The sequence below is a fragment of the Bradyrhizobium sp. RD5-C2 genome (assembly GCF_019972155.1).
Classification (GTDB): Bacteria; Pseudomonadota; Alphaproteobacteria; order Rhizobiales; family Xanthobacteraceae; genus Bradyrhizobium.
Map to the genome: position 1 here is coordinate 61625 of NZ_BOVL01000016.1, position 107498 is coordinate 169122.

Annotated in this window: 108 protein-coding genes and 6 pseudogenes; 35 read left to right on the forward strand and 79 right to left on the reverse strand. The window is 60.6% G+C overall.

Features of this window, described 5'->3' with window-relative positions; all coding sequences use genetic code 11:
* The coding region (locus BraRD5C2_RS19265) for a methyltransferase family protein (protein WP_275945289.1) at positions 1-273 on the reverse strand (273 nt) is incomplete at its 3' end.
* A gap of 8 nt (positions 274-281) precedes the next feature.
* Positions 282-1247, reverse strand: a complete 966-nt coding sequence (locus BraRD5C2_RS19270; RefSeq protein WP_223970438.1) for a tripartite tricarboxylate transporter substrate-binding protein — start codon at positions 1245-1247, stop codon at positions 282-284.
* Positions 1248-1374: 127 nt separating this feature from the next.
* On the opposite strand from BraRD5C2_RS19270, the gene BraRD5C2_RS19275 reads away from it, so the two are divergent.
* Positions 1375-2316: a LysR family transcriptional regulator gene (locus BraRD5C2_RS19275; protein WP_223970440.1), complete on the forward strand. Its 942-nt coding sequence runs from the start codon at positions 1375-1377 to the stop codon at positions 2314-2316.
* A gap of 285 nt (positions 2317-2601) precedes the next feature.
* Here BraRD5C2_RS19275 and BraRD5C2_RS19280 read toward each other — a convergent pair whose 3' ends face one another.
* Positions 2602-4704, reverse strand: coding sequence for a response regulator transcription factor (locus BraRD5C2_RS19280; RefSeq protein WP_223970442.1), 2103 nt, complete (start codon positions 4702-4704; stop codon positions 2602-2604).
* A gap of 284 nt (positions 4705-4988) precedes the next feature.
* Complete coding sequence (locus BraRD5C2_RS19285; RefSeq protein ID WP_223970444.1) at positions 4989-5612, reverse strand: response regulator transcription factor; 624 nt, start codon at positions 5610-5612, stop codon at positions 4989-4991.
* 65 nt (positions 5613-5677) lie between these two features.
* On the opposite strand from BraRD5C2_RS19285, the gene BraRD5C2_RS19290 reads away from it, so the two are divergent.
* A complete protein-coding gene (locus BraRD5C2_RS19290; protein WP_223970446.1) occupies positions 5678-6079 on the forward strand; it encodes a hypothetical protein in 402 nt (133 codons plus the stop codon).
* 1 nt (position 6080) lies between these two features.
* Here BraRD5C2_RS19290 and BraRD5C2_RS19295 read toward each other — a convergent pair whose 3' ends face one another.
* The 3 genes from BraRD5C2_RS19295 to BraRD5C2_RS19305 all read right to left on the reverse strand — a co-directional run bounded on the left by BraRD5C2_RS19295 (position 6081) and on the right by BraRD5C2_RS19305 (position 8523).
* The gene (locus tag BraRD5C2_RS19295) at positions 6081-7088 is read right to left on the reverse strand and encodes a L,D-transpeptidase family protein (protein ID WP_223970447.1); all 1008 of its coding nucleotides are present in this window, start codon (positions 7086-7088) and stop codon (positions 6081-6083) included.
* 12 nt (positions 7089-7100) lie between these two features.
* Positions 7101-8177, reverse strand: coding sequence for a glycosyltransferase family 4 protein (locus BraRD5C2_RS19300; protein ID WP_223970448.1), 1077 nt, complete (start codon positions 8175-8177; stop codon positions 7101-7103).
* A gap of 136 nt (positions 8178-8313) precedes the next feature.
* Positions 8314-8523 carry a hypothetical protein gene (locus BraRD5C2_RS19305; RefSeq protein WP_223970449.1) on the reverse strand — a complete coding sequence of 70 codons (210 nt, stop codon included), beginning with the start codon at positions 8521-8523 and terminating at the stop codon, positions 8314-8316.
* 340 nt (positions 8524-8863) lie between these two features.
* On the opposite strand from BraRD5C2_RS19305, the gene BraRD5C2_RS19310 reads away from it, so the two are divergent.
* A complete protein-coding gene (locus tag BraRD5C2_RS19310; RefSeq protein WP_249788352.1) occupies positions 8864-9124 on the forward strand; it encodes a response regulator in 261 nt (86 codons plus the stop codon).
* A gap of 1207 nt (positions 9125-10331) precedes the next feature.
* Positions 10332-10565, forward strand: a complete 234-nt coding sequence (locus BraRD5C2_RS19315; protein WP_223970451.1) for a hypothetical protein — start codon at positions 10332-10334, stop codon at positions 10563-10565.
* Positions 10566-10754: 189 nt separating this feature from the next.
* On the opposite strand, the gene BraRD5C2_RS19320 is transcribed toward BraRD5C2_RS19315, so the two are convergent.
* Both BraRD5C2_RS19320 and BraRD5C2_RS19325 read right to left on the reverse strand, forming a co-directional pair.
* On the reverse strand, positions 10755-10979 hold the full coding sequence (locus tag BraRD5C2_RS19320) for a hypothetical protein (protein WP_223970452.1): 225 nt from the start codon (positions 10977-10979) through the stop codon (positions 10755-10757).
* Entirely contained in the window at positions 10979-11254 is a 276-nt protein-coding gene (locus BraRD5C2_RS19325) for a hypothetical protein (protein ID WP_223970453.1), read from the reverse strand. The genes BraRD5C2_RS19320 and BraRD5C2_RS19325 overlap by 1 nt, the downstream gene beginning before the upstream one ends.
* Positions 11255-12472: 1218 nt before the next feature.
* Here BraRD5C2_RS19325 and BraRD5C2_RS39420 point away from each other — a divergent pair.
* Positions 12473-12595: a hypothetical protein gene (locus tag BraRD5C2_RS39420; RefSeq protein ID WP_263009984.1), complete on the forward strand. Its 123-nt coding sequence runs from the start codon at positions 12473-12475 to the stop codon at positions 12593-12595.
* Between the two features lie 277 nt (positions 12596-12872).
* Here BraRD5C2_RS39420 and BraRD5C2_RS19330 read toward each other — a convergent pair whose 3' ends face one another.
* Positions 12873-13151 carry a hypothetical protein gene (locus tag BraRD5C2_RS19330; protein WP_223970455.1) on the reverse strand — a complete coding sequence of 93 codons (279 nt, stop codon included), beginning with the start codon at positions 13149-13151 and terminating at the stop codon, positions 12873-12875.
* A gap of 1265 nt (positions 13152-14416) precedes the next feature.
* On the opposite strand from BraRD5C2_RS19330, the gene BraRD5C2_RS19340 reads away from it, so the two are divergent.
* A complete protein-coding gene (locus BraRD5C2_RS19340; protein WP_223970459.1) occupies positions 14417-14806 on the forward strand; it encodes a PRC-barrel domain-containing protein in 390 nt (129 codons plus the stop codon).
* Positions 14807-14889: 83 nt separating this feature from the next.
* Here the strand turns inward: BraRD5C2_RS19340 and BraRD5C2_RS19345 are convergent, their stop codons facing one another.
* The 11 genes from BraRD5C2_RS19345 to BraRD5C2_RS19395 all read right to left on the reverse strand — a co-directional run bounded on the left by BraRD5C2_RS19345 (position 14890) and on the right by BraRD5C2_RS19395 (position 25918).
* Entirely contained in the window at positions 14890-15210 is a 321-nt protein-coding gene (locus tag BraRD5C2_RS19345; protein ID WP_374708024.1) for a DUF3551 domain-containing protein, read from the reverse strand.
* 608 nt (positions 15211-15818) lie between these two features.
* Positions 15819-16037 carry a hypothetical protein gene (locus BraRD5C2_RS19350; RefSeq protein WP_223970463.1) on the reverse strand — a complete coding sequence of 73 codons (219 nt, stop codon included), beginning with the start codon at positions 16035-16037 and terminating at the stop codon, positions 15819-15821.
* Positions 16038-16415: 378 nt separating this feature from the next.
* Positions 16416-17765 (reverse strand): MFS transporter, encoded by a 1350-nt coding sequence (locus BraRD5C2_RS19355; protein ID WP_223970465.1) that lies wholly within the window; start codon positions 17763-17765, stop codon positions 16416-16418.
* A gap of 166 nt (positions 17766-17931) precedes the next feature.
* Entirely contained in the window at positions 17932-18984 is a 1053-nt protein-coding gene (locus BraRD5C2_RS19360; protein WP_223970467.1) for a M29 family metallopeptidase, read from the reverse strand.
* On the reverse strand, positions 18965-19855 hold the full coding sequence (locus BraRD5C2_RS19365; protein WP_223970469.1) for an alpha/beta fold hydrolase: 891 nt from the start codon (positions 19853-19855) through the stop codon (positions 18965-18967). Before BraRD5C2_RS19365 ends, BraRD5C2_RS19360 begins: the two co-directional genes overlap by 20 nt.
* Positions 19852-20568 (reverse strand): isochorismatase family protein, encoded by a 717-nt coding sequence (locus BraRD5C2_RS19370; protein ID WP_223970471.1) that lies wholly within the window; start codon positions 20566-20568, stop codon positions 19852-19854. Before BraRD5C2_RS19370 ends, BraRD5C2_RS19365 begins: the two co-directional genes overlap by 4 nt.
* Complete coding sequence (locus tag BraRD5C2_RS19375; RefSeq protein ID WP_223970473.1) at positions 20565-21806, reverse strand: FAD-dependent monooxygenase; 1242 nt, start codon at positions 21804-21806, stop codon at positions 20565-20567. Before BraRD5C2_RS19375 ends, BraRD5C2_RS19370 begins: the two co-directional genes overlap by 4 nt.
* Before the next feature lie 24 nt (positions 21807-21830).
* On the reverse strand, positions 21831-22334 hold the full coding sequence (locus tag BraRD5C2_RS19380) for a (2Fe-2S)-binding protein (protein ID WP_223970475.1): 504 nt from the start codon (positions 22332-22334) through the stop codon (positions 21831-21833).
* Positions 22331-23203: an FAD binding domain-containing protein gene (locus BraRD5C2_RS19385; RefSeq protein ID WP_223970477.1), complete on the reverse strand. Its 873-nt coding sequence runs from the start codon at positions 23201-23203 to the stop codon at positions 22331-22333. The genes BraRD5C2_RS19380 and BraRD5C2_RS19385 overlap by 4 nt, the downstream gene beginning before the upstream one ends.
* Before the next feature lie 2 nt (positions 23204-23205).
* Entirely contained in the window at positions 23206-23643 is a 438-nt protein-coding gene (locus BraRD5C2_RS19390; RefSeq protein WP_223970479.1) for a CoxG family protein, read from the reverse strand.
* A 16-nt stretch (positions 23644-23659) separates the two neighbouring features.
* Positions 23660-25918 (reverse strand): xanthine dehydrogenase family protein molybdopterin-binding subunit, encoded by a 2259-nt coding sequence (locus BraRD5C2_RS19395; protein WP_223970480.1) that lies wholly within the window; start codon positions 25916-25918, stop codon positions 23660-23662.
* A 404-nt stretch (positions 25919-26322) separates the two neighbouring features.
* Between BraRD5C2_RS19395 and BraRD5C2_RS19400 the strand changes: the two genes are divergently transcribed.
* Positions 26323-26790, forward strand: coding sequence for a MarR family winged helix-turn-helix transcriptional regulator (locus BraRD5C2_RS19400; protein ID WP_223970481.1), 468 nt, complete (start codon positions 26323-26325; stop codon positions 26788-26790).
* Positions 26791-26898: 108 nt separating this feature from the next.
* Here BraRD5C2_RS19400 and BraRD5C2_RS19405 read toward each other — a convergent pair whose 3' ends face one another.
* The 8 genes from BraRD5C2_RS19405 to BraRD5C2_RS19440 all read right to left on the reverse strand — a co-directional run bounded on the left by BraRD5C2_RS19405 (position 26899) and on the right by BraRD5C2_RS19440 (position 34442).
* A complete protein-coding gene (locus tag BraRD5C2_RS19405) occupies positions 26899-28125 on the reverse strand; it encodes an ABC transporter substrate-binding protein (RefSeq protein ID WP_223970482.1) in 1227 nt (408 codons plus the stop codon).
* Positions 28126-28191: 66 nt separating this feature from the next.
* Positions 28192-28986 carry an enoyl-CoA hydratase/isomerase family protein gene (locus BraRD5C2_RS19410; RefSeq protein ID WP_223970483.1) on the reverse strand — a complete coding sequence of 265 codons (795 nt, stop codon included), beginning with the start codon at positions 28984-28986 and terminating at the stop codon, positions 28192-28194.
* A gap of 29 nt (positions 28987-29015) precedes the next feature.
* Positions 29016-29504: a flavin reductase family protein gene (locus BraRD5C2_RS19415; protein WP_223970484.1), complete on the reverse strand. Its 489-nt coding sequence runs from the start codon at positions 29502-29504 to the stop codon at positions 29016-29018.
* Positions 29505-29518: 14 nt separating this feature from the next.
* Entirely contained in the window at positions 29519-30295 is a 777-nt protein-coding gene (locus tag BraRD5C2_RS19420; protein ID WP_223970485.1) for a creatininase family protein, read from the reverse strand.
* 13 nt (positions 30296-30308) lie between these two features.
* A complete protein-coding gene (locus BraRD5C2_RS19425; RefSeq protein WP_223970486.1) occupies positions 30309-32210 on the reverse strand; it encodes an AMP-dependent synthetase/ligase in 1902 nt (633 codons plus the stop codon).
* Positions 32207-33082 carry an enoyl-CoA hydratase/isomerase family protein gene (locus BraRD5C2_RS19430; RefSeq protein ID WP_223970488.1) on the reverse strand — a complete coding sequence of 292 codons (876 nt, stop codon included), beginning with the start codon at positions 33080-33082 and terminating at the stop codon, positions 32207-32209. The genes BraRD5C2_RS19425 and BraRD5C2_RS19430 overlap by 4 nt, the downstream gene beginning before the upstream one ends.
* Positions 33079-33225, reverse strand: a complete 147-nt coding sequence (locus BraRD5C2_RS19435; protein WP_223970490.1) for a hypothetical protein — start codon at positions 33223-33225, stop codon at positions 33079-33081. Before BraRD5C2_RS19435 ends, BraRD5C2_RS19430 begins: the two co-directional genes overlap by 4 nt.
* On the reverse strand, positions 33222-34442 hold the full coding sequence (locus BraRD5C2_RS19440) for an LLM class flavin-dependent oxidoreductase (RefSeq protein ID WP_223970492.1): 1221 nt from the start codon (positions 34440-34442) through the stop codon (positions 33222-33224). Before BraRD5C2_RS19440 ends, BraRD5C2_RS19435 begins: the two co-directional genes overlap by 4 nt.
* A gap of 331 nt (positions 34443-34773) precedes the next feature.
* On the opposite strand from BraRD5C2_RS19440, the gene BraRD5C2_RS19445 reads away from it, so the two are divergent.
* The 4 genes from BraRD5C2_RS19445 to BraRD5C2_RS19460 all read left to right on the forward strand — a co-directional run bounded on the left by BraRD5C2_RS19445 (position 34774) and on the right by BraRD5C2_RS19460 (position 38119).
* Positions 34774-35373 carry a TetR/AcrR family transcriptional regulator gene (locus BraRD5C2_RS19445; RefSeq protein ID WP_223970494.1) on the forward strand — a complete coding sequence of 200 codons (600 nt, stop codon included), beginning with the start codon at positions 34774-34776 and terminating at the stop codon, positions 35371-35373.
* Between the two features lie 254 nt (positions 35374-35627).
* Positions 35628-36356, forward strand: a complete 729-nt coding sequence (locus tag BraRD5C2_RS19450; RefSeq protein ID WP_223970495.1) for a LuxR family transcriptional regulator — start codon at positions 35628-35630, stop codon at positions 36354-36356.
* Positions 36357-36441: 85 nt separating this feature from the next.
* Complete coding sequence (locus BraRD5C2_RS19455) at positions 36442-37092, forward strand: acyl-homoserine-lactone synthase (protein WP_223970496.1); 651 nt, start codon at positions 36442-36444, stop codon at positions 37090-37092.
* 67 nt (positions 37093-37159) lie between these two features.
* Entirely contained in the window at positions 37160-38119 is a 960-nt protein-coding gene (locus BraRD5C2_RS19460; protein WP_223970497.1) for a LysR family transcriptional regulator, read from the forward strand.
* Here BraRD5C2_RS19460 and BraRD5C2_RS19465 read toward each other — a convergent pair.
* The 18 genes from BraRD5C2_RS19465 to BraRD5C2_RS19550 all read right to left on the reverse strand — a co-directional run bounded on the left by BraRD5C2_RS19465 (position 38086) and on the right by BraRD5C2_RS19550 (position 55871).
* Positions 38086-38331 carry a DUF2274 domain-containing protein gene (locus BraRD5C2_RS19465; RefSeq protein WP_080650397.1) on the reverse strand — a complete coding sequence of 82 codons (246 nt, stop codon included), beginning with the start codon at positions 38329-38331 and terminating at the stop codon, positions 38086-38088. The two genes, BraRD5C2_RS19460 and BraRD5C2_RS19465, sit on opposite strands and share 34 nt — an antisense overlap.
* Positions 38332-38335: 4 nt before the next feature.
* Entirely contained in the window at positions 38336-39544 is a 1209-nt protein-coding gene (locus BraRD5C2_RS19470) for a TraB/TrbI/VirB10 family type IV secretion system protein (RefSeq protein ID WP_223970498.1), read from the reverse strand.
* A complete protein-coding gene (gene trbG, locus BraRD5C2_RS19475) occupies positions 39541-40575 on the reverse strand; it encodes a P-type conjugative transfer protein TrbG (RefSeq protein ID WP_223970499.1) in 1035 nt (344 codons plus the stop codon). Before trbG ends, BraRD5C2_RS19470 begins: the two co-directional genes overlap by 4 nt.
* Positions 40572-41255 carry a conjugal transfer protein TrbF gene (gene trbF / locus BraRD5C2_RS19480; RefSeq protein ID WP_223970500.1) on the reverse strand — a complete coding sequence of 228 codons (684 nt, stop codon included), beginning with the start codon at positions 41253-41255 and terminating at the stop codon, positions 40572-40574. Before trbF ends, trbG begins: the two co-directional genes overlap by 4 nt.
* Before the next feature lie 99 nt (positions 41256-41354).
* A complete protein-coding gene (gene trbL, locus BraRD5C2_RS19485; RefSeq protein ID WP_223970501.1) occupies positions 41355-42584 on the reverse strand; it encodes a P-type conjugative transfer protein TrbL in 1230 nt (409 codons plus the stop codon).
* The gene (gene trbK-alt / locus BraRD5C2_RS19490; RefSeq protein ID WP_223970503.1) at positions 42581-42952 is read right to left on the reverse strand and encodes a putative entry exclusion protein TrbK-alt; all 372 of its coding nucleotides are present in this window, start codon (positions 42950-42952) and stop codon (positions 42581-42583) included. Before trbK-alt ends, trbL begins: the two co-directional genes overlap by 4 nt.
* Positions 42952-43680 (reverse strand): P-type conjugative transfer protein TrbJ, encoded by a 729-nt coding sequence (trbJ, locus tag BraRD5C2_RS19495; RefSeq protein WP_223970504.1) that lies wholly within the window; start codon positions 43678-43680, stop codon positions 42952-42954. The genes trbK-alt and trbJ overlap by 1 nt, the downstream gene beginning before the upstream one ends.
* Positions 43677-46118, reverse strand: coding sequence for a conjugal transfer protein TrbE (trbE, locus tag BraRD5C2_RS19500; RefSeq protein ID WP_223970505.1), 2442 nt, complete (start codon positions 46116-46118; stop codon positions 43677-43679). Before trbE ends, trbJ begins: the two co-directional genes overlap by 4 nt.
* A 10-nt stretch (positions 46119-46128) precedes the next feature.
* Complete coding sequence (locus BraRD5C2_RS19505) at positions 46129-46392, reverse strand: VirB3 family type IV secretion system protein (RefSeq protein ID WP_219685391.1); 264 nt, start codon at positions 46390-46392, stop codon at positions 46129-46131.
* Entirely contained in the window at positions 46392-46718 is a 327-nt protein-coding gene (locus BraRD5C2_RS19510) for a TrbC/VirB2 family type IV secretion system protein (protein WP_223970506.1), read from the reverse strand. Before BraRD5C2_RS19510 ends, BraRD5C2_RS19505 begins: the two co-directional genes overlap by 1 nt.
* Before the next feature lies 1 nt (position 46719).
* Entirely contained in the window at positions 46720-47634 is a 915-nt protein-coding gene (trbB, locus tag BraRD5C2_RS19515) for a P-type conjugative transfer ATPase TrbB (RefSeq protein WP_223970507.1), read from the reverse strand.
* A gap of 267 nt (positions 47635-47901) precedes the next feature.
* Entirely contained in the window at positions 47902-49236 is a 1335-nt protein-coding gene (locus BraRD5C2_RS19520) for an MFS transporter (RefSeq protein ID WP_223970508.1), read from the reverse strand.
* A gap of 133 nt (positions 49237-49369) precedes the next feature.
* Positions 49370-49795, reverse strand: coding sequence for a CopG family transcriptional regulator (locus BraRD5C2_RS19525; protein WP_223970509.1), 426 nt, complete (start codon positions 49793-49795; stop codon positions 49370-49372).
* Between the two features lie 6 nt (positions 49796-49801).
* Positions 49802-51790: a conjugal transfer protein TraG gene (locus tag BraRD5C2_RS19530; protein WP_223970511.1), complete on the reverse strand. Its 1989-nt coding sequence runs from the start codon at positions 51788-51790 to the stop codon at positions 49802-49804.
* A 35-nt stretch (positions 51791-51825) separates the two neighbouring features.
* Positions 51826-53589 carry a relaxase/mobilization nuclease domain-containing protein gene (locus tag BraRD5C2_RS19535; RefSeq protein WP_223970513.1) on the reverse strand — a complete coding sequence of 588 codons (1764 nt, stop codon included), beginning with the start codon at positions 53587-53589 and terminating at the stop codon, positions 51826-51828.
* A gap of 475 nt (positions 53590-54064) precedes the next feature.
* Positions 54065-54895 (reverse strand): lytic transglycosylase domain-containing protein, encoded by an 831-nt coding sequence (locus BraRD5C2_RS19540; RefSeq protein WP_223970515.1) that lies wholly within the window; start codon positions 54893-54895, stop codon positions 54065-54067.
* Between the two features lie 2 nt (positions 54896-54897).
* A complete protein-coding gene (locus BraRD5C2_RS19545) occupies positions 54898-55410 on the reverse strand; it encodes a S26 family signal peptidase (RefSeq protein ID WP_223970517.1) in 513 nt (170 codons plus the stop codon).
* Positions 55407-55871, reverse strand: a complete 465-nt coding sequence (locus tag BraRD5C2_RS19550; protein WP_223970518.1) for a DUF2840 domain-containing protein — start codon at positions 55869-55871, stop codon at positions 55407-55409. Before BraRD5C2_RS19550 ends, BraRD5C2_RS19545 begins: the two co-directional genes overlap by 4 nt.
* A 278-nt stretch (positions 55872-56149) precedes the next feature.
* Here BraRD5C2_RS19550 and BraRD5C2_RS19555 point away from each other — a divergent pair, with 278 nt between their 5' ends.
* A complete protein-coding gene (locus BraRD5C2_RS19555; protein ID WP_223970519.1) occupies positions 56150-57199 on the forward strand; it encodes an IS110 family RNA-guided transposase in 1050 nt (349 codons plus the stop codon).
* A gap of 641 nt (positions 57200-57840) precedes the next feature.
* Here the strand turns inward: BraRD5C2_RS19555 and BraRD5C2_RS19560 are convergent.
* The 5 genes from BraRD5C2_RS19560 to BraRD5C2_RS19580 all read right to left on the reverse strand — a co-directional run bounded on the left by BraRD5C2_RS19560 (position 57841) and on the right by BraRD5C2_RS19580 (position 60315).
* Positions 57841-58668 (reverse strand): replication initiator protein A, encoded by an 828-nt coding sequence (locus BraRD5C2_RS19560; RefSeq protein ID WP_223970639.1) that lies wholly within the window; start codon positions 58666-58668, stop codon positions 57841-57843.
* A gap of 22 nt (positions 58669-58690) precedes the next feature.
* On the reverse strand, positions 58691-58972 hold the full coding sequence (locus BraRD5C2_RS19565; protein WP_223970520.1) for a helix-turn-helix transcriptional regulator: 282 nt from the start codon (positions 58970-58972) through the stop codon (positions 58691-58693).
* A 133-nt stretch (positions 58973-59105) separates the two neighbouring features.
* Positions 59106-59603 carry a DUF2285 domain-containing protein gene (locus tag BraRD5C2_RS19570; RefSeq protein ID WP_223970521.1) on the reverse strand — a complete coding sequence of 166 codons (498 nt, stop codon included), beginning with the start codon at positions 59601-59603 and terminating at the stop codon, positions 59106-59108.
* Between the two features lie 79 nt (positions 59604-59682).
* Positions 59683-59877, reverse strand: coding sequence for a transcriptional regulator domain-containing protein (locus tag BraRD5C2_RS19575; RefSeq protein WP_223970522.1), 195 nt, complete (start codon positions 59875-59877; stop codon positions 59683-59685).
* Between the two features lie 165 nt (positions 59878-60042).
* Positions 60043-60315: a DUF2285 domain-containing protein gene (locus BraRD5C2_RS19580; protein ID WP_223970523.1), complete on the reverse strand. Its 273-nt coding sequence runs from the start codon at positions 60313-60315 to the stop codon at positions 60043-60045.
* 209 nt (positions 60316-60524) lie between these two features.
* Here BraRD5C2_RS19580 and BraRD5C2_RS19585 point away from each other — a divergent pair, with 209 nt between their 5' ends.
* A complete protein-coding gene (locus BraRD5C2_RS19585; RefSeq protein ID WP_223970525.1) occupies positions 60525-60752 on the forward strand; it encodes a helix-turn-helix domain-containing protein in 228 nt (75 codons plus the stop codon).
* Positions 60753-60813: 61 nt separating this feature from the next.
* Here the strand turns inward: BraRD5C2_RS19585 and BraRD5C2_RS19590 are convergent, their stop codons facing one another.
* The 7 genes from BraRD5C2_RS19590 to BraRD5C2_RS19620 form a co-directional block, all read right to left on the reverse strand.
* On the reverse strand, positions 60814-61134 hold the full coding sequence (locus BraRD5C2_RS19590; protein ID WP_018454792.1) for a DUF736 domain-containing protein: 321 nt from the start codon (positions 61132-61134) through the stop codon (positions 60814-60816).
* Positions 61135-61713: 579 nt separating this feature from the next.
* Positions 61714-62163: a hypothetical protein gene (locus tag BraRD5C2_RS19595; protein ID WP_223970528.1), complete on the reverse strand. Its 450-nt coding sequence runs from the start codon at positions 62161-62163 to the stop codon at positions 61714-61716.
* 141 nt (positions 62164-62304) lie between these two features.
* A complete protein-coding gene (locus tag BraRD5C2_RS19600) occupies positions 62305-63228 on the reverse strand; it encodes a DUF2493 domain-containing protein (RefSeq protein ID WP_223970530.1) in 924 nt (307 codons plus the stop codon).
* Between the two features lie 338 nt (positions 63229-63566).
* The gene (locus tag BraRD5C2_RS19605; RefSeq protein ID WP_223970531.1) at positions 63567-64628 is read right to left on the reverse strand and encodes a DUF7146 domain-containing protein; all 1062 of its coding nucleotides are present in this window, start codon (positions 64626-64628) and stop codon (positions 63567-63569) included.
* Positions 64628-68944, reverse strand: a complete 4317-nt coding sequence (locus tag BraRD5C2_RS19610) for a strawberry notch-like NTP hydrolase domain-containing protein (protein WP_223970532.1) — start codon at positions 68942-68944, stop codon at positions 64628-64630. The genes BraRD5C2_RS19605 and BraRD5C2_RS19610 overlap by 1 nt, the downstream gene beginning before the upstream one ends.
* Positions 68945-69128: 184 nt before the next feature.
* Positions 69129-71246, reverse strand: a complete 2118-nt coding sequence (locus BraRD5C2_RS19615; RefSeq protein ID WP_223970533.1) for a ParB/RepB/Spo0J family partition protein — start codon at positions 71244-71246, stop codon at positions 69129-69131.
* 103 nt (positions 71247-71349) lie between these two features.
* Positions 71350-72312 (reverse strand): ArdC family protein, encoded by a 963-nt coding sequence (locus BraRD5C2_RS19620; RefSeq protein ID WP_223970534.1) that lies wholly within the window; start codon positions 72310-72312, stop codon positions 71350-71352.
* 916 nt (positions 72313-73228) lie between these two features.
* Here BraRD5C2_RS19620 and BraRD5C2_RS19625 point away from each other — a divergent pair.
* Positions 73229-73513 carry a hypothetical protein gene (locus tag BraRD5C2_RS19625; RefSeq protein ID WP_223970535.1) on the forward strand — a complete coding sequence of 95 codons (285 nt, stop codon included), beginning with the start codon at positions 73229-73231 and terminating at the stop codon, positions 73511-73513.
* A 6-nt stretch (positions 73514-73519) separates the two neighbouring features.
* On the opposite strand, the gene BraRD5C2_RS19630 is transcribed toward BraRD5C2_RS19625, so the two are convergent.
* Together BraRD5C2_RS19630 and ku are read right to left on the reverse strand one after the other, a co-directional pair.
* Positions 73520-74134 carry a cell envelope biogenesis protein TolA gene (locus BraRD5C2_RS19630; RefSeq protein WP_223970536.1) on the reverse strand — a complete coding sequence of 205 codons (615 nt, stop codon included), beginning with the start codon at positions 74132-74134 and terminating at the stop codon, positions 73520-73522.
* Positions 74135-74302: 168 nt separating this feature from the next.
* Complete coding sequence (gene ku / locus BraRD5C2_RS19635) at positions 74303-75235, reverse strand: non-homologous end joining protein Ku (protein WP_223970537.1); 933 nt, start codon at positions 75233-75235, stop codon at positions 74303-74305.
* A gap of 147 nt (positions 75236-75382) precedes the next feature.
* Between ku and BraRD5C2_RS19640 the strand changes: the two genes are divergently transcribed.
* From BraRD5C2_RS19640 to BraRD5C2_RS19665, 6 genes and pseudogenes are all read left to right on the forward strand, one after another.
* Positions 75383-75778 carry a hypothetical protein gene (locus tag BraRD5C2_RS19640; RefSeq protein WP_223970538.1) on the forward strand — a complete coding sequence of 132 codons (396 nt, stop codon included), beginning with the start codon at positions 75383-75385 and terminating at the stop codon, positions 75776-75778.
* Positions 75779-75824: 46 nt separating this feature from the next.
* Entirely contained in the window at positions 75825-76274 is a 450-nt protein-coding gene (locus BraRD5C2_RS19645; RefSeq protein ID WP_061020552.1) for a hypothetical protein, read from the forward strand.
* 3 nt (positions 76275-76277) lie between these two features.
* On the forward strand, positions 76278-77003 hold the full coding sequence (locus BraRD5C2_RS19650) for an SOS response-associated peptidase (RefSeq protein ID WP_223970539.1): 726 nt from the start codon (positions 76278-76280) through the stop codon (positions 77001-77003).
* Positions 77004-77068: 65 nt separating this feature from the next.
* A pseudogene (locus tag BraRD5C2_RS19655) lies at positions 77069-77477 on the forward strand (Y-family DNA polymerase); the annotation flags it as partial.
* Between the two features lie 1627 nt (positions 77478-79104).
* Positions 79105-79284, forward strand: a complete 180-nt coding sequence (locus tag BraRD5C2_RS19660; protein ID WP_223970540.1) for a hypothetical protein — start codon at positions 79105-79107, stop codon at positions 79282-79284.
* 822 nt (positions 79285-80106) lie between these two features.
* Positions 80107-80487, forward strand: coding sequence for an ATP-dependent DNA ligase (locus tag BraRD5C2_RS19665; protein WP_223970541.1), 381 nt, complete (start codon positions 80107-80109; stop codon positions 80485-80487).
* Positions 80488-80794: 307 nt separating this feature from the next.
* Here BraRD5C2_RS19665 and BraRD5C2_RS19670 read toward each other — a convergent pair whose 3' ends face one another.
* A complete protein-coding gene (locus tag BraRD5C2_RS19670) occupies positions 80795-81004 on the reverse strand; it encodes a hypothetical protein (RefSeq protein WP_223970542.1) in 210 nt (69 codons plus the stop codon).
* Positions 81005-81283: 279 nt separating this feature from the next.
* On the opposite strand from BraRD5C2_RS19670, the gene BraRD5C2_RS19675 reads away from it, so the two are divergent.
* The 3 genes and pseudogenes from BraRD5C2_RS19675 to BraRD5C2_RS19685 all read left to right on the forward strand — a co-directional run.
* Complete coding sequence (locus tag BraRD5C2_RS19675; RefSeq protein ID WP_223970544.1) at positions 81284-81499, forward strand: hypothetical protein; 216 nt, start codon at positions 81284-81286, stop codon at positions 81497-81499.
* Between the two features lie 915 nt (positions 81500-82414).
* A pseudogene (locus tag BraRD5C2_RS19680) lies at positions 82415-83072 on the forward strand (glycosyltransferase); the annotation flags it as partial.
* An 85-nt stretch (positions 83073-83157) separates the two neighbouring features.
* Positions 83158-83340: pseudogene (locus BraRD5C2_RS19685) on the forward strand (DUF6496 domain-containing protein); the annotation flags it as partial.
* Positions 83341-83511: 171 nt separating this feature from the next.
* Here the strand turns inward: BraRD5C2_RS19685 and BraRD5C2_RS19690 are convergent.
* The 5 genes from BraRD5C2_RS19690 to BraRD5C2_RS19710 all read right to left on the reverse strand — a co-directional run bounded on the left by BraRD5C2_RS19690 (position 83512) and on the right by BraRD5C2_RS19710 (position 86518).
* Positions 83512-83727: a hypothetical protein gene (locus tag BraRD5C2_RS19690; protein WP_223970545.1), complete on the reverse strand. Its 216-nt coding sequence runs from the start codon at positions 83725-83727 to the stop codon at positions 83512-83514.
* 17 nt (positions 83728-83744) lie between these two features.
* Positions 83745-84065: a hypothetical protein gene (locus BraRD5C2_RS19695; protein WP_223970547.1), complete on the reverse strand. Its 321-nt coding sequence runs from the start codon at positions 84063-84065 to the stop codon at positions 83745-83747.
* A 70-nt stretch (positions 84066-84135) separates the two neighbouring features.
* On the reverse strand, positions 84136-84591 hold the full coding sequence (gene hspD / locus BraRD5C2_RS19700; protein WP_223970549.1) for a small heat shock protein HspD: 456 nt from the start codon (positions 84589-84591) through the stop codon (positions 84136-84138).
* A 459-nt stretch (positions 84592-85050) separates the two neighbouring features.
* On the reverse strand, positions 85051-85368 hold the full coding sequence (locus BraRD5C2_RS19705; RefSeq protein WP_223970551.1) for a hypothetical protein: 318 nt from the start codon (positions 85366-85368) through the stop codon (positions 85051-85053).
* Between the two features lie 25 nt (positions 85369-85393).
* Entirely contained in the window at positions 85394-86518 is a 1125-nt protein-coding gene (locus BraRD5C2_RS19710; protein WP_223970641.1) for a DUF1236 domain-containing protein, read from the reverse strand.
* Between the two features lie 221 nt (positions 86519-86739).
* Between BraRD5C2_RS19710 and BraRD5C2_RS19715 the strand changes: the two genes are divergently transcribed.
* Positions 86740-86967, forward strand: a complete 228-nt coding sequence (locus BraRD5C2_RS19715; protein ID WP_223970553.1) for a hypothetical protein — start codon at positions 86740-86742, stop codon at positions 86965-86967.
* Between the two features lie 635 nt (positions 86968-87602).
* Here BraRD5C2_RS19715 and BraRD5C2_RS19720 read toward each other — a convergent pair.
* The 3 genes and pseudogenes from BraRD5C2_RS19720 to BraRD5C2_RS19730 all read right to left on the reverse strand — a co-directional run bounded on the left by BraRD5C2_RS19720 (position 87603) and on the right by BraRD5C2_RS19730 (position 90509).
* Positions 87603-88327 (reverse strand): annotated as a pseudogene (locus tag BraRD5C2_RS19720) (IS5 family transposase).
* Positions 88328-88499: 172 nt separating this feature from the next.
* Positions 88500-89513: an acetylserotonin O-methyltransferase gene (locus tag BraRD5C2_RS19725; protein ID WP_223970554.1), complete on the reverse strand. Its 1014-nt coding sequence runs from the start codon at positions 89511-89513 to the stop codon at positions 88500-88502.
* 36 nt (positions 89514-89549) lie between these two features.
* Positions 89550-90509 (reverse strand): Bug family tripartite tricarboxylate transporter substrate binding protein, encoded by a 960-nt coding sequence (locus tag BraRD5C2_RS19730; protein ID WP_223970555.1) that lies wholly within the window; start codon positions 90507-90509, stop codon positions 89550-89552.
* A 113-nt stretch (positions 90510-90622) separates the two neighbouring features.
* Here BraRD5C2_RS19730 and BraRD5C2_RS19735 point away from each other — a divergent pair, with 113 nt between their 5' ends.
* A complete protein-coding gene (locus BraRD5C2_RS19735; RefSeq protein WP_223970556.1) occupies positions 90623-92170 on the forward strand; it encodes a winged helix-turn-helix domain-containing protein in 1548 nt (515 codons plus the stop codon).
* 331 nt (positions 92171-92501) lie between these two features.
* Here BraRD5C2_RS19735 and BraRD5C2_RS19740 read toward each other — a convergent pair whose 3' ends face one another.
* Positions 92502-93410 (reverse strand): LysR family transcriptional regulator, encoded by a 909-nt coding sequence (locus BraRD5C2_RS19740; protein WP_223970557.1) that lies wholly within the window; start codon positions 93408-93410, stop codon positions 92502-92504.
* 278 nt (positions 93411-93688) lie between these two features.
* Here BraRD5C2_RS19740 and BraRD5C2_RS19745 point away from each other — a divergent pair, with 278 nt between their 5' ends.
* From BraRD5C2_RS19745 to BraRD5C2_RS19760, 4 genes are all read left to right on the forward strand, one after another.
* Positions 93689-94423: an SDR family NAD(P)-dependent oxidoreductase gene (locus BraRD5C2_RS19745; protein WP_223970558.1), complete on the forward strand. Its 735-nt coding sequence runs from the start codon at positions 93689-93691 to the stop codon at positions 94421-94423.
* A 30-nt stretch (positions 94424-94453) separates the two neighbouring features.
* The gene (locus tag BraRD5C2_RS19750) at positions 94454-95095 is read left to right on the forward strand and encodes a class I SAM-dependent methyltransferase (protein ID WP_223970559.1); all 642 of its coding nucleotides are present in this window, start codon (positions 94454-94456) and stop codon (positions 95093-95095) included.
* A 54-nt stretch (positions 95096-95149) separates the two neighbouring features.
* Entirely contained in the window at positions 95150-95563 is a 414-nt protein-coding gene (locus BraRD5C2_RS19755) for a nuclear transport factor 2 family protein (RefSeq protein WP_223970561.1), read from the forward strand.
* Positions 95564-95728: 165 nt separating this feature from the next.
* A complete protein-coding gene (locus BraRD5C2_RS19760; protein WP_223970563.1) occupies positions 95729-96139 on the forward strand; it encodes a hypothetical protein in 411 nt (136 codons plus the stop codon).
* Between the two features lie 60 nt (positions 96140-96199).
* Here BraRD5C2_RS19760 and BraRD5C2_RS19765 read toward each other — a convergent pair whose 3' ends face one another.
* The 4 genes and pseudogenes from BraRD5C2_RS19765 to BraRD5C2_RS19780 all read right to left on the reverse strand — a co-directional run.
* Positions 96200-97291: a sensor histidine kinase gene (locus tag BraRD5C2_RS19765; protein ID WP_223970565.1), complete on the reverse strand. Its 1092-nt coding sequence runs from the start codon at positions 97289-97291 to the stop codon at positions 96200-96202.
* 260 nt (positions 97292-97551) lie between these two features.
* Positions 97552-97716, reverse strand: coding sequence for a hypothetical protein (locus BraRD5C2_RS19770; protein WP_223970567.1), 165 nt, complete (start codon positions 97714-97716; stop codon positions 97552-97554).
* 971 nt (positions 97717-98687) lie between these two features.
* A complete protein-coding gene (locus BraRD5C2_RS19775) occupies positions 98688-98933 on the reverse strand; it encodes a DUF6894 family protein (protein WP_223970569.1) in 246 nt (81 codons plus the stop codon).
* A 978-nt stretch (positions 98934-99911) separates the two neighbouring features.
* Positions 99912-100073: pseudogene (locus BraRD5C2_RS19780) on the reverse strand (DUF3606 domain-containing protein); the annotation flags it as partial.
* Positions 100074-100486: 413 nt separating this feature from the next.
* Here BraRD5C2_RS19780 and BraRD5C2_RS19785 point away from each other — a divergent pair.
* Positions 100487-100993 (forward strand): DNA ligase-like domain-containing protein, encoded by a 507-nt coding sequence (locus tag BraRD5C2_RS19785; RefSeq protein WP_223970571.1) that lies wholly within the window; start codon positions 100487-100489, stop codon positions 100991-100993.
* Positions 100994-101164: 171 nt separating this feature from the next.
* Here the strand turns inward: BraRD5C2_RS19785 and BraRD5C2_RS19790 are convergent, their stop codons facing one another.
* Together BraRD5C2_RS19790 and BraRD5C2_RS19795 are read right to left on the reverse strand one after the other, a co-directional pair.
* Positions 101165-101785, reverse strand: a complete 621-nt coding sequence (locus tag BraRD5C2_RS19790; RefSeq protein ID WP_223970573.1) for a general stress protein — start codon at positions 101783-101785, stop codon at positions 101165-101167.
* Positions 101786-101805: 20 nt separating this feature from the next.
* On the reverse strand, positions 101806-102132 hold the full coding sequence (locus BraRD5C2_RS19795) for a hypothetical protein (RefSeq protein WP_223970574.1): 327 nt from the start codon (positions 102130-102132) through the stop codon (positions 101806-101808).
* A gap of 565 nt (positions 102133-102697) precedes the next feature.
* Here BraRD5C2_RS19795 and BraRD5C2_RS19800 point away from each other — a divergent pair.
* Positions 102698-103068 (forward strand): annotated as a pseudogene (locus BraRD5C2_RS19800) (alpha/beta fold hydrolase); the annotation flags it as partial.
* Positions 103069-103484: 416 nt separating this feature from the next.
* Here BraRD5C2_RS19800 and BraRD5C2_RS19805 read toward each other — a convergent pair.
* Positions 103485-103901 (reverse strand): DUF1236 domain-containing protein, encoded by a 417-nt coding sequence (locus tag BraRD5C2_RS19805; RefSeq protein WP_223970576.1) that lies wholly within the window; start codon positions 103899-103901, stop codon positions 103485-103487.
* Between the two features lie 261 nt (positions 103902-104162).
* Here BraRD5C2_RS19805 and BraRD5C2_RS19810 point away from each other — a divergent pair, with 261 nt between their 5' ends.
* Together BraRD5C2_RS19810 and BraRD5C2_RS19815 are read left to right on the forward strand one after the other, a co-directional pair.
* Positions 104163-104363, forward strand: a complete 201-nt coding sequence (locus BraRD5C2_RS19810; protein WP_223970578.1) for a hypothetical protein — start codon at positions 104163-104165, stop codon at positions 104361-104363.
* A gap of 179 nt (positions 104364-104542) precedes the next feature.
* Positions 104543-104947 carry an MAPEG family protein gene (locus tag BraRD5C2_RS19815; RefSeq protein WP_223970580.1) on the forward strand — a complete coding sequence of 135 codons (405 nt, stop codon included), beginning with the start codon at positions 104543-104545 and terminating at the stop codon, positions 104945-104947.
* A 160-nt stretch (positions 104948-105107) separates the two neighbouring features.
* Here BraRD5C2_RS19815 and BraRD5C2_RS19820 read toward each other — a convergent pair whose 3' ends face one another.
* Positions 105108-106049, reverse strand: coding sequence for a LysR family transcriptional regulator (locus BraRD5C2_RS19820; protein ID WP_223970582.1), 942 nt, complete (start codon positions 106047-106049; stop codon positions 105108-105110).
* A gap of 118 nt (positions 106050-106167) precedes the next feature.
* Between BraRD5C2_RS19820 and BraRD5C2_RS19825 the strand changes: the two genes are divergently transcribed.
* Positions 106168-107133, forward strand: coding sequence for a tripartite tricarboxylate transporter substrate-binding protein (locus tag BraRD5C2_RS19825; RefSeq protein ID WP_223970584.1), 966 nt, complete (start codon positions 106168-106170; stop codon positions 107131-107133).
* Positions 107134-107141: 8 nt separating this feature from the next.
* Positions 107142-107498 (forward strand): methyltransferase family protein (locus BraRD5C2_RS19830; protein ID WP_275945290.1); only part of this gene is annotated, 357 nt, incomplete at its 3' end.

Consider the following 107498-nt stretch of genomic DNA (forward strand, 5'->3'; position numbering starts at 1 on the left):
TCGTTCAGCAGTACCGTCGAGCCCGGCCCCCAGTTCGTTTAGCAAGTAGCGGCCTTCGCCGACGCGAGAGCAAATGCCGATGGTCGAGAGAGCGACGAGCAAGCGGGCCAGGGCGTCCCGGTCCGCGTGGGTTCGACCCGCGAGTTCTTCGACCGTTCGCGGTCCGTCGCGCAGCAATTCGGCAAGGCCCAGCCTGGCAGCGACATAGATCACAGCCGTCACACGGTGCGATTGAACAAGGTCCAACAAATGTTCGGGGGGATTGGTGGTCATGTGCCGCCCTAGTCTTCGATCGGGAATCCTGATGCCCTCACGATCGGCCCCCAGCGCTCTAAGTCGGCGCGCTGGATATGTTTAAGTTCGTCCGAAGTCGTTCCTGTCGGCTCACAGCCCATGGCATGAATCTTTGCGCGCATTTCAGAATCGCTCCCGATTGCAATGATCTCCTTTCCCAGGTGCTCAACGAACTGACGCGAGGAATGGGCAGGCGCATAGAATGCGAACCACCCGGCCGCGTCGATATCGATCCCGCTCTCCTTGAGAGTCGCGGTCTGGGGCAGGAAGGAAGATCGCGCAGCGGCTGCGGTGGCGATGATGCGTATGCCACCGCTCCCATGTTGCTCCAGGAGTTCGGAAAGAAACGCCATATACATCGGGACCCTGCCGGCCAGCACATCCGGGAGGGCAGCGGGAGTACCCTTGTAGGCCGTGTGGCGTAGGTTCAGGCCTGTGATCCGGCCAAACTCGCCGCAGATGAAACGAGGTGCGGTACCTGCTCCCGGCGAGCCGTACACCGCTTGTTCGGGATTGGCCTTCATCCAGTCGATGAGTTCGTGCACTGAATGGATGGGCAGCTTCGCGCTGACCGCCAGAGCCAGATCGACCATCATCACCTGCGAAAGTGGCACAAAGTCGCGCTCTGCATCATATCCCAGGCTCCTGAAGAGATGCGGCTGAAGTGTGAATTGCGAAGCGGAAGCAAACAGCACTACCTCCTCTCCCGGTGCGGCATTCTTGACCGTCTGAGCGCCGATGCGCCCGCCAGCGCCAGCAAGGTTCTCCACAATCGCCACCTTGCCGAGCCTGGTATGAAGCTGCTCGGCAAACAGCGGGGCGATCGAATCTCCCGACCCGCCAGGCGCGAATGGAAACACGATCTTCAGCGGCCGGTCGGCAGCAATAACAGGTAGCGGAAGAGCCAGAGCCGAAAGCCCGGCCAGCATGGCGCGACGCGAGTAGAGCTGCATGGCGTTCTCCATGTGCTTGGGACAGCAACGCAATGATCCGGCCGGCCTCCATCTCGCTATCCTGAGGCAACATCGCTATAACCAGAAATCGCAATGTCCTAGCGGGCTATAACGTGGGGTGATGCAGATGGAGTGGCATGACCGCATCGGCCGCCGGCTGCGGCTAAAGGATCTCCATACGCTCCAGACGGTCGCAGAGGTCGGCAGCATGGCCAAAGCGTCTCACCGTCTTGGATTGTCGCAGCCTGCGATCTCCAAGGCCATCACCGACATGGAGCACGCCGTCGGGGCTGCGCTGCTGGATCGCACTTCGCGCGGAGTTGAACTCACTGAGTGCGGACGCCTTCTTGTCGATCGGACGCGGGTCGTTTTCGACGAAATAAAGCTAGGTGTTACCGACATTGTGCAAAGGTCAGATCCGGCGCAAGGGCTCGTTGCGATCGGTACAACCGAGCCGGTTACAGCCATCGTTACAGAAATCATCGGACATCTCGTCCGCCGATATCCAGGTATCAGGTATCATATCATGATAGGTGATCGGGATGCGCTGGAGCATGCTCTGCGCCAGAGAATGCTTGATCTGGCCATAACGCGCTGGGCGCCGTTGCCGGTCGCCGATGATTTGTCCGCGGAGGTGCTGTTTAAATCCTCCCTTGCGGTGATGGCGGAGCGACGGCATCCGCTGCTGCGATCGACGAAGAAGTTGAAGCTCGCAGACCTTATGCAAGAGCAATGGACGCTCTCGCCGCCCGATTCCTTTTTGGGGCGTACCGGCGTCGAGCTATTTCGGCGACATAACCTGCCGCTTCCGCCAACGACCGTCACCACGATTTCAATCTACATGCGGTTGAATCTGTTGGCGAGCAGCCGGTTTATAACCCTATTGCCCATGCAGATACTCAGAATGCGATCGAGTAGCGCATGGCTGCGCGCGCTGAACGTCGATCTTGGCGATACCTCCGCCCCGATAGCCTCAATCACCTTGAAGGGACGGCGGGCCGGAGGTGCCGTCAAGTTATTCCAAGAGGCCAGCCGGGAGGTCTGTAAGGCGTTGGTTGGAGTGAGCTGATTGGTCCGAGCAGACTGTTGATAAGCGGACCTGACAAGTTTATGAGTTCGAGTTTATAAGTACGCGCCCTACATCGGCTCGATGAGAACGCGCTTGCCATGCGCCTTCGTCGCGAGACTGTCGAGCATCCGTTCGGCACGATGAAGGCACGCATTTGCTGCGGCTTGGACGCTGACTTTCAGGGATAGCCGTGCGCCTGCCGCGCATCGTGGAGATGATCGCTCAAACACGTTGCAATATCAGCAGCGTAGAAAGCATGAACCAGGCCCGGCCGTTCAGTATTTGCTACACAATCAGATCGTGAGCCGCATGAAGATCGACGTGCCAGGAGTGGTCATGGTGCGTACTTGAAATATCGATCCCGTCAGCATCCCGATCTGGCGGCCCCTCGGGCGCAATAGCATGCTGACCATCTCCATGAGCTTTTCCATTTCCGAGGGTATTATCGGCGCCAATTTTAAAATGAAAGGAATTGTCAAGTTTAGTGGCGATCGCTGATGTGGCCCGCTCTGCCTTGTCGGAAGAAGGCCCGCCCTCGTTCTTTAATCCCGAATGTGCGTCGTTGGCAGAATTTTCGGGCGTCATTGGCATATCGTGTTGCGGTTTGCCACTATTGAAATCACCTGCCTGTGGATGCTGTCCGTGTTGCTTGCCGGCCGCGGAGCGATCTTCGAAATTCTGAAAATCGCCGTGCGCCGGTCCGTGATTGGAATCTACCGGGATCTCATTCTTAGCGTGCCCCTTGGCGGCTGCGGATGTGTGGCCGGATTCATGCGCGGCTTTCTGCGATTGATCGTGATTCAAACTGTCTGCAGCGGCCTCATTCTTGGCGTGCCCCTTGGCGGCTCCGGAGGTATGGTCGGACTCATGCACGGCTTTCTGCGAATGACCGTGATTTAAACTTTCTCCAGCGGCCTCGTTCTTGGCGTGCCCCTTGACAGCGCCGGAGGTGTGGTCGGCCTCATGCAGGGCTTTCTGCGATTGACCGTGATTTAAATCGTCTCCCGGGGCCTCAAGCTTCGCGGCTTCCGAGTTGTTGTCGGGAGCGCGCAAATCGGATTGCGAGCGACCCTGATCTAACACGATTTCCCGGCCTGTCTGCGTGGCGTCACGTTCCGCGGCTTCGTGCGCCGCTACCGCAATAAAATCAATAGCCCCGGAACCTAGATGAATAGCGTTTTCTCGGCCACTGCCGCCATCTTCCACATGGGCGTTGCCGACATAAAGCTCGCTGTGGTCTGTGGCGGTTATATCGCCTTGGGCGAACTCGAATGCAAACGCCTCACCGTACACCGCCATACTGCCAAAATTTGCGAAGCAAGGAAGCACGGATGCCGGTCCGTTGACGACGCTTTCGGTAGATGAATTTACGATGCGATCGCCGAAATCGAACGCCTGCACGGCATGGTTGGCACCATCGAGCTCGTAGATCAAGGCGGCGAAAGCCGCAACCATGAAGTTGCTGTAGCTGCTCGAACTCGGCCTCGGCGCGTTGAGTGCTGCTTGTGCAAATACGCTCGCAGCAATCTCGGCCACGGGGTCGACGAGCTTGCCAGTCGGCGATGAGGTCCCAGTTGCGGCGCCGGCGCGGTCCTTGCTCGCGCTTCTGTTTGGGGTGCCACCTGATACTGCTTGCTTGCGGCCGATTTTAAAGGTTACGATCTCCGCGCGGCCGTCTTCGGACATGACCGTGAAACTTTCGGTTGCGGCATGACCGGGCGAATCGTCCAACGCTGCCAGGAGCGCAGCTGCCAAGATACTCATCGCGCCATAACGGCGCGACAGCGCCAGCGCGGCGAGCTCCGTCCGGTTGTTAATTCCGAGCTTCTGTCGCGCGTGGTCGATGTGAATCCTGACGATCTCTAGAGAGACACCCAGGACCCGAGCAATTTCACTGTCCGACAAACCTTCGGCGACGAGATCCATGATCGTCCGCTCGTTGACGGTCAAAACCGCCTGAACGTTATCGCCGAACGATTCGATTCCATTAGCTTCGTTACCAACCCTCGCCAGGTCTGACCCCGTCTTTTCTAGCCTTAGGGACTGCACCAGCGCCTCTGGTTTGACGTTCATCGGAATCGCGCTGCAAACACCGGTCGCAAGCGCACTGGCAAGATCGCCGCAGGCGACGGCAGCAGTGAAAAACACCAGTCGGGAGGAGAGACCTTCGACGTCCGCGATGGCAAGGATGTCGGAGGCGGTTACATCGGTGAATCCGTCCTCCAGCAACACCACATCTGGGGTCACACTGCGTATGGCCGCAAGACAACTTGCTCCATCAAGACAGCATGCAACTACTTCGAAATCGGGCTGGGCTCCCAGAAGCGACGCAAAACCCTGGAGAACAATAGGACGCCGATCTGCTATCACAAGTCGAACGCGACGCATGGGCTTCTTTCGCTCGGCCTCGCACAAAGCATGACAAGCAAATTAAGTCCGCTCGACAGATTGCGTTCCTAATTGTGATGGATTCTTACGGACGGTTTGACGATGAGGTCATTCAGTTAGTGACGGCTCCAGATGGATTGCCTCTTAGCCGTCCGTCAGAGGTTACCGCTCCGCGGAGATGCAACTTGAGGCGATCTCTGTAAGCCCACATTTGCGATCAGGGATGGAAGCGAGTTTCGTAGAATGCCTATTGCGCTGCTGGCCGAAAAAATGGGCCCAACCCGTCAGCGGTGCAAATCGATCTCGACTGCAATCCTGACGAGATCGGAGTGATTCTTGGCGCCGAGCTTCGACTTCAGCACGGAGGTCGTGTTGGCAACGGTTTTATATGAAATGCCGAGTTCGGACGCGACTTCTGAGATGCGGTCGCCGCGACCCAAAAGCCTCAGGATCTCGAGTTCGCGTGGGCTCATCTGTGTCAAGGGACTGGCCTTGACCGCCGCTCCTGCGAAGGTCGTCGTCTCCGCCAGACGCGGTGAGACGAAGCGCTCACCGGCTGCAACCTTCCGAATGGCCTTGGCCAAAAGCCGGGGATCATCACTTTTTGAAACATATCCTTGAATGCCCATCTCAATAGCGCGCACCACAAACGCCGGATCTTCGCTCACGCTGAGCATGACTATTTTGGCGGCCGGATCATCCCTGCGGATTCGCCGGGCCAACTCGAAGCCGGTAACGTCTGGAAGCCTCGCGTCAACCACGGTGACATCGGGATGCTTCTGCAAGTACGTACGATGGCCGTCCTTTGCATCGGAAGCCTCCAGGATCTCAACGGAGGGGTCCGACTTGAACAAGGCTCGGCAGCCGATCACGACAACGGGATGGTCGTCGACGATCAGTACCCGCATGTCGATCTGGTCTGTATTAGCACGTTGTTACTGCCTCAACTGTGGAGAACGTCGCGAACACTGTAATGTTTAAGTATCTGAACGGACTTCTGGCGAGCCGACCGAAGAAGCCGCAAATTGCAGAAGATCTGGAATGCTCGTTCCTTTCGGCCGAGCTCGCATCCGACGCGCTCGGCAACATTGCAGAAAACGCCCCCGACCGGCGTGTCGCTTTCGAGCGGACCAGTTGGAAGGCTCTCCGGGGCATCCCGGGACAGAAAAGTATCCATGCGGCACAGGAAGAGTATTTTGGCTGGTTACATCGGTTCTGTCGCGAATCTGTTGCTCTCCACCGCGGCCATCGGGCTTATGCTGTCGTCCGGTCGAAAAACGACCGGGGCGAACGTTCTGAAAGTCGAGATGTTCCATTCGGGAAATTGTGGCAGTTGCCTCTTAATGTGAGGAAGGCTCCCATGTCCCCGGCATAGCTCAAGGTCTCTGTTTTCGATCGGAACTCTCTATGAAAGCGACCACTGTACCTTTCGCCACGCGTGCAGCGACCCGCTCCGCATCCCAGTTCGTCAAGCGGACGCATCCATGGGATGCCGCCTTCGAGACCTTGCCCGGCGTCGGTGTGCCGTGGATCCCGTATCCTTCGGCGGAAAGGTTGATCCACATTGTGCCCACCGGATTGTTTGGACGTGGCTTGATGGTGAAAGGTTTTCGGGAGCGGACGCCTTTGAAATGATAGTCCGGATTGTACCGGTAGGTCGGGTTCTTATCGATCTCGGTGACCTTCAAGGTCCCGGTCGGCGAGGGCTTCTCTTCGCTTCCGACCGTTGCCGGATAGAAGCCGATCAGCGCATTCGACCTGTCGAATAGCTTCACCGTCTGACGGCTTTTGTCGACTTCGACCCTGTCCGCTTTCGAGGACGTTTCGGCACCTTCAGCGCCGACATCTACCACGACAATGGTCTCTCCGACGCGGTCGAAGCGGTGTCCAGGATTAAGCGCCGACAGCAGTTCTTCGCTCATGTGGAATTTCTCGGCCAATGCTTCTCGCGGGCTGGCGAAGCCAAGATTGGGCAGGTCCTTCATTTCTTCCATCTTTGATGGGAGTTTGTTCAAAAACGGCTCGGCGATATCCGGCTGCGTGATGGTGTAATTTGCCGTGACCCGCCGATCGTCGGCGCGGAGTGCGTTCCAGAGGTCAACAGTCGGAATGTTCGAGCTTGGCAGCTGGCGCGCTTCCGCGAAGGCCCTCAGCGCCTTCTTGGCGTTTTCGCCGAACCTTCCGTCGATTTCGCCAGGCGAAAATTTGGCCCGGTCGAGCAGCACCTGCAGGCGGACCCCCGCCGGCGTCGGCCTTGTGTTCGATAAGGTCTTGTTCGTCGGTTCGGCAGCATCGATGGCGGCGGCCCCTATCTCGGCACTCCACGCCGGATTGGCGAAGGCCACCAGCAACAGTACGACCTGCCTTGCTTTTTTGAACCACATGGCGGTCTCCTTTCAAGTCGCCGATGGCTGCGGATCTGCGCGAAAGCCGGCTTCCTTGGCGCTCGATGCGGCGATCAAAGAGCGGTATGCGCGTTCATAATCCCGCGCCATTCGGCCGGCCGAGAACCGCGCTTCGAAGCGGGCGCGCACCGTGCGCCGGTCCAGGCGGCCAAGCTCACCAACCGCCTTTACCGCCTGGTCCTCGTTTTCGACGATGAAACCCGTCACGCCGTCCTCGACGACTTCGGGCACAGATCCGGATCGGTAGGCGATCACGGGAGTTCCGCAGGCCATCGCCTCGATCATGACGAGACCGAAAGGCTCTGGCCAATCGATCGGAAACAGGAGGGCCGCGGCGTCGGCGAGGAACGGCTGCTTTTTGGCGTCGTTCACTTCTCCCACAAGTTGGACCGCGCGGCCGTCGATGTGCGGTTCGAGGCTCTTTTTGAAGTATCCGGTCTCGCCACGTGGGATCTTGGCGGCAATCCGCAGCGGGCGCCCGGCCGCCCGCGCGATCCGGATCGCATCCTCAGGGCCTTTCTCCTTGGTGAGGCGGCCGAGGAAGGCGAGATAGGATCCAGGGTTGAAAGACGGCTTGAACAGGTTGGACGGTAGGCCATGCCTAATGGTGGCAATCCAGTTCGCTTCTGGGAGCGGCACGCGTTGATTGTCCGATATCGAGACGAAACCGGCCTCCGGAAACCGCTTTACAACGTCGACCAGGCCCGGAAGGTCCAGCCGCCCATGCATCGTTGTCAGAAAGGGGACACCGAGACGGCTAAGCAGCGGAAGCGGAAGCCAATCGATATGCGCGTGGATCACGTCGAAATCTCTCGCATGCTTGGCGATGGCTTCCAGCAGCACCGCGCAAGCCGCGTTGGGATCGACGCCCTGACGCCCCAGGCGGAGAGCGCGCGGCCATACCGGATGGAGCTGGCCTCTCGTCCTGGAATCGCCGCTCGCAAAGAGCGTAACGTCGTGTCCGAGCTCGACCAGTTCGTCCACCAACCAGGCCGCGACCCGCTCGGTGCCTCCGTAGAGCTTGGGAGGAACGCTCTCGGCAAGGGGGGCCAGCTGAGCTATGCGCATGAATGCCCCTAAAACAGAAACAACGATCGGAGCAGCAGCACGATGGCAATCGATGCGAGTTCGGAAATTGCCAGGAGCGTCCACTCTGGTCGGGCGGTGCCCTCAACAATTCGCCTAGCGAAAGTCTCCATGAGCCTCAACATTCGTTCTCTGGGAGACGGTCGAGGTACGCAAGGCCGAACCCGGTGAGTTCGTCGACCTCGTTCACGCCCGCTTCCCACCTCCCTTTCAGATGACGTTCCAACAAACAACGACGGCTATCAGCGGCATCGATGTCGCGATGGCTCGCTCGATAAAGCGACCAAACCGTATCCACGGCTTTTCTCAGCGGGATGTCGTCGACCATGTTCCGGCTCCGTCAAACACTGGTCGACGGCAACGCTTGCCACGGCCAAGGTTTCCACTTTTTCCCGAAAAACTAGTGGGCGAGAAGAGATTGCGTAGAAGCCAGGTTCGGTGGTGGCAGTCGCCCTCGTCGCCGAAGCTTAAGGATGACGCGCGGCTCAGAAGCTGCGATCGCTCCAGTTGAGGGGACGCCTCTCGAAGAAGAATGCGTCCTGGACCGCTCAAAGATTGGCTGCCGTTGCCAGGAAACTCCAATCGAGTTCGACGTTCTCCCTCCGAAGCCCCTTCTTGCCGCGTAGGACGATACGATCGTGCGAGTATTGATCGTCGATGATCATCGAGTGGTCATATGGGGCTGCCGATCCCTGTTTGCTGCGGACGCTTCCATCCAAATCTCGGAGACGTCCGACGCAAACACGGGCAATCTTGCGTTTTGCAGGAAGCATCCCGAGGTGACCGTGATCGACACTGGTCTTCCCGATCGATCCGGACTCGAACTGGCGCAGCGGATATTCAAGAAGGATTCTGCTGCCAGGCTTGTCATCCTAGGCACGAACTACGCCTCCCTTTCGTGGCCGGCGCCGTCGAGGCGGGCATGCTAGGATGTGTCTCAAAAGCGAGCACCCTCAGCTGTTGGCGGATGCCATGCGGCCGCGGGAGAGCGCTTCATCTCTTCTTTTGGGAGCAGACCGTTGCTTTCCTGATTTCGGTCCCGGTGGCCTCGATGAGCGCCCGAGAGCTCAAGATTCTGCATCTTTTCGAGCGAGGTCGCCGGATCGCGAAAGTCGCATCAGAACTTGGCATTTCCTACAAGACGGCGGCCAATTCGACGTCCAAGCTCAAACCAAACTCGGCGTCAGAAATCACTCGGATCTCGTTCGGATCGCCGTAGAAATCAACCTTCACGGATCGTGAAGAGCGGGCGGACTTCTCGGGTCGGTGCTACCATTGAATTTCCTTGAATTGCAGTCCACGCTGCAGTAATTCGTCTGCAGCAGCTGCGCTCTCGTCTTGGCCGCCTCTCCGACCAGGCGATACCTGCCAACCATCGCCCTATCGGCCTCGACCTGATGGCGTATGCTTTCGTACAGTCGTAGTACGCTCTGGTCGCTCAGATGCTCGAAGTTCGCTGACGAAGTGGCTGCGGGTGGATTTTGCGCGCCGGTCGCTCGAATATCGGAAAGTGCCTGGTTAAGCGGTTTCTTCTGATCCATGCTTCTTCGCTTTTTTCCAAAAGCCCGTGACCGAGGCGCACGCGGCGCGGCGCCTCGGTCACGGTCCGTCAACGATAGCGATGCGGGTTGCCGCGGCCCCTGAACCAGCCGTAATGATGACCGCGTCCGCTATGCCAGCCATGGTGCCCGTGGCCGTGGCCGCCACCGCGGACTTGGATTACGCTTCGTCCTGCGGGCGATGATGGCGCCATTCCCAACCTTGCCGACGCTGGCCCCGCAAACGTCACCATCGCACTCAGCACAACAGCCGCAGTCATTTCGATTGCTTTCATATTTCTCTCCTCAGTTCGTTTCGCCTGTCCCGATCACAACGACGTCGATGCGGGGCCGGGTTCGCCCGCCTTCCACGTTCGTTTCATTCACCATGCGCCGAAAAATCCGCGATCTTCTGCAACCAATCTGCGCTCGGGCTCCTTCCGGATTCGGCGTTGCCTGCATACCAAACGGGTTGCTCTCAGCGATCAACAACGTTGACAAAGCCGTGGTGAAGGCACGACAGCCTGAGAGCGGCCTTAACTGCAGACGCGTCTGCTACCTCGAGTGGGCCTAAGTCGCGTCATTCGATTGCGGGCCTGTGAAGCACCTGATCACCTCGATCGACAGGTCCGCATTAGGGCTGAAGAAGGAACAGGAGATGTTGCCGCTCTTGCTCACGCTGGCGCTGGTTGTCGCACAACATCTCAAACCGGGCTTTGGCGGCGGTTGTGTCCTGACTTTGTCGCTTCAGTTCAACGAGATGCGCCTCGCATTCGGCCAACTGACGCTCTCCTTCAACTACCTGACGTTCGATTTCCCTCAATTGATCTAAAATGCCTTCTCTATACATCGCGGTTCACGCTGCCACGGGAGCTCCCCGAAACGATATACATTTAGCAGATCGAAAGTTCCCGACGACCATTGCAGGCACGCGGACCGCTCCAGGGCTGGTCTCAAGTAGCTTCTACCAGACCCATTCGGCATAGTTGCAGAAGATACAGCTCGAGTGCTAGGCACCGCCCTATTGATCACGCGGCTTACCTGTGGTCTTCGGGCGAGATTTAAGGAGGGTCGGCAGCGGAGGCATCTTCGAATGAGGCTCCGGGCTTTGCTCCGGATCGATTGCAGATTCCGTCGAATTCTTCCTGCGAATCGCAAGTCCAATGCAGCCAATGATCACTAACGATGCTCCCGCGAGCATCAGCCAGTGCGGCAATTGCAATGATAGCAGAACGTCCTTGGTCATTAGATGCGTCTACCGTTTTCGCGTATTTCACTCCAGGAGCTCGTATGCGAACGCGCCACGCCTTCCGGGTCGTTTTCCTCGAACAATTCTTTGACCTCGCTCAACCGCAGCTTGGTGCCGGCCCGCCTGTGCAACAACAACACATGCCTGGTGCCGACCGCTATTCGGTCGCGTCGGATGTCATCCTGCTCGGCGTGATAGGCCTTCATGTCGGCCGTGAACTGGCGCGCGACTTCCGGCGGAATCTCGATCGGCTTTCGCTTGATGGACACCATCTAAAGATGGCCTGGCGGCCGCTCCCCGAGATTGGGCGGGTCCGTCGCTCCGTGGGCTGGAGCGCCGATCCCTCATCGCGCGATATGCATGGTCGGGATGTGGGGTTGGTCTGCCAACCCGCACGATTGGGTAAATCGTAAATCGACAAATGCCCGCGCGGCAATTGCCATTCCGAATTAGCCAGTGGATATAGGGCGAAGGCCAAGTCCTGGCGCAAAGGTGGTAGCGCGCCGCAGCAACTGCGAAGCCTGATGGGTGACACTCGGCAAAGAGGCGTAACGTCATGGGAGGAGGATGGCCGCTACAGCCTCCGAAGCCACGTTAGCCCCAGCTCAGCCCCCGAGCGATCCAGGGCACGACACGCGCCGGGGATGGGACAAGACGATGCACGAACTCAAATCTTACGTGGCTTTCGCCGTCGATACCGCTGGCGTCGCGCGCGCGACCTACGAGCTTCTTTGCATCGATGACGAGGAGGCATAGCAGCGAGCCGAACGTTATCTGAACGCGCATGACATTATCGAGCTTTGGGGCGACTACACACGCATTGCTCGTCTCAAGCGTAGCTGATGACAGGGCGCTTAGAGCCGGTACCGAGCTGGAGTGAAATGAGTTTATTGGGCGCGTCGCTGGTGGGCCAGCCAGGACTATGAAGTCAGTTACGTAAATCCAGGGTCGGTCTGGTGAATCCAAATCGAGGTGGCCCCAGCAACCCTTGGAGGCCCTGGGGGCGATTGCTGAGGCCACATGGCCAGTCCCGCGTCGGTCGAGATTGGTCAACCTGATCGCACACCGGATCCGGATAAGAGACAAGCGCGATCCTTAATTCTGCGCCACGATGCCAGGAACAGTGGCAATATTACCACTTGGCCCCTGCGCCCGGATTCACCTGCGATATGTCCGTCGCGTGACACAGGAAATTTAGCGCTTGCGGGGGAGCTGATGAGCGGGCGTGCGGCGGCGATCTTATTACGTTCATTTGAGATCGGGTCCAAGAGGCCGCCGTCCTGCGTCAGCGGCCTCCTCGCTTTGCTTCATTGAATTGCAAAGGAGAGCGCCAACGCCATTCCCAGTTCACTCTTCTCCAGGGACTCAACCCGAGTAACTCGCGCCCCTCATGAGTTCATCGAGCACCCGATGCGGACTCATCAATCCCGCCAATGTTGGGAACGCGGGCCAAATTCTTCCGTTGATAATTTGAACATTGGAGAATTGCCATGGAGGACGACTACTTTCGCGATGCGGAGATTTGGTTAGCTGCTGCGGTCGGCTGCGGGCCGTCACTTCTCATCGCCGCCTTGATGATCGCATCGCTGATCCAGCCGCAGTTCCCCGGCTGATTAGGAAGCGCGGTCCGGTTTATCGCTCTCCCCTGGCCACCATAGCGACAGCGGGTTCATGGCGGACTTCTTGGTTGTCCGGCACACCACCCGACGGCTGCGCTTTGACCTGCCGAAAAAATCTGCCATGACGACCGAGGCGCGCCGGCAATGCAGGATAAGGCAGCGATTGCCCATACTGAGCGGTTCATTGAAATGCCCAACGCAGTCCAGACGGGCAGGAAGGCCAGGTCTTGGTCGAAGTCCGTTTTTATGGTGAAGAAAGACCGGACGAGTGTCACCCTTGCTGAATTAGGTGTTTCAGCAAGGCTTCGTAGGCCTTCTCCGCCTCAGCGAATGTCTTGAACGGCGATCCGCCCACCCTCATGGCGGGCCTGCCGCCCACCCTCATGGCGGGCCTGCGCAAATCAAGGGAACTCCATGAGGCAACAACGCCGGGTGGCCCATGGAGACCAAGACCAATGCGGCTCTCGTTGCTGATCACGAACGAATAGCTTTGAGCGCTCGCGCTCCAGATCTCGATATCGGCTGTCGCGCGGCGGAAGTGCAGGGCCATTTCGCCCTCCACCGAGAAGTCCCTCTGCGCTTATCCAGAGGGACGCTTAACATGCTTTTGTGCGGTTGGCCGTTTCAGTCTCCCGCGCCAGCCGTTCTGCCTTTAGGCGCTCTCGATTATCGTGGAGCGCTTTCTGCGCTTTGGCGTAATCGCTCAAAGTTTCCTTCGCTTCGGCCTGCCTGAATATTTTGCGGGCTTCGCGTTCCGCTGCCGTGGGGGCCCGCCGTTCTCGGTCACTGATCATTGTTGACCTCCATTTTGGGCTTGACCATTAACGCGCAGAGCTCACTTTCGATCCTATCCGAATAAGGAGCGCCGAACTTTAAGGCTGGTTTCGGTCGCGACGCACCTTCTGGATACCTCAGGCCTTTTGATAAGCTTCCGCTTGGGGCTGCTTGATCCGCCGCGCTGCCATTCCGGGTCGTCCTGTGCCCTCGTCGATTGCCACTCCTGCCAACTCGCGTGCGGTGGGCCCGTTGCGGTGCCGCCGACCTACTTTGGCGACGGTAACCCAGGCGACGTCAGCCACTCTGTCATGTTAGCGGCGGTTTCGTCGAAACGAGCCCTACCGAGCAGATATTCTCTCTAGGGACCTGGGGGAAGTTGCTTCGCCCTGTTCGCGCAGCTCTCTGGCTTCGTCGGCCAGTCGCACCTCACGTGGGGTACAGCTGTTTCACTCGTCTTCGTTTCATATTCCCACTCGGCTTGGTGTCCTGCCCGAGCTCTAACCTGCCTGCCGAAGCGCTGTTCAGAAAGCGAAGCCGCCAAAACGCCGGTGAACTAACCTATGTTGTGAGCGGATGTTGAAACAGGCGTTTTGGTGATAGTCATCGTCATCGTGGCCCTTGAGCCGACAAACGTCAGTCAACACGCGACGAGTGCCGCTCACATGAAGCTATCGAGGTTCGGGTTACGCCTCCAAGCGCCAAAAGCCCCAGCTCCCCACGTGTTTATTCCTCCCGTGTTGCCGCCGGTAGGGTCCGCCAAGCGGCTGAACGCTCTGCCGGTTCATCAACTTGCCCCAGTCGTGGGCCTGTCGTCGGTACCGTCGCTCCTGGCGCTTTGAGACCAGACCGTCGAGCCAATATGGCAGGCTGCTTTGAACAGCTCAGGCCGATCTCGTTTTGCTCGAAGACAGATTGGCGAGACATTTTGCTGCCTAAGCGCGGCCTTCAGCACCGCACCGCTGGGCGCTCTGAACCGACCATGCAGGAACTTCTCTGGATAGGCTAGGTTACACGTGCGTCACACAGAGGAGGACACCCATGAAGACCCTAATTATCGGATCTATCGCCGCCGCGGCGGTGATCACTGCGGCGCATGCCGCCGAGACCATGTCGACAGCGCCGGCCGAGAGCTGGACCGTGACGAACTACTATAAGCAGTCGGTCTACGATCCGAAGGAAAGCAAGATCGGCGACGTTGACGATGTGCTCGTTGACAAATCCGGGAAGGTTAATGGCCTCGTGATCGGCGTCGGCGGGTTTCTCGGAGCGGGCGAGAAGGACGTCATCGTTCCTTTTACCGCGGTAAAGACCACCAAGAAGGACAACAAGTGGTGGCTCACCCTTAATGAGACGAAGGACGGCTTGAAGTCGGCGCCCGGATTCAAGTACGACAAGGCAAGCACGACCTGGGTCCCCGACAGCAAGTAGTCAGCCTGAGATCGTAGAGCGAAGTGTGATCGAGCATCCCGCTCGATCGATTTCGCTCACTGCCTGTCGATTGCCCTGGTTGATCAGCGTGTCGAGCCTCGTGGATACCGGAGCATCAATCGATCGCGGTATCCCCGCCGCCTCTGACCGAACGCCGCACGGGGATTGATGCCGCAAGTCACGTTCCTTCCAGATGCTGACGCGAGGCACTGTGCGCGCGTCTGGTACATGCAGTCGCCGGGATATCCGACACGTCCTCCCTGAACACACCACGGAGAATCTTGAGCGCTGGCAGGAGAAATCTGTGCCAAGCGCCGTCCTAGTCGCCCGGTAGTCGCTTCCGCCTGCCCCGGCGGAACCCTTCCGTGCGCAATCGCGTGGGGTTGATCCTTGGGGCGGTCCAATCGCGTACCGCCCTATTTTCATGTGTGCTAACTTAGCTGGGTAGCAAAATGGTAGGCAGTTCATGACTGACGATCAGGTCAATCTTGTCGTTCAGCACCTTTGCGAGCAATTGCACTTGGCGCTCCGACTGAAGGACAGCGAGGCACATCCACCCAACGCGAAGGATATTGGATTCGAGCCTGCCTCTGTAAGAACTGTGTTGCTGACCGGGTTGCGCTCGGCAGGCGTCACGATCCACCACGAGACAGCCGGGGCGAACGAAGAGCCGCCGTGGTCCTAGTCGCAAAACGCGGGACAGAAGCCCGGCACCCAGCGAGGTACTGCGCTCTATCCGGCGATCTGACGGCTGTCATTGCGCAGCCTGCCGGCAAGTTCTGTAAGTAACAGCCTATGAAGTCGTTGTCGCTGGGCTTGATCGCGAGAGACTCGGCTGCGTTCATTCCTCACAAATGAACTTTTCCGACCGGCCACATCGACCACGTCAGAAGGTCAGAAGGTTGGGCCCGCCTCTCTCCAGACGCGAGCACCATGAGCTGGCCGCAGAACGGACATGGAGGGTCCTGTGTCTAGCGGATAGAGCAGAAAGTCTGGACATATCTGGCTCCGATCACGTTGGCACGACTGGTGGCGTTTCTGGATACTGGTTGAGCTCCATTTCAACAACATGCGGCGACGGACTTTGAAGGCGATAAAATCTAAACTCCTGCTCCTGAAGCGGACATCGAAACGTGACCGCGGCGTGATCCGGCAGTCGGCTCAACTCGGCCTTCAATTCGCCGACGGTGATGATGGGCGGCTCGGCAGTTTGGCTGGGTATCTCGTTCATTTGGGCGCTCCGGTTACCAGCCCTCGACAAGCCTACCGCTCAAACCCTACTTTCGTTCCCCAGCAAAAGCGAAGAGCGCGCCGGCTGACACCGGCGCGCTGCCTCGGGGAACAGATCTGAACGCCTCACCGCCCGAACAGACCGTCCCGGGTGGCCCACCCGGCCGGGCCGTGACTGCGCTCTTCGCTGGCCCTGTTCGCGATCGCCAAAAGTGCCCTGTGACCAACAGGAGCGTTCGCCTGCGTCGTCCCAGAGCATACGATGCAACCTGTGGCCCCGCATCAAGCGCGCCAGGTCCATTTTTGTAAGGTCCCCGATGGCATATCTTTTCATGCCGCATGCGCATAATGCACCCGCCGTCATCTGCTCGTTCGCCCGTCAGACACCCGAGACCGAAGCTGCCTTCAAGTTGCCTTCCGTCTCCGTGTCGACCTTAAAACCCCTTGCGGATAAATCACGACCCAGGGTCTCGGGAAGCAGAAGTGAGGAGAGAATGAAGATAGTCGCAGCGGGAAGGGCCACGGCGACCATGCCGTTCAGCAGGCTTCCGCCTAGATGCCCGGCCGCGAGCGGTACAATCACGGGGGCTATGCTGCCAAGCCCTCGACCTCCCATATAGAATGTAGACACCGCCGTCGCACGCAGGTTGACCGGATAGAGTTCGGAAATCCAGACGCCGGTCACACCCAGCGCCACGTTGCCAATGCCGAAACCGATGTAGAGCCAGAACATCGGCCATTCGGCCTTCGATCCGGCGTAGAGCTGACTGCCCCAGACGGCCATACCAACCAGAGACCCGACCCAAAACAGCGCGGGCACGAGAGCTCCGAAGCGGCGGCCAGCTCTGTCGTTGAAAAAACCGTTCGCGAGGTAGCAAATGCCGCTGACTACGGAGAGCAGGACGGCCGTCGTACGGACGACATCACCCGGCGTATGCATATCACGCAGCAGCAGCGTCGGAATAAAAGACACGACGCTGTAGTAGCAGAGCATATAGCTCATCAACCATACGAAGCCGATGACGGTTTGCCGTGCCAGCCCGTTCCGGAAGAGATCAGCGAGCGGAAGTGTGCGAGCTTCTGCCGTGGCCCGGCTGGCCTTGCGTTGCGCCTCATACTCTAGCCAGATCTTGGATTCAGGCATGAAGAAGCGAATAAAGATGATCAGCAGAATGGGCACGCCGCCACTCAGCAAGCCGATGCGCCAGCTCCACTCGTCACTGAACGTTGCAATCAGCCAGATGCCAACGATTGAAGCCGTGGACGACGCGATCACGGCGCAACCTTGGAGCGCGGCCGCCCCCAAACCTCGGCTGCCTTTTTTCCAGGCCTCGTTGAAGAGCACCATGCCGACGCCGTACTCGCCGCCGAGACCGATGCCGGTGATCAGGCGCAGCGCGGCAAGAGACCAGTAATTCCATGCGAACGCCGAAACGATCGCGGCGACGGAAAACAGTGCGATTGTGAGCTGAAGTGAGGTCTTTCGGCCAAATCGATCCCCGATAACGCCGAATAGCGCTCCACCGATGGCCGATCCGAACAATGTAAGCGCTTGCAGCGAGCCGACCTCGGTGAGCGATAGCGACATCGATCGCTGGATCGCAGGCAAGAGGAACGGGAATATCAGAACGTCATAGAAATCGAGTATGTAGCCCAGCATTGCCGATACCATGATCGAATACCGTTGCCCCGGGGTGTAGTCTTCCGAACTCGAGGTGGCTGCCGACATGTGACGCGTTCCTGTTGGAGGATTGAGATTGATAGACGTGCCGAGACGCTTGCTGCGTCTTTGAGGGTCGAACGGCGACTTCGGCATTTATTGGGGTCACAAACGCGACCCGGTATCATTCGGACCGCATTCGCGACTCCGGACTTGCGCGCGTGACACGCAGGGCCTACCGGCCCGGTGCCTTCAACTCCGGATAAGCAAAATCGCCCTTGTCGAGGATGTGGATATCGTCGAGCCACAGGCTGCATCCGCGAAGCGGAATATCCAAATGACACGGCGTGTCATTCGTACCGCCGAGCTCCGTGTTCGGACCCGTCGAGAACAGCACGTTCCCGTAGAAGGAGAGCGCATTCATGATGTGCTCCGACGAGAGTTCCTGGGAAGCGGCGATGTGATGCCAAGTGGCACGCTCGTTCGCCCCCCAGCCGATATGCGAGACCGCCCAGCCGCGCGTATCGCCGAAGCTGTCGATATAATTCTTGATGAGCAATGCATCGGTGCCTTCGCCCTTGAGGTCGACGATGTAGCCATCCTTGATGGTCAGCGTGACCGGCGATTGGATGTAACGTTTAAACGCGCAGAGGATGTCACCGGGCATCAGCACCACGGTGCCGTTGACCTCGCTGTCGGTCGCCTGGGTAAAGGCAAAACCTGACGGGAAGTGATCCCAGCGCCCGGGCTCATCCGTGTATCCGTATTCGGAAATGACCGGGTATTGCTTCAGGCCATAGATGACGTCCGTTCCGCCCGGTGACGTGATCCGCATTTTGCTGGCCGACTGCAGCAGGGCTCGCGAGAGCTCTGTTCGCCGGCGCAAATCTTCGGTCGGGAACATCTTCTTGAGGATGTGGAACGGCTCCATCACACGCAGGATGCGCGTGCCTGCCTCCTGAATTTCGAGTTGCTCACGGGAGAACAGCAACCCCAGAAGATCGATCACCATATCCACGCGCTTGAGTGTATCGATCGCCGGCTGGTTGCCCGCGAGCGCATGCCGGCCCTGCAAGCCCGCGACCTTACCTTGGCCGTATTTGGGCACGTTGAGATGAAAGGTCGTTGCGCCCAGGCCCTGCGCGGCCAACATGAAGGCTTGGGCGTATTCCTGCTGATCCTCGCCGCCGCTCAGGACCGCAACGACTTCGCCCTTCTTTACCTTGCAGAGTGTCAACTCGGCCTTGAACAGCTCGAGCATTTCAACATCAACGATTTGTCGGGACATCTTTATTGATCTCCTGTTTGCCGAACATAGAAACGCCGTCGCCGAACCGATCGCGCGGTCGCGCTAGAAGCTCTTCGACGATCGAAAGAAAGCCTTCGGTATCGTCGATCTGCATTTGGTGCCCCGCGCTCTCCAGCGTCCTGATCACAAGTGACGGCAGCAATCTGCGAATTTCTGTTTCATCTTCGGGCCGAATAACCCCTCCCCGCCCCGCAACGATTAATGCGGTCGGAACGCTGAGGTGGGCGAGGTCGCTATGAATGTCATCGTGATGAAAGCCCCTGTGACCTTCGATGAGCGCGCGCTCGTCGCAAGTATGCATCCACTCCGCCCTGGCGCGGATGTGCTGCTCAGGCCACCGAGGCGCGGAAGGGCTGCGCAGAGCTGCGTCGATCTCGCCAAGCTTTGCGCTATGAAGTAGTTTGAGGAGAGGTTCGAGCGGAATCGGGTAGGCCCGGCGTCCCGGACCAGAGACCGGTGGATCGATCAATATCAGCTGTTCAACAGATGATGGCCGCCAGCGCGCAGCACGTATTCCGATGCGGCCACCCATTGAGTGGCCCATCAGTATGTACGGACCCAGTCCGAGCGCTTCAGCGAACGAGACGAGATCGGATGCGCACGCGTCAAGAGAGTAATTGAGATGCGGGCCACTTTCGGACAGGCCGCGGCCGCGGACATCGAGCACATATACGTCGTGTCCGATGCACAATCGCTCCGCGATGAAAGCCCATTGCGCCGCAGTCGTCGATATGCCCGGCACAATCACGATAGCAGGTCCAGTTCCGCCGAAACGCAGATAGTGCTGACGGACGCCGTTGGCGCGCACGTGTGTCCCGTATAGAAGCCCGGATGCTGGGGCGCGGCTCACGTCAGCTGATCCTCTGCACGGAAGTCCGACAGTGAACGAAGGCGCTCGATTGCGACGTCCGTCGGCACCACGTCTGCGTACTTGCTGGCGATATCGAACAGGTTGACGGCGTGCGACGTGGGCGAGCGGTCATAGACCGCATCGCTCGGCACGATTGATTTGAAGTTCAACGCGCACGCATCCACGACCGAGGCCCGCACGCAGCCGCTGGTCGTGCAGCCGGTTACCACAAGCGAGTCGATGGCGGCCCCGATCAGATACGTCGCAAGCGGAGTGCCGAAGAATGCGCTTGCCTGCGTCTTCGGCAGCAGTAACTCGCCGGGCTCCGGGGCCACTTCACGGACGAACTCATAGCCCTCGGGCGGGATCCGCATGATACCGGGGATCTTCGCGGAGAACGCGCCTCGGTCCTGGCCCACCTTCCGCGCGACATGCGGGAAAATCACCGGCCATTTTCTCTCGCGAAACAGCCGCACCAATTCAGCGATATGTGCGATGGCATGCCAACCTGCTTCGCCGCAGCTGGTGGGATATTGCTTGATTGCCTCGCGGATCGGCATCGGCCTGTCGCCGACCGAGCGGTACTGCACATCGATGACCAGAAGCGCAGGTCGTTTGCCAAATCCAGCCGCGCCACCTAGCCCTGCGAGCACATACGTCTCGCGCTCTTCGAGCGGCAGCACATCATCCCACGGCTGCTTTACGGCAGTCATTGCTCGCTCCAGTTATGTTCGTCGGCGGAGTGAAGAGGAATGGTCGTCGCGTCGTACCGGTAGATCCAGTCGTAGCGTGCGGATGTTGCTTCCGATGACCACTGCGTCTTGATGTAATCACCTGCCGTCTCCGGCTTGCACAATGCTTTGTTATGGAAGATCGGCAGCATGCCGGCCGCCGACTTCACGACCTTGTTGGTGCGATCGAGCCGTAGATATTGATATGCCTCGAATACCGCCGCGACGTCGTTGGGATTCTCATCGAGGCAACGGGCGAGGACTGATGCATCCTCCAGCGCCATGTTCACGCCCTGCCCGAGGTACGGCAGCATTGAATGGCAGGCGTCGCCAAGCAGGGTAACGCGCCCCTTCGACCAGGTAGCCAGCGACGGCCGCACGAATAGGCCCCATTTGTTCAGGGTATCGACGTTCTTGACCAAGTCGACGATGTCCGGATGCCAACCCTCAAAGTCCTTTAGGCATTCCTCGACCGAACCGCTCTCCGACCAAGATTCGAGAAGCCAATCGTCATGGTCGACCTGGCCCGAAAAGGTCATCATCACCGTGTTCTGCCAGCGGACCGGGTAGGCCGTGACATGCGCGGTGGGCCCAATCCATGTTGCCACCTCGGGTTCGCGCTGATGCGGCGCAAGGCGGTCGACCGGCACAAGGCCTCGCCACGCGATAGCCTTCGTGTACTGGCTCTCGATGTTGCCGATGAGGCCAAGGCGGACCTTTGAGTGAGCACCGTCGGCGCCGATAAGCGCGCGACCTTCGACTTCGGAGCCGTCGGCGAGCTTGGCCTGAACCCTTTCGTCGTCCTGACTGAACCCGACAACGCGAGCGTTCAAGTGGATGGCGCCCGGCTTCAGCTCGCGCACGCCGTCAACAAGGATCTTCAGCAAGTGAGCGCGTAGCAGCAAATAAGGTTGGTTGCGCGCCGCGTCGGAGCTGCGATCGTAGAGGGGCCACCGGTCTCCGGTATTCCAGAGTCGGATCGAGCGTCGCTCTGCGGCAATGCAGTTCTGCTCTACCTGCTCGGTGAGGCCGAGATCCCTGAGAACACGCACTCCGTTCATGGAGACCCAGAGACCAGCTCCCACCTCGCGTAGCTCGGGCGCTTGCTCGAACACGTCGCAATCGAAGCCGCGACGAAGCAACGACAGCGCCATCGCCAAGCCACCAATGCCCGCGCCGGCAATGATGACGCTTGATTTACTGATCTGGTGGATGCTCATGATGTCTCCAAACTAAAGATTGCGCTACCCTGCAGCGGGTAAGGCGGCGTCCTCGGAAACCTGCTCGACGGCAAGACTCCTAACGGCGTCGAAAATCTTGGTGTATCCGGTACAACGGCAGAGATTGCCGTGCAGGTAGTGGCGAATTTCCTCATCGGTCGGATGCGGATTCGCCTTCAGCAGCGCGGTGATCGCCATGATGAAGCCGGGCGTGCAGAAGCCGCATTGAAGGCCGCCGTGGAGCACGAACGCTTTCTGGATCCTCGAGAGACCATTGGGTGGCGTGACGCCCTCGATGGTGGTGATCTCCTTCCCATCGACATCGACAGCGAGCGTCGTGCAGCTCGAAATCGGATCGCCATCGAGGAGCACAGTGCAGGCGCCGCACACTTCCATGTCGCAGGACCGCTTGGTGCCCTTCAGGCCGATGCGATCCCGGATGAGATCAATCAACAGCGTATGGGCGGGAATCCCCATCGTGACCGGCTTTCCGTTCAACGAGAACGAAATGGGCTGCACATTCGTCATTTGGCGTGCCCTCGCATCGCAACCGCCTCTTCGGCGTTTCGCAGCAGCAGAACGCCCGCGAGATGCCGCTTGTAGTCCGCACTGCCGTGCCGGTCCTCGCTGACGTCGAGTTCATCCAGTGCCGTCGGGAGCACCGCCTCGATCGCCGGACGGACCTCGGCGACGGATATGCCCTGGAGGGCATCTTCAACGGCCTTCAAGGGCTGAGGTCGCGAACCGAGCGCTCCAACCCGCACGCGGGCGCTTCTGATCCTCCTTCCGTTGGCGTCCAGCGACCAAGCCATGGCGACGTTCACCGAGGGCCTCTCGCCGTGCTTGAACCGCCGATAGGTCACGGGCCCGGTGGCGCGCGGAACCACCACGCGCGTCAGCAACTCGTCGGGCTCCCGCACCGTTTCCAGCTCGCTCCGGATAAAATCGTCGGCGTGGACCAAGCGGGTGCCGCTTGGACCTTGAAGCACCAGCCGCGCATCCAACGCCCCGAGCATCGTTGGCGGATCCGCATGCGGCTCGCCGAAGCACAGATTGCCGCCGATTGTTCCGACGCTGCGGACCCGGACGTTCGCCACATCGGCACAGAGCGAGGCCAGCGCCGGCACATGTTCGCGAATGACGGGATCGCCCGCGATCTTTGCGTGCGTGCAGCGCGAACCGATTTCCAGCTCGTTCGCGTCGTTCAGAACGATGCGATCGAGGCCGGGGATTCCCTTGATGTCGATAAGCCGCTCGGTATGGATGACGCGCATCTTCATCGCCAGCAGCAATTCGGTGCCGCCGGAATAAAACATGCCGTCGCCCTCCTGCCCGACCGCCCTGATGGCGTCGGCGATGGTGGATGCCCTCTCAAATTCGAAAGGAGTCGGCAGCATGATCAGGCCGCGCCTAGCAGGTTTTTGAGTCGCGTCTCGAATTCCTCGAAATTCTGGTCAACGCGGCGTCTGATGATCCCGAGTCCCATGGTCGCCAGGCGCCCCTGGATGTCGACCTTCGCGTCGACGGCCAGCTTGGAGCCCGAGTCTTCCGGAATCACGCTGACGTCGAGGATGACCGCGAGCCTGGTCCCGGTGATTTTGTCGCGGCCCGTGGCACGAGTGCGGACGTGAGACGGCTCCGTCACCGACTCGACAAGGATCTCGGCCGGCACTTCGAGCTTGAAAGGCCCGATCTTCTGCTTGACCGTCGCCTTGTAGGATTCCAGCCGCGCGATCTCTTCGACGTCCTCGCATCCGGGGATGCAGGACGAGATGCTGGGCACGTCAATCAACGTCTTCCAGAGATCCTCTGGCGTCGCCGGCACCAGCATCGACATATTGAATTCCATGAACTCACTTCCTCTTCTGCAGGGCGCGCCATACCTTTTCAGGCGTCATCGGGAGATCGGTAATCCGGACGCCGTAGGCCGAGAACAGCGCGTTGGCGATTGCCGGCGCGACGGGCAGGATCGCTCCTTCGCCCATTCCTTTGGCGCCGCTCGGACCCGGCCCGTCGCCATTCTCGATCAGGATGGTATCGAACACCGGCGGCACGTCCGAAATGCGCGGGATCGTGTAGTCGATCGGCGTCGCATTGACGGGCTGACCGTCCTCGAATTCTAGCTGTTCGTAGAGCGCGTGTCCGAAGCCCATGGTGGCGGCGCCCTCGTCCTGGCCTTCCGCGGCGACGCGATCGATCACGCGCCCGACGTCGGCGGCGCTCGCGTAACGTGGCACGCGAATCTCGCCGGTGTCCTCATCGACGACGATTTCGGCAAGGCCCGCGGATGTTTCCCAGAACAGCGGTGACTCGGCCAGCCCGCCTTTCTTCGAACGCGGCGTGATCGCGCCACGCCCGACGACCTCCCCGGAGTCGACGCCGAGCGTGCGGTGGAAGATCTGATGGAAGGTCAGAACCTCCGACCCGGTAGAGACCCCCCCCTCGACGAGCGACAGACTCTCCTTGGGAAGCTCCCAGACATCCATGACCATGTCGAGGATCTGATCGGCGGCATCGAGCGCAGCATTCTCGACCGACAGGCCGACCACGACGGTCGATCGGCTCGCGCCCGTGCCCCAGTCGTATGGGGCGACGGCCGTATCTGCGCGCAAGGTGCTGACTGCGGAGAACGGCTGCTTCAGCGTTTGCGCGGCGATCCGGGCCATGGTTGCATGCGCGCCCTGGCCGACTTCGACGCTGGAGACCGAAACCAGGATCGATCCATCGATCTTGAGACGGACGATCGCGTTGGCGATCGGCGTGTTCGCCGGATCGGTCGCGGCGACCGCCATTCCGCGAGACCGCCGATTCGAAGCCTGCGAGCCCGATGCGAACGACTGGGTCACACGGCCCATCAGCTCACTCATGTCCATGTCGAGCGCACGCAGATCGGGTCGCGTGCGCTCGCCACGGGCCGCGAGGTTCTTCAACCGGAACTCGGCCGGATCCATGCCGATGGCCGCAGCGACATTGTCCATGTGGGATTCTTTGGCCCAGACAGCCTGCGGCCCGCCGATAGAACGGAAGGCAGCGCCGGGCACGGTGTTGGTGTAAACGGCCGAAGCCTCGAGGCGCAGGTTCGGCACCGCATAGGGACCGATGATGCGATTGGCCGATTTGGTGGCGACAGCGGAGCCCGTGTCGGAATAGGCGCCGCCATCGAGCAGCAGTTTGGCGCTCTTGGCGAGGATTCGCCCCTTTGCGTCCACGGCCGTGCGAATCGCGATTTCGGCCCCCAGCCTTCGGCAGGTCAGCATTGAATCGGAAATGGATTGGGCCACGCGGATAGCGCGCTGCACTTTCCACGACGCGGCCGCCACCAGCGGCTCGATCTTCACCGACGCCTTGCCGCCGAAGCCGCCGCCGACGAAAGGGACGATCACGCGGACCTTGGCCAACTGCAGACCGAACAGGCGCGACAGCACCTTTTGAACAGCGGTCGGCGTCTGCGCACCGGTCCAGACCGTGAGGGAATCGCCGTTGAAGTCCGCGATGACCGCGTGCGGCTCCATCGCGAAGTGAGAGATGGCCGGGAACGTGAAGTGATCCTCGTGAACGTAGGCAGCGGCCGCCTCGGCGGCGTCGACGTCCCCGACATTGCTGCGGTAGGTGTGGAAGATGTTGCTGCCTTGCGTCGGCTTGGCTCCACCTTTGAAATAGAAGTCCTGAAGATTTTCGTGGCGCTCGTGGATCAGCGGCGCGCCGTCCGCCATGGACTCCTGTATGCTCGTTGCCCGCGGAAGCTCCTCGTAACTGACATCAATGAGTTCTGCGGCGTTTTCCGCGATCTCGATGGTTTCAGCGATTACCACGGCGACGGGTTCGCCTACATATCGCACGCGGTCGGTGGCAATGATCGGCCGGTCCTTGAGCACAATGCCCCAGCGCCCGAACGAGACAACATCCTCGCCGACAAGTACGTCCACAACGCCGTCCATCGAACGGGCGGCGCTCGTGTCGATCGAAACGATGCGGGCATGAACGGCCGGCGAGCGAACCACAAATCCGTGCAGCATCCCCGGGACCATCAGGTCGGTAATGTATTCGGCGCGCCCGGTGACCTTCTCGATCAGGTCTGGTCGAACGGAGCTCATTTGGTCAGTTGCCGACATTCGTGAAGCCGATGGTGCCTTGGTGCCCCGCTGAGGCGATCTGAGGACACTACGTCATTTATCACTCGTATGCAAGTGCTGCACTTGTACACACAATCTATGATGCACCGCAGCGCGAATGAGGGGAGCCCGTCCAACAACTCGCGGCCGAATGTTGAGCGCCGCACGACTTCAGTCCTTAAAGCTACAGATGTCCGCCACCCGGACGACCGAGGAGCCGAGAAACGGGCAGCTCGTGCCGGATCACCTCAACACGGCGGTGGGACGATAAAGTCGGTCTCCGGCCAACAAAGATGGATTCCTGAGTTCAACGAATGTAGACCAATGATCGGCGCCGAGGACTTCGGAGTCGATCAGCCAAAGCTCTCTCGGCGAGATGCGGCAACCGCAAGGGAACGAAAGTCGTGCAAACGAAAACGAAGCGGCGCTCGGTGGAAAAGAAAAAAGAAGCTGCACAGTCATACAGGCTGGATGACGCACCGGGCTTCTTGCTGCGCGTCGCGCTCCGTACTCACACAGCCATCTTTGCCGCGAAGATGATTGAAGAATTGACGGCGCCTCAATTCTCAACGCTGGCGAAATTGAGGCAGGTCGGACCTTGTTCGCAAAACCATTTGGGACGCCTGATACACTACGACTCAGCTACCATTACCGGCGTTATTAACCGTCTCAAATTACGCGGCCTTATAACGAGTTCCGAGGATCCTTTGGATCCGCGACGGCGGGAGGTCGATTTGACCGACAAGGGCAGACGGGTGGCGGACGCCGCAATCGAAACGGTCGGTGAGATTTCAAGCGAGACGTTCGCTCCCTTGACCCGGGAAGAATTTCGAACACTTACCGAAATCCTCAAGAAGATCATACGCCGCTGAGCCCGTTCCCGTCCGGGGTCGAGGATTTGCGCCTGATCCGGCACGCGATGCCGCTCCGAAAAAAATCGGCGGCCCATAGGCCGCCGATTGGATCGCAGAACTCAGCAACTAGCCCGCAGGCCCCGCGACCTCCAGGATTGGGCCGAACAGCTCCCAGCGCTCGCCGTTGAACCGCATCATCTGCAACCGTTTGTGGAGACGGTAGTCGGTCGACGAGGTGTCGATCGTGATCCCGGGCAGCGCGAGGTCGCCCGTGACATTCTTGAGCGAGGCCGCCTGCTTCATGACGTTCTCGCGCGTCAGGTCGTCGCCGCACTGCTGCAGCACGTGGACCAGAAGCTGTGCCGCGCTGTAGGCATAGGTGTTGAAGTTCGAGCTCTTGTCCCCGCCCGGATCGTACTTCTCCATGAAAGCCAGATAGCGCTTTATGCCCGGATCGTCCTTCCATTGCGGATCGAGCGGCTCCTTGCCGTAATTGGTGCTGATGAGACCCTTGGCGTTTTCAAGCCCGGCCGGTTTCAGGACGCTGCCGACCGAGCTAGCCTTCATGTCGACGATCTGGACCGGATGCCACCCGATCTCAGCGGTCTTCTTGATTGCCTGCGCCGTCTGCTTCGGGGTGGCAGCGATGAAGAACAGGTCGGCGCCGGCATCCTTGATCCTGAGGACTTGCGAGTCGACGGCCGGATCGGTCACCTCGTAGGCAGCTTCCGCGACCACCATCTTGGCGGCCTTGTCTCCGAGCCCCACCTTGATGCCGTTCAGATAATCCTTGCCGAAGTCGTCATTCTGATAAAGCACGCCGATCCTGGCGTCCGGATGCTCCTTCAGGATGTACTGGCCGTAGATGCGCCCCTCGACGAAGTTGTTCGGGTCATAGCCCATGGTCCACGGAAAGTCTTTCGGATCGGAGAACCTCGAGGCGCTGGCGGCCGCGAACAGCTGTGGCACCTTCCTGGAATTGAGATATTTCTGCACGGCTGCGTTCGAAGGCGTGCCGAGGATCTGGAAAGTCAGGAGCACCTCGTCGCTCTCAATGAGCTTGCGCACCTGCTCCACCGCCTTCGGCGGCGAATAGGCGTCGTCATACTGAATCAGGTTGATCTTGCGGCCGTTGATGCCGCCCTGATCATTGATCATCTTGAAATAGGCGGCCTCTGTCTTGCCGATCGAGGCATAGGCCGATGCCGGCCCCGAGAATGGCATGGTCTGACCGACCTTGATCTCCGCATCGCTGGCGCCGGGGTCGTATTTTTTCTGAGCTTTCGCCGGTGAGACCGACAGCGCAATCGTTAGCACCATTGCGATGGCCAGGTGCAAAAGCCCATTCCTCATTCCCATTTCTTTTCCGATGCAATTCTTCATGCAATGTCTCCTCTCGTGCATCAAAGGATTCGACATTCATCCTCGCTCCGCGAATCGTTTCCGCTTCTCTGCAAATGCGGCCACAGCTTCGCGTCGCTCTGGCGACGTGAAAGTCAGCGCCTCCAGTGCGACAGACGTATCGAGCAGCAGATGCGCATACTGCTTGATGATCTTGTTGACGCTGTATTTGGTCCAGATGATTGACTTCTGCGGGCCGCCGGCGAGCATCTCGGCATACTCGATGGCTGCGTCCTTGACGTCCCGGTCAGAAATGACTTCGTTGATCATCCCCATGGACGCCGCCTTCTCCGCGGAAATGAACTCGCCCGTCATGAGATAGTGTTTCGCTCGCACCGGTCCCATCAGCAGCGGCCAGATCACGGCACCACCATCTCCGGCCACCACGCCGGCCGTCACATGGGTATCGGCAAATCGCGCGGTCGGACTTGCGAAGATGACGTCGCAGAACAATGCAAGTGTTGCGCCTAGACCGACAGCAACGCCGTTGACGGCGCCGATAATTGGCACCTCAACCTCAAGCATATTGCGGATGAGGTGGCGTCCGCCCCTCGTCGGCGACGGACCCTTGCCCTTGCCGAGCCCCGTGTCGAGCGACTTCTGATCGCCCCCCGAGCAGAAGCCGCGGCCCGCACCGGTCAGAACGATCGCACGGACGGACTCGTCCTTGTCGAGATCCACAAAGACCTGCTCCAGTTCCTCGTGCATTTCCCAGTTGATCGCGTTCAGAATCTCCGGCCGGTTCATCGTCACAACGGCGACGGCTCTGTCGCGCTTCTCGATGATAAGATACTTGTAGTCATGCTGTGTCATTGATCTTTTCCTTTTGCTTCCCTGTCGGTTTACTTCTGCGGCCGCAGCCTTCCGAACTCGCTGCGGTGGAAGATGAGGGGCTGCCCGCGGCTACGGACGACGACGGCATGGAGTTGGAGCAGCACGATGATGTGATCGCCCGCCTCCAACTCCTCGCGGACAGTGCAGTCATACTGGGCGATCCCCTCAGTGAGCATCACCGCACCGCTGTCGGTGATCTCGAAGGCAACGCCGGTGAATCGCTCCTGGGACGGACCAGCGAGCTGGCGGCATAATGCGCCATGGTCCTCGGCGAGCACGGTGACGCCGAGCTGCTTGGCTCGGCGCAGCTCGGGCCACGTGGTCGAGCCTTTTGCGACAGCGAATGACACCAGTGGGGGTTCGAGAGAGACCGAGGTGAACGAAGAGGCCGCGAGACCCACCAGCCTCCCGTCGACCTGCGCCGCCACGGCCACCACGCCCGTCGGGAACGCGCCGAAGGCGTCGCGCAGCATCCTGCGGTCCATCTGCTGGCTCATGGATGGCATGCGACTCACGCTCCGTGCGCCGTGGCGTACTCGACGACGAGATCGGTCACGGCGTCCAATGCGGCGTGGCCGATCGCCGTCGAACTCCCTTTGGGGTCGCCGAGGACACCGTTGGGCGCGACCGCGTCGATGCCGTCGACGAACGCCCGATGCAGGAATTCCTCGTCGACCGTGCCGAGGTATCCCGCCGCCGCCCGGTCGGCCCGAACCTTCCCGGGGTGCAGGACGAGCATGACCGAGGTCTCGGCCACATCTGCGTGACCACCGACGTGGCTTCCCAGGCCAGCGACCGACTGCGCGGACTTCCGCCACGCGTCGAGGATCGCGGCACTGTCTCGATAGACTATGACCTGAAGCGCCGGGGCGAGCGCCGCAGCCAGCCGCGGCTCGAAGTCCCGCATGATCGGATAGTTACCGATGTGGCCGGAGAAGAGGACGACGCGGGTGAACCCATGCGCAGCCAGGCTGCTGCAGTAGTCCATACAGATCGCCTCCAAGGTGGAAGGACGCACCGAGAGGGTGCCGGAGAAGCCAAGGTGGTGGGGTGAGTACCCAACCCTGACCGTGGGCAGGACCAGTGCGGTGCCGAGCCCGTAAGCGATGCGGAGCGCGAGCGCGTCGGCGTGATCGCTGTCCATCGACAGCGGGAGATGCGGTCCGTGCTGCTCTATCGCACCCAGCGGAAGGATCGCCGTGCGGGCGCCGGCAGCGATCGCCTCACCGATCTCGGCGCTGGTCAGATGCTCGATCCGCAGCTCCCGCGGTCGCCCGGGATACTTCATCTCACGTTCCTCCTCAGCCCTGGAGCCGCGCCTGGCCAGCGAACTCGTTGTGCTCCGCGGCGCTGTACATCTCATCCACGAGTGCGCTGAACGAAGTCAGCACCGCAGCCCGACGGATCGTGCCCTTGGAAGTGAGCTCACCCGCGCCAAGCGAAAGCGCACGTGGCGCGATACGGAAGTCCTTGAGCTGAAGGGGGCGCGCGTGTTCGGCGTTGAGGTCTTCGATCCAAGTGCGCAGACCGTCTTGCAGCACTGCCTTCTCGAGCCTGCCGCCATTCTCGCTTGGCCAGATAAGGGCGGTGAGGTATCTGCGGCCGTCGCCGACGACCACGGCCTCCTCGACGAGGGGACAGGCCTTGAGGCGCACCTCGATGGGTTGCGGGCTGATGGTCTTGCCGCCGTTGGTGACGATGATGTCCTTGGCCCGACCGATGAGCTTGACCTCGCCGGAAGCATCAATCTCGACGAGGTCGCCGGTGCGGTACCATTCCCCGTCCATCACCTCCGCGGTCGCTTCCGGGTCGTTCCAGTAGCCGCGGAACAGCAGCGGTCCCTTTACCAAGAGCTCGCCCTCGCTGCTGGTCTTGATCGCGAAGCGCGGGTCGGGCATCGCCTTGCCCACGGTTCCAGGGGGCGGGAAGGCGCGGTCCCATTGTGCGAGCACCCAGCCGCAGGTCTCGGTGGTGCCGTAGAGCTCGCGCAAATCCACGCCCCACATCTGCCAGAGTGCATGCACCTCGGGGGTCATCGCGCCCGACGCAGTCCAGGCGACGCCGACGCGGTCCACGCCCAATTGCGCGCGCAGGGGCAGGAACACCTTCTCCTGGACCTGGTCGTAGCGGGCTTGCAGCGCGACAGGCACGGCTTCGCCGCTTCGGCGCGTGGCGGCGACCTCTCGGGCCACCGCCATCGCGTCCTCGTAGGATTTCTGGAACGATGCCGGCGCCGCTTTGATCGCGGACAGTGCGCCGCTGAGCAGCTTCTCATGCAGCCGCGGCGGCCAAACGATCCCGGTAGGACGTGCGCCGCGGAGGGCCTCGGAGCTCTGGTCCAGGCGGCAGAAGGTCACCACCGCCCGGGTCATGATCGGTGAGAAGACGCCGGACAAGGCCGGAGAGACGTGGGACAGGCCCAGGAAGCTGACCGAGTCTCGGCGAGTCTTGGTCAGCTCCGGGTTGAGAACGGCGGAGCCGAGTATCGAGTACTGCAGGGTGCGGTGGGTATGGATGACCCCCTTGGGGGCTCCGGTGGAGCCGGAGGTGTAGAACAAGGCCGCCGTTTGGTCGATGTGCCCGCCGTCGAGGAGGAAGTCGAACAGAGCCGGGTTGGTTTCGTCGAGGGCCCGGCCGGCCTCGCGCAGGTCGGCCCAAGTCTTGCTGACGATTGTCTCGGGCAGCCCCGACGGAGCGCCGTCGAAGCTGATCACGACCCGCAGCGCGGGAAGCTCCGGGACGACCGCGGCGACCTTTGCGACGTCGGCGTGGTCCCCGACGACCATGGCGACAGCCTCGCTATGCCCGACGAGCTGCCTCACCTCCGCGGCGGCGCTCGTGGGGTAGACGCCCACCGGGATCGCCCCGGCCGAGAGGATGGCGAGCGCCGTTATCACCCACTCGCCCCGGCCTGGCGCCATGATGGCGACCCTGTCCCCGCGCGTGACGCCGAGGGCCGCCAGGCCAAGCGCCACCTCGCGCATGGCCGAGGCATACTGCGCCCACGTGGTCGGGATCGCGCGCGTCCCGTCCCATTGACAGAACGCGACCTCCTCGGGCTCGACCCCGGCTCGGTCCTGCACCATCTGGGCGAAGGTTCGCTCGACGGCCTCGAAGTTGGCGACGCCGCTGTCGACGACGCCGCTCAGCACTGGCACCTGCCGTGCGCGGGCAGCGGCTGCGGGATTTGTGACCATGGTCATCGCTCCGGTTCGTGAAGCAGGCTTATCGGGCCTGCGTGTGGTGTGGTGTTCAGTGCTGGTGGCCTTCCGTCGGAGGGCCGCGACAACGTACGGCCCTGCCTCCATCCTTCACGGAGGCTCCGGGCCCCGGGGTCATTGAACCAGGAGGCAGCTTTGGCGAGCGTCATTTCGGCTCGCTGTTGATCCTCGATGTCGTCGTAATCGTTGACGGCATGCTTGAGTGCCGCATAGAGGACAGGCGCTCGTCGCCCGGCCTCGCGGGCCCGGCCGAGCGCCTCCGCCACCAATCGGTCCGGCTCGACGATGGCGTCCACGAGACCCAACCGCGCCGCCTGATCAGCGCCGATGAGCTCACCGCTCAGCAGCAGGTCACGCGCGGCCCGCGCCCCGATCAGCCGGACGAGGCGCTGGATGCCCTTGTCCGCAGGCAGAAGGCCGTGCCTGATCTCCGGAAATCCGAACCGGGCGTGAGGCACCGCGAGCACAGCGTCCGCGAAGAGCGCGTATTCCACGCCGCCGCCGACACAGTCGCCGTTGACGGCGGCGATCACCGGAGCCGGGTATCGCTCCATCGCAACGAGCAGGTTGTGGAACGCCCGCATCCGGTCCGCGATCGGATCGGCGGCGAGCCCATCCGCCTCCTTGATGTCGCCGCCGACGCAGAAGAACCGCTTCCCGGCGCCAGTGATCACCAGCGGCGGCGGATCGCTCTCGCCACGATCTCGGAACAGCGCCGTCATGGCGAGCAGCAGCGGACGGTTCAAGGCATTGGCCGGCGGCCTGTCGAGCGTTGCGACCACGACGCCGTCGTGGTCACCCGTCAGCAGCCCGGTAGCCGCCTCGCGTTCGTTTCGCGTGGATGGAGCCGTCATCGAATGCGCCTTTCCTCTACTTGCTCGCGCGTGACCATGATCGAGCGGTCTTCATCGCGAGCCGAGGGGAAGCGCGGGTGTTGCCTTTCGCGGAAGGCCTGCCGAGCCTCGGCCAAGATGTCGTCGCGGAGCAAGTTGGTCATCGGCTCTCTCCCAGCATGGCGGCGCCGACGGTGTCGGCCTTCTTGGGAGCAGTCGCGTCGGCCGTTGCGGCGGCGCGCTGGTAGGCCTCGACCTCGGCGTAGTGAGCGGGGCGAGCGGTTCGAATGTCGGCAAGGATCTCCTCTGGCCTGCGCACCACCGACCTGAGGTTCTTGAAAACAGGGATGACGTAATTGCCGAACAGCTCGATGGACTTCATCAACTCCCGGTGCGGGAGGCCGTCGACGCGCATCGCGATCGCGTCGATGCCTATGTCGACGAACCGCTGGACCTGGGCGATGCAGGTCTTCGGATCTCCGACGATGAAGCTGGCCGACTCATCGAACAGGTAGCGCTGGTTTCTGAAGTCGACGTTCTTGATCTTTCCGAGGCTCGCATAGTCGCTGGACAGCTTCGAGAGCCGCTCGTAGGCGTCGATGGACAGAGCGACGCTCTCGGCCAGAGTGGCCGCCCACCGCTCCGCCTTCTCACTCGTCTCAGCGCAGTGCATTCCGCCGGACACGACCGCTACCTTCTGCGCCTGCACCGGGTACACATGCTCGGCGCTCGCCAGCTCCTTGTCGTAGAGGTCGGCCATCCTCTGCACGGAGCCGAATCCGCTATAGCCGCCACCCATCATGGCGCCGATGCCCATCCGGGCCGCAGCAGTGACCGACTCCGGGCTTCCGGTCGCCATCAGGATCGGCGGATAGGGCTGCTGAACGTGCTTAGGAACTAGGCTGCGCGGCGGAATCTTGTAGTGCTCTCCGACGAAAGAGAAGACGTCGTTCGCGAGGGCTCGGCGAATGATCTCGATGCCTTCGATTTGCTGGCCCCGCGTCTCGTCGGGGGAAACCTCGAAGGCGCGCAGTGCGAGGGTGGTGTTGCCGCGTCCGACGCCAAGCGCGACGCGGCCGTTGGACAGGATATCCTCGGTCGCCAGCCGCTCCGCAACGCGCAGCGCGTGGTTGATCTTCTTGGGCAGCGGCGTGATCAGGTGGATGAATTGGATCCTGCTGGTCAGCGCCATCAAGTACGGAAAAATCACTTCGGGGGCTGAGGTCGAGGCCGTGCCAATCGCGACATGTTGTTCCGAGCACCCGAACGCATCGAAGCCCACTTTTTCCGCCAGCAGAACCTCGTCAATGAGCTCGCGGTAGCGCTGCGCGTGGGTATGTCCCGGTGGGGTCTCCCCCTCGCTAAAGAAGACAAACCGCATGCGTCGCGCCTCCATTGAGTCCAAGATGTTAATCTGTACTAACATTGAACTCAGTGAATCGCCCTGTCAACAGCCTTCAGTCAGCCGGGTCCTTGAATAGAATATTTCTAGATTTCCCGAAAAAATATGAAACTCCGTAAAGCAAAGCGCGTACAACAAGGTGCAAGGCCCTTACCTGAGACCAGGCGATGTCGCAAAAAAAGTTAGTCATGATTTACATTCCGATGAAACGAGATGTTTACGTGATCCGTTCATTCAGCTTGGGACAGACGACGCGGGCGCGAGGGATGGCAAGGTGCTTCGTGTGCGCTGCGTGGTACGGTTCGTCCCGATGAGCATCCAGCCATTACCGATCAAGCGGGCATACAGCAGCGGGCGGCGCGCACAGTTGATCGCGGTCGCCGCCGAGCTCTTCCTGCAGCACTCCTACGACGCGGTCACTGTCGAGATGATCGCTGCACGCGCGGGCATCACCGGCCCCGGACTTTATCGCCACTTTCAGAACAAGCAGGCACTTCTGATCGCGGTTCTGGAGGAGCCGACGCAGATCGTGCACGGGATCGCAAAGCGGATCGCGGAAACGACGACGGAACCTAAGGCGGCCATCGTGGCGATGGTCGAGTCGCACATCCGGTTGATTCTCAAGGGGCCACCCAGCACGCTCATCTTCACAAAGAACGAGCACGCTCTTCCTGAACACGACCACAGAAGGATCCGGCGCGAGATGGCGTTGTACGCCGAAGAGTGGGTTTCCGTCGTAATGCCGCTTCGGCCCGACCTGTCCGAACCGGAGGCGCGACTGCTAACGCAGGGCGTGTTCTCCATGCTCAACACGGCGGCGACACTCAAGAAGGGCCTAGACGAGGCGTCAATCGTCTCCATCATGCGGCAGGCTGCGCTACACGCGCTGCTCGGCCGCGGCGACCTCTAACCTACGTCTGGCCTGCCTGCGCAAACCCTATCAATGAGACGGTCCTTGCGTCCGCAGAATCCCGCGTATCGCCATTGCTGCACATGAGAGATCGTAATGTGACGGACGAGCCCCGCTGCGGAGACGTGTTGTTTTTGACGTTAGCAGGCCGTCCGTTAGCCCGACGGGCAACGCATCCTCAAGCGCCGTACCGCGACGACGCTGCGATGGGTCGCCTACAAGGCCTCTGCACATACTGATCTGGGGGAGAAAATATGCATCGGGCATTCCAAGAATTCATTGATGCAATAATTGGCGCCGAAGACGCCGCAGGCTTCTCCAACGCGCTGACGAAAACAGCATCCGCTTTGGACCTCTCGTGTTTCGCTTATCTCGCTCTCCAGAGCGAAGAAGACAGGAAGCCCCGACTCATCTCAACATATCCAACGCAATGGACGACCCATTATCTAGATAAGAAATACCAAGTCATTGATCCCGTCATTCGAAAAGCCCTTCAGAGCCCCGAGCCCTTTCGATGGGGAATCGATTTTCGATCACAAACCAGTTCAAAAGAACAGCGGCGACTATTCGATGAAGCCGCGCAATGCGGAATCCGGTTCGGCTTCACGGTGCCTATTCACGATGGGCATGGGCCAATCTCCGCATTGACTTTCGCTACTGACGAGAGCCGGCCACAATTCGAGAAATGCATTGATTCGTACACGCGTGTCCTTCAACTCATGGCGATGTATTTTCATGCTCACGTTCGTCGCAAGCTCGGAAACGAACGTGGTCTCGACGGAATTCGGCTATCGCGCCGCGAAGTAGAATGTTTGGAGTGGGCGGCTCGAGGAAAGAGCTCTTGGGAAATCGGCTGCATTCTCGGCATCTCGCGCAACACAGTTGCGTATTACTTAGAGAATGCGAAGGAAAAGCTCGGCGTACGCACGATCGCGCAGGCCGTAATACACTTGGCGGCTGCAAATAGAAAAAAGCAAAATTAGGGTGCCCTCCCCCTACAACTACAGGTGATGATTTGAAGCGATGATCGCGCTTCAACGAAGGCTATTGAACACTTCTGGAGGGATTATGATCCAGTTGATCACACCACCTTCGTACGGAGAGCTTTCCGACACTCTCGTTGAGATGCATCGGTTGCGGCATCGTGTCTTCAAACTGCGCATGGCATGGGAAGTCGAGACCAGCGACGACATGGAGATCGACGAATTCGACGCGCTGCATCCTGACTATCTAATCCAGGTAGGTGAAAATGGCCAAGTGCAAGGTTCCGTACGACTGCTCCCCACGCTTGGCCCAACCATGCTTCGCGACACCTTTCCCGCGCTTCTTGAAGATCAACCCGCGCCGTCAACTCCGCTAGTATGGGAAAGCAGCAGGTTCGCTATCGACATTGCAGCCGGCGCCCCCAAAGGAAATCACGGCATAACTCGCGCCGCATATGAGCTGTTTGCCGGAATGGTCGAGTTCGGGCTCTCACGACAACTCACTGATATCGTTACTGTCACAGATCTCCGAATGGAGCGAATTCTTCGACGGGCCGGTTGGCCGCTGCGACGCATTGGCAATCCGGCCACAATCGGCAAAACCGTAGCTTTGGCGGGTTACCTTGCGATTTCGAGCGAAGTTCTCCGGAATCTCCGCAAGGCTGGGGGTCTTTCGACACCGACTCTCTGGACGCCAGTAATCTTTGCTGCCGCCCAGAACGATCCCTGCCAATGAACGAGATTGGAGGTCCTCGCGTGGATCGGGGACTTCCTGTCTTGTGGTTTGTTACCGAGCTTCGAAAATGACAGAACCCGGGATCCGACACAATCGGCGGTACGCAGCGAACTCGCTTGACCTGCAACAGCTTCGATTCGCCGTTGTAGCCAGCGACTACGGGAGCTTTCGACGAGCCGCTGATGTCCTTTCGATCAAGCACACTGTCCTGAGTCGATCCATCGGTCAGCTTGAATATCTGGTTGGAACTTCACTATTCGAGCGCTCCAGCGGAGGAATCAAGCCCACTATCGCTGGGCAAGCGGTTTTGCGAATTGCGCGGCTGATCCTGGAACAGGTCGACATACTCGTTGAAACTGGGAGGTCCGGTGGTCGCGGCGATACTGGCCATCTCGTTATTGGCTTTTACACGTCCGTGTCTACCGGCAATTTGCGGACGACGATAGGTGAATTTAGGAAGCGGCTCCCGCAGATCGAATTGGCAACGATGGAACGCTCTCGCTTTCATCTGATGACCGCGCTGCGTAACGGGACCGTCGACGTCGTCGTTAGCCCTGGACGTCTGGCTTCAATAGACGTCAAATCACTACTGCTGTGGAGCGAGCGCATATTGATCTCGTTGCCTCAGGATCACTGCCTAGCGGCGCGCAAGACCATCTATTGGGCAGATTTGCGTAACGAAAAGATACTTCTAAGCAAGATTGATCCTGGACGAGAGCTCGAGGATCTCCTGATTTCGAAGCTCGCCTCACCTGACGACCGGCCCGCAGTAGAGCGCCACGACGTAAGCCGCGGCATTATCAAAAATCTGACGAGTATGGGCATGGGGCTCAGTCTGGTGATGGAATCGGATATCGGCGCAAGTTTCGCTGGGCTTGCGTACCGGGAATTGCACGACGGGACAGGACCTAGCCGTGTAGACTTCTTTGCGCATTGGCGCGACGACAATGAAAATCCGGCTCTAAACCGTTTCCTCAATCTATTGGCAGAGCGCTATCCCTCGCTTCCGCCGGCTCTCGAGGGGTGACCGGCTCGTCTTGCCTTTGCAAATCCGCGGTCCGTGGCCATAAAGCGCGCTAGCATCGGTGCGATCAATTTCGCCGGATCGATGCGCTGCCCACTTTCGCTTGCCAAGGCCTCTGCATAGGCGACGAGATCCCGATGCACTGATGCCGGAAGTTCGGCGGCGACCTTGACCGGCTTGTCGTCCGGCAGTGCTGCTATTTTGAGCTTGGGCATGCCGTTACCCTCCGTATGGCACCAGTATGAGGTCGCGATTGACGAGAACGCGAACTGGAAAGCCAGGTCGCACGGTGAGAGTGGGTTGGATGTTGAGACTGCGCCGAACCACCTGTTGTCCGGTTTGATTCAGCGAGTCGGAGGCGCCATGCCGCAATGCCTGGATGATGGCGCTGTCGTTGCTATTGGTGTCCGAGCCAGCCCCCAGTTCGGTCCCGATCGCCAGAAACGTCGATAATGCCGCAGCCTTGAAGAGTTCGCCCCAGTGGTTGTCGACCTGGTCTTCGAGACCTGCATATCCCGCGGTGTCAGCGCCAGGCTGCCGCTCGAGAACGATTGAACGTCCATTCGGCATGATCAGCCGGGTCCAAACGAGCAGGACGCGGGACTGGCCGAAAGTGACCTGACTATCGTAAATACCGATCAGGCGCGCACCCTGAGGCACAAGCAGAAAGCGACCGGTCGGTGTATCGAAAACATTCTCGGTGACCTGAGCGGTAATTTGGCCTGGCGGGTCCGATCGGATCCCAGTGATCAGTGCTCCCGGAATCACCGTCCCGGCCTGAACGATGTATGGTGAAGCGGGTCTGGTGACACGGTCAGGGCTTACCGTGCGACGGTCCACGGAGGCATTGACGAAGGCAAGCTTGCGGTCCTGGCCATTCTGCGCAGATCCATCGTCGCCAGAGTTCGTTGCGTTCGGTGGCACAACGCGGTCGCTTCCAACCGCGGCAGCAGTGGGCGGACGCACTCCTCCATTGGTCGCAGCGAACAAATGGCTGATGCGGGCTGCCTCGGTCTCTTGGTCTCGACGCTGCTGTTCCGGATCACCGCCGATCGTCGGCGACTGGCCTTGGGCGGCAAGGATCGGTCGACCGAGGTCCCCAGGGAGTGGCGGACCGAGTTGCGGGATTGGCTGCCGCGAAACGCCAGCGTAATCCTTCGGCAGCGTCGTAATGCCGTCAGCAATACTGTGATGATCAGTACTGTAAAGCTCGTCGGCCGCCGAGTTTCGGGGACGATTGGTCTGCAGCGACCACAACACAGTCCCGCCGATGACGAGCAATGCAACGGCGCTCCCGCCGGCCAGGACCCTCCGGGACAATCGTGTGACACGCGGATTCTCCGCTCTCAAGCGGAAGCTTTCGGACTGCTCCCCTTGTGTCTCCGGCGGAATTATTTTTTCGTGATCGCTTCCATTCGGAGTGTTCATGACGACGGCCTCCCGTCGGTCCTGACAATCCTGACCTTCTGCTGGTGCTCGCCGCCGAGCCGGAGTTCGGCGGCTGCAAAGAGCCGATCCACGATCAGCACGTTGCCGTAGGCGCGGTAGTTGACGAGTTCAGTCTTGCCGTCCGGTCCAATGACAAAGAGCGGAGGCATTTCGCCCTGCACAATGCCGAGCGGGAATTCGACATAGACCTTACGGCCATCGTCATATGCGGCGAGCGGCCGCCACGGAGGACTGTCCCCTTCGATGGCGTAGCGGGAGATACGCTGCGCCGGATCCGGAAGAACGGGCTTCAGAGCGACTGAACGGGATCGTTCGCGCGCTGCTTCCGGATAGTACCAGGAAACGGACGGCATGTACGGCCGCTCGCGGGATCGGAGTTCGATAAGATAGGTGCGGCGGTCGGTATTGACGACGAGGTTAGTCTCGATCGATGCACGGGTCGGCTTGACAAGGATATGGACGCGGCGCGTGTCGCCGTTCCCGCTCTCGGTGTCGCCCACGACCCAACGCACCGTATCCCCGGCCGCGATGGGTCCTGATCCCGCCAACTGCTCACCCTCCTCGAGGGCGATATCCGTGATCTCCCCCGGTGCGGCGTAAACCTGATAGAGGGCTCCAGGACTGTACGCGTAAATCTGCGCCGCGTTGAAATACCCGCGTTTGCGCGGTTCGACCCGGGCCGCACTGTTTGCCGTCTCAACCCGGCTCACTGGCTCGGCGTCTTCCTTCCCTCCCGATTTGCCGCCGAGAACCGGCTTCCAGAGCGGCGGAACGTGAAGCGGCTGCGACCTGTCGTCCAACGCCGCTGGAGCCGCCGGTAGCGGCGGGACTTCAGCGTCATAGCTGATCTCCGGAGGAATATAGGTCGAGCACCCACCGAGCGCCGACGAGCAAAGCAAGAGCGCTGACAGAAGTGCTCGCCTTGAGGTCACGAATCGGGACCAAGCCGAGTTGAGCCTGATCTGCTGGAAAGGACGATTCGAATAAACGTCATGCGTCGTGTTGGTCACTGGCTCAACTCCTTTGACCAGTTGATGGCGCGGACATAGACGCCAAGAGGATTCTTGCGAAGGCGTTCAGCATCGCGGGGTGTCTCGATCACGATCGAGAGAATCGCAGTCCAGCGCTCCGTCGAGTTCAGCGAGCCATTGTCGTAGACGCGTTGGGTCCACGCGACCCGAAAGCTTTCGGACGACGCGCGAATGACGCTCGAGACGTCCACGGAGATTTGGGCCTTGCCCAACTTGGCAAAGGGGTCATTGTTGCGCGCATAGTCGTTGAGCGCAGCAGCACCACGATCGGTCGTGAAATCATAGGCCCGGAGCCAGTTTTGGCGCAGAACGATGCCGTCCGCGGGCAGACCTCTGACATCCTCGATAAAGCGAGCCAGATGGTAGGCGATCTGCGCATCATTGGGTTGATAGTCGATGTTGGCGGGCGCGACCCTTTGGGCCTGGCCGAGATGGTCCACTTCGACAACCCAGGGCGTGATCGAGCCTTGGCTCGATTGCCAAACCAGGCTACCTGCGAGACCGGCTGATAACATCAAGCAGCCGAACGCCATCAAGCGCCAGTTCTTGGCCTGTACGCGGGCAGATCCAATGCGTTCGTCCCAAACCTGCGCTACCTTTTGGTAAGGCGTGATCGGCTCGGGCATGCGCCCGTAGTGCACGGAAGGTCGTTTGAACATGGATAGTTGCCCCTGAGATCAAGTGATCGGTTTTGAGTCGTGCGGTGTTCGGGTTTCAGTCGGCTGCGCAGCGGCTGGCGAAGGCGCAGTGGCTAAGTATCAGCGCTCTCCTTCAGACAAATCGACGGAAGAGCCACCGCCACCGTGATCACCTGAGCGAACCGCGTGGCTGACTGCCGACGCACCGTGCCGAACAGTCTCGGCACGCTTCATGCGACGCGCCCACTCTGGCTGTCCTTCGGCCGAAGTGCTCGCGCCCTGCGCGCCGGCTTCCCCACCTCCGCCGAGCGCAGCCGCCGCACGACGCAACGGGCTCATCGCAGCGGAAGCGCCGGACTCCGCGACACCGGCAAGGCCGCCGCTCCGGTAGGCCGCTGATGCTCCGCTCATCGCAGCGCCGCCACTACGCGCGGCGCCAGCGATCGCGCCGCCAGCGAGACCAGCACCGCCGGCGGCAAGACCCGCGCCCGCCGCAACAATGCCGCCGGCAGCAACGCCTGTTCCAATAGCGGCGCCGCCGCCGAGTTGCGGTCCACCTGACACAAGGCCGTTTGCGATACCCGGACCAAAGATGCCGAGCCCTAGTAAGGAGAGCGCCGCCAGCACCAGCGTCATCGCGTCTTCGATGGTCGGCTGATTACCACCAAAGCCAGCGGTGAACTGCGAGAACAGGGTAGAGCCGATACCGACGATGACGGCCAGGACCAGGACCTTGATGCCGGAGGATATGACGTTGCCCAGAACACGCTCGGCCGCGAATGCGGTCTTGCCAAACAGACCAAACGGAATGAGCACGAAGCCAGCCAGAGTCGTCAGTTTGAACTCAACTAGGGTGACGAAGAGCTGGATTGCCAGAATGAAGAAGGCGAGCAGCACAACGACCCACGCGAACAAGAGAACGACGATCTGAACGAAATTTTCGAAGAAACTGATGTACCCCATCAGGCCAGGGATCGAGTCGAGCAGCGGTCGGCCGGCATCGAGACCGACTTGAGCGATCTTTCCTGGTCGCAAGAAATCGGCCGCGGAAAGGCTGGTGGCGGACGCTTTCAGCCCGAGACCCGCGAAGCTTTCGAAGACGATGCGCGCCAGGCTATTCCAATTGCTGATCAGATAGGCAAAGACGCCGACGAATAGTGTCTTCTTGACGAGGCGCGCAATGATGTCCTCGTCCGGCCCCCAACTCCAAAACAAAGCGGCAAGCGTGATGTCCATCGCGGCAAGCGTAGTTGCGAGATATCCGACGTCGCCACCCAAAAGCCCGAAGCCATTATCGATATAGCGGGTAAACGTCTCCAGGAATTGATCAATGATGCCGGTACCCGTCATGGCTTACTCGCTCCAGGTAGCACCACGGATGGATACCCTTGCGGCATCCTGCTCTCATCTTTTGGTGCGGGCGTCAGGCCTGCGACTGGATCGGGCCCCCTCGACGCGGCAGCACCGTCCTTCCTGCCAAAGAAGCGACGTCGGTTTTCAGCCCAAATCTTCTGGCAATGCTGATAACCTGCCGCATCCACCGAAGTGACGGTGCGGCAGCTGGCGAGATCGGAACCGTCGACGACTGAGGTCCGCTCTGCCGGTGGCGGCGCCGGCGTCTCTCCTCCGCCACGAAGCTGGATCGTGCAGGCTCCGACGAGCAGTATCCCGACTGTCGTGAGTAGCGACAGCGCCTTGAATGGGCCCGTACCGGTCATCAGTGGAACATCCGCACGTCTTGGGATTGATAGCCCTGTCCCGGCGTCAGAAACCGACGGAGCTGTTCTCGGCCCTGGTCTTGCGCGGTCGCACGCTGCGCTGCTTCAAGGCTCTGCGCCCTGCCCTGTGCCGCCACGGTGGCGGTGAGATCGGCGAGTTGTTGCGCCTGAAGCGCGAGGATCTGATTGCCGGCTTGGGTTGCCTGCAGGGCACCACTTGCACCCTGGCTCGACGTCACGAGCGTCGATGTCTGAATGCGGTTGGTGTCGAGATTACCAACGACGCCGGCCTGAACCCGCAGTGAATCCTGCAAGGCGGCGACGGAGTTCTGCCACCGCGATTGAGCGTTGGCCATCAATACCTGGTTCGACTGGTTACCCGAGGCCGGCCCGTAGCTGGTCGAGAACGCGCGATCGATCTGCTGAACGTCGTAGGCAATGCGCTGCGCTTGGGCCAGCAACTGCTGCGTCCGCTGGATTGAAGACTGTAGTTGCTGCAGCGACGAATACGGCAGGTTTGCCAGATTCTTTGCCTGATTGATCAGCATCTGCGCCTCGTTCTGCAACGAGGTGATCTGGTTGTTGATCTGCTGCAATTCCCGCGCGGCGGTCAGGACGTTCTGGACGTAATTGTTGGGGTCGAAGACGATCAGCGCCCGCGTAGGCGCTGTGACGCCAAGCGTGAGCGCAATGGTGCCAGCGGCCAACAAAGTGGTAAGTCGGCTCATAGCGATCTCTCCAGATTGCTGAGATTTGGGATCAGGTCCGTGGCCCAAGCGACGCCACGGTGCTGGAGCCAGGCGGGCACGAAGCCGTCACGTCCATGTTCGGCGAGGAGCCGCTCAATGGCAGTCTGGTCCGTCTTGGACGAGGCTGCCGTAAAGGCGAGCGCAACTTCCCCAAGCCCTAGTTCGAACATCCGGTTGCCGCGGCGAGACTGGCAGTAATAGTCGCGCTTCGGCGTTGCCCGGCTCAGAAGTTCGATCTGGCGGTCATTGAGGCCGAAGCGGCGGTAGATCGCGGTGATTTGCGGTTCGATCGCCCGCTCGTTCGGCAGCAACAAGCGCGTCGGACAGCTTTCGATGATCGCCGGCGCTATCGCGGAGCCGTCGATGTCCGAAAGCGACTGAGTAGCGAAGATGACGGACGCATTCTTCTTGCGAAGCGTCTTCAGCCACTCTCGAAGTTGACCGGCAAAATCCTCGTCGTCGAGGGCAAGCCAACCCTCGTCGACAATGAGAAGTGTGGGCCGACCATCGAGACGGTCTCCGATCCGATGAAAGAGGTAGGCCAGGACGGCCGGGGCCGCGCTCGTTCCGATCAATCCTTCGGTCTCAAACGCCTGGACTGCGGCTTCGCCGAGGCGCTCGAATTCGGCATCGAGCAGGCGCCCGGAGGGACCGCCCAGGCAATAGGGCTGCAAGGCACGTTTCAGGGAGTTCGATTGCAGCAAGACTGACAAGCCTGTGAGCGTCCGTTCCTCCCTCGGCGCCGAAGCGAGAGACGTCAGCGCCGACCACAGGTGATCCTTGACCTCCGGGGTGATCTCGATCTTTTCTCGTGCCAGGATCGCGCCGATCCATTCGGTGGCCCATCCGCGCTCCGAAGGGTCATCGATCCACGCCAGCGGTTGCAGAGCGACGGGGCTTTCGTCCCCATCGGACAATGCACCGCCGAGATCATGCCAGTCGCCCCCCATGGCGAGCGCGGCGGCCCGGATCGAACCACCGAAATCGAACGCAAAGACCTGAGAGTTCGGGTAACGGCGGAACTGCAGCGCCATCAGAGCAAGAAGGACGGACTTGCCAGCGCCCGTCGGTCCCACCACGAGGGTATGGCCGACGTCGCCGACATGGAGAGAGAATCGGAATGGAGTCGATCCCTCGGTCTTGCCGAACAGGAGTGGCGGGCCTTTGAGGTGCAGATCCCTGGCCTCGCCCGCCCACACAGCCGACATCGGAATCATGTGAGCTAGATTGAGGGTCGAAACTGGCGGCTGTCGTACATTGGCATAGACATGTCCCGGCAGGCTGCCGAGCCAGGCTTCGACGGCGTTCACCGTCTCGATCATGCAGGTGAAATCGCGGCCCTGAATGACCTTCTCGACCAGCCGCAGCTTTTCGTCGGCAGCACCGGGGTCGCCATCCCAGACGGTGATGGTCGCCGTGACAAAGGCTTGTCCGATCTGGTCCGCCCCCAGTTCCTGTAGGGCCGCGTCGGCGTCGATCGCTTTGTTGTGGGCGTCGGTATCGAGGAGCGTCGATGCCTCGTTGGTCATGACCTCCTTGAGAATGGCGCCAATGGATTTTCTCTTGGCGAACCACTGGCGGCGAATCTTGGTCAGCAGCTTGGTGGCATCGGTCTTGTCGAGCATGATCGCGCGCGTCGACCAGCGATACGAAAACGGCAGGCGATTCAAGTCATCCAGAATTCCCGGCGTCGTTGTGCCCGGGAAGCCGACGATCGTGAGAACCCGCACGTTGGCTGAGCCCAACATCGGCTCGAGCCCACCGGTCAGCGGCTGGTCGGCCAACAACGCATCGATATACATGGGAATTTCGGGCACGCGAACGCGATGACGCTTGGTCGAGATCGTTGAGTGCAGGTAGGTCAACGTGTCCTGATCGTCGAGCCAGCCGCATTCCGGCATGAACCCTTCAAGAAGCTGAAGCACGCGGGCGGTTTGATCGGCAAACCCGCGAAGTACCTCGCGAGCGTCTGCTCCCACAGTCCGATCGCGCCCCTCGTAGAGCAGTCGCTCTGCCCTGGCGGCTCCCTCCTCCGGCGGCAGATAGAGGAATGTCAGGAAATAGCTCGACTCATAGTGGGCGCCTGCCTCCTCGAATTGTGCTCTGCGTTCGGCGTCGACCAGTGCAGACGCGACATCCGGAAAGGTGTTCGGCGGGTAAACACCTGCAAAATGGCGCTGCGCCTCAACGAACACGGCCCAGCCGGATCCCAGACGGCGCAAGGCGTTGTTCAGACGGCCGGCGACGCCGACAAGTTCAGCCGGCACTGCGCTGTCTAGGTCAGGTCCCCGAAACTTTGCCGTCCGTTGGAACGAACCGTCCTTATTGAGGACGATTCCCTCATCGACCAAGGCTGCCCAAGGCAGGAAGTCGGCAAGACGGGCATCAGAATGGCGATATTCGGCAAGGTTCATCATGATAAGGAACTCAGAGGTTGAGATGACCGGGAATGCGCAGATGTCGGCGCACCACGTCGACAAAGGCGGGATCGCGCTTGGCAGCCCAGACGGCGGCCATATGACCGATGAACCAGAGAACGAGACCCGCGATCCACAACCGCAGTCCAAGTCCAAGCGCTGCGGCAAGCGTGCCGTTGACGATCGCGACCGACCGCGGCGCGCCGCCCATCAGGATTGGCTCGGTGAGCGCGCGGTGAACGGGTACGACAAAGCCTGCGACGGGCTCATCCATCAGATCACCACGCCGCCGCCGAAGGAGAAGAACGACAGGAAGAAACTCGAGGCCGCAAAGGCGATCGACAGACCGAAGACGATCTGGATCAGCCGCCGGAAACCACCCGACGAATCGCCGAACGCAAGCGTCAACCCGGTCACGACGATGATGATGACGGCGATGATCTTCGCGACCGGACCTTCGACCGATTGCAGGATTTGATTGAGCGGCTGCTCCCATGGCATGTTCGAGCCAGCCGCCCATGCCGGCACCGTCGTCAGAAGAACCGTACCGGAAGCTGCCAGTGAAGCGGCTTCTTGAAGAAAGCGAAATTGCGGACGCATGTCAGTCTCCTGCTGATGAAAGGCTGTAGTCGCCGGCAGTCCCAAGCCCTGTGACGAGCGCGAGTTCGGCGAGGCGTCGGTCCGAGCCGCGTCCCGTAAGCACGGCGACGAGGTTGATGGTCTCGGCGATCAGGGCACGCGGAACCGTGATGACAGCTTCTTGGATGAGTTGCTCGAGCCGCCGTAGCGCGCCGAGGGCCGTTCCAGCATGGATGGTGCCGATGCCTCCGGGGTGACCGGTGCCCCAGGCCTTGAGCAAGTCGAGCGCTTCGGCGCCCCGGACCTCGCCGATCGGGATACGGTCAGGACGCAATCGAAGCGAGGAGCGGACAAGGTCAGATAAGGTGGCTACGCCGTCCTTGGTCCGCAGCGCCACAAGGTTGGGCGCCTTGCATTGGAGTTCGCGTGTATCTTCAATCAGCACGACCCGATCGGAGGTCTTGGCTACCTCGGCCAGAAGCGCGTTGGTCAACGTGGTCTTGCCGGTCGATGTGCCGCCGGCGACGAGAATGTTCTTGCGGGTATCGACCGCAGCCTTCAAGGCGCTGGCCTGATCCGATGTCATCGTTCCGGCGGCGACATAGTCGTCGAGCGTGAACACCGCGACCGCTGGCTTACGGATAGCGAAGGCAGGAGCCGCAACGACTGGGGGTAACAACCCTTCGAACCGCTCGCCGGTCCCAGGTAGCTCGGCAGAGACGCGTGGCGAGCCAGCATGCACCTCCGCGCCTACATGGTGAGCCACCAGACGAACGATGCGCTCGCCGTCGGCCGCAGACAAAGTTTCGCCAGTGTCAACCAACCCACTCGACAGCCGGTCGATCCACAACCGTCCATCCGGATTGAGCATGACCTCGATGATAGCGTCATCTTCCAGGTAACCCGCAATCGCGGCACCAAGCGCGCTGCGCAGCATTCGCGCACCACGCGAATTCGCCTCCGATTGAAAGGAATGGATTGCCACCGCCGCCCCCGCCGAATGAAGACGCTTAGAAGGCGCCCTCAGATGGGTTGATTAGAAAAGCCACGGATCGATTTGGGGCAACAAACGCTTATGCGTGATCGTAGGCTGGCGTAGAAAAAGAAAGACTAAGAACAGATAATTGACGCCTGCTCGAACCAGCTAGATCGCGATGAATTTTGATCAGTGCTCGTCGGGACGGCCTCGTAACGATGCAAGTGCTCACCATTCCGCATCTACATCCGCCGGCATTAGTACGACCGTTTGCTCGTACAGAATAACCGGTTCGACTGCGTCGGAAACGTCAACCGGCGCGAAGAAGACAATTGAACCCATCCACTCAGTGAAGGATCGGAAGGACGGCACCGCGAACCAGGCGAGCGCCACGATCTGCAGTGCTACGCTGACACCAAACGCGACCTGATAGGCCAGGACGGTCCTACGGCCACCCTCCGTGGACCATTGTTCTAGAATCAGGCCCGTCCCACATTGTGCAAGGAATGCCCAACCGAAGTGCAACACGTTCAGAGCACCGTTGGCCCGACCGGCAAGCTCTGGCGGAAAGTAATCAGCTACTACCGCAAAACTGACCACGGTCGCCGTTCCAACAATCGCGACAACAGACCACGGCAGTATGGAGGGCAACGGCGCACGCAGGATCAAGGCGAGCTCGGCGGCGATGAACAGCACTGCGACAATCGCCAATATTATTTCCGCTCCAACTCCTCTTCGTCGGATGCAATGGACCGTTGTGCCGAACAACCAGGCACCGCCACAAAGTACGATCGACATGATGAATAGCTGTCCGACGAGACTTTCACGACCAAGTCCCTCGACATCCGTCAGCCACGGTGCCGCCCACAATCCCTGCAGAGACCAGGCTGACCCCACGCAAGTCGCCGACAACGGGGCAATTCGCCAGAAGCGCCTGTCACTAAAAACGGAACTAAGGGTGGCGGGAGTTGATCCCGTTGATAGGATGATGACTCGCTCAGGGACCACGATGTAGATGAGCACGGCCGTGACGCCGGTCACGGCGGCCAGGATTTCGAAGAGCTGTCGCCAGCCGATCCAGGCGATCAGGTGTTCGGCGGGGGTCGTGGCAGTCATCGCTCCGAGCGAACCCAGCATGATCATGTATCCGTTCAGCAAGGCCACTTGTTCCCTGGGGAACCAGAGAACGATGGACTTCAACCCGGCCGTCAGCGCGGCTGCCACTCCAAGGCCGATCATTGCTCGCGAAATCAACAGCGACGGCAACTCCGTCGACATCGCGAATAGCCCGGCACCCGTGGCGGCGACCAAAAGCAACGCGCTTTGGACGCGACGCGGGCCAAAGCGGTCCAGCAATATACCGATGGGGATCTGAGCCGCCGCGAACACCAGGAAATAGACTGACGTGAGCAACCCGAGGTCAGTAGTCCCGAGCCCAGTTTCCGAGATGAGATGGCCGGAGATCAGAGCGTTGATCGTTCGGAACAGGTATGAAAGATAGTATCCAGCAGCAAACGGGAGAAAAACGCGCGCGATGACACGCCACGCCACTGAAATTTGCATGCTGGCCCCTTTGCTCTTCAGCTCATTCGAGCCGATAGCGCGTCCAGCTTTTTGTTGGCTTGGCTAAATTCCTGCGTCGTAGGGTGGCGTAGAAAAAGAATGGCCGGCGAAATAGCTCGCCGATGTGGTTCAATCAGGTTTCGCTGCCCGGCTCCTGACGAACGATATCTTCGGGGATCTCGCGCAGGAAGTTCTGCCCTTTCTGCAGGCGACGACCGAGCGCTTCGACAAATCCTTCAAAACGCTCTCGCCCCTTGAGCTGTGCGGCCGCCTGTGCGTCATTGGGCAATGGCGGCGTGATCGTCAGCCAGAAGCGGATGAAGAGGGCCAGGGTTTCGGCCGTCAGGCCGACGTCACGCTCCAGCCTTTGCATCTGACGCGATAGACGGTCCAGGCGACGGGTGAACGCCGCCTCTCGCCTGTCCGCCCCGTCTGGTGACAGAAAGGACGCAACTGCCGCCTCCACAATCGCGGACCTGGAAAGATTCTTGCGATCGGCAATATCCGCGATCTGCTTCAGAAGCTCCGGCGGAAAGTACACATTCATGCGGTCGCGCATAACGCCTTAGAGCTCCATGCCGTCGTTTGGATCAAGCTCGACTTGGCGGGCGACGCCTCGCATCTGCTGACGCAGAAGCCGAGACTGGCGCACCGCGTCCTCGTCGTCGTCAAGAACGGCGGCAAATTCTTCGGCCGGCGTCGGCTCGGTTGTCTCCTTAACAATCGCAACGTGATCAGGGAGTTCGGGCTCTCGACGAAGACCACTGTTCGCCGTGTCTTCGTCAGCCTGCTGCGCCCCGTCTGCTGCAAGCGTTACCGGCATGAGCGTACCAAGCGTCGACCATCCGTCCGTTCGCGATGATCTACCAGACTCCGCTGGATCGGGCCGCTGCAAGACCCGCTCGGTAAACCGTCGATCCTCGTAATAGCGCGCCTTCTTCGCCCTGATCGGCGGCGTGCCCGCCACCATGACGATTTCATCTCCGGGCGGAAGCTGCATCACTTCACCTGGAGTGAGCAGCGGCCTCGCGGTTTCCTGCCGCGAGACCATGAGGTGCCCCAGCCAGGGGTTCAACCTGTGTCCCGCGTAGTTCTTCATCGCTCGCATCTCGGTCGCCGTACCGAGCGCATCGGAAACGCGCTTGGCGGTCCGCTCGTCATTGGTCGCGAAGCTGACGCGGACGTGGCAGTTGTCGAGGATCGCATTGTTGGGCCCATAGGCCTTCTCAATCTGATTGAGCGATTGTGCGATCAGAAAGCTCTTGATCCCATAGCCCGCCATGAATGCGAGCGCGGACTCGAAGAAATCGAGACGCCCGAGTGCCGGGAACTCGTCGAGCATCATCAAGACACGGTGCCGGCGGTTGCTGGCGTGCAAGTCCTCGGTCAGGCGCCGGCCGATCTGGTTCAGCACCAGGCGGATCAACGGCTTGGTCCGCGAGATGTCGGAAGGCGGCACCACGAGGTAAAGCGACGCTGGCCGGGGATCGGAGATTAGGTCTGCAATTCGCCAGTCGCAGCGGCGGGTCACCTGGGCCACGACGGGATCACGGTAAAGTCCAAGGAACGACATCGCGGTAGACAGGACCCCGGAACGTTCGTTGTCGGATTTGTTGAGAAGCTCTCTCGCGGTCGAAGCGACCACCGGATGAGCGCCCTGCTCGCCAAGATGCGGCGTGGTCATCATGGCCTTCAAGGTCGCGTCGATTGGCCGCTTTGGATCGGACAGGAAGGCGGCCACGCCGGCCAAGGTCTTGTCTGCCTCGGCGTAGAGGACGTGGAGGATGGCGCCGACCAGGAGTGAATGACTGGTCTTCTCCCAATGGTTCCGCTTATCGAGCGAGCCTTCGGGGTCGACCAGGACGTCGGCGACGTTCTGGACGTCGCGAACTTCCCACTCTCCGCGCCGGACCTCGAGCAACGGATTATAGGCGGAGGACTTTGGGTTGGTCGGGTCGAATAACAGGACGCGGCCATGACAGGACCGGAACCCGGCGGTCAGCTGCCAGTTCTCGCCCTTGATGTCGTGAACGATGGCCGAGCCGGGCCAAGTCAGCAGCGAGGGAACGACGAGACCGACACCCTTGCCGGACCGAGTGGGCGCGAAACACAACACATGCTCCGGTCCGTCATGGCGAAGGTAGTCATCGTCAAGCTTGCCCAAAACCACACCATCCGCACTGAGCAGTCCGGCTGCTCTAACGTCCCGCGCATCGGCCCAGCGCGCCGATCCATAGGTCTCGACATTTTTGGCCTCGCGCGCCCGCCAGACCGACATGCCGATCGCCGCCGCGATCGAAACGAAGGTCCCCGACGCCGCGATGAAGGCACCCTCGACAAAGACCTGAGGCGCATAGGCGTCGTAGACGAACCACCACCAGAAGAAGATGGGCGGGTAATAGATTTTGAAGCCCGACAACTCGAACCAGGGCCGTCCAAGTTCATGCTGGTAGGAGAGCCGCCAGGCCGTCCATTGGGTCGCTCCCCAGATGGCCATCAAAACGATCAAGCCGACAACAATTACCTGTCCCCAGAGGATCTTGGTTCCGGACATCCCGAAGGTCCCTCCCAATTGAATTGGCGAGATAGCTAGAGGCCCAGGTCGCGCTTGCGGCCGATGCCCCATTCGATACCGCCGCCGTCCTTGATGACGCCGGTGACGTGCTGGCCGAGCCTCTTTTCGAGTTCGCGCGACCACGGCACGAGCTGGAAGCCAAGCCCATTGTCGATCATGGCAAAGCGTCCCGAGGCGAGCGTCAGGCGCTGGCGATACGTGCCTGCCACATGCTCTCCAGAAGGCGCCTTCACGTGAGGCAGGCCGGTGTCGGCCGAGACCTTTGCTCCCACCTCGTCCAGTTCGCGTCGGCGCAATGTATTCAATAGGTCGCGCTGCAGAATGATGCGCTGGCCCTGCCGCCGTGCCAGACCCCCCTCAATCAGATGCTCGGTCCGGGCTTCCAAAGCGTCACGGGCCTCGCGGCCGAATCCACTCATGGCGAGCGGCATCGGATCGCGTTCGACCAGCCGGTGGTCAAGCCAGGTTGCTCCTCTCGCGGTGACCTGCTCACCAAGATCGAGATCGGAACGGGGCGCGAGCACCACGGTGGGTTGCGGATCGCCGTTTTGACCGAAGCGTCGGACTTCGACAATTCCGCCGACCGGCGGTGCATGTTCGAAGGCCTCGATCCCGTGGAAGCGGACGTGATGCACACGTCCGTCGGTTCCGTCGATCACGGCATAGGCCTCGCCGGTCAGTTCGTCATGAAGTCCTCGATCAATCAAACGCCCGACGATCTGGGATGTCTGCGGTCCACCTTCGATGACGTAGTCGGCGACACCGCGCGCCTCACCACGCTCAGTGAAGGCGCGATGCATCGTCTTGATGATGTCGCCGCGCGTGCCGAGGTCGCGCAGATTACGCTCGGCCTCGAGTCCAACCATCCACTCCCCCGGCGCCGCGGGCGCGGCAAGGCCCATCTTCTCCAGGTGCTGAAGGCGGCCGATCATCAGGCGCCGGATCTCTGGGTCGGAGCTGCCAGGGTTTTCGGGACGCAAATCGATGTGGCCGGTTTCGTCGGCCCCCAGCCGGATCTCCCGATCAAGTCGGCTCCATCGCTCTGCCGTGACTTCCCTCTCCAGCGAATTGCGGATCTCGTGCTCCGGCTTTGGACCCAGTTCGATCGCGACCAATTCCTCGGCGCGTGAGCGCAGACCCCGGCTAATATAGTCGCGGGAGATCACGAGATCGGCCCCCTTCTCGTCGACTCCCCGAACGAGAAGGTGGATGTGAGGATTGTCTGTGTTCCAGTGATCGACGGCCACCCAATCGAGCCGCGTGCCGAGATCGACCTCCATCTGCCGAGCGAGATCGCGGGTGAAAGCCCTGAGATCGGTCATGTCGCCGGCGTCCTCGGGCGAGACGATGAACCGAAAATGATGCCGATCGCCCTGACACCGTTCCGCGAAGGCCGCGCCATCGGCGCGGTCGCTGCCGGCGTCGAACATCTCGGCTCTCTCACCGCTCCGGGTGACCCCGTCGCGCTTCAGGTACGAAAGATGGGCAGTCAGCGGCGCCGAGCGGAATGCTCGCCCCTTGTGACGAACGACGCGCGCTTTCACCACGGCGCGCCGCGTCGATTTGAACAATCGGCTGCGGCTAAACGCGAGCCTGCCGCGGCCAAACGTCGAGCGCCCATAGGATGTGGAACGCTTGCCGGCCGCGGGCTGACCCGCGGTATGGCCAGCTCTCTTCGCAGCACGTAGCACCTGGTTGATGAAGCTCTTCGCCTTAGGCGCGCGGGTGCTGCGAATACGCCCGGGTCGAATGCGCAGATCGCTGTCGCCAACGGTCATGGCCGGACCTCGAAGAGCGCAAACGCGTCTACAGTGCTGAAAATGTCCTTGATCGCAATACCAAAAGCGCAAGGCGCGGCACGCGCCCCGACCGACCGGCACGCCAGAACCCAAGCCATGCCAATGGCTTGCGGTTCGACCGGCGAGCCCCTTTTATCTCGCCGTCCTGCCGTCGTAGTCTCCCAGTCGCTGGTTCCCCAACTTACAAGCCAATAGACCCTCGGTACTCGCGGCGATTTGCGACAAAATGCGGTGCGAAAGAGCCGCCGCGACTTGCAGGTGACTTGCGAAGCCCCCACTGTTTCCGAGCGCTTGCGATAGCGATCGTTACCCGAAGGGCCGAGACACCCGTAGGGTGGCTCGGTGAGGAGCGAAGCGACGAGTAGAGCGCGGGCCGAAGGCATCGCCCGTACGCCCTCAGCACGTGCCACTTGCTCGATGAAGCACGCCAAGGCTCGCGAACCCGCACACTTGGTCATTGCGATACTTTCGAATCCGATCGAGGGACGAACACGCCAATGGGCCGGGGGACCATCGGCGAAACATCGGGCGCCGAGATTGCGGCCGTGACACCGCTCGACGGCACGAGTGCCAGCAACCGATCGCGCGTTTTCATGAGATCGGATCGCGTGACAAATAGCGTCGCAACTACTGATGACTGTCCGCTGGACGTCCACCGCGACGGCAGTTCGAAGGCAAGCAGATTTGCAAGCTTTGCGACGTATGCTCGCGTCTCGTCAGGCAGAGAGCCGCCTATGAGATGCTCTTCATACCGAGATGGTCCCGCGTTGTACGCAGCAAACACGCCAGGCGAGCCGTACCGATCGAGCAGTTCGCGCAGATAGGCCGTGCCGGCCAGAATGTTGTCGTGCGGGTCGTAGGGGTCGTTTCCGAGATTGTAGCGCTCGCGCAGTTCCGCCCAGGTCGCCGGCATGATTTGCATCAGGCCGAGTGCGCCTTTTGGCGATCTGGCATGCACGTCACCAGCACTCTCGATGCTTTGGACTGATCGGATCCAGTTCGGCGCAATCGCAAAGCGTTGTGAAGCTTCATTGATAAAGCCGTCAAAGGAGTGAGCGGTCTGACTGATCGCCGGCTGAGCGGCTGATGCGCTCTGGGCCAAAGCAGCACGGTCGAACGCGGTCAGAAGAAGCATCAGGGGCGCGACAGCACAAACGCGCGTGCCCCACCGCCCCAAGCACGCGGTCGGGCTCGCGCCAGCCTTGCAGACATCGATCGAGACGGAGGAATGATCCGGCAATCGATCGAACAAGGGAATGGCGAGGAGAACACGTCGAATACGCACGATCACTCCTCCCACGTCCACACCGGCATCGCACGGCCGATCACGCTAGATGCCGGAAGAAATCCAAAATACCGGCCATCAAGAGAGTCGTCCGACTGCCAGTTCATCAGAAACAGCTCGCCGTCGCCGACGACGCGGCAGCCCTGCCATTTCGGCAGCGGCCGGCCGCGTCCGTCGCGGTCTCGCGCCTCGCCCATTGCAATCTCGTCGACCGAAATCGTGAGGCCGGCTCTGCAAACACTCTGCCCGGGAAGGGCGAGTACGCGCTTCAGCATCGGGACGCCAATGGGCAAATAGCCGTTAAGGTCGAGGAAGGTCGCGAGCGGTTCCGGCGGATGCACGGCGACCAATTCAGTGACCTGGAATTGGTCAGCCGGTCGCACACGGTAGAGACCGATCGGCACGCTCGCGGATGCATTCCAGATGTAAAGCGGAAGCGGCTCCAGCATAATCGTCGCGACTAGCGCAGCAGCGAGTCCAATCGTCACGGCCAGCACCATCAGGCGGCCCGTCATCGCATGACCCTCTGCCGGTGAAGCCAAGCCTGATGGCGCGCTTTCGTGTACGGGCGCGGGTTTTCATTGACGGACAGACGGTTGTGAACATGATGCCAGTGATCAGGAGCGACGTCAGCCGGATCAATGTCGAGGGCCTCAATGGCGTCGATCATCTGCAGGACCCGTTCGATCTTCAGCCAGCCGGACAGGCGAAGCAGAATCTCACCGCCGGGCGTCACATAGGGAACAGTCGAACAGCGCTGGCCCGGTGCAACCGCGCGCAAGATGTCAATCCGCGAAATGATCGTGCCAAAGTCGTTGGAGGTCCATCGGACGAAGGCAAAGATGTTGCCGGGCGCAAATGACAGGACGCGCCGGTGGCGATCAAGCTTCCGTTCTTTGACAATACGACCGAACCGAATGCGATTTTCGATACGCTTCTCGAGCCACAGAACTTCCACTTCCGTGAAATCGCTCATGCCGCGGCTCCTCTACGCTCGAACTGGGAGCCGTTCGCTTTGGTGGCGGGGAAGTGCGTGTACGGCTTGCGAAGGCCAGCAGGACGGACGGGCCGGCTTTGCCGGCCTCCTCCCACGCGCTTTGCGGCCTGGTCCGTTAGAAGAAATCCGAAGGATTTCTGGTTAGCCGGGGTACTGACCGGTGCCCCCTCACCGGCCGAACTGCGGCGAAGATGCCTCACAACGATTCGCGAACGGAACGCGCGGTGCGTCCCGGCGATCGACTGAGGAGGCGCATGATGGACTTCTATGCAGGGCTCGACGTGTCGCTGGAGGCGACGAACGTTTGCGTGGTGGATGGCGACGGCAAGGTCGTCCGGGAGGCGAAACTCGAGACCGATCCCGACGCGATCGAGCTGCTTTTGGCGGAATGGGGAATCCACCTCAAGCGCGTCGGCCTGGAGGCGTTCTCGTACAGCGCCTGGCTGTTCACGGCGCTCGCCGAAAAGGGCCTCCCGGTGATCTGCATCGAGACCCGGCATGCCAAGGCGGCGCTGAACGCCATGCTGAACAAGACCGACCGCAACGACGCAAAAGGCATCGCGCAGATGATGCGGACCGGTTGGTTCCGCGCCGTCCATGTCAAGTCGGAAGCCGCGCAAACGCTGCGCGCGCTGCTGGTCGGGCGCAAGGCGCTGCTTGGCAAGGTGCTGGACATGGAGAACATGATCCGCGGCCTGTTGCGGCCGTTCGGCCTCAAGGTCGGCGAAATCTCGGTCGGTCGTTTTGACACGCGGGTGCGCGAGATCATGGCCGGGAAGAAGGATCTGGAGCCCATCGTCACGCCGTTGCTGGACGCCCGCAATGCGATGCGGCTGCAGCTGGCAAAACTGCACCGCCTGGCGCTGGCGGCGGCGCGCGGCGACAATGCGGTGCGGCGGATGATGACCGTGCCCGGTGTCGGCGCGCTGGTGGCGCTGACGTTCCGCGCCACCGTCGACGATCCCACGCGATTCAAGAAGTCGACCAATGTCGGCGCGCATTTTGGGTTGACGCCGCGGCGCTATCAATCCGGCCAGACCGACCGGATCGGCAGCATCTCCAAATGCGGTGATGAACTGACGCGGGCGATGCTGTACGAGGCGGCGATCGCGATCCTCACCCGGATCCCGAAAAACTTTAAGCTGCGGCTGTGGGGCCTGCGGCTGGCCAGGAAGAAGGGTCTGAAGCGCGCCGCGACCGCGGTGGCGCGCGCGCTCGCCGTGCTGCTGCACAAGATCTGGACCGATGGCACGACGTTCCGGTTTGGCGCCGGCGGCAAGCGCGGCCGGGTCGCTGCGGCGGTTTAAGGGCCTCCGCGACCCGGTCGCTTCCACGCGCGCCTTTTCCTTCCGCCACGACGGAGCGGCGTCTCCCGGGGAGACGGGGTTTTGGGTGAGATCGCAACTTTTCTTGCCGGCGGCTTCATGCACATCTTTGAAGCCATCAAGCACGGCGCTGGTTAGCCTGACCGCCCATTCTCCAGATTCCGGCATGTGGTGGCCGTCGTGCCAACCACGGACGTTAGCGAGTTCTCCTCGACGAGCGAGCTGCCGCAAGGGAAAGCAACGAGCGTGATGCGGAGATGGCGATGCTGATGATCGCGCAGATTTGCGCGCGATCGCGTCCGCGCGCGTGCATTGGCGACAACAATCGCATTGCAGGAAGGATCTGCGCGTGACAGAGTAAGCGCATGAGGCATCCTCGCTGCACGCACGGCCGACTTGTTCACAACGCACTGATTCACAACAAGAAGTTAGTGTCAGTACGTTAGTAAAGTTAGAGCGGCTGGAAAGCTCGCAGAAGCAAGCTCTTAAGCTCGATTCCGGTCCCCGATAGCACGAGGATCGGGTCCCCGAAAGCACGAGGGTTGCGGTCCCCGATAGCACGAGTTGATTCACAGGTTGTCCTCCGAATTTGGAACGAGACCGCGCCGGCGCAGGCGTGCCGTTTAGGGATGAACAGGCTGAGGGGCGAAGTTCAGCCGCTCGGTACCGTTCGGATCGCGCGTCAGCGCGAGCTGATAGCCGGGCAATGTCTGGCGCTGAACGATCTGGCGTATGTCGTAAGCAAAGTGCTTGAGCGGGGAGAGGATGCCGGACTTGGCATGGAGGTGCACAAGGTCAAAGCTCCAGCCGCCGTCCTGGCGTCCACCGTGCTTGCGCACGAGCCGGTAGAGCCATCGTTCAAGTCCGCCCGTCAGCTCGAAATAAGCGCGATCGATCGTCAGCACGAGCGCGTCGTCGATGACGCCGGCATAGAACCAATCAGGCAGGATCAGTTCGAGTCCAAATGGACGACCGTTTGCATCGGCCGTCTCCTTCCACTCGTTGATCCAGGAGAAGCGATGCCGTCGCCGCTCTGTCGGCTGGCGGATCGAAGTCACCACCGTCGTCGACTGAAGTCTGTCGAGACCAGCCTTCAACCGGTCATAGTCTCGCGCGCTAGTCCCGCGGCCGACAAACGTCAGGATCTCATAAGGCGTTGCAGCCATCAGGCGTGACGTCTTCAGGCCGGCATCACGAGCTTCGACGATCTGGGACGCGGCCCAGATCAGAACGTCTGCATCCCAGATGGTCGCCATGCCGTGTTCCGGCACGGCTTCGACACGGATTGCGACCTCACCGGCACGGAAATCGATGGGCACCGTTCGCTTCGTTTTCGCGAGCGAGAAGAACGGATAGGCCATCAGATCCTGCGCATCGCGCGGCGCGAGATCACCGGGCAGCGCCCGAAACAGCTCAAGCTGGTCGCGCTCGGAATGGTGTTTGCGCCGCATAGTCACTGCTCTCACGCTGACATCAGCGACGTTCCTGACCTGCATAGCGACGCAGGCCCGGATGCTTCTTGGCGGGCAGCACGGTCCCCTTCCCGGGATCTGACGTTGACGTCTTGGCGCCGCGGTCGGCCCACGCTTTCAGGTCATCGACGGCGTAGACAACACGTCCGCCGATCTTCCGATACGTCGGTCCAGTACCGTACGTGCGGTGCTTCTCGAGCGTGCGGCCGGACAGGCCAAGATAGCGCGCAGCCTCAGGTGTACGCAGGAACCGCGGGGGAAGACCGGCCATCGGATCGGGCATTTGAGAACTCCAGGAGGACAGCGCACCACGCCTGGCTAGGCCGGCGTGTGTGCGGTCATCATGGAGAAGCGCGATATCGGAGGGGGATGCCGAATATGGAGGGGACGATTTTCGGCACCCCTCGGGGACTACGCTACTGGTCCCTGCGCCCAGGCCGCAGGAGTTTGCGGTAACCACCGCGCATCAACGCGAGGCCGCCTTGCACCAAGCGGATTGTTCGATTGCGCAGATCATGAGTCTTCCAGGCACGATCGGGGATTCGCCTTTTGCCGAAGAGCGCTTCGGCGATAACGCGATAGCTTACGCCCGCGCCGTGTGCGTCGAGCGCACGGATTGCGGCGCTCAGGCGCTCGCGTCGCTGTTTCGACAGTTGATAAAAGGCAGGACCTGGCGCGCGTCCATTCATCGCGCGCCACAGCCGCCGGGCTGCATAGGCGCGCGCTTCCAAATCGCCGTCGAATGGCAGTTCGGCCGCATATGATGCGCCGAGCACCGGTGGCTCTTTAGACCAAACACGGTGATCTACCGCACCGATGCGGAGCACGGCATGCCAGCCGTCACCAGCGCGGCGCACCTCGCCAGCCGTTAGGTCGAGCAGTGGCCGAGACGGCGCCCCGCCGGCGTCGACCACTGCGACCTTGACCGGTACGACCGCCGCTAGAACCTCAGGCGCCCAAAAGATCGTCTGTTCGCCGAAGGACTTCTGCGGGTCATGGGCGAAAGCAGAGGCCCCACCTCCTCCTGAATTCTGCGGTCACTTCGCCATCTGGGCTACTGGCGATCATCGCCTCATATTCGCGTCGATAGTCCGCGTTGCGGCGAAGACATTCCCAGGCGATGTCGGTGATTTCCGCGTCTTGTAGGCCCTTGTAGGATTCCGGCGACCGCCAGTCGAATTCAGGCATTGCTTCCGCCCCATTGCACGCAGCTAACAACGATTGCGGCGCAATAGGTATGAACGAGGCGGTTGTAGGAAGCCCCTAGTTTGGCACCACGTGGTGCCCCGGAATGACCACCCGTCAGCAAAAGAAAATAGTTCTGCCTGCAAGTCGGCAGCCGGCTATTTTCTTCTATTTGGAGCCAGTGCCACGTAATAGGCGGCCCTGCTCCGTCACCCATTTGGCGCGCGCAAGATGACTCTGATATGCGCTCCGCGCACGGTCCGGCTCTCGCTCGGGGTCCATATGCAAGACCAATCGAGCCACCTCTCGCCAGTCCGCCCCCTCGCCCTCGGCCTGCAGAAGGCGAATGTACGTGACGACATGCTGTTCGTCATAGGGCGTCAACGACGGCTCGTTCGGCGCACTGTCAGCTACGTTTGGATCTAGGGATGGCTTCTGCATCATACCCGCTTTTAGAACGCCTATAAGCTACGCCATGGTTTGGTCGCAATCCAGACTCCGTTGCTCGTTGGAATCCTGGATAGTCGTTCGGTAGATCGGCGGCCGAACTCGGTCGCGCACGTCCCGTCGCCACAGTCGATAGCATGTTCGGACACGAATAGGAACGATCGTTCCTAGAACGATCGTTCCGGCTCAGTTCCCATATCGCCATGGATCTCAAAGAGGTCATGGCTGTGAACCTGCGTCGGAAACGCCACGATCTACAAATGACGCAGGAGGAATTGGCCGAGCGCGCGGGTTTAAGCGCCCGTTACGTCGGCGCCATCGAGCGCGGCGACGTATCAGCAAGCGTCACCGTGCTCGGGCAAATTGCTGAAGCATTGGGGGTCGAACCGGGAGACCTGCTCAAGAAGGCTGCGCGGGTTAGCAAATCGTAAGCCGCCTCAGGCCTGCCGCGAAGCGCCCGCCCGGCGGACCGGGCGGGGCTTGGTGGGGCTCTTACTCGCCGTTCTTGCGCGGCCGCGACCACAGGAGGGTGTAGCCTTCACCGCCCTCGTCATCGAACAGGTTGGCGTAGATCGGCGCATTGAACGAGGGATCGTCGAGCTTGAGCGAGAGGTAGTCGCGGCCCTCCTCGGAGCGCTTCGACCAGGCGGCCCCGATCTCAGCCCGGCCCACGTAGATGCGGTGGCTGGGGGCGTTGTCGTTGGAGCGGTTCGTCTCGGCGACGATGCGAACGCCCTTGGCTTGCAGGCTCAGGGTGACGATCTCGCCCTGGAAATCGTTGCCGACCTTCTTGAAGGAACCGATGTTAGCCATGTCACTTCTCCTGTTGTGTTTCGAGCCCGCGACCACCGCGGCCTCGATGGCGATCTGCAGGCCGAAGACGATCGGCGACGCACCCGCTCGCGGGCCGAAGCGCAGCGGAGGACGCCGTTGTTGCGACTTTCTTGCCTCGCGAGGAATGGGCGCAGCCCAGGGGAAGAAAGTCGCATCAACGGCGTTGCGGCTCAGACGATCGAGGCGAAGCCGGTCTTCGGCCAGATCAAGCCATCAACGAGGCCACGTGCGTCCGCGTGCTGAACCACAATCTCCGGAGAAGCGTGGCGATCTCGGTTTTGGCGAACAAGAGGTCGGAACGATTCAGCGCGGAAAGAGAAACAATCTCCTGCAAAGGGCGGCATCGTCTCCAAAGAACCGATCGAGGTAAGATCGCTCTGCCGCGGCTGCGTGGGCCAGACCGAATGCCGGCAGCTTGATTGAGGAGTTCCGAGCAGGACTGGCTCTCCCGCGCTCAGGTCTCGATTATCGCCCATTCAGCGCGCCGAACTATGCGAACCTGTTCGACGATGAAGGCGGTAGACGGTCAGCTCTCGGCCTTTCGGCCGTAAGAACTGATTAGGTCGGACTCTCCACCACACCACCCGGCTCGAAGGGGCGGGTCTCCGCCAAAACGAACAAGCGCATCCACGACGTGAGGCCAATGCAAACCGCGCCCAGGCAAGCAAAGACCTCTCGCCAAGCCAGCGAAGGCACCCCGATCGGGGACAGGGCGAAGACCACATGATAGCCGGCGACCGCGGCGGGAACAGCAAATGTTGTCGCGATCGCGATGCGCAAGGCCAAGGACCGAGTAACAGCGACGGCGATCTGGCCGAGGACGAGCGTCAGCGCGCCGCCGGCCGTACCGATAAGAAGCGCGGCGACGACACCAGTGCCGGTCTGCAACGCAGTCATCCCAATACTCAGCGCGACGAAAAACGGCAGGGCATACACTGCGAGCGCGAAAATCGCCCAGCAGAACAGGCCGATGCCGAGTGTGTTGAGAACAAGCCCAATAGCGAGCATGGTGGTGGCTCCATGTGCATTGATGTACCAGTTGCGCCTTCCACCAACCACCACGGCGCAACTTTAGATATGAGACCGAAACGAGGCGGAGTTGCGGCGTGAGCAATTTCGCCTCAAAGACTTCAGTCGAGCAGACAGCGCTCACGCGCCGCCGAACATCCAGACCGGGATGCCGAGCCGCTTCGCCTTATCGGCCAGGTTGTCCTGGATTCCAGTGCCCGGGAAGTGCATGACGCCGATCGGTAGGATTTCGAGTATGGCATCGTTGCGCTTGAAAGGTGCTGCCTTGGCATGTTTCGTCCAGTCGGGCTTGAAGGCGATCTGGGGCACCTTGCGGGTGGTCGCCCATTTGGAGGCGATCAATTCGGCCCCCTTGGGTGAGCCGCCGTGGAGCAGGACCATGTCGGGATGCTTGGCGTGAACCTTGTCGAGGCGATCCCAGATCAGATGATGGTCGTTGAAGTCGAGCCCTCCGGTGAGTGCGATCTTCGGTCCTGGCGGCAACATGACTTCGGTCTCGGCGCGGCGCTTGGCGGCGATGAAGTCGCGGGAATCGATCATCGCTGCGGTCAGCGTGCGGTGGTTGACCAGCGATCCCGATCGAGGGCGCCAGAATGAGCCGGTGTGTGTCTCAAAGCGCTCGATGGCCTGGTCGCGGAAGAGCTCCAGGCAGTCGCGCCGCTCGATCAATGTGATGCCTTCCGCCGTCACGCGCTCGAGTTCGACCGATCGAATTTCGGAGCCGTCCTGCTCGCGTTGGCTCTTCTGCTGCGCCTGCTCGTTATCGTCGAGCTGACGACCGACGCGGTCGACGGCTCGGTGAAACAGGTTGACGGTCGACCAGAGCAGATCGTCAAGGTCCGGCTCGAGCCGAGTATCACTCAACGTCGCGACCAGAGCATCGAAGATGTCAGCGACGGCACCGGTGATGCTCTTGCCCTCGGGAAGCGGCCGTGGATCGGGCTGGTCGTCGAAGGGGCGGTAACCGAAGAGCTGCAATTCGGTAAGAACGTGTTCGGTCGGAGATGCGGCGTGCGGCGGTTCGATGTCATCGTGATCGGTCATGGAGGTGATCCTTTGCCGGATCGGCCGCGACCATCGCGGCCTTCGTGGCGATCACTCAGACGGCAGACGGAACGGGCCAGAACCCGGAGCGGAGCGCAGGGCTGAAGCGCAGCGGAGGATGGCGGAGGCCGGCTATTTTGCTTCGCGATGCAAAGCGCGCTCGCCAGATTGCTAATGTTTCTTCTCGTCGCCGGCGGCGGCGGAAAATAGCCGGACGCAGCCATTGCCGGCCCGAGCCGCTTGCCGTCCGATCGCCCTCTAGAAGGCCGTGGTCGCGTCCTCTTCCGGCAGTGGCCGCACCGCGACCGACCTATCGACGCCCATCGAATTGCCGGGGGCTATTCCGCGGTTGCCATCGACGAATGCAGGAAACGGACGACGTCCTCCGGTACGAGTTGCAGTAGCAACGCTGCCCGGAGGGCCTCGAGGTCGAAGATGTGCAGATCTTCGTTGAAGTCGCCCAGCCGGGGCGACAATGCGATCGCTTCAATGCCGGCGGCTTCTGCGCGCTGGGTGAGAATAGCCTGTACGGCATCTCCGGCGGCATCTGCGTCACGGGCGATATAGAGTCGGCGTAGGCCAGACGGCAGCAACATGGCTGAGAGGTGATTGGCCGAGAGAGCAGCGGTCATGGGCAAGGTCGGCAGTACATAACGCAGCGACAGCATGGTTTCGATCCCCTCGCCCGCAGCGAGCACGTCGTCCACCACGCCGAAGCGAACGGCGTTGCCGAGCAGGTCGCCCATCGCCCGTCGTGGCGTATCGATCGGGGCCTTGCCGAGCCGCACGCGATCAAAGCCGTGTGGATCTAGCCAGGTGCGATGCACGCCCGTGATCCGTCCCTCGAGGTCCGTGACAGAGCCTATCATCGCCGGCCAGGTTTCGGTCGGAGAATGCTCATCCGGCCGATAGTAGCAACGTGGGTGGAAGCGCAGGCTGCCTCCATGGTGGATGCGAGCTATTCCGCGGCGCTGCAAATACGTCTCGACCACCGTGCCTTCGATCGGGCTAGAGATCGCAAAGAGCCGGCGGGCGGCTTCCTGCGATCCGGCTGGCGCCACCGAACGAACGGGTTTCGAGGCCAGCAGCGGCTCGGGGCGAGGCAGCTTCAGAAACCGCCTCGCTTCCTCGGTGACCTCGCTGAAGTCTCGCAAACCCCGGCATTCGCGGATGATGTCGAGGAGGTCGCCATGCTCGCCGGTCGCAGCGTCAGTCCACTTGCCGGCGGGGCCCTTAGGTGATTCCTGGAGCCGCACGAACATCGAGCGGCCCGGCGTGTTGTGGACGTCGCCGACCACCCAGTACCGCCCCACCCGCTTGCCATTGGAGAGATAATATCGGCACACGGCCTCGGCCTCGCGCGCGAGGCGGCGTGCCAGTTCGGACGCGTCGGGGGCCATCACGCGGCCTCCCGCTCACTGATGCGCGCGACCGGATAGGTGTCGAGCACCTTTGTCAGGATCCCGACGCCGCTTGCGTCCGGGGGCACGAACATCCGCAGCTTCCAGGAGATGATCTCTCCAAATAGGCCGTAAGCGCGGAGGCGATCGCGCATCGTGTCGTTGAATCCCGACAACTCGATGCGGCATGCGCCCATCACCCGGACGCGGCGAAGTTGGAGCCCCTCTGCGAGGTCGAGGACGGTATGTCCCTCCATCACCGCGGCAAAGGCAGCGTCCGGCGCCAGCGTGGGCGCGTCCGCCGAGACCACGTTTGCGACCCACGCGGCAGAAACCTTGCGGCCGATGATACGTTCGCCCGCATCGGTCTGGAGCCGATAGACACGGGTCGATTCATTCGGCAATCGTTTCCAGATGGGTAACAGCAATCCGGCCACGACGTGGACCGTGCTTTCCGTGAACTCAGGGACCTCGGCAAGCTCCGCCAGCCAAGCCGCGGCAAAACGTTCGCGATCCGCTTCAAGCCAATGGCTCTCCACCATCATGTTCAAGGGAACCTGGTGCTGCTCCATTGGCCGGATCAGCCGGACGTGACGCTCGATCTCGCCGTCGTCGAGCATGACGCTCGGGGCCGGAACCTGCACGGCGGCCCGTCCCGAGCGCTCGTTGATCAGCAGGACAGCATGATTGGAAAGACGAGCAAGGGCGTCGTCCAGGTTCACAGGATGATTGCGTTGGCGCTGGTTGATCGTGAGCAGCCGAGTCTCGGCGCCGTTCCCTGGATGGGCATAGATCGTCCGCCGGTTGGTGACGACAAAACTATCGGCGCGGAGCGTTTCCAGCCCGAGGTCATAGGTGCCAGATGCGACCGCGCCCTCGATCCGAGCGGTCAAGAGCTGTTCGAAGGCAGTGAACAGGACATTCTGCAGGTCGATGGTGAGCGCCAACAACCTGTTCAGGAATGTCGTGATCGGCGGCAGGTCATCTCTGAGCCCATTGGCATCTGTCAGCTTCAGGCCAGTGGCATCCTCAAACCTCTCGAGCGAGCAGCCGTCGACCTTGCCTCGGACGAGCAACGTGTAGAGTTGACGCAACGCGTCGCGTCCATACTGGCTTTCGAGATTGTCCTCGGGCCGAAACAGCCCCTGCCCTCCGGTCTGGCGCTGGCCGCGCGTAATGGCCCCCAACGTATCGAGCCGGCGCGCGATGGTGCTGAGGAAGCGCTTTTCCGCCTTCACATCGGTCGCAATGGGACGAAACAGCGGTGGCTGCGCCTGGTTGGTCCGGTTTGTCCGGCCGAGCCCCTGGATCGCGGCATCCGCCTTCCACCCGGGCTCGAGCAGGTAATGAACCCGCAAACGGCGATTCCGGGCCGACAGTTCGGCGTGATAGCTCCTCCCCGTGCCCCCGGCGTCGGAGAACACGAGGATGCGCTTGACGTCGTCCATGAAAGCCGAGGTCTCGGCGAGGTTGGCTGAACCGGCTCGATTTTCGACCACCAGCCGGTCGCCCTTGCGAACGATGCGGCGCGAGCGGCCCGTCACCTCGGCGACCAGCTCGGTGCCGAAGCGCTGGATGACCTGATCCAGTGCCCCAGGTACCGGCGGTAGTGATGCAAGCTTCTCGATGAGGCGGTCGCGTCGTGCGACGGCTTCCCGGCTCTCGACCGGCTGGCCGTCGCGATAGACAGGCCGGGAGCAGAGGTTGCCCTCCGAGTCGGTAAACGGCTCGTAGAGCTGGACCGGGAAGGAATGGGCGAGATAGTCGAGCACATACTCGCGCGGAGTAATGTCGACCTGAACGTCGCCCCAGTCTTCGGTCGGGATCTCGGCGAGCCGGCGTTCCATCAGCGCCTCGCCCGTTGAGACAATCTGGATGACAGCGGCATGACCAGCGTCGAGATCGCGGTCGATCGATCGGATGAGCGACGGCGTCTTCATCGAGGTCAACAGATGACCGAAGAAGCGCTGTTTGGCGCTCTCGAAGGCGGATCGGGCCGCGGATTTTGCCTGGCCGTTCAGCGTTCCGGTTTCGCCGGTGATGTTGGCGGCCCGCATCGCCGCGTCGAGGTTGTTATGGATGATGCTGAACGCATCTGCATAGGCGTCGTAGATGCGAACCTGCTCCGGCGTGAGCTGGTGTTCAACGAGTTCGTACGCGACGCCCTCATAGGACAATGAGCGGGCGGCGTAGAGACCGAGCGCTTTGAGGTCGCGCGCCAGCACCTCCATCGCTGCGACTCCACCCTCCTCGATTGCCTCGACGAACTCGGCACGTGTGGCGAATGGGAAATCGGCGCCGCCCCAAAGGCCGAGGCGTTGCGCATAAGCGAGGTTGTGGACGGTGGTAGCGCCCGTCGCCGACACATATACCACGCGAGCATTGGGCAAGGCGTGCTGGAGCCTCAGGCCCGCGTGCCCTTGCTGAGAGGCGGCTTGGTCGCCGCGCTCGCCCTTGCCGCCGACCGCATTCTGCATGGCATGGCTCTCGTCGAAGACGATCACTCCGTCGAAGTCGGAGCCCAACCATTCAACGATCTGCCTGACACGCGAAAGCTTTTCGCCACGCTCGTCGGTGCGCAGCGTAGCGTAGGTGGTAAATAGGATGCCTTCCGAAAGCCGGACCGGGGTGCCCTGGCGAAACCGGGATAAAGGCGTAACGAGCAGCCGCTCCATGCCGAGCGCGGACCAGTCGCGCTGGGCATCTTCGATGAGCTTGTCGGATTTGCTGACCCAGACCGCACGGCGGCGGCCCTTGAGCCAATTGTCGAGCAGGATCCCTGCGACCTGCCGCCCCTTGCCAGCGCCAGTGCCATCGCCCAAGAACCAGCCGCGACGAAAGCGGACGACATTCTCTGCGTCATCGCGCGCGGCAGCTACAACATCAAACGTCGCGTCGACGGTCCAAGAGCCCGCCAGGAATTCCGAATGCGCCTCGCCGGCATAAATGACGCTCTCGAGCTGGGCGTCCGACAGAACTCCATCTGCCACCAGACTTGAGGGCAGATGCGGACGGTAGGACGGCTTCGGTGGCGCAACGGAGGCCATCGCCGCGGACTGCACGAGCTTGGTCGGATGTGCGCACGATCCTGGAATACGGATCGACTGCAATCCGTACTCCTCATAGAGCGCATCGGTGAGGCGGGCGCCTTCCGGCGGCGACCATTCGACGGTCTCGTACGCAAGTTCCACGCCTTCTGGCGCGTTCCCCGAAGTCGATGAGGGGTTTGGTGCAATGGCGCCGGCCGATCGGGATATCGCGGGGCGCCTAGTGGCGTCGGCCACGACCGGCGCAGCGACGGGCAGCCGAGGAGGCACATGCAGGGTTACCCAATTGAGCAAGGTGGCGACGTCGCCGGCCATGCCTTGCGAGGCGGGAAAAGCCTTCGGATCGGCGGCGGGCAACTTATCGATCACAAGCAGCCGCGTGTCCGTCTGAGTGCCGTGCTTGGCGTAGACGGCGCCGTCGATCGCAGCAGAAAACACGACCCGTCCGCTCTCCTGGAGGCGAACAAACGAGTCGGTCCACGCCGGGTTATCCGGCGCAAGGCCCGCGCCAGCGATGGCGACGAGGCGTCCACCGTTGCAGAGACGCGCGAGCGCCGAAGCGATGTGTCGGAAGGCAGCGTCCGCCATCCGTCGATCGACATTCGCCACCGCGGAGAACGGCGGGTTCATCAGAACGACGCTCGGTACTACCCTCGCGTCGAGATGATCATCGATCTGCGCGCCGTCGAACCGCGTAACCTCAATGTTGGCAAACAAATGGTCTAGCAACGCCGCTCGGCTATCGGCCAACTCGTTCAACATCAGAGAACCACCCGCGAGTTCGGCAAGGATGGCGAGCAAGCCGGTCCCCGCGGATGGCTCCAGAACGCGGTCGGCAGGCGTAATGCCGGCCGCGGTGCATGCGGTCAGCCCAAGCGGGATCGGCGTCGAGTATTGCTGGAGCGCCTGACTGTACTCGGAACGCCGCGTATGGGTCGGCAGACAGCTCGCGATTCTCGCGAGCATAGGCAACATGGCAGCCGTCGAGCCAGCCTTGGCGCGCATGGCCGGACCGAACTTGCGCAGGAAGAGAACGGTTGCCGCCTCGCAAACGTCATAGGCGGTCTTCCAATTCCAGGCGCCGGTTGCGTCCGAGGCACCGAATGCAGCCTCCATGGCACCACGCAGGATGGCGGCATCGATGCGATGTCCGCGTTCGAGATCAGTCAAGATCTGTCGGGCGGCCTTGAGAGCGGCAGAGGTGAGAGTGGCAGCGGCATTCATCGAGAGCGACGCGGCGGCAGCGCCGCCGGCAAGAGATTCGGTCATGACAGGGTTTCTCGGGAGAGCGGGAACGGGTCGAACCATCAGGCGCTCTCCTTTGACCCAACGGCTCAAACCCTTCCCGGCCCGGCTCTCCCTCTCAGCGCTCACTCAATAAAAATGGGGACCGGCGCTACTCACCGGTCCCCAAGCAACTGCAGGACAGCCTCAGCCGTCCCGCCACATGATGTCACTCAGCCGCATCGAGTTGTCGCGGATCATCATCGCTGACGTTTTCCGAATCCTCCTCGTCGGCGAGGAATTCGGGCAGCGGGCCCGCTTCGCCCTCCTGCGCCACTGGCGCCGCATCGGAATCGATGAGGCGCAGCGGCTCCGGCAGCCAGCCCGAGCCATCGAGTAGACGCTCGGCCTCCTTTGCCATCTCAGCCTTCTTCAGATGGTCGATTAGTTGCGCCGACGACTCGCCCTTGGCTTCGCGCACCGCCTCTAGAATTCGCGGCTTGGTGACCCGGCCGAGATAGTTGTCGACGGTCGGTCGCCAGCCAACCTGCACCATGTCGAGTCCGACCGCGCGCGCAAGCACATCAGCCTGGTCGAGACGCGTGCGGACACCGTGAGCGGAGACACGGCTCTGATTGTAGCGGTTGGCCGGCTCGTAGACGGCGTTGACCGCAAATGATGCACAGTGGGAGAACAATGATGCCTGTGCACCACCGTCAAGAGCCGTGAGCGCATCCCAGAGATCGTTTTCGTTCTTCGGCAACCGTGCCTTCCAGGACTCATGCCGCGCCTCGACAGCCTTCGCAGACGCGCTTTCCCTCAGCCCGGGAGCTTGGGCAGGAAAGGTCGGTGTACGAAGGCCGATCTCCAGACAGCTCCCGGACGATGCGAACCGATAAAAGGCCGTCAGCACGAAGTTATGCAACACCGCCTGAAACGCGGTCGCAGGATTTTCTGCCAGCGCATCCCGCAATGCCAGCGTACGATGCGCCGTCAGCTCGGTGATCAGCCGATCCGGCAGAGGTTTGGCCGTGTCCTCATCATCCTCTTCGGCATCAGGAGCGCCACCTGCGACTGCGATGATCGTGCGCTGAACTGAAGTGCCAGGCTCCTGCCCTTCAGTCGACGACGCGTCGGCGTTCTGCCCGACATCAGGATCAGTTTCCTGCACATCGTCCTCCGGCCGGACGTAACCCCGGTCCACGGAGAGGCGTCCTTCGGAATCGATGCTGATGAAGACACCAGCTCGGGCGATCTCGGTCGGTTCGTAAAGCATCGGCCGGTCTTCAAATGCCGCCAGTGCCGACTCGATTTCGCCGAGACGCTGATCGACCTCTTCGGGCAATTCGTCGGCATCCTGGTAGTCGGTTTCCAGCCTGGCCTGCTCGGCGTTTAGCGCATCGATGGTGGCCTGCTCCTCAGGCGAGAGATCGACAGGTCTGCCTTCGATTTCTCGTAGACCTTGAGTGTGACCGTAGGAGAAGTCTAAGGCGACTGAGATCCACTTCCAGCCTTCGGCAGCAATCGTCTCAGCTTCGGCTTTGAGCTTTTCGGTTACGAGGCGGTCGAGCAACACGACGTCCTGAAGCCAGCCGCCATCGTCGTGCTCGAACAAATCCCGCAGAACGCCGCCACCCGCGTGCTGATATTTATCGACGCCCACAAACTGCGCCCGGCGATCGGACCCGCGCACGGTGTTCTCAGTGAGCAGCCGGCGGATCTGGTAAGGCTCGTCATAACCGGAACGGCTGCCGTTCTCCCAGACTTGCTCCTGGCGGGCGTGATCGGCTGAGACCGAGAACGCCATGAGCTGCTCGAGCGTCATGCCGTCTTCGGCGTAGACCTCATGCAGCTTCGGCGACACCGACGCCAGCCGCAACCGCTGCTTCACGATCGCAGGGTTCACGAAGTGCCGGGCGGCGATGTCTTCCTCGGTCATGCCGAGATCGCGGAGAGTCTGGAAGGCCCGAAACTGATCGAGCGGGTGCAGACCGACCCGCTCATCGTTCTCCGCCACCGAATCGTCCGCGGCAATGCCCCCTTCACGCACAACGCACGGCACCGCCTGTGTCTTTGACATGCGTTTCTGTTTCACCAGAAGCTCGAGGGCACGATAGCGCCGGCCGCCCGCCGGCACCTCGAACATGCCGGTCTCGTTGTCATCTGCATCAACGACGGCCCTGACACTTAGACTTTGCAGAAGCGTACGCTGCGCGATGCTCTCGGCTAGCTGTTCGATCGAGACACCGGCCTTGACGCGGCGAACGTTCGACTGGCTGAGCACGAGCTTGTTGAACGGAATATCCCGGGAAGGCGACAGCGTGATCTTTTGTACTGCTTTCGTCATTTTGGCTCTCCACGACGGGCGGCCGTGAGACTCTCTCTCGGCTTCCAACCCGTCGCGAACAGCCTCCCCTCCTCTCACTCTCGCGCGGCCACGAGGCCAAGCATCACGCCGCCTCGTGATCGGCGACAACCGAATCCAGCGACGCGGGCTCAATGGACCCGGGAACGAAGCCGAGCAAATAGTCCGCGGCCTTGCTCGCCTGCGATGCGGCACGCACGATGGCGCGATTGTCTTCGCGCAGGACGTCAAGCCAGGAGCCGATATAGTCGGCATGGCGCACGGTCGGCACGATCCCGAGCGTCGCGCAGCTGAACGCGGAACTTAACTCAGCGACCAGTTCTTCGAAGGCATATTTCTTCGTACCGAAGGATCCGCTCTGGTCGCGATTGAGGCGCGAGGGATGCCCGGTCGCATGACCGAGTTCATGCAACGCGGTGCGGTGCCAATTGATGGGTTCGAAATAGGCCTGTGGCGGCGGGACCTGAACATAGTCTTCGGCTGTGGCATAGAATGCGCGATCCCCGCCGATCCGAAATGGAATTCCGCTGGCCTTGATCAGGGCGTCGACCGTGGGTTCGATGAGGCCAGCCGGCGGTGGCGGCGCAGCGGTGGCAATGCCGTCGGGCAGATCTTCGCACTGATCGGTGTTGAAAACGGTAAATCGTTTGAGGAATGAAATTGCTTGCGCGTCTTCGCCGGTCTCAGCGGCGCGTCGCTTTTCGTCATTCGGGACGAAACGATCCGCGTAGACAACAGTGTTGCCGCGCTCTCCCTTACGAACGTGGCCGCCGAGCGAGAGCGCCTGGCGGAAGGTGAGCCAACTTTGACCGGCAAATCCGCGTTCGATCACGGCTCCCCAGAGGATGAGGATGTTGACGCCACTGTATTGCCGGTTGGTCGACGCATTTTTCGGCATGGCCAGCGGCGCTTTCGCCGCGGCCGTACCCCAAGGCTGAACCCAGGGCACACGTCCGGCCTCAAGCTCGGCAATGATCTTGTCGGTAATTTCGCTATAGAGGTTCGCCCGGTCCTGGCCGGCGCGCGCACCAACAGTACGGTTTGACATCGCGGGTCTCCGCGACGGGCGCCGCGAGCCTCTCTCGCAGCTTGTAACCCGTCATGGAAAACCCAGCCCGCACTCTTACTCTCGGCTCTCAGCACCATCTACCTGGGACCGCAGGCCCGATCAGGCGTGCGCCAGGGGCGCATCGCCTCAACGGAAAATGGCACCCGGAGAGCGTGAGCATAGCGACCCGAAGGGACACGCGGGTCCGAGTGCAGCGACGAGACCGGTTCAATAGCGGCACCCGGGAACGGGGCAGTGATAGCGATCGCCGCAGGCGAGCCCCTTTCCCGAGTGCCCCCGGCGAGGAGCACCAAAGCTCTAGCGCGAGGGAACGAAGCCGCAAGGCCGAGACGCTGCGCGGCTCGGTTCACGAGAGCCCGGTGCGGCTCTGGCCGCACGCGCCCAGCTAGTCTTTGCGTCTTTGCTCGAACTGAGGACCACAGTTCAGCAATTTGCTTGTTGCGGTGGCGCTTCGGGATCATGCCGGATCCCCATTCTTACGCACCTTTAGCTTGAAGTGCGGCACCGTCGTGCTGCGCCACCATGCCAATGCGTCCCCGCATTCCGTGCAAGGCTTGCCGTCATCGTCGATTGAAAGTGATTGGGTGAGCGTCACCGCGTACATCGCACCGCAGTGCGGACACGCGTAGTCCTCTCCCGATTCCCATGGCTGCGTCATGGCCGGAAATATGCGCCGCCGCCCGTCAACATGGCAGTGGCGGAATACGCTACCATCAAATCGCCACCCCCTTTCTGAGCCTGCACATCCGATCGGTCAGAAACGACAGCCGAGGGTGGCGTCATCGGACACGCCCACCCGCTACCATTCCCTAGTGTTTCTCGACAAAGCCCAGCCTGGTGATAGGAGGGGAACGAATGGCGGACGCAACGATTCGTCCTGTCAGGAGCTATTCCTATGCTGATGACACGTGAACGAAGACCGGCGATACGGACGATGCGCGGATGGGCGATTGGGGTGCTCCAGGAAGCTGGCGCCATCCGCGAGTGCGAGGAGCACGGTTGGATGCAGGATCGCGCCGATCCGCATGCAAGGGAGCGGGCCTTCGATATCGCCCGCGTAGACCCGCCCGCAGGCGTCTCCCCTGATGCAGCGGCGGCCGAGGTTCGCGACGTGCTGAACTCGATCGGTGATACCTGCCCAGAATGCCCTCCTAATGAAGAGGATCCGCGCCGAGCATGACGAACACTAACCCCGCGCGCGCCGCAGCGTAGCTTCCAATCGCTCCCTCTCCCTATCCCAGCGGGCTTGTTCGGCTTGCGATCTCTTCTCGAGAGCCTCGACCTCGGCCTGGATGGTGGCGGCCCGCTTCGCGTGCTCTTGCTCAGCCTTGTCCAGCGCAGCCTGCGCCTTGTCGACCGCCTGCTGACGGCGTTCACGGTCCTTCTGCCTGGCAGTCTCTTCCTTCGCCTGTTCAAGCTGGCGCCGCTTCTGCTCCTTTTCGAAGGCGAGAGCGGCCTTTCGTTCGGCAGCCTTGTCGACGGGGCGAGAGGAAAGTTTCTTCGCCTTTGGGCCTTTCAACTTGCTGGCGGCTTTCGTTGGTCCGCCGCCGCCAAGATCGGTGGGCAGCTCGGCATGTTCGCTGAAAGGTCGGTTTGTTCCGACTGGGCGCCTAAGAACGACGCCGGGCTTTGCCATGGCCGGCCCGATAACGTCCGTATCGTCACTTTCCCTGGCCGCGCCCTGGTGGAAGAGATTGCTGTCTGCGCCCCACGCTTCCAGAGCCGCTTTCATTGAGGGAGCGGCAATCGCCAGATCGAAGAAGCCGAGCGAGGTCTGGTAGGTCTTCAATGTTCTCGCCATGAGACGCTTCCCCGCACCGCCCACTGACCGCTGCCATGCGATCAGCGGTGTTGTTTGCCTCGCGGGCAGCAAACTTCCAAAGCGGGCGAACACAGCGGCCGGCCCGGGCAATATCTCGATGCATCCGGCGTGTCGGAACGAGCTTTCCGTGAACCCAACAAAGATATCTTAAGCGGACTTCCGCTGCGGTTTGGCCGCCGGCTTCCTTGCCACAGCCTCCTTGGCCGGTTTCTTGCCCGCAATCGGCATCAGCATTTCCTTCTGCCCGGCCGCCGCCTTGCGCGCCTTCTTGGCTGGCTTCTTCGGTGCCTCTGTCGCTGCCGCCTTTTCGCCGCCAATGCTCTTGCGCAGCGCGTCCATCAAATCAACGACATTCTCGCCACGCGGTCGCTCTTTCGCGGTGATGGGTTTGCCGGCGCGCTTCTTGTTGATGAGGTCGATCAGGGCGGTTTCGTACTGGTCCTCGAACCTGTCCGGCTCGAAGTGAGCCGTCTTTTGATTGACGATATGCCTGGCGAGATCGAGCATGTCCTTGGTGACTTTGACATCCTGGATGTCGTCGAAATACTCGCCCGCGGAACGCACCTCATAGGGATAGCGCAGCAGCGTTCCCATCACCCCCTTGTCGAACGGCTCGAGCGCGATGATGTGCTCACGGTTTGTCAGCACGACGCGCGCGATCGCGACCTTGTTCATTTCGCGGATGGTTTCGCGGATCACGGCGAACGCATCGTGCCCGACCTTGCCGTCAGGGCACAGGTAATAGGGCCGGATCAGATATCGCGGATCGATCTCGCTGCGGTCGACGAACTCATCGATCTCGATGGTTCGCGTCGATTCCAGCGCGACGTTCTCGAGCTCCTCCTTGGTCACCTCGATGAAGGTGTCGTCGTCGACCTTGTAGCCCTTGACGATGTCCTCGTTGGCAACCTCCTCGCCAGTGTCGGCATCGACCTTGGCGTATTTGATCCGGTGGCCTGTCTTGCGGTTGAGCTGGTTGAACGAGACCTTCTCGGATTCGGACGTCGCCGGATACAGCGCGACCGGACAGGTGACGAGGGAAAGACGCAGGAAGCCTTTCCAGTTAGCGCGGGGGGCCATGACGGGGGAACTCCAAAACTGACGCTGGATTCAAGACGAATGGTCCCGGCTTGGTTCCGACATCGCGGCCTTCCCAACAGGGTGATTTTTTCTCGGGTGCCTGCCCAAGCGGACTCGACTTTTGTTCACTTTATGTTCTAATTCGGAATGACCGACCGACCCGCGAGCTGGCGCATGCCGACCCCGAAGCAGATGGAAAAACTGGTCGCTGAAGCCGCCCGCAGGCCAGCTCTCCCCGCTGCGGCTCCAGATGCGCCGCTCCCGGCCGAATACTGGGAATCGGTCCTCAAAGATCCTCGCGCCGGCGCGACCGGGGCCGAGATGCGGCAGCGTCGTCTTTCGGAAATTCAACGCCACGTCCTGCGCATCTCCTGCCGCCGCTGCGACCGAACCGTGGAAATCCAGACCGCCGATGCAGTCCGATTATATGGCGGCAACGCGGTCTGGAAGGACGTCGCGCAGCGGCTGCTCGACAACACCTGCCAGCAGCGCACCGGCAGGCATGAAGAAGACGGGTGCTGGCCGGCGTTCGAGACGCCGTAGCCCGCTCTGGATTGCCGATCCGATCTCTTTGCGCCTGGATGTCCGGATGGCCCCGAAGTATCACCCTACGCCCCTGTCGGGCGGCGACCGCAAGGCTCTGGCGAAAGAGCTCGGCAAGGCGCGCGCAATGGCCAACATCCTGGCAACCCGATCGGCGGAGACGCGAGCGAAGGGGGAAGCGCTCATCCAGCAGGCCGACAAGCTGCTATGCGAGAGTTGGAACGAACGCATGTGGTCAGACGGAGAACCGATTGATCCGTCCCCGACGATCGACCAAGCGGTGAATGGTGGCTTCCCGTGGCTGGAGATCCAGTGCGCGCGCTGCAAGACGCCGAGCGACGTTGACCTCGCGGCGATGAAGCATCCGCCGACCACCTTCGTGCACGATCTCGCCAGCCGGCTGCGCTGCCGCAAATGCGCCAAGGCGGGCCGGCGTCCTTCCGCGACTCTGCTACAACTAGCCTGGCAGCCGCGCCACCCTCGCACCGAAGCCTGACCGATGTGCAATCTCTACTCGATCACGACCAACCAAGCCGCGATCAGCGCGTTGTTCCGCGTCGCAAACCGATACGTCGGCAATCTGGCGCCGATGCCCGGGGTTTTTCCCGATTACAAGGCACCGATCGTGCGCAACGGGGCCGAGGGCCGCGAACTCGCTACGGGGCGCTGGGGAATGCCGTCGTCGTCGAAAGCGCTGATGGACGCCACCAAGAAACGAGCCGAAAAGCTTCAGGCCAAGGGCAAGACCGTCGATTTCAAGGAGCTGCTACGGATGGAGCCGGACGGCGGCACGACGAACATCCGCAACGTGAAGAGCAAGCACTGGACGAAATGGCTGGGAACCGAAAACCGCTGCGTGGTGCCGTTCAACTCGTTCAGCGAGTTCAACAAGGCCGAGGGCGGCGACATCTGGTTCGCGCTCGATGAGACCCGTCCCCTCGCCTGCTTCGCCGGCATCTGGACCAACTGGACGTCTGTCCGGAAGGTAAAGGAAGGTGAGACGACCATCGACCTCTACGCGTTCCTAACGACGGAACCGAACGCCGAGGTCGGCGCCATCCACCCGAAGGCGATGCCCGTGATCCTGACGACGCCGGAAGAAGTCGAGACCTGGATGACCGCCCCTCCAGATGAGGCCTTGAAGTTGCAGCAGCCGCTTGCCGACGGCACACTCCGTATCGTCGCCCGCGGCGTCAAGAAAGATACGGCCGGGCTAGCGACGTGACCATCGAGGACAATAACGACCAGCCAGCTATCCCGGGCCGCCAACGCAAGATCATCCACATCGACATGGACGCCTTCTATGCGTCCGTCGAGCAGAGGGACAATCCTGATCTGCGCGGCAAGCCGGTCGCCGTCGGCGGATCCCGGGAGCGCGGCGTCGTGGCGGCGGCCAGCTACGAAGCGCGCAAGTTCGGCGTCAAGTCGGCAATGCCATCGGTTACCGCGAAGCAGCAATGCCCAGACTTGATCTTCGTGAAGCCGCGCTTCGAGGTGTACAAGGCGGTCTCCCAGCAAATCCGCGAAATCTTTGCCGAGCACACCCCGATCATCGAGCCGCTGTCGCTGGACAAGGCCTACCTCGACGTGACCGAAAATCTGCACAGCATTTCGTTGAGCCCGGGACGTCGCGTTGGCGAGCCACGCGCGCCGCTGCAGCGCAGAAGCCAGAGCCAGCCCCGGAGCCGGTACCCGGTTCGCGGGCTAATCTGTTCGCTTCTCTGCAATAAAAGGGGCCGCCAACTGAGGCGGCATTACACTCCGAAGGAGCGCCTCATCTGGCTCGCCATGCGCTGAACGGCGTTATCGACCGTGATTGAAGTGCTGGTCGCCCATGTAAGGGGCGCCAAGAATGCCTATCGCTATCAGCGGCCCCTTCATCGCGATCTGTGAGGTCGTGGCGGCTCTGGATGGCGCGACGATTCCGGCACTCGATTGGGGACTTCTGTCCGCGTTGGCTCCGGCATTCGGCTCGCTTCCGGCGTTTGGTTGTCGCGTACCATCCAGCCCGCAAGTCGAGCGTAGTGACGCCTCAGCGCCGGTATGAACCATTCCCGTGGTTCGTCTCGATCCATGCGATCAATGATAGTGAGTTCAGATTTAAGGAACTATTGACCGTTATCACCGGAGAACTCCGGATATGCTCATAAGCATTGACATCAGGCTTGCGCCAACCCCAGAGGTTCCGTCGTTCATCGTAGGCGGACCATAGCGATTGTTATGGGTAGAACATCCGTCGCGCAACTCGATAGTCCTATCGAGAACGTCGGCTAAGCACTCTTGCTTTCCAATAATGGATAAGCCGTGGCTCGGGCGGATGAACTGGCTTTCGAACCTAAACAGGCCTACCCCTGGCGCGTCTTATTCTCAATTGGGCAGGCGGCTTCTGTCGGTATCGGCGCATAATTCGCCATCTGGTTTTTGATTGGTCTTTGAACCGCAATTCAAACGGACGGGCTTGCTTCGGGTTGGCGTGCGATGAAAACGGTTGCCGAGTATCTCGAGCGCGCGCACGAGTTTGAGCGAATGGCGACGCACGAAATTGATCCCAAGCTCAAGGCCGAATTGAACGACAGGCGCAGGCTTATTATGAGCTCGCCAGACTACCGAAGCCCAAAGGCGAGCCCAACTGACCTTCGGCGGGATGCTCCAGCCCCGGCAAGGACACGTTTGCCCAATGAGGAAACAGCCCAGCGCCGGGGAAAGCGCTGAGGCCGGGTCCAAAGTGCCGCCCGTTTTAGGCAAGAGACAGCTGGTCAATCAGGCTGCTTCGCATCGTTCCACGCCGCACAAAAAAGGCCCCGGCTCGAAGCCGGGGCCAAAGTATCCTTTGATGTCGGGGGCGTGACCCCCACACCTCGTTAGCATGTGCCTCCCGGGAATTGCCATTTATTCCCGACTCGTAGCCGCACGGGCTCCTTCAGCACCAAGAAAAACAGCCCCAGCATCCGGATCATGCTGGGGCTAAGCCGGATCGCCGAACCGCTGTCCGCCGAGAAGCAGCGGCCGTCGTTACTAGGGCTGAAAAAATACGAAATGAAAATTACCTGCCCTGTTCCGCAGATCATCGGGACCATCACTAGTTCCGGAAATAACCCCTGTGAATTACACCGCCGGATTGTCCTAGTACGTTCAGCGAAGGCCGCGGGACCAAATCAAGGCGCCAGCGCGAGGGGTCACTGCTGGGGACCCAAGGTTGCTCGTTTCAGAACCGGCGGATGAAGTCCAGTGGGTCTTATCTGCTCTGTGCGGGAACCAACCCGGCTGTCTCCGCATATAGAGTCGTTTTTTGTAACCTTGCGGATTAGGACCCGTAGTCGCTGCCCATGACTAAGCCGGCTTTGGACAATCAACTCGTGGAGGAATTGTTGCGTGGCCTGCGCCAGCGCACACGAGAGGAGCTCACGCAAGGGCTGATGCTTCTCGGTGGCTACCGGACCCCGGAAATGATGCGGGCGTTGCAATTACTCGCCGCAGAACATAGTGCAGAGCCACAAGAAAAGTAGGGCAGCCTCGGTTGCCGGCTCACTAACTCTCGTCAAACGAAACGACCTCAGCACTTCTGTGGCCTGAAGGCCAGCGCTGGGGCCGCTGTGGCGCAGCCATCCTGCTCCGCCAGGCGAGAATTGCAAAGAGGCCGCCTCAGTTGGCGACCTCAGCCTTTATTGGCCGCTCCTGGTTGAGCCGGTGTTGCCCGTGGGTGACCCAGCTCCCAAGAGCGGGGGTTACCCCTTCAGGGCTATGAGACCATCGCGCATCCGATGAGTCATATCCTCGTCAGGATTTTGCATTCCTGGGGCTAGAGCCAACGCCGCTCGCGTGCATTTTAAGCGGGCGGCGTTGAGTCGCCCTCAAATCCGAACTAACTGGGTGCATCGACCGAAAATAACCTATGTGAACCTCGGTGGCAATACTGCCACTGTTTCCCGGCATCGCGACGCAGCTCTCCGTTAGCGCTTGTCTCTCATACGGATCCGGTGTGCGATCAAGTTGACCAATCTCGACTGACGCGGGACTGGCCATACGGCCTCAGCAATCGCCCCCTAGGCCTCCAAGGGTTGCTGAGGCCGCTTCGTTTGGATTCACAAATCCTTCTCATGATCCCCATCTCCGGAGTATGCCCAAATTCGAGTTCTGCCTGCCCACGGTCGGCAAGAACCGTCCCGGCAGGCCCCAAGTGGTTTCACGAGATCAAGTACGACGGCTACCGCCTGCGGCTTGAGCGCGACGGAGATCGCGTCCGTCTGATCACCAAGGGTGGACACGACTGGACGAAGCGCTTCCCGTGGATCGTCGGAGCCGCGCTGAAGAACCGCTAGACCCAGTTTGTGATCGATGGCGAGGCCCTCGTGCGCGGCGTCGATGGCTATTCGGACTTCAACGCCCTGCACTCGGGCAAGCACAATGCCGAGGTCGAGATGCTAGCCTTTGACATCCTGGCGCTGGAGGGCGCCGACCTGCGGGATCTTCCCCTCTCGATGCGCAAGATTGGCCTTCAACGGCTCCTGGGCGGCCGTCCGGGAGCCATCTTCCTATCCAACTTTGAGCAAGGTGAGATCGGCCCCGATCTTTTCCGACAGGCCTGCGAGTTCGGCTTTGAGGGACTGATTTCCAAGCGCTCGGATCGACCGTATCGCGGCGGCCGGTACCCGCACTGGATCAAAATCAAGAACAGACGCCATCCAGTCATGTCCCGGAGTTTCGAGTGAGTGCGTTGGTCTTCGATTGGGGAAAAATAGTCCCAGTTCTCATGATCGCTTCCGGTTGCCTGCTCGTGGCTGTCGGCTTGGTCGTGAAGAAACGGCATCGCCGTTCTGATGATGACCAGAAAGATGAGGACGTGATGCCGGATCAATCTCGACCTCGCATGGCACCGGCTGCTGTCCGCTAAGCGTCCCGAGCAGTGATTCCGTCGGAGTACGGGAAGATTACATAGGTTAACGCACGGTCATAGTTTTGTGGTCGCTGCCCCGAGTTGTTTGGTTATTGCGTTTTCGGGGACCGCGATGGAGCTAGTTAAAACACTATCGCCGGCTTCTTGTGCTCTACGCCATCGGCTTTATTTTTACGTTCGGCCTCCTCTCTCGCGACCAGCAAGTCCGCGTCGGCCCAAAGCAGCTGATCTCCGCGGTCGCCCGGCCGATCTGGTGGCCGATCATCAATGACGCTTCGGCGGCTGATCGACGCGATCGACTCGGTGGCGACCGCAACGGAAGTCGGCGTCATTCGGGCTAGGACTTTTTGCGGCGGGCGCTTGCTTGTTGAACAATTGGAGCGACCGCAGCGGAGCCGTTACCTGTAGTGCGGTCGCTGTGAAGAGCTCGGCGATGTTTTTCCCGCCGCTCAACTTCACCTATCTGACGTGGGCTGCTACGCATCTGATGTGATGTCGCGCACGGGCTCGCCTTGGCCTGCATACCGTCCGCTAGGAACCGACGTCTACTTCAATTGGTTGGAGGGTACGCGCAACGTGCAATGCGCTAGGTCCAGCATTGTGGAAACACGATGTACAAAGACGCGATCATCGACGAACTGAGGCAGATCGAACTCGCCGTTGTCGAAGGAGAACGGTGGCTCGCTGAACAAGAGGCATTGCTGGTCGAATTGCAGCGGTCGAACCAAGACATTTCCACGGCCCGGGCCGAGCTCGAAGTGATGCGCAAGAACCAGCTTGACCAGGAGCAGAACCGCCAACGCCTGCTTTCGCTTTTGCATCCATAGGGTAATTGGGATGACTCCCCAAGAACGCCGCGACATGCCTTGGATCATCGGAGCTGCCGTTTTGGCTTTTGTCTCAATGATCGTGGCAATTGGATTAGCCTATCTTCGTTAGCAGTTCCTGGATCGAAAAGTCGATGTCGTCGTGCAGGACGTGGAAACAGGTGCCGTTGCATCGGGCTCGGCTCCTCCATTGCGATCCAGGCAAAATGGAGGAGGAAGCAGGCCGTTCCGCGGATCTCATGCCCTGCTCGGCATAAGGACCGACGGACTTCGCGTATCACAGGTCATGGAATAACTCGGCCGCTGGCCGAATTAGTTCGGTCAAGGAGCGGCGCGATATCAGCCCAAGCCTGATCCCCCAGCCATTCGGCTGAAGTTTTCCCTTCACCGCGAGCGAGGCACGCCGCGGTTGCTTCCTGCCACAAGTCGTGATCGCCCGTTGTGAGATCTAACACGCGCCACGCCCCAAAAAGGACGCCTTGCAACGATCGGACCCGATGCCAGCCGGGAAAAAGCGGCAACCTTCTTCGTAACGAAGCGTTGACTTGGCACGGGTGTTTCTCGGAGCAAAACGATGCCAGGAGAGACCGCACTGAAAATGGCGACAGATGCGGCGTGGACCATCTATCGTACGACGCACCGTGGAATCGACGAATCCGATCGTCGCCGGTGCCTGCTCGAACGTCATCTGCGAGGGCAAAAGGTTTGCGAGCGCGATTCCGAGGAACTCACAGGCCATGGGATTGCTTACCTTGAAGGACTTTCGAAGTACGAATGTTGACGCTGCTGGAAGTTCTCATTTCTCAGCTGGCCATGATGAGCGCTAGGCCGAATTGGACGCTGTTGGCGATTGCCGAGTTACTCTCTGCGACCGCCGTACTTGTTTGTTTTTGGGCTGTGTAGGGACGATATCCGGTGCGGATAGCCCAGCTTGCTCCTCTTCCCGAGAGCGTCCCACCCAAACTTTACGGCGGGACTGAGCGGATCGTGGCTTGGCTTGTAGATGAACTCGTCGATCTCGGCCACGACGTGACCTTGTTTGCGATCGGCAATTCCAAAACAAAGCTCGGCTCGAGGCGGTTTCCGCCGGCGTTGCGCCTCGGGGGGAAGAACAACGATCCCAGCGCCGCGTTCGCCATGCTGCTCGAAGCTATTGCAAAGCAGGCGAGCGAATTTGACGTCATTCATGCCCACATCGACTGGCTCCCTCTTACGCTTTTGAGCAGGCTGCGCGTCCCGCTTTTTGACGACCATGCATGGACGGCTCGATTTGTCCGGTCTCGCGGCTCTGGTGGGAAGATTTTCCGATGCCGGATTCGTGTCGATCTCGGACCACCGGCGCCTCCCGCTGCCGGATGCGAAATGGCTCGGCACGATCCAACACGGGCTACCAGTCGATCTATTTCGCCCATCTCACAAACAGGGATCTTACCTTGCGTTTCTCGGTCGACTAACCGCCGAGAAGAGACCTGAGGCGGCCATCCGTATTGCGCGCGGTGCGCGAATGCCTCTACGCATCGCGGCCAAACTACCTCGTGCCGAGACGGCCTTCTTCAAGACGCGGCTTCAGCCTCTTGAGACGAACGCCTTAATTACCCAACCAACTCTCAACCTGCCCAGCCGAGGCGAAAAGACCTCGGCTATCGGAAGGAACGCCCATGGCGAAGAAGACAAGAAAAGCAAAGAAAGTGAAGAAGCGCCGCTACTCAGAGAGCTCCGGCAACGATGTAAAAATCGAAATGCGCCGCTATAAGAATTGAGCCGCGAAAAGCGGACGCTGCGGCAAGGGCGGGAAAGTGAAGAGCCGCAAGCAGGCGATTGCCATCGGGCTTTCTGCCGCACTAGGCCGCCAGGGGTGCGGCGCGCGACTGGCGCGCCAAATGGCGGCGGAGGGCGTCAGCCTCCATGCGCGCCTGAAAGCGCGCGCGCTCCGATGCGTTCTGGGCGGTGTCGCGCAGCCACCGATAGTAGCGATGACCTTCTCGTGCCCACGCACCACAAATGCATCGATGTCAGACATGGTGGCCGTTCCGACTGAATGCTTTCGGCACCGATGGCGCGATAGGAAAGGCCTCTTGTGAGAGCGCCTCCAGAGAGGCGCTCTCTTCGTTCAAGCGGCGCGCTATGAAAGCGCGCCCAAGATCCGAAAGTGGGCTTGAAAGCAATCGAAGGTACCGCTCGATGTTGCTGTGATGAGCCCACAGCCACGCTTGGGTCTGGTCAAGCATGCCATTCTCCCGGTGCATCACGCCGCGATGGCGCGCGAGGTCGCACACAACCGGTACGGCCTGCCACCCGGCGGGTGCCGAGGACCGCCATCCAGTTCGCGCAAAGCTTCAAGGATTTCGTGGATCGAAACCGGCTGCTTCAGTCCAGGCGGCGATCGCATCGAAGGGCAGGACGCAATGGCTGATGCGTCCGACGCCCAAGATGCGAGAATGGCCCGTTTTTCCGCGAGTGTCAGGCCGGCGTGCTCGACAACGTCTCTTGGGTGTTCGAAGACGGTGCCAGGATGCAAGAGCGCGTTGAATTCGAAAACATTATCGTCGGCGGTCGTCGGCCGCATGGTATCCTCCTGACATTTGACGAATGTAGGAGCCGCGCGCTTATCCGCGCGGCCCGGTGCTGGCGCGTGCTTAAGCCGCCTTGGCCTCAAGCTTCTGCACGCTGTCCAGAGGCGCGCCGTTGATCGCGATGCGCCGCGGCTTCATGGCCTCCGGAATCTCCCGCACCAGCTCGATGATCAGGAGCCCGTTGTCGAAGGCTGCGTGCTTGACCTGCACATAGTCCGCAAGGCTGAATTGGCGCTTGAAATTCCGGGTTGAAATGCCACGATGAAGGAACTGGCGCTCGCCTCTTTCAGGCTTGCCTCCCTCGATGGTCACCACGTTCTGCTCGGCCGTGATCGAGATGTCTTCAGGCGCGAAGCCCGCCACCGCCAGCGAAATCTGGTAGCGGTCGTCACCCAGCCGCTCGATGTTATAGGGCGGGTAATTGTCCTCGCCGGCCCGCTGGGCCATTTCCGCGAGGTCGAATAGGCGATCGAAACCGACGGTCGAACGCCAGAGGGGCGAAAAGTCGTAACTGCGCATAGCCAAATCCTCCAAAGAGCAAGATGGTTACGAGCGGCACCGGACACAACCGGTGCCCGTCTCAACTGACCAGGTCCGATTGGCACCCGGCCGCCATCCTCGATGGCGATAAAAAAATTAGCAAAGCGGATTTTGGTTTCAAGGGGGATCCAAAAAATTTTTCGAAACCGCGGCCTGCCCTGGAGCGGGGGCGCGCCGGGTGCCAGCCTGGATCGCTCAAAGGCGCGGAGCGCCATCCCCCGTCTTCGAATGATTGTGTGCGAACCAGAAACGACTATTCGACCGAAGTGCCGCGACAGATCAGTTCCCGTCGTCAGCCTTCGCGTACCGAAAATTATGGAATAACTCCGCCAATGGCGGAGCCCGCACGCAAGGCGAGCTTGCGGCGGCTTCGAGCGACGCGCCTGACATGCCAAGGCCGCTTCCCGAAGAAGCGGCCTCACCATGTTTCGTAGGCGCCTACCAGCCGCGCGTGCCGAAGCTGAAGCCGATGCCCGGCCCCCCGCCGTAGTAACCATCACCGCGATCGTAATAACCAGGACCGCCAAAATAGCCGTAGCTCCGACGCTCCTCATAGCCATCGTCAGCGCCGTAGTAACGCTGAACGTAGCGGGGACCGCGAGTGCGGACGCAGCGGCCATACTCGTTACAGACCAGTCGGACCTGGTCGACGCCGGGGAGTTCAGGCGAGCCGACGGCGGCAGGGCTGAGCGGAGCGGCGGTCGCAGCCGATCCGACCAGGGCGGCGGCAAGTAGTCCCAGTGCAATGGCCTTCATCGTGGTCTCTCCTTCCCTGACAATCTCAGTCGATCTCTTCGATGACACGACGTTCGCGTGGCTCGACAATGTAGGTGTGGCTGTCGCGATTGATGTACCGATACTCGCGCAACGTCGGGGCATCCCGGTAGACCGCGTCGGGGAATGCCTCGATCTCCACGTCTTCCGGCACGCGTTCGCCGGTACGAATTTCGGTGCGAACCGTGCTGCCGGTGGTCCGCCGCTCGCGCTCGACGGGGCGCGCCTTGGCGTGCTTTCGGATCACTTCGCGATCACGATCGCTGAAGGTCGTCTTGCGTTGCTCGGAGCGCGCTGGCGCCGCCGCGGTCGCCCGGCCCGAATACGGCATGACCGCAACGATCTTGTAGCTGGACGGCTCGACAATCACGATCTCGTCCTTCACCAGGACGAAGTTGTAGCCGCGATATTGCGGGACAATCTCGACGACATCAGCCGGCAGCGGCTGCAGGCGCACGTCCCGAGGCACGGCCGTGCCGACCGACAGCGAGAGGTTCACGTTTGTCAGCGGCTGGACGTTGAGGTGCGAGATCGACGTGCTGATGTGGGCACGCTGTTGGTCGTTGATGTTGACCGCCGCGGTCACGTCGGTGTTCGACGAATGCTCGGCCGTGTCCGGCCGGTCGTTCGGCTTTTGGGCCGTATTGGTCGAGTCGCTGCCGGCCGGCGACTGAGCCTGATTGCTGTTGTTAGAGGCCGGCGGATTTGCGCTCTGGGTCTGACCGGTCGAAGGCGCGTTGGTCTGCGCCTGGTTTGACGGCGGGTTGGCCTGGTTGGACGGCTGACTGGTCTGCGCCTGGCTGGGCGAGTTGCCCGAGGCCGGCGCCTGCGCGGTATTGGCGCCAGTGCCGGAATTGGTCGATTGGCCGGCGGCGCTTTGGTCTGTCGACGCCGGCGGCTGCGTCTGAGCCGAATTAGTCAAGCTGGTGTTATTCTGGGCGGCCCCCGAAGGCGTCGAGGTAGACGACGCCGGCGCCGTGCTCGGGGACGGGGGTGTTGTCGTGGTGCTGGAATCCTGCTGATGCTGCGCGGCCGCAGGATTTGAGCTCGAAGAACTCGGAGAGGACTGCGCGAAGGCCGATGTCGCGATCGCGAGCCCGGCAGCGGTGGTCAACAATAGACGCCTGTTCATCTGAAACTCCCGAATGTGGTGCCCAACAACATCGCGGGGCGGGCCTGGTTCCTGAGCGGGACATTTCAGCAATTGCTCCCTTGTTCATCCGAAGAAACTTACCGCGCGTTGATGGTGAAGCCGGTGCCCGCAGGAAGCATCGCTTCGGGAAAAACTGGAACTTCCTCCAAAATCCGCCGTTGTGACGCACTACGAATCATCTACTGGAGGAGGAAGACATCATGAAGAAACTGATCGTATGCGGCGCTCTCGCCGCCTTTGCTCTCGGCACCCAGGCCGCCAGCGCCGCCGAGTTCTACGTTGTGCGCGACGCATCCACTAAGAAGTGCACCGTGGTCGACACCAAGCCGACGACGACCACCACCACGATCGTCGGCGACGGGGTCTACAAGACCAGAACCGAAGCCGAGTCGGCGGTGAAAACCACCAAGGTTTGCACCGAACAGTAGGGCTTTGCGGAGACAGCGTAAGCCTCCGAACCCTAGCAATTGGAGAAGAGCATGCCCGTACTGCTGCTGTGGGTCGTCCCTGCCGTCGTCGGCGGCACCGGCTACCGCTTGATCCACATGCACTGAGCAATCAGGCTCTATGCGAAAGGCCCGCTCGGCTTCTTGAGCGGGTCTTTTTGCGAAGCATTGACCAAGGCGACTAACATGGATACCTCTCGTCGTACCGCTCACAGAGTCACAGACAAACCGATCAGGCGGACCCGTGCTCGATTCGGCCGCGGGCTCGTTTATTTTTGGGAAGCCAGGTCGTGCTGGCCTTATCGCGTTTGAAGTCCGGTGCGGCTTTCGACCATCCATGGTTTCGTCAAACGTGAGTCACCACTTGTCGTCCTTCTATTCGGTCTTAAGCGCAATGAATGGCAAAATCATTTCGCCGGCACCCAAAAGGCCACCGACCTCGACGATAAGCCCGGTCACCTTGCCGACTTATCGACCAGAATGTCGTCGACCATGCCGACCTCGGATTTCTTGGTATCGTAAACCTTCTGCTTGTAGAAGTTGGTCCAGCTTTCAGGCGATGCAACGCGGCTGGTCGCAATCGGACCTGACTCCGCTGATGCTAGGACGCGGACTCATTAAAGGCGCAGCCATAGCCTGATTGACGCGAGTTGAAAGAAGGCAAGGTAGTTGGCGGCCAACCTGTCGTAGCGCGTCGCCACCCGGCGACATTGTTTGATCCTGTAGAAGAACCGCTCGACCCGGTTACGAGCTGCAGAGATAGGGACTGAAGCAGATAGGATCGCTGCGATTTGCTTTTCGGCGGGACGTTAGCCCACGCGCCTTTCTTCATGGCAAGCGCTCTGATCCAGTCGGCGTCATAGCCACGGTCGGCAAGCAGCATTGACCCGGACTTCAGACGAGACAGCAGTTTTCTCGCAAGTCGAACGTCGTGGGACTCGCCGGAACTCAACGCCAGCCGTACCGGCAGACTATTGCGATCGACCGCAGCATGAATTTTGCTCGTCAAGCCACCGCGGGACCGTCCCATCAATCGGTGCTGGTTCCTTGTGATGCAGGTTCCATGCTGCTGCACGCGGACAATGGAGGTGTCATGGGCAGCAGCAAGCGCGTCGATGATGCGGCCTCACACGCCGGCCCTCCGCCAGCGAACGAAGCGGTTATAGCAATTGATGTACGGGCCGAACGCCTCAGGCAGATCGCGCCAGGGTGCTCCCGATCTCAAAACCCAAAAGATGCCGTTTAGGACACGGCGATCGTTCACCCGAGGAACGCCACGCGGCTCGTTCGGCAACATCAGCTTGAGGGCGGCCCATTCAAAATCGGCAAGTTCATAGCGCATGATTCGAAGCTCCAGTTTGACAGCTTGAATCACAGGCATCGGACCAAACACAACGCGCCTAATTTCCCCTCCGTTACTGCTGCTTTTGGAGCGCAGCGGACATCACCCAAGGGACCATCCAACTGGATCAGTCAAAATGATCCTGAGCCCGCACCTGAAGATATGGCGCCCCCTATTTTTCGCCGATGATCATGGAGTTACCACCTGGAAGGTGGCGAACCATCGTCTTTGTGAACCCGGCCGAACGCATCCAACCGGTGCAATCCGTTGCCGTATATCCAAACCCACCCGCCGTCCAAAGGAGCATGTTGAGAGAGGAGAGCAAGCCAGTTGTGCTAGTGCGCCGGTCGTCATCGATCAGCATATCATAGACGATGACAGCCCCACCTGTCCGAATCGATCGATACGCCTTGTCCAGCAACATCTTCTTGGCTTCAAGGTCCCAATTGTGGAGAACGCGACCCAAGACGATGACATCGGCCTGAGGCAATGGATCCTTGAAGAAATCGCCTCCCGCGAAACTCACCCTATCAGCGACGTTGCGTTCGACCGCGTACTCCTCGAATGCCGAGCACAGCATCGGGAGATCGAACCCGATCGCGCGGACGTGAGGATGTGCCAAAGCAACTTGGACCGGTAGGCAACCTTGAGCGGTACCTACGTCGCAAAGTGTCTGATAATTCTCCCAGGGGAACTGGTGAGCGATATTTTGAGCGGCGAGCAAGCTGCCGGACGTCATCGCGCTAACGAAGCTCCGGAATCTCACTGCGTCGTTGTACAAAGACCCGAAGTGATCCTGGCCGTGCGTTTCGGCCGCCGGGTTGCCGGTCTGCAGCGACTGCGTCAGCGATCCCCATAAGGCGTATTCGCGGCGGTTGTACTGATCGAAGCTGGCGCCGAGATAAGTCGGCTTCGCTCGGTCTAGATAAAAATCGCTCTCCTCGGTATTGCGATATCGCCCTTTGTCGTCTCGCGTCAGAAGACCAGTCGTGACGAGTGCATCGAAGAAGTCGCGAGCCGCGCGGCCGTGGACCTGAATGCGGCTGGCGAGCCCCCTCGCATCGAGTGGGCCGGCTGCGAGTTCCGAAAAAACTCCGAGTTCGACCGCGCTCAATAGAACTTTCGCCTGTCGATAGGCGCTGCCGATCTCGAAAAGCCGATCGGTGCGCGGATGCTCGCAGGTCATGGGGATATTTCTCCTGTCTCGGAGCCTTGCGCGTCCTTATCGCGGCGCCGCCTGGGTGTAACGGGCAAGCGCCGCGCGCTCGTTCATGACAATCTTTTGCAGTTCTGCCGGAGAGGTCACGCGTACCCGCATGCCGATTGCATTGAAGCGTTGTGCCAAGTCAGCGTCCGGGCCGATCGCTTGCAGGTCGACACCAATTCGTTCACGTAGTTCCGCCGACATCCCGCGGGGCGCGAAAAAGCCGAGGAACGCTTCATACTCGAGCTCCGGGAAACCCGACTCGCGCGCCGTGGGAACGTCGGGCAAGAAGGGTGATCGTTGACTATTCGTGATCGCGATTATCTTGATCTTGCCGGTTTGCGCCATCGGCAACTGGGTCGCGAGGGCAGCAGCATAAAATTGGAGTCGATCTTGCGAGAGGTCCTGCATCGCCATGCTCACCTCTCGGTAGGGGACACGCGGGAGATCGATGCCGGCGTTCTTCAAAAACCCCGGCACCAGATAGTCCAGACTGCCCGGAGTTCCGCTCCAATTGAACTGCCCCCGCTTGAGGCGTGCCTGAGCCACAAATTCGGACAACGAGCTTGTCGCCAGGGAAGCAGGCACCCCTATCGCTACGTAGACTTCAGCGGCAGCCGCAACCGGCAGCAGATCATCGGGATTGTACGGAAGGCTGCCCGCGTGCGCGACCAGGTTGCTCGTGAGCGGTCCTCCGTTCGTATAGAGGAGAGTATGACCATCGTTCGAGTTGAGCACCGCGGTCGCGGCGATGATGCCGTCGGCGCCTGGACGATTTTCGACGATGACCGGCTTTCCCCACCGCTCCGCGAGCTTTTCGGCGAACGGACGCGCCGTGACGTCGCCACCGCTGCCAGGCGGAAACGGCGTGATGATCTTCACGACTTGGGTTGGCCACGACTGGGCGTTGCCCGGAAGCGCGGTAAACGACAGAGCGATTGTTGTGAGCAGTCCCAAAGCCAAATGCGTGGTCCGCATGACGGAACCTCCTCGTCCCGATCGCCGGCACGGCGGTTTGTCGGGCTCGATGGACACTACGGAGCGATACCCTTAAGGTCCTTGTTTCAGGGTCTGAAGAGTTCTGAACAGGCATGGCGGTCAATCCGAAACCGGATCGAGACACTGTTCGATTTGGAAAGTTTGTGCTGGATCTTGTCGAGCGGCGGCTGACCTTTTCGGGACAGCCCGTCAAGCTCCCAAGCCGGGCGCTCGATATCCTCTGCGAATTGGCTTCGGTGCCAGGCGAGGTTGTGAGTAAGGATCGCCTGATGGAAAAAATCTGGACGGGTCGCGTGGTGGAGGAGAACGCGATCCAGGTGCACGTGTCCGCCTTGCGCAAGGCACTCGAACTCGGAAGTGACGGCCAGAGCTACGTCGTTACCGTTCCGGGACGAGGCTATCGCCTCGTGGGAGTCAAGAATGGTCCGGATATGCTGGCGTATTCGGGTTCTGGATACATCCCGGCGCGCGGGACCACGGTCGCCGTGCTGCGGTTCGCCAATCTCAGTGGGGATTCCAGCCAGGATTACTTCGCCGATGGTATCGTAGAGGACATCATCACGGGACTATCCCGTATCACCGGTCTATCGGTGGTCGGCAGCACGTCGAGCTTGCTGTTCGAAGCCGGCACCGGCGACCTGGAAAGTATAGGGCGGAAGCTGGGGTGCCGCTATCTCGTGCAGGGGAGCGTGCGCAAGGCCGACAATCGCATAAGGATCACGGCGAGGCTCGTTGAGTCCGACACGGGTGCTGCATTGTGGGCCGAGCGGTACGATCGCCGGTTTGACGATATTTTCGAAGTTCAGGACGCCATTGCGATGAGCCTGATCGGGGCACTTGAACCGAATCTGCGCAAGGTCGAAATCAGCCGCGTCCGACGGGAGCGTCCCAACAGTCTCGATGCTTATGATCTTGTCTTGCGGGCGATCTCATCGATGCGCACGACCATGCCGACGGGCGCTGGGGAAGCTATTCCGCTTTTGCAGAGGGCATTGGAGCTGGAGCCCGATTATTCGGCTGCTCAGGCACAGCTGGCGCGATGCTTTCAGATCAGATTCAGCCGCGGTGGACTGAGCGAGGCCGATCGTGCCACCGCCGTCCGCTATGCTCGCGCTGCGACGAGAAGTGATGACGCGACCGCGCTCGGTGCTGCCGGTCTGGTGATCTGGTTCGCTGATCCTGACTTCAGTGACGCGTTCGAGGTGTTTGGCCGGGCCCTGTCGATCAGTCCTTCAAATATCGTTGCCTTGGGGAACAGTGCATTCGCGCATGCGTTCATGGGCGACCGCCAAAGTGCGCTTAAACTGGCGCAACACGCCCTCGAGGTAAGTCCTTTCGATACACTGATTGCTCATATGGCGATCGCGGTGACTGAGCTTTATGCCAATCGGTTTGATGAAGCTTTGAAGGCAGCGGCTCGCGCAGTCGAGGCCAATCCTTCATTCAGCGTGCCGCACGTCCTTCAGACGATCGCCCTAGTCCGGCTTGGTCGAATCGAAGAGGCGAGATCGGTCGCCGAACGTGTCTTGAACCTAGACCCGACGTTCACGATGCCAGTATGGTCAGTCACCGTACGAAAAAACCCTGCCGTTTTCGATCCAATGGCACAGGTGTGGAGCGAACTCGCTACTTGCAGTTAATGTCTGCGCATACCAAGTCCGATATACTGCGCCACCTCATGATCTCGGCCGCTTTTGGAGCGAAGCAGACAGGTCGAAATTAATGAGTACGCGCTCTAATGCCATCTCTGCTTCTGAACGTCGACGACGCCCTTCGCCGGCTCGGGGATGCGGAGGCGGCGGAGCAATATGCTCGGTTCGGCCTGGCGCGGACCGGCGCGCTCGCAGACGACGGTTACGGGCCCCGGGGCCGAACGGCCCTTGAACGGCTGCTGGCTCGCCTAGATCGAAGAGATTCGAACTAGGCCGACGTTCCGACCAAGCACTTCGTCCTGCAGCGATCACAGCAGCTTCAAGGCTTGGTCCGCGGACGCGACTTTCTTTGACCCGTAAGAAGCGGAGCATGGGCGGCGAGCCTGTCGGCTATGAACTCAGTGAAGAGTCGAACGCGCTTGGTCTTGCGGGTCTCACCCTGCGTGAGCAGCCAAAGCGTGCCGTACATGTGGAGGTCGCTGCCAGGCACTCTGGTCAGCAGAGGGTCGGCATCTCCGACGAAGCACGGTAGGGTCGTGATTCCGAGCCCTTGCCGCACGGCTGCGATCTGACCGTCGGCGTCGGTTACCCTGAACGGAACCTGCGTGGTGCGGAGCTCGCCCGCACCGGCCCAGTCCGGAATTCCATGTATGCTGATGACGATCCACCGGACGGGATCCGGCGCGCCAGCACGCGTTTTGGCGAGTCTGTCGCGGGACATGTAGACGCCTCCGAACACTTCCGGGCCCTTCAGACCATGAAGATTGAGCGGCAGAGTCTTGCGGTCGTAGACCACGCGGATAGCTACGTCGGCTTCCCTGTTGGTCAGATTGGCCAGCTCGCCGGACGACAGGATCTCCATCTCGATGTCGGGATGTAGTCGCGCGAACTCGGCGAAGTCAGGCATGAGCAGATGCGTCGAAAGGGGCGGAGCCAGCGTCACCCGCAGACGTCCGCGTACGCTTTGGTCGCGGCCGAAAACGCGCGTTTCCAACTGGAACGACGATGCCTCCATCTGCTCCGCGAGCTCGAGAACCTCCTCCCCCGCCGCCGTGATGAGGTAGCCTGAAGGCAACTTCTCGAACATCTGCGCCCCGAGACGTTCTTCCAGTTGGGCGACGCGCCGCAGCACGGTCGCATGATTCACGCCGACGCGTTCGGCGGCTGCCCTTACCGAGCCTCCGCGCGCGACAGCGAGAAAATAGCGAACGTCGTCCCAGTCGATCATGGTGCAATCCGGCACCGGTTCGTGCCTTCTCCGAATATCCGTGTAGCACATAGGACGACGACAAATAGGCGATTTAGAAGGCTTGACGTGCAAATAAGCCAATTTCGGACGGCCCGACGCCCCAAAGTCCATACTGAGCCCCGGCCTCCCAAGCGGTTCAATTTCGCACCAGCGATGTGCGCGCTTGCGCACTCACGGCCGGACCTCGCCAGGCCCATTTCGACGAGATCGCGGGAACGCCCCCGAACCATCAAAAGCAAAGTCTGAAGGAAGATCTCATGGGAAAGCTGGACAACAAGGTTGCAGTCATCACTGGCGGATCGAGCGGCATGGCGCTGGCGAGCGCCAAGCGGTTCGTCGAGGAAGGCGCCTACGTCTTCATCACGGGCCGAAGGCAGGAAGCGCTCGACGAGGCCGTCAGGTCGATCGGCCGTAACGTGACAGGGGTGCGCGGCGACGCGGCCAATCTCGACGACCTCGACCGACTGATCGACACGGTCAAGCGGGAAAAGGGAAAGATCGACGTCCTGTATGCGAGCGCCGGCATCGGCGAAGCCGTCCCGCTGGGCGAGATCACCGCGAAGCATTTCGATGCGACCTTCGGGTTGAATACGCGTGGAACTCTTTTCACCGTGCAAAAAGCACTGCCGCTGTTGAGCGATGGCGCATCGATCTTCATGACCGGATCGGTCGCTTCGCTGAAAGGCTTCCCCGGCTACAGCGTTTACGCGGCGAGCAAGGCGGCTTTGCACGCTTTCGCCCGCGGGTGGCTCAACGAACTGAAGGCCAGGAACATCCGGGTGAACGTGTTGCATCCGGGGCCGATCGCCACGCCGATGCAGGACCAGGTGCTCACGGAGGAAGCGAAGAAGATGTTCGAGTCGCTGATCCCGCGCGGAACGATGGGGCGTCCCGAGGAGATCGCGGCGGCCGCGCTATTTCTGGCTTCGGACGATTCGAGTTTCGTGAACGGGCTGGAGTTATCAGTGGACGGCGGCTTCTCGGCCATCTGAATTCGCGCCGTACTGCATCGGAGGTCATCAATGTACCCTTCATCGAAACAATCAGAACTGATCCGTTTCTCGCGCGTCGGTGCGGGCTCCACCGTCATCGACGTCTATCCGGGCGATGGCGATTGGACCCGCCTCTTCTCCGACATCGTAGGGCCCGAAGGGCGCGTCTACAGCTTCGTTCCAGCGGAAGTCGCGCACTTCAAGAACGATCCGCTGGGGCGCATCCAGGCACTGGCGAAGGAGCCGGGCCGTGAGAACGTTGAGGCGGCTTCCGCGGACCTCGTGGCGTTGCCCGGCGTCACCGGATCGGCGGACGTCTTGTGGCTGCACCTCTTCTACCACGATCTCCACACCGAGTTGATGCGAGCGAGGGGCGCAACGGCGGTCGACTTCAATCGAGCCGTCTTCGATCGTCTGAAGCCGGGCGGCTCCTACGTGATCGTCGATCACGCCGCCGCCGCGGGCACGGGCACAAGTGATGCCCAATCGCTGCATCGGATCGACCCTTCCTCGGTCCGGGCGGAGGTGGAAGCGTCCGGCTTCGTGCTGGACGCGGAAAGCAGCAGCATGCTCGCGAACACATACGATTCCCACTCCGCCAAGGTGTTCGACCCATCGGTCAAGGGCGAGACCGATCGTTTCGCCTATCGGTTCGTGAAGCCTAAGGGTTGAGCGGCCGCGGTCGACGTGGAAGGTCGACGATCCGAATGCGAAAGGAGACAAATCATGAGCATCGAAGAGAACACCCAAATCGTGAAGGACTTCTTCGCCGCACTTGGGCGCGGCGATCGGCAAGCGCTGCTCGCGTTGTCCGCCGACGACATCGAGTGGATCATACCGGGCAAGGACTGGACGCTTGCCGGCACGCACCGCGGACACGCCGGACTGTCGGGTCTGCTCCAGAAGGCCTCCGAAGCGACGCAGATTTCCTCCCCGGCGCCTCCGGAGTTCGTGGCGCAGGGAGACCGTGTTCTCGTCATCGGATTCGCAGAGGAAATGGTCATGTCTACGAAGAAGCCGTTCGAAGATTATTGGGTCTTCGCGATAACCGTTCGAGACCGGAAACTCACGCACATCCGGGAATACATCGACACGCAAGCGCTGGCTGAGGCCTCGAAGATGGAGGATTCCCGGACTTGACCTTCACCAATCCGACATCCGTGTTTGCGTAAAAGGGCAACGGTTCCGGACTTCCGACGGCCGGGCGGACATCACGATCCAGTCCGCCCGGCCGCATGGTTGACAAATCAGGACCGCGCACAATCGGGACACGTTAGTCACGCTGACTATCAAAGAAGAAGTCGATTGCAATCGATCTTTCCTAACTGGATCTTTTCGGCTGCAGACACGATCGCCGCGAACAGCGTCAATGGAGCGCTTTTGATTGGAACACGCCACGCAATCGCGCCGCGCAAGACAGCGCGGCAACGTGAACTAACCACATTTGAGGTTAAACTCTATTGCGATCGCAAATGGGTGCAGCGCGGCGGTGGCTCGCTCGTGCTCGATAGTCCATTAAGGGCGCTGCGCCATCTGGTCGAATTGCTGGCACATGATCCACACAACCCGCCACTGTGCGCGGGCGAGGTTTTCGACGGGCACCTTGACGCTGGCGATGCCGGTCAAGCCAGGCGAATGCTAGACCACCACGGTGGTTGGCACTCCCCTCGAAAAAATCACCATTCGATTTGTCTAATCACGCACGACGGTCGATGATCGCATCCCGTCAAACCTCGCAAGTCGGCTGGCAACACCGGGGCTCCGGTAAAGGAGCCTTCACTCGTTATTCGGGGAAGTTGCTAGATTTTCGAGCGGAGCCGTCAGACGGCAAACGAGCCCGGTTGATCCAAACGACACTTCAACGGAGCCTCTAAAATCGTCTTGGAGTACCCGAGAGATGAGGCGCGAACCAAAGCCCACACCGGAGGGTTCCGACGCAGGTGGGCCACCAAACTCCCGCCAGACGAAAACGAATTTTGGCTCACCTTCCTGATCTTCGGATGTCCATGTAATTGAGACGCGGCCGCTCGCCACGGTCAGAGAGCCATATTTTAGAGCGTTTGTCGCAAGCTCGTTGATCGCCAAGGACAGAGCGAGAGCTTGGCGAGATTTAACAATAAGTGGAGGACCCGAGACCGCAAACCGGCCGTCGCCTGTTCGATAAGGGGTCAGGGCGGTGCTGATCACGTCCTGCAGGGGTGCTGCAGCCCAATTTGCTGCGGTGAGTAAGTCGTGCGCTCTTGCGAACGCGGCAAGTCGTCCTTGATACTTTTCGAGATCGGCTTTGCTCGATACGTCGCGAAATGTCTGAGTGGCCACGGCACCAAGTACGGTCAGAGTATTCTTGACGCGGTGCTTTAGCTCCTCATTGATGAGGTTCAGCGCTTCCCTCGCCATGTGTTCGGACGTGACATCTCTGCAGACGACCAGCACGCCGCCGACTTTGCTTTCAAAATCGATTGGACCAAAGCTATACGTCCACCAAACATCCTCGCGACGACCGTGACGCGTTACCGGTACCAGTTCGTCCTCATGCCAGGTGGCACCCCTACCCGCCATAACGTGGTCGATCTGGGGACCAATGATATCCCATATCTCGTCCCAGCATTCACGGCCCCGTGCCCCCAAAGCGCTCGGATGCCTTTCCGGCCCCATCGTCTCGCGGTAGGCGTCGTTGTAAAACTGGATGAGTTCAGGTCCCCACCAAATGAACATCGGGTGGCGCGAGGTAAGAACGAGCCGCACAGTAACCCGTAGACTTTGCGGCCATGTTTCCGGAGACCCGAGCGACGTTTTTGACCAGTCAAATCCCCTCGTCAGAGCGCCCATCTCGCCGCCCCCCGCCAAGAAGTCGTTGACTATCTCCATACGTGCACAGCCTCACTTAGGCGGCGCTCGTCGGCAAGATTATAGCCCATTCGACCGCACCATGGATGATCATCTGTCGCCATGTCAGGAAGACACACGCGCACAATGGACCGAGCAGTCTGTGCAAATTTTGATCTGCGTCAACCGGGGACGGTTGTCCGCATCGGTCCAACTCGGAAAGTCGGAATGCGCAACCGTGAAGTCCGCTTTTGCCCCCGACACCGGACGTTCGATAGCCAAGTGGCACCGGGAGGTCGCCTTTATTTCTTAACAGGCGGCTTTCCTTTTTCGGGCCAGCCATTGCGCCAGCTGGCTTCTTCCTCCGCCAACAGCCTGCGCAACGTCTCGATCTTCCGAACGTCGGTTTCCCTTTCCAAAAGCCCTTTGTAGTGAGCGATGTTCGCTCGAAAGATGAAGTCAGCCATGCTTGCTGCTAGTCATCCGATTGCCGAGTTCCATCGTGCCACAGCCGACACGCGATTAACATATGTATTCAGCGGTGAGGCAAACTCGTGGCGAGGCTGGGAAGGTCACTTAAAGGTCAAATTCGGCGCGGCGCTTGCAGCGGGCTTAGCCTTCCAGCGCGACGGCTTACTAACAAAATACCGAGACGGCCTCAGCTTTGCTGGCCAAGAGTCTTACCGGTCTCTAGGTTGACGAAGTGAAGTCGCGTGCAGACCGGACAATTCAAGCTCTCATAGGCCGCTCGCTGACCTTTATCGCCGCGGCGCCCCAATGGCAGTAGCGTTTGCACATCCAAGCCAGTCGCCGGGCAGCGGAAAATGATGAGCTTCTCCATGGTTCTTATGTGCATCATTGCGTGCTCATCACGACACTACGGGATTCTACGTAGGAGGGCGGCCTTAATCTCTTTGGTCCGGGGTGCATGAGCCTTCTTCTCGTTCTCGTATCGCCGCAGGAGAAGTGCGTAGCGATCCAAGGTAACCCGATCCATCAAACCAACCTACGTAATTTGGTTCCGGGGGACTTCGGTGGCGATGCCGGGAGCCTATGTCGCGAAGTTGACAATCAAGATGAGCACGTAAAGTGCGATTTAGCCAAACGAATGTCGTTGCCAGGGATCGCGGCTCCCAGCGGCTGAGGAGCAGAGGAGAGCTTAAAAGCCGACTCAGTCCGTATCTATTCGTTCCTAGAAACAACGATCAGCGAACTACCTCCTCAGAACGCCGCAGCAGGCTTACGAGGCGTTCGATATTTTCGTCGCAGCGGAAACTTGAGCGACAATAGGTAAAAGCCGCCTGAGCCCTAGCGCTCTACGTCTGCCACTACCTCAGAGACTCTCGAAGCCCATGCGCGCCGGCGATAGGCGCTGGGCGTGACGGAGAAGGCTTGACGCAGCTGGTTTGCCAGCGCTCCGGGGAAGTCGCGAGGGATGCTAGCTCTGCTTATTACGGGTTATCTCGAAGGAAAAGCGAACGAGCATCACGGGACCTTCCTCATCGCGCACCTCGATCTCCATTTGCTCCACGCCATCAAGTGCGGTGAGCGCAGCATCCCTAGCCATGACACCTAAGGCTTGCGCAGCTTCATTCTGCACCGCTTGCAAATCCGGTAGTGCCAAACCCTCCTCGTCAATGGTCGTGCCCCTGCTGTCTCTCAGATCGAAATAGTACTGAGCCATTGGCTGCGTCCGCCCGGGTTGCTTGAAGTGTGTCAAGGCGACAGCCCGCAGTGTGTTCCTAATGGCCTGTTTCTTATTTGGTGAGTGGCCTAATTCGGCAGCAAAGGCAAAGGGTGCCGTCCGTGCTCCCGCCTAAGGCGCGCAAACATGGCCTATCGTTTCAAGCGATGCCCAACATGTCTAAATCGCTGGCACGCATCACGCCCGGCCGCTGGGGTCTTCAAATCACACCTATGAGTGCCCGGTGTGCGACGACATCCACCAGGTTGTAGCCGATCTCGCTGACCCGATGAAATCTTCAACGACAAGCCGCTGGGTTCGAGGGCAGTTGCGCGGGCCCACTTAGCTCCGATACTGCCGTCACGACTTGATCGGCCAGTTCCGCTTCCGAAGCAACTAGGAACCATAGAGCTACGACCTGTTGTCGTTTCGTCGCCATCCCGCCGGTGGCCTCTGTCGGTGATGAGAACGCCCGGTTTGCGCTCCCGCCAACTAAAAGGAAGCAGCGCTTGCAAAGGCGTCATTTCAATCCTATGCAGTCCTTAAATGAACGTTTGTCTGATAAGGCGCAACGCCTTCGCTACAATGCCAACGTTCACCCACCTGACATTGATCGCAAAGCTGCCCTGAAGAAGGCCCGACGGGCCGAGACAGGTGGCATGCGAACGAGTGGCTGCAATCTTCAGAACGTCCACCGCCGAACTAAAAGAACTGGAGCTGGCGTTGTGAAAGACTATCTCGTTCAATCGAAAAACTTCGCCGGGACGCAGCCAGGCTGCCTTGATCCGCGATCTTGCGACGGATGGAGTCAAGCGCGAACTTTACGACAAGCTGCACAAGCACTTCACCGGTCTGGCTGATGAAGTCGAGCGAGCCGCAAACCTTAGAGCAGCGGAGTGAGCGCCGCCTCTGTTGGCGGCCTCAACGCAGGCTAACCTCCCTTCGAAAGCTCTTTCCCAAAGACTTCATCATCGCTGGCCCGAACCGGTGCTCCACCCGCGTGCGGCTGTTACCGACCTTCGTGACGGCCTTCTTTAGGCCACCGACTTCCCGGTTTTTCCTCGGCTCGTAGCGCACCTCATAGTCCTGCCCGCCGGCGACGCGCGCCCGGTCATGTTTGCGACCGCCCGGGGTCTGCTTCTACGTTTTCTTTGCCATTCTGATCTTTCTTTTGGTGAAGCCCAACGATGGCTAAGATCGCTAGTTCCAACCGCGCCCCCGGGCTGGACGATTGCGATTGCGACTGTTTGAATCAGCTCATTGTTTGTGGAGTTGCATTGTGGCGTTTCAGCGTAGGAAGCCTGAGACGACTGAGACCAAGGCGCTCTTTCCCGGCCTTCATTTCGCCGGCATTGCCGTCGCCGATCGAGAACGTACCGGCGGCTCACGATGGATTCGCGAGATCAAGGTTCGACGGCTATCGTGTGCAGCTCCACCTCGCCCATGAAGCGGTGAAGCTCAATACTCGCCGCGGCCACGATTAACGCTTCAAGAAGATCGCCAACGATGCCTGGCACATCTCGGCAGCATCGGCGATCATCGATGGCGAGGTTGTGATCCCATCAGCCAGCGGCGGCGCCGACTTCTCCCTGAATAACGAGCTTCGCGGCCGTTCGACCGAGATCGTGTTTCGCTCTCTACATTCTGTTTCTCAACGGGCGCACCTTCGAAAGCTGCCACTGATCGAACGAAAGGCTGCCCTGAAGACTCTTGTTGCCGGCACCAACATCCAGTTCAGCGAGAGCTTCGAAGTCGATGGCCCGGAGATGTTCGCCTGCAAGTTGGGCCGCGAAAGCGTCGTGTCGAAGGTCAGGTACAGCGAGTATCCGACCGGCACGCGCAGCCGCGACTGGGTCAAGAAGCCCTGCGCCCAGCGCGAGACCTTGGCGATCGCCGGCTTCGCGCTCGACGGCAACAAATGGGACGACATCTATGCCGGTCGTCCCAGGCAAGAACGCCCGCCTAATCGGCGGGCCTTTCCTGACCTTTCGGCTCGCCTCGGTTCTGGGCCGTCTGCTCCTTATTTCCAGGCTTCTTCCCTGCCATGTTACCGGGATTGAAATGATACTTGCCATCCGGATTTTCACCGGCCTGCTTCTCCTTTGGGCTTTTGTTACTTTCGTCCATCATATGATGCGGTCCTTCGTTGTGACTAAGGGTGTTTATTTGGCCTCGCGACCCGGCCACGAACGCAGCGGCCTGCTTTGGTTGCAAGCCGCCGCATTGCTCTCTTAGCGAATTGCCCCACCGTAACGCCGCCGCTCCTCGCGAATCTCTTCTGCACCAAAAGGCTGGCTGGCCGGATCGAATGATTTCCAGCCGGCCTTCTGCCAAGCCGCACTACGATCACGCATGTTGACGGACGACTCGTCGAGAATTGTTTCAAGTCGAGACTTCTCCGGGGCTGCTACGCGCGCCGATACGAGCGTACCTCCGCGACGAACCCCTTCCGCGTAGGTGCCAGCGTCCTCCCTTGAAACCCCGGCCTCCGTGAGCGCTCCGACAATTCCGCCCGTAGCGGCTCCCGCGGCAGCACCAACCGCAGTCGCGGCCAGCCAGCCTGCTGCGACAACGGGCCCAAGGCCAGGGATAGCCAGCAAGCCGAGACCGGCAAGTAGGCCGGCGGCGCCACCCAACCCCGCACCGATGCCGGCGCCCTTGCCGGCACCTTCGGCGCGATCGTCGACACCATCGCGGTCACGATCCACCTCCTTGTCGGAACTGAACCAGCTGTCCGAATTGTTGGCAATGATGCTGATGTCCGAATGCGGCACCCCGGCAGCCTCAAGCCGTCGAACAGCCTGCTGGGCGTCATTGTACTGGTCGTAAAGACGAGAAATCGTGACGGTCATTTTGTATCCCTTCATATTTGTTACTTGGCCGAATTGACGTTGCCTTGAAAGTCGACGCTGACGGCCATAGCAGACCCGCCTTTGCTGGCTTGACCGCGCCAGACGCCGTTGTCGTCTTTCTTCAGCTCGGTGACGTTGGCGAAGCCAGCATCCTCGATCTTCGACTTGGCTTGTCCTTCGGTGAAACTGTTGCGACCCACGACGGGAGCGTCGGAGTTGTTCTGGCCGGCACTGTTAACCGCATTGTTGTTCGGTCCGGACTGCGCCGGCGGGTTTTGCGCCGACACCGGCCACGCCGTGGCAGCCGCAAAGATAGAAATGCAAACGAAGAGCGACAGGCGTTTCATAATTTTCTCCAGAGGTTCTGAGGAGTGAGCCAAGCCGCCGTTGGGGCGTTAGTTCCTCTATTGCCGTACCGCTTGCGATCCAAGGTCCGGAAATATCAGTCACACGCCCGCCATGACACGAGCTGCAAGTGGCCCGTTCACGTGCAGTGGTATCAATGCGCCGGGACCGAACTCGCCTCGACGCGCTTTGCATGAAGTCGTAGCAATACATCCGCTCCTTTCAATCGCTTGCATTTGTTCCCGACTTCAAGAGGATCGGTTTGACCGTTAGCTTGCGCGAACAGGAATGAGGGGAGCGCTGCGTCGAATTCCCTCCGGATGTTAGGAACCTATCGTTGCACCTCCTGTTGCGTCTGCACGACATCACCGGCACGGCGGCGCGAGAGCCGTTTTCGATAGCCGAAGATCATCGATGGCCGGATCGATCCCAGCAATTGCGGTCGGTCTCAGCCTGAGCGATGCAAGGAATTTCCCGACCAAGAAGCCGATGTCATTAAGATCGTCATCGGATCAGAACAGCTCCTCAAGCAACTCGTCACCTGCAGCTGGTTTCGTCAAGTGTCACATGCGCATACTGAAAAAACCCTCGCCATCGCTGGCGGCTAGCACCGTTGTGCTCTGAGGGAATATCCGGTGGCGTCCGCCACTGTCGCGGCGGTCGGCTTGATGGTTGCCGCTGTGGTCGTCAATCAACGACTTGCCGACAAAGCCCAACGCGATCATCCGCCTCAAGGACGCTTCATCGACATCGATGGTGTCCGACTGCACTACGTCGAACGCGGCTCCGGCCGGTTACTGGTCCTGCTTCATGGCAACGGCAGCATGATCTAGGATTTTGAAACAAGCGGCCTCATCGATCTTGCCGCCAGGCACTACCGCGTAATCGTATTTGATCGCCCGGGCTTCGGCCACAGCTTGAGACCCCGCAACGTCGTATGAAGGCTCCCCATCGCAAAAATGAGTGCGAAGGCAAGCAGAGCCACACTCACGACTGCCAATCCGCGCGGCACGTGGATGCGCTGCAATATCAAGACCGCTCGTGCCAAGACAAAGCTGAGAAGAATTGCCAATGCGATTGGACGAAGAGTACGCGCCCAAAATAGAGCATCGCTCAGTCAGGATCGCAGTGGCCACCGTGCCGAGCAAGTCCACAAGCTCTTCAGTTGTACGTGCTTTGAACGGCTGCCTGATCACAGGCATCATCTGCTGGCCTAGCTTCGGTTGTCACGGACTGATCTAACGAATGCGCGTTCGAGCGCGGCATTCGCATGGCCTACGGACATCAGCAGCGAGCCCGGCGGTCCTTATTGTCGACCAACGAAAAGGCCGTCTCGAAAGACGGCCCATAGTTGTTATTCGACAATCTCGACGATCCGGCGTGTTCGCGGTTCGACCAATACAGTCCGACCATTCACCACCGTATAGCGATACTCACGGGCGCCGTACTCGGGCGGCACATCGTAGTAGGTCACGCCCTCTTCTGGAAGAACCGCCCCAACTCTTAGACCTTCGCGATACTGGTACGAGGGGCGTCTCTGTTCGACAACGTAGGAATGAAAGCGAGGACGCTGATCAACACCAAGGATTCCCGCTACGCCGCCTACGACCCCGCCGACTGCTCCACCAACGACCGCACCGACCGGCCCTGCCGCTCGCTCACCATCCCGCGCACCCCGCTCGACGCCTCCCGGGACGCCTTGGGCCTGGGTTGCAAGGGGAAATAAGACAGCCACAGCAAAAGCGGCGGCAGCAGCGAAACGGCAAATCATGAAAACTCCTAAAGTGGGGATTGGTGAGTAAACAAGTACAGAGCAGACGATAGGTTCCTACAGATTGCGATGCGGCGCATAAGTGGGCGCTTCACAAAGTCGGCGAATATGCGATCCGTACCTGCCCGAGAATGACTGGAGACAGTGACTGTTCCCCGCATCCTATCCTTTCGCCTACCTCTGCCTTCGCAAACGACGGCGTCATCTCCTGAGACTGCCGCGACCGCGCGCGACTCGAAGCATCGACCGGAGTCCGCATTTATGACTGATCGAGCCGATATCATCGCCGCGAAACTCGAGGCTTTCATCCGCGCCGATGTGATCCCCTATGAGAAGGACCCGCGGACCGGTCTGGCCCAAGCGACGAACTGGTGCAGGAGTTGCGCGCCAAGGCGCGCCATCTATGATGGGCCAACCGAAGTGCACAAATGGTCGCTGACCAAGAAAATCAAGCGCGACTAGAAGGCGGAATAGAATTGAATAGTAGCACGAGCAGTTAATGTCGCGCCTCCGTTGGGGACGATCGACGGTGTCCTTCGACCTTCTGTTTCTCAACAGGCGCTACGTGCAAAAGCCTGCCGCTAATCGGGCGGAAGGCGGCGCTGAAAACACTTATCGCGGGCACAGACAAGGGAGGGAGAATGTCCAGCACAGCTTTCTCGCTAATCGGTTTCATCTCGTGGGCGCTTTTTCTGTTACTGCTAATGGAGACCATCCGGACTTGCCTGGTGGTCACCGGCAGGGTTCAGGCAAATGGTTTCGCCCCCGACAACGCAAATCTGTCGCCATTCATGCGACGCCTTGCGCGCGCTCATGCAAATTGCATCGAAGGGCTGCCTGTTTTCGGAGGGCTATTAGCTTTTGCAATCTTGCTGAACAAAGAAACGATCACTGACGCGCTGGCGCTTTGGTTTCTCGCGGCACGGCTCGCGCAATCGATTATCCATCTTGTCTCGACCAGCTCGATCGCCGTAAGTCTTCGATTTTCTGCATTCGCCGCACAAATGGCGATCGGAGTCTATTGGGCTTGGAGGTTGGCGTTCTAGAGATGTTTTGCGTGAGAGGACGATAGGGCAAGCAATACCAGAGCGTAGAAGCGAGGAAACAGATTGATGTGGTCAAACTACCATAGAACTTTGCAGCTGCCACTAGGGCGCGAACTCATAAACTCGTCAGGTCCGCTTATGAACAGTCCGCTCGGACTCATCAGGTCACTCCAACTAGCGCCTTACAGACCTCCCGGCTGGCCTCTTGGAATAATTTGACGGCACCGCCGGCCCGTCGTCCCTTCAAGGTGATTGAGGCTATCGGGGCGGAAGTATCGCCAAGATCGACGTTCAGCGCGCGCAGCCATGCGCTACTCGATCGCATTCTGAGTATCTGCATGGGCAACAGGGTTATAAACCGGCTGCTCGCCAACAGATTCAACCGCATGTAGATTGAAATCGTGGTGACGGTCGCTGGCGGAAGCGGCAGGTTATGTCGCCGAAATAGCTCGACGCCGGTACGTCCCAAAAAAGAATCGGGCGGCGAGAGCGTCCATTGCTCTTGCATAAGTTCTGCGAGCTTCAACTTCTTCCTCGATCGCAGGAGCGGATGCCGTCGCTCCGCCATCACCGCAAGTGAGGATCTAAACAGCACCTCCGCGGACAAATCATCGGCGACCGGCAACGGCGCCCAGCGCGTTATGGCTAGATCAAGCATTCTCTGGCGCAGAGCATGCTCCAGCGCATCCCGATCACCTATCGTGATACGATACCTGATGCCTGGATATCTGCGGACGAGATGTCCAATAATTTCTGTAACGATGGCGGTCACCGGCTCGGTTGTACCGATCGCAACGAGCCCTTGCGCTGGGTCTGACCTTTGCACAATGTCGGTAACACCTAGCTTTATTTCGTCGAAAACGACGCGCGTGCGATCGACAAGAAGGCGACCGCAATCAGTGAGCTCAACCCCGCGCGAGGTGCGATCCAGCAGCGCAGCCCCGACGGCGTGCTCCATGTCGGTGATGGCCTTGGAGATCGCAGGCTGCGACAATCCAAGACGGTGAGACGCCTTGGCCATGCTGCCGACCTCTGCGACCGTCTGGAGCGTGTGAAGATCCTTTAGCCGCAGCCGGCGGCCGATGCGATCGTGCCACTCCATCTGCATCACCCCACGTTATAGCCCGATAGAATATTGCGATTTTGGGTTATAGCGATATTGCGTCAGGATAGCGAGATGGAAAGCCGGACGGATCATTGCGTTGCACGTGGAGAACGTCATGCAGCCTTACTCGCGTCGCGCCATACTGGCCGGGTTTTCGGCTCTGGCTCTTCCGCTACCCGTTATTGCTGCCGACCAGCCGCTGAAGATCGTGTTTCCATTCGCGCCTGGAGGGTCGGGAGATGCGATCGCCCGGCTGTTTGCCGAGCAGCTCCATACCAGGCTCGGCAAAGTGGCGATTGTGGAGAACCTTGCTGGCGCTGGCGGGCGCATCGGCACTCAGGCGGTCAAGAATGCCGCACTGGGAGAGGAGGCAGTGCTGTTTGCTTCCGCTTCGCAATTCACACTTCAGCCGCATCTCTTCAGGAGCCTGGGATACGATGCAGAGCGCGACTTTGTGCCCCTTTCGCAGGTGATGACGGTCGATCTGGCTCTGGCGGTCAGCGGAAAGCTGCCCATCCATTCGGTGCACGAACTCATCGACTGGATGAGGGCCAATCCCGAACAGACGGTGTACGGCTCGCCCGGAGCAGGTACGGCACCTCATTTCATCTGCGGCGAGTTTGGCCGGATCGCAGGCCTGAACTTGCGCCACACGCCCTATAGGGGAACGCCCGCTGCCCTCCCGGATGTGCTGGCCAGCCGGGTCCCGATGTATATGGCGTTTCTTTCCGAACTCCTGGCGCAACACCGGGATGGTGGCATACGCATCATCGCCACCGCGGCCGCTGCGCGATCTTCCTTCCTGCCCCAAACCGCAACTCTGAAGGAGAGCGGGATCGATATCGACGCGGCAGGGTGGTTCGCATTCTATGCGCCGGCCCATTTCTCGCGTCAGTTCGTTGATCGCCTGGGAAAGGAGATCATTGCAGTCGGGAGCGATCCCGAAATGCGCGCAAAGATTCGTGCCATGGGGTGCGAGCCAACAGGAACGACATCGGACGAACTTAGACATATCCAGCGCGCCGACTTAGACCGCTGGGGGCTGATCGTGAGGGCATCAGGATTCCCGATCGAAGACTAGGGCGGCACATGACCACCAATCCCCCCGAACATTTGTTAGACCTTGTGCAATCGCACCGTGTGACGGCTGTGATCTATGTCGCTGCCAGGCTAGGCCTTGCCGAATTGCTGCGCGACGGACCGCGAACGGTCGATGAACTTGCGAGCAGAACCCACGCGGACCGGGACGCTCTGGCCCGCTTGCTCGTCGCTCTCTCGACCGTCGGCATTTGCTCTCGCGTCGGTGAAGACCGCTACCTGCTAAACGAACTCGGGGCCGGGCTCGACAGTGCTGCTGAGCGGTCGTTCAAGAACTGGGTCATCTTTGAAGGCTCCATGCTGGTCAGGAGGTGGGATGGTCTTCTGGATTCGATCATGTCGGGGAAG

Excerpts from the sequence above, each read along its gene's own strand:
- BraRD5C2_RS19585 (WP_223970525.1), top strand. The coding sequence starts at position 60,525 with ATGGATCTCAAAGAGGTCATGGCTGTGAACCTGCGTCGGAAACGCCAC.
- BraRD5C2_RS19630 (WP_223970536.1), bottom strand. The coding sequence starts at position 74,134 with ATGGCGAGAACATTGAAGACCTACCAGACCTCGCTCGGCTTCTTCGAT.
- BraRD5C2_RS19520 (WP_223970508.1), bottom strand. The coding sequence starts at position 49,236 with ATGCAAATTTCAGTGGCGTGGCGTGTCATCGCGCGCGTTTTTCTCCCG.
- BraRD5C2_RS19535 (WP_223970513.1), bottom strand. The coding sequence starts at position 53,589 with ATGACCGTTGGCGACAGCGATCTGCGCATTCGACCCGGGCGTATTCGC.
- BraRD5C2_RS19415 (WP_223970484.1), bottom strand. The coding sequence starts at position 29,504 with ATGAGCCAGCAGATGGACCGCAGGATGCTGCGCGACGCCTTCGGCGCG.
- BraRD5C2_RS19530 (WP_223970511.1), bottom strand. The coding sequence starts at position 51,790 with ATGTCCGGAACCAAGATCCTCTGGGGACAGGTAATTGTTGTCGGCTTG.
- BraRD5C2_RS19325 (WP_223970453.1), bottom strand. The coding sequence starts at position 11,254 with ATGGTGTCCATCAAGCGAAAGCCGATCGAGATTCCGCCGGAAGTCGCG.
- BraRD5C2_RS19355 (WP_223970465.1), bottom strand. The coding sequence starts at position 17,765 with ATGTCGGCAGCCACCTCGAGTTCGGAAGACTACACCCCGGGGCAACGG.
- BraRD5C2_RS19525 (WP_223970509.1), bottom strand. The coding sequence starts at position 49,795 with ATGCGCGACCGCATGAATGTGTACTTTCCGCCGGAGCTTCTGAAGCAG.
- BraRD5C2_RS19705 (WP_223970551.1), bottom strand. The coding sequence starts at position 85,368 with ATGAAGGCCATTGCACTGGGACTACTTGCCGCCGCCCTGGTCGGATCG.
- BraRD5C2_RS19455 (WP_223970496.1), top strand. The coding sequence starts at position 36,442 with ATGATCCAGTTGATCACACCACCTTCGTACGGAGAGCTTTCCGACACT.
- trbB (WP_223970507.1), bottom strand. The coding sequence starts at position 47,634 with ATGCTGCGCAGCGCGCTTGGTGCCGCGATTGCGGGTTACCTGGAAGAT.
- BraRD5C2_RS19375 (WP_223970473.1), bottom strand. The coding sequence starts at position 21,806 with ATGAGCATCCACCAGATCAGTAAATCAAGCGTCATCATTGCCGGCGCG.
- BraRD5C2_RS19750 (WP_223970559.1), top strand. The coding sequence starts at position 94,454 with ATGTACCCTTCATCGAAACAATCAGAACTGATCCGTTTCTCGCGCGTC.
- BraRD5C2_RS19640 (WP_223970538.1), top strand. The coding sequence starts at position 75,383 with ATGACCGACCGACCCGCGAGCTGGCGCATGCCGACCCCGAAGCAGATG.
- ku (WP_223970537.1), bottom strand. The coding sequence starts at position 75,235 with ATGGCCCCCCGCGCTAACTGGAAAGGCTTCCTGCGTCTTTCCCTCGTC.
- BraRD5C2_RS19505 (WP_219685391.1), bottom strand. The coding sequence starts at position 46,392 with ATGGATGAGCCCGTCGCAGGCTTTGTCGTACCCGTTCACCGCGCGCTC.
- BraRD5C2_RS19300 (WP_223970448.1), bottom strand. The coding sequence starts at position 8,177 with ATGCGCATAGCTCAGCTGGCCCCCCTTGCCGAGAGCGTTCCTCCCAAG.
- BraRD5C2_RS19770 (WP_223970567.1), bottom strand. The coding sequence starts at position 97,716 with ATGGCTGACTTCATCTTTCGAGCGAACATCGCTCACTACAAAGGGCTT.
- BraRD5C2_RS19285 (WP_223970444.1), bottom strand. The coding sequence starts at position 5,612 with ATGCGGGTACTGATCGTCGACGACCATCCCGTTGTCGTGATCGGCTGC.
- BraRD5C2_RS19440 (WP_223970492.1), bottom strand. The coding sequence starts at position 34,442 with ATGCGGTTTGTCTTCTTTAGCGAGGGGGAGACCCCACCGGGACATACC.
- BraRD5C2_RS19465 (WP_080650397.1), bottom strand. The coding sequence starts at position 38,331 with ATGCCCAAGCTCAAAATAGCAGCACTGCCGGACGACAAGCCGGTCAAG.
- BraRD5C2_RS19565 (WP_223970520.1), bottom strand. The coding sequence starts at position 58,972 with ATGCCCGATCCGATGGCCGGTCTTCCCCCGCGGTTCCTGCGTACACCT.
- BraRD5C2_RS19745 (WP_223970558.1), top strand. The coding sequence starts at position 93,689 with ATGGGAAAGCTGGACAACAAGGTTGCAGTCATCACTGGCGGATCGAGC.
- trbK-alt (WP_223970503.1), bottom strand. The coding sequence starts at position 42,952 with ATGACCGGTACGGGCCCATTCAAGGCGCTGTCGCTACTCACGACAGTC.
- trbE (WP_223970505.1), bottom strand. The coding sequence starts at position 46,118 with ATGATGAACCTTGCCGAATATCGCCATTCTGATGCCCGTCTTGCCGAC.
- BraRD5C2_RS19560 (WP_223970639.1), bottom strand. The coding sequence starts at position 58,668 with ATGCGGCGCAAACACCATTCCGAGCGCGACCAGCTTGAGCTGTTTCGG.
- BraRD5C2_RS19545 (WP_223970517.1), bottom strand. The coding sequence starts at position 55,410 with ATGACGGGCCGCCTGATGGTGCTGGCCGTGACGATTGGACTCGCTGCT.
- BraRD5C2_RS19765 (WP_223970565.1), bottom strand. The coding sequence starts at position 97,291 with ATGGAGATAGTCAACGACTTCTTGGCGGGGGGCGGCGAGATGGGCGCT.
- BraRD5C2_RS19395 (WP_223970480.1), bottom strand. The coding sequence starts at position 25,918 with ATGTCGGCAACTGACCAAATGAGCTCCGTTCGACCAGACCTGATCGAG.
- BraRD5C2_RS19340 (WP_223970459.1), top strand. The coding sequence starts at position 14,417 with ATGAAGACCCTAATTATCGGATCTATCGCCGCCGCGGCGGTGATCACT.
- BraRD5C2_RS19820 (WP_223970582.1), bottom strand. The coding sequence starts at position 106,049 with ATGGAGTGGCACGATCGCATCGGCCGCCGGCTGCGGCTAAAGGATCTT.
- BraRD5C2_RS19380 (WP_223970475.1), bottom strand. The coding sequence starts at position 22,334 with ATGACGAATGTGCAGCCCATTTCGTTCTCGTTGAACGGAAAGCCGGTC.
- BraRD5C2_RS19420 (WP_223970485.1), bottom strand. The coding sequence starts at position 30,295 with ATGAAGTATCCCGGGCGACCGCGGGAGCTGCGGATCGAGCATCTGACC.
- BraRD5C2_RS19690 (WP_223970545.1), bottom strand. The coding sequence starts at position 83,727 with ATGCTTGACCAGACCCAAGCGTGGCTGTGGGCTCATCACAGCAACATC.
- BraRD5C2_RS19605 (WP_223970531.1), bottom strand. The coding sequence starts at position 64,628 with ATGGCCCCCGACGCGTCCGAACTGGCACGCCGCCTCGCGCGCGAGGCC.
- BraRD5C2_RS19555 (WP_223970519.1), top strand. The coding sequence starts at position 56,150 with ATGGACTTCTATGCAGGGCTCGACGTGTCGCTGGAGGCGACGAACGTT.
- BraRD5C2_RS19775 (WP_223970569.1), bottom strand. The coding sequence starts at position 98,933 with ATGGCTCAGTACTATTTCGATCTGAGAGACAGCAGGGGCACGACCATT.
- BraRD5C2_RS19350 (WP_223970463.1), bottom strand. The coding sequence starts at position 16,037 with ATGAACGAGATACCCAGCCAAACTGCCGAGCCGCCCATCATCACCGTC.
- BraRD5C2_RS19575 (WP_223970522.1), bottom strand. The coding sequence starts at position 59,877 with ATGCCTGAATTCGACTGGCGGTCGCCGGAATCCTACAAGGGCCTACAA.
- BraRD5C2_RS19295 (WP_223970447.1), bottom strand. The coding sequence starts at position 7,088 with ATGTGGTTCAAAAAAGCAAGGCAGGTCGTACTGTTGCTGGTGGCCTTC.
- BraRD5C2_RS19290 (WP_223970446.1), top strand. The coding sequence starts at position 5,678 with ATGTTTAAGTATCTGAACGGACTTCTGGCGAGCCGACCGAAGAAGCCG.
- BraRD5C2_RS19385 (WP_223970477.1), bottom strand. The coding sequence starts at position 23,203 with ATGCTGCCGACTCCTTTCGAATTTGAGAGGGCATCCACCATCGCCGAC.
- BraRD5C2_RS19390 (WP_223970479.1), bottom strand. The coding sequence starts at position 23,643 with ATGTCGATGCTGGTGCCGGCGACGCCAGAGGATCTCTGGAAGACGTTG.
- BraRD5C2_RS19730 (WP_223970555.1), bottom strand. The coding sequence starts at position 90,509 with ATGCGGACCACGCATTTGGCTTTGGGACTGCTCACAACAATCGCTCTG.
- trbJ (WP_223970504.1), bottom strand. The coding sequence starts at position 43,680 with ATGAGCCGACTTACCACTTTGTTGGCCGCTGGCACCATTGCGCTCACG.
- BraRD5C2_RS19550 (WP_223970518.1), bottom strand. The coding sequence starts at position 55,871 with ATGAGCGATTTCACGGAAGTGGAAGTTCTGTGGCTCGAGAAGCGTATC.
- BraRD5C2_RS19825 (WP_223970584.1), top strand. The coding sequence starts at position 106,168 with ATGCAGCCTTACTCGCGTCGCGCCATACTGGCCGGGTTTTCGGCTCTG.
- BraRD5C2_RS19270 (WP_223970438.1), bottom strand. The coding sequence starts at position 1,247 with ATGCAGCTCTACTCGCGTCGCGCCATGCTGGCCGGGCTTTCGGCTCTG.
- BraRD5C2_RS19435 (WP_223970490.1), bottom strand. The coding sequence starts at position 33,225 with ATGACCAACTTGCTCCGCGACGACATCTTGGCCGAGGCTCGGCAGGCC.
- BraRD5C2_RS19815 (WP_223970580.1), top strand. The coding sequence starts at position 104,543 with ATGTCCAGCACAGCTTTCTCGCTAATCGGTTTCATCTCGTGGGCGCTT.
- BraRD5C2_RS19645 (WP_061020552.1), top strand. The coding sequence starts at position 75,825 with ATGGCCCCGAAGTATCACCCTACGCCCCTGTCGGGCGGCGACCGCAAG.
- BraRD5C2_RS19620 (WP_223970534.1), bottom strand. The coding sequence starts at position 72,312 with ATGTCAAACCGTACTGTTGGTGCGCGCGCCGGCCAGGACCGGGCGAAC.
- BraRD5C2_RS19725 (WP_223970554.1), bottom strand. The coding sequence starts at position 89,513 with ATGACCTGCGAGCATCCGCGCACCGATCGGCTTTTCGAGATCGGCAGC.
- BraRD5C2_RS19715 (WP_223970553.1), top strand. The coding sequence starts at position 86,740 with ATGAAGAAACTGATCGTATGCGGCGCTCTCGCCGCCTTTGCTCTCGGC.
- BraRD5C2_RS19280 (WP_223970442.1), bottom strand. The coding sequence starts at position 4,704 with ATGCGTCGCGTTCGACTTGTGATAGCAGATCGGCGTCCTATTGTTCTC.
- BraRD5C2_RS19360 (WP_223970467.1), bottom strand. The coding sequence starts at position 18,984 with ATGTCCCGACAAATCGTTGATGTTGAAATGCTCGAGCTGTTCAAGGCC.
- BraRD5C2_RS19275 (WP_223970440.1), top strand. The coding sequence starts at position 1,375 with ATGGAGTGGCATGACCGCATCGGCCGCCGGCTGCGGCTAAAGGATCTC.
- BraRD5C2_RS19595 (WP_223970528.1), bottom strand. The coding sequence starts at position 62,163 with ATGCTCGCTATTGGGCTTGTTCTCAACACACTCGGCATCGGCCTGTTC.
- BraRD5C2_RS19625 (WP_223970535.1), top strand. The coding sequence starts at position 73,229 with ATGCTGATGACACGTGAACGAAGACCGGCGATACGGACGATGCGCGGA.
- BraRD5C2_RS19810 (WP_223970578.1), top strand. The coding sequence starts at position 104,163 with ATGACTGATCGAGCCGATATCATCGCCGCGAAACTCGAGGCTTTCATC.
- BraRD5C2_RS19460 (WP_223970497.1), top strand. The coding sequence starts at position 37,160 with ATGACAGAACCCGGGATCCGACACAATCGGCGGTACGCAGCGAACTCG.
- BraRD5C2_RS19470 (WP_223970498.1), bottom strand. The coding sequence starts at position 39,544 with ATGAACACTCCGAATGGAAGCGATCACGAAAAAATAATTCCGCCGGAG.
- BraRD5C2_RS19510 (WP_223970506.1), bottom strand. The coding sequence starts at position 46,718 with ATGCGTCCGCAATTTCGCTTTCTTCAAGAAGCCGCTTCACTGGCAGCT.
- BraRD5C2_RS19405 (WP_223970482.1), bottom strand. The coding sequence starts at position 28,125 with ATGAGGAATGGGCTTTTGCACCTGGCCATCGCAATGGTGCTAACGATT.
- BraRD5C2_RS19660 (WP_223970540.1), top strand. The coding sequence starts at position 79,105 with ATGACTAAGCCGGCTTTGGACAATCAACTCGTGGAGGAATTGTTGCGT.
- BraRD5C2_RS19370 (WP_223970471.1), bottom strand. The coding sequence starts at position 20,568 with ATGACTGCCGTAAAGCAGCCGTGGGATGATGTGCTGCCGCTCGAAGAG.
- BraRD5C2_RS19740 (WP_223970557.1), bottom strand. The coding sequence starts at position 93,410 with ATGATCGACTGGGACGACGTTCGCTATTTTCTCGCTGTCGCGCGCGGA.
- BraRD5C2_RS19410 (WP_223970483.1), bottom strand. The coding sequence starts at position 28,986 with ATGACACAGCATGACTACAAGTATCTTATCATCGAGAAGCGCGACAGA.
- BraRD5C2_RS19670 (WP_223970542.1), bottom strand. The coding sequence starts at position 81,004 with ATGACGCCGACTTCCGTTGCGGTCGCCACCGAGTCGATCGCGTCGATC.
- BraRD5C2_RS19695 (WP_223970547.1), bottom strand. The coding sequence starts at position 84,065 with ATGCGGCCGACGACCGCCGACGATAATGTTTTCGAATTCAACGCGCTC.
- BraRD5C2_RS19650 (WP_223970539.1), top strand. The coding sequence starts at position 76,278 with ATGTGCAATCTCTACTCGATCACGACCAACCAAGCCGCGATCAGCGCG.
- hspD (WP_223970549.1), bottom strand. The coding sequence starts at position 84,591 with ATGCGCAGTTACGACTTTTCGCCCCTCTGGCGTTCGACCGTCGGTTTC.
- trbL (WP_223970501.1), bottom strand. The coding sequence starts at position 42,584 with ATGACGGGTACCGGCATCATTGATCAATTCCTGGAGACGTTTACCCGC.
- BraRD5C2_RS19805 (WP_223970576.1), bottom strand. The coding sequence starts at position 103,901 with ATGATTTGCCGTTTCGCTGCTGCCGCCGCTTTTGCTGTGGCTGTCTTA.
- BraRD5C2_RS19430 (WP_223970488.1), bottom strand. The coding sequence starts at position 33,082 with ATGACGGCTCCATCCACGCGAAACGAACGCGAGGCGGCTACCGGGCTG.
- BraRD5C2_RS19610 (WP_223970532.1), bottom strand. The coding sequence starts at position 68,944 with ATGACCGAATCTCTTGCCGGCGGCGCTGCCGCCGCGTCGCTCTCGATG.
- BraRD5C2_RS19735 (WP_223970556.1), top strand. The coding sequence starts at position 90,623 with ATGGCGGTCAATCCGAAACCGGATCGAGACACTGTTCGATTTGGAAAG.
- BraRD5C2_RS19675 (WP_223970544.1), top strand. The coding sequence starts at position 81,284 with ATGTACAAAGACGCGATCATCGACGAACTGAGGCAGATCGAACTCGCC.
- BraRD5C2_RS19795 (WP_223970574.1), bottom strand. The coding sequence starts at position 102,132 with ATGAAACGCCTGTCGCTCTTCGTTTGCATTTCTATCTTTGCGGCTGCC.
- BraRD5C2_RS19790 (WP_223970573.1), bottom strand. The coding sequence starts at position 101,785 with ATGACCGTCACGATTTCTCGTCTTTACGACCAGTACAATGACGCCCAG.
- BraRD5C2_RS19320 (WP_223970452.1), bottom strand. The coding sequence starts at position 10,979 with ATGACCAAGGACGTTCTGCTATCATTGCAATTGCCGCACTGGCTGATG.
- BraRD5C2_RS19615 (WP_223970533.1), bottom strand. The coding sequence starts at position 71,246 with ATGACGAAAGCAGTACAAAAGATCACGCTGTCGCCTTCCCGGGATATT.
- BraRD5C2_RS19600 (WP_223970530.1), bottom strand. The coding sequence starts at position 63,228 with ATGACCGATCACGATGACATCGAACCGCCGCACGCCGCATCTCCGACC.
- BraRD5C2_RS19445 (WP_223970494.1), top strand. The coding sequence starts at position 34,774 with ATGAGCATCCAGCCATTACCGATCAAGCGGGCATACAGCAGCGGGCGG.
- BraRD5C2_RS19425 (WP_223970486.1), bottom strand. The coding sequence starts at position 32,210 with ATGACCATGGTCACAAATCCCGCAGCCGCTGCCCGCGCACGGCAGGTG.
- BraRD5C2_RS19580 (WP_223970523.1), bottom strand. The coding sequence starts at position 60,315 with ATGCAGAAGCCATCCCTAGATCCAAACGTAGCTGACAGTGCGCCGAAC.
- BraRD5C2_RS19450 (WP_223970495.1), top strand. The coding sequence starts at position 35,628 with ATGCATCGGGCATTCCAAGAATTCATTGATGCAATAATTGGCGCCGAA.
- BraRD5C2_RS19755 (WP_223970561.1), top strand. The coding sequence starts at position 95,150 with ATGAGCATCGAAGAGAACACCCAAATCGTGAAGGACTTCTTCGCCGCA.
- BraRD5C2_RS39420 (WP_263009984.1), top strand. The coding sequence starts at position 12,473 with ATGGAGGACGACTACTTTCGCGATGCGGAGATTTGGTTAGCTGCTGCG.
- BraRD5C2_RS19590 (WP_018454792.1), bottom strand. The coding sequence starts at position 61,134 with ATGGCTAACATCGGTTCCTTCAAGAAGGTCGGCAACGATTTCCAGGGC.
- BraRD5C2_RS19330 (WP_223970455.1), bottom strand. The coding sequence starts at position 13,151 with ATGGCCCTGCACTTCCGCCGCGCGACAGCCGATATCGAGATCTGGAGC.
- trbF (WP_223970500.1), bottom strand. The coding sequence starts at position 41,255 with ATGTTCAAACGACCTTCCGTGCACTACGGGCGCATGCCCGAGCCGATC.
- BraRD5C2_RS19710 (WP_223970641.1), bottom strand. The coding sequence starts at position 86,518 with ATGAACAGGCGTCTATTGTTGACCACCGCTGCCGGGCTCGCGATCGCG.
- BraRD5C2_RS19305 (WP_223970449.1), bottom strand. The coding sequence starts at position 8,523 with ATGGTCGACGACATCCCGCTGAGAAAAGCCGTGGATACGGTTTGGTCG.